Origin of the sequence: Rathayibacter sp. VKM Ac-2857 (genome assembly GCF_013205025.1) — a bacterium.
Lineage (GTDB): Bacteria > Actinomycetota > Actinomycetes > Actinomycetales > Microbacteriaceae > Rathayibacter.
The window spans coordinates 112,977-226,291 of record NZ_JABMLE010000003.1 but is presented as its reverse complement, the minus strand read 5'-3'; the positions used below and the strand labels follow the sequence as shown (position 1 = coordinate 226,291).

Here is a 113,315-nt window from a genome sequence, read left to right as displayed (position 1 = left end):
CGATGAGATCGATGTTCTTCAGCAGCTGGCTGAGGCCCTCGAGCGCGTAGTACTCGCACTGGATCGGGATCAGCACCTCGCGCGCCGCGACGAAAGCGTTGATCGTCAGCAGCCCGAGCGAGGGCGGGCAGTCGATGAAGACGTAGTCGAACGGCTCGTCCATCCCCTTCAGCATCCGGTCGAGTGCTCGACGCAGTCGCTGCTCCCGGGCGACGAGAGAGACCAGCTCGATCTCGGCGCCGGCGAGGTGGATCGTCGCCGGGACACCGTAGAGCGACTCGAACTCCGGACTCTTCTGCACGACGTCCGCCAGCGGGGTGTCGTTGACGATCACGTCGTAGACGCTCGCCGTCTCGGCCCGGTGCTCGATGCCGAGCGCCGTCGACGCATTGCCCTGCGGGTCGAGGTCGATGACCAGGACCTTCGCGTCGCCGCGGGCCAGGCCGGCTGCGAGGTTCACGGTGGTCGTCGTCTTGCCGACGCCACCCTTCTGGTTCGAGATGGTGATGACGCGCGTCGTCTCGGGTTTCGGCAGCGGCTGCGCGTTCAGCAGCGCGCGCCGTCGCGTCATGTCCGCGATCTCGCGGGCGAGCGGAGTCGAGGAGTCGAATCCTCCGGTCAGTCCGGCGGGGTCGGATCGTTTCACGTGAAACCTTCGCTCAGCGGGTGGAAGTGGGGCAGCACCGAGGAACCGACGGTCGGGGATTCAGGGGATCACACGCGACGTCGTGGCGATCATCCCACTGTAGCTCGGACGACCCTCGTCACCTCGGAGAGCACGCCGTCGCCGAGCACGACGACCTCGGGCGGGGAGAGTCGGAAACGGCGGATCTGCTTCGACGCCGCCTCGATCTCCTTCTCGGCATTGATGCCCTTGAGCAGCACGAGCTCGCCGCCGGACCGCAGCAACGGCGCCGTCAGCGGGATGAGCTTCGACAGCGCGCTGACCGCACGCGCCGTCACCTGGTCCAGCGGCTCGGCCAGCCGGACCTCTTCGGCGCGTGCCCGCAGAACTGAGACATTCTCGAGTCCAAGGGCGTCGACCTGCTCCTGCAGCCACAGCACCCGGCGCTCCATGGGCTCGATCAGCACGAACCGCACGTCCGGCCGCACGATGCCCAGCACGACGCCGGGAAGGCCGGCACCACTGCCGACATCACCCACGAGCCCCGGACGCAGCAGAGGGGCCACCAGGGCGCTGTTGAGCACGTGCCGCGTCCACAGGCGCGGGAGCTCGAGCGGTCCGATCAGACCGCGCTCCTCGCCCTCCCGAGCGAGCGCCTCGGTGAAGCGCCGCAGGAGCGGCAGCCGCTCCCCCGCGATCGCGACGGCGGCGGAGGGCTCCGGCTCGAGGGTCGGCTCCACGTCGCTCAGCCGCGGGTGATGACGGTGTGGCGCTCGCGGGCCTCGCCGCGCGACTCCGACACGAATCCGCGCTCGCCGACCATGTCGTGCACCAGCTTGCGCTCGTAGGACGACATCGGGGGCAGCGACGCGGACGTCGCGCCCTCCTCGATGCGCTCGATCGCGCGGTCCACCAGCTGCGCCAGCTCGGCCTCGCGGGCGTCGCGGGAGCCGCCGATGTCGAGGATGAGCCGCGAGAACGCACCCGTCTTCGTCTGCACCGCGAGGCGGGTCAGCTCCTGCAGCGCCTGTACGGCGTCCGGACGCGACAGCACACGCAGGTTGGTGTCGCCGGCGGCGGTCACGGACAGGTAGGCACGGCCGTTGCGGACCTCGATGTCGATGTCGCCGTCGAGGTCGCAGATGTCGAGGAACTCCTCGATGTAGTCCGCGGCGACGTCGCCCTCGTCCTCGAGCTGCGACAGGGTCGGCTCGGCTCCGTCGGCCGACGGAGCGCGCTGAGCGAGCTCCTCCTCGGCGGGGGCGACCCCGTCCGAGGTCGCCGGAGCACCGGTGAAGATCTGCGTCGAATCGGTCATGGCGGGGCCTACTTCTTTCCGGCTTGCTTCTTGGAGCGGTTCTTGCCGACGGGCTGCGCGCGCTGCACGACCTTCTTCTCGACGAGCGTGACGGTGCCGGCCTCGGTCGTCTCCTCCACGAGCTTGCCCTTGCGGCGCAGGCGCTCCTCGCGGGCCTTGGCGGCCTCGCTACCGGGGGTCGGCATGTTCCGGATGACGATGAACTGCTGGACCATCGTCCAGATGTTCGAGGTCAGCCAGTAGAACATCACGCCGAGCGGGAAGGCGAAGCCGGAGAACGCGAAGACGAGCGGGAGGATGTAGAGCAGGATCCGCTGCTGCTTGAACGTCGGCGAGGCCTTGGCCTCGGGCGACATGTTCTTCGAGACGATCTGCAGCTGGGTGATGAACTGCGAGGCGGTCATCAGGACCACCATGACGACGGCGATCACGACGACGAGCTCCTGGCCGCCCTCGGCGAGCGCACCCTGGATCGACTGGTGCAGCGGGGCGATGCCGAAGAGGTTTGCCTCGCCGAACTGGCGGGCGAGGACGTCGTCCAGCGGGCCGACGCCGCGCTGGCTGTGCTGCGCCGAGTTCAGCACCGAGAACAGGCTGAAGAAGATCGGCATCTGGATCAGCAGCGGCAGGCAGGAGGCCAGCGGGTTGGTGCCGGTCTTCTTGTAGAGCTCCATGGTCTCGCGGGACATCGCCTCGCGGGAGAGCTGGTCGCGCTTGCCCTTGTACTTGTCCTGGATCTTCTTGAGCTGCGGCGCCACCTCCATCATGCGGCGCTGGCTCTTGATCTGCTTGACGAAGATCGGGATGAGCGCGGCGCGGATGACGAGGACCAGGCCCACGATCGAGAGCACCCAGGTGATGCCGGCCGCCGCATCGAGGCCGGTGAAGGTCAGCAGCTGGTGGAAGGCCACGAGGAGCAGCTCGACCACCCACTTGAGGGGCCAGAGAATCGTGCCGAGGAGGTCCATGGGAGGGGGTCAGTCCTTTCGAGGGCCCGCGACGAACCCGAATCGCGTCACGGCGAAGCGGGTCCGGCCGGGAGCCGGTCGGTGCAGGGGGATCGAGGTCGGCACGTCGTCGACCCCGCCGGCCGCCCACGGGTGGCAGCGGAGGAGTCGGCGGGCGCCGAGGACGGACCCGAGGACGAGCCCGTGGAGCTGGACCGCCTGGAGTGCGTAGGAGGAGCACGACGGGTAGTAGCGGCAGACGTCGCCGTAGAGCGGCGAGATCACCGCCCGGTACACGACGAGCAGCAGGATGCCGAGATTGCGCGGCAGCAGGAGGAGGAACCAGCCCAGCCGGGCGGCCCAGGAGGCCGCCGGCGTCACGACCGGAGCGGTGGCGACCGGAGCGGCCGTCACCGGAGCGCCTCGCCCGCACGGACGACGCGCGCGCGGGTCACCGCCGCGACGACGTCCTGCCGTAGCGCGGCCCACGGAGCGTCGGCACTGCCGGGCAGAGCCCGGACGACCACGTCGGTCCCGGACTCGATCTGCGGCACGAGCTCGAAGGCGACGGCCTTGAGCCGGCGCCGCACGGTGTTCCGCTTCACGGCCGTCCCGACCGTCTTGGCCACGATGAAGCCGAACCGCACCGGAGCGTCGCCGGAGGACCTCCGGACATACGTGACGGTGTGCGGTCCCGTGGACCGCACACCGCGACGGACGACTGCCCGGTACTCGCCACCGAGGACGATGCGATGGGCTCTGGCCAGCACCGCTGGACGGAATCGCTTGGCGCTACGCCGAGAGCTCGGTGCGGCCCTTGGCGCGGCGAGCGCTCAGGATGCCGCGACCGGCGCGCGTGCGCATGCGCAGACGGAAGCCGTGCACCTTGGCGCGACGACGGTTGTTCGGCTGGAAGGTTCGCTTGCTCATAGTCAGATCTCCACGTACGTGTTCCGCGGTGCGAGCGGGGCGCCGCGCCGGTGGCGAGGGCTCCGGTTCGTCCGGGAAGAGGGGGTGCCCGGGTGCCGATCGGCCCGATCCGCGAGGACCGTGCTCCCGACGCCGGGCAGGCGTCAACTGACTTAAACTACGTCCTCCGCCGCCACCGGTCAAATGTGCGCCGGGCGAAACCTCGATTCTGCACACGGGACCGCGTGTTCCGCGCATTGACACGCGGGTGTCGCTGTGGTGGATTTGTCTCCCATCGGCTCCGTTCGTTACGGTGTTGAGCCGCAGTTATCCACAGGTGCGAACCGCCCCTTCCCGCGTCATCGCTGGGAACGGCCGAGGCCTGTGGAAGCGCCTGTGCAGGGATCGGGCCCCGGATCTCCGCTGGAACCGAGGGCCCGTCGTCACGGACGGCGGCCAGGATTTCGAGAGCGACCGAGGACCGGAGACAGATGCCTGACGACACGTCGATGATCGACGCGTGGAACGTGATCCGCGGCGAGCTGTCGCGGGACGAGCGCATCACCGCGCCGATGTACGGCTTCGTCTCGCTGGTGGAGCCCAAGGGCATCATGGCGGGCACCTTCTACCTCGAGGTCCCGAACGAGTTCACCCGCGGGATGCTCGAGCACCGGGTCCGCGTGCCGCTGCTGAGCGCGATCGGCGCCCTCGACGACTCCTTCGGCGTCTCGACCTTCGCCTTCGTGGTGAACCCCGACATCGAGCACGAGCCGATGAGCTCCCCGTCGTCCGACTCGCTGAACCCCTTCGAGCCGGTGACCGGCTCCTCCGCCACGGTCGCCCCGCCGGTGCGCGTCGTCGAGGAGCTGCGCACCGTGCCGGCCACCGACACCCGGCTGAACCCGAAGTACAGCTTCGACAACTTCGTCATCGGCGGCTCCAACCGCTTCGCGCACGCCGCCGCGGTCGCCGTGGCCGAGGCACCGGCGAAGGCGTACAACCCGCTCTTCGTCTACGGCGACTCGGGCCTCGGCAAGACCCACCTCCTGCACGCCATCGGCCACTACGCGATGAGCCTCTACCCGGGCATCCGCGTGCGGTACGTGTCGAGCGAGGAGTTCACCAACGACTTCATCAACTCGATCGCGAACAACCGCGGCAACGCGTTCCACGGCCGGTACCGCAACGTCGACATCCTCCTGATCGACGACATCCAGTTCCTGCAGGGGAAGGCGGAGACGCAGGAGGCGTTCTTCCACACCTTCAACCAGCTGCACGACCACAACAAGCAGGTCGTGATCACCTCCGACCTGCCGCCGAAGGCGCTGACCGGCTTCGAGGACCGCATGCGCTCGCGGTTCGAGTGGGGCCTGATCACCGACGTGCAGGCGCCCGACCTCGAGACCCGCATCGCGATCCTCCGCAAGAAGGCCGTCAGCGAGAAGCTGCTCGTCCCGGACGACATCCTCGAGTTCATGGCGTCGAAGGTGTCCAGCAACATCCGCGAGCTGGAGGGGACGCTGATCCGCGTCACCGCGTTCGCGAGCCTCAACCGCACCCCGGTGGACATGGCGCTGGTGCAGACGGTGCTGAAGGACCTGATCACGCTCGACGAGGACAACGTCATCTCGCCGGTCGACATCATCAATCACACCGCGGACTACTTCAAGCTCACGGTCGACGACCTCTACGGCTCGTCGCGCTCGCAGGCCGTGGCCACCGCGCGTCAGATCGCGATGTACCTCTGCCGCGAGCTGACCAACCTCTCGCTGCCCAAGATCGGCCAGCTGTTCGGCAACCGCGACCACACCACGGTCATGTACGCCAACAAGAAGATCTCGGAGCTCATGAAGGAGCGCCGCAGCATCTACAACCAGGTCACCGAGCTGACCACCCGCATCAAGACCAACCGCTGACGGCCCGCCGCCGGCTGCTCCCTCCTCCAGGTCGAGCAGCCGCGCGGCGGACCTCGCATGCCGCCGGAGCATCCACGCAGCGGCCCCTGCATGCCGGTCGAGTAGCCGCACAGCGGCGTATCGAGACCCACCCTCCCGGTGACACCGGATCTCGATACGCGACCTCCGGCCGCTACTCGATCAGCATGAGACGCCCACCGCTCCCTCTTGTCTGCCGCTTGCGCAGCGGCCCCCCACATGCTGGTCGAGTAGCCGCGCAGCGGCGTATCGAGACCCACCCCTCCCGGCGCCCCCGTCTCGCCACCCCGCCACGCCCACCCTCGTTCGACGCATCGAACGATTCCGGTCGATTTCCACACGTGTGAGCAACCTGTGGATAACTGTGGACAACCGCCCTCGAACTGTGCGCTCCGAGCCCCCGCCTGTGCACTCGCGACCACCCGGTCGAATCCCTCCACAGGCCGTCCACGACCGCGCTCACACTCCGTCCACAGCCCGACCCCCTCCGCATCGCAGTCGCGAGTAGGGCTCCCGGACGTTTTCCACAGTTTCCACACGTGTTAACACTGTTAACGCAGTTCTCTCTTTAATCAGGGGCGGACCGGCAACCTCTCCACAGGGGTCGGCTGCGCCGGGAGGACGTCGTGCTTCCGGGCACGTCGAAGCTGACGAGTACGATGGGCGTCGGTCTTCGTCCACGACTCGTCAGGGGTGTTCTCGTGAGGTTCCAAGCCAACCGCGATGTCTTCAGCGAGGCGGTGTCGTTCGCGGTCAAGCTGCTGCCGCAGCGCACGACCCTGCCGATCCTCTCGGGCATCCTCATCGAGGCGACCGCCGAGGGGCTCACGCTCTCCTCGTTCGACTACGAGGTCTCCGCGCAGACGCAGATCGCCGCCGACGTCGAGGAGATCGGCACGGTCCTCGTCTCCGGCCGGCTGCTCGCCGACATCGCGAACCGCCTGCCCAACGCCCCCGTGCGCGTGGCGACGGAGGAATCGCGCGTCTCGGTCTCGGCCGGCTCCGCGCACTTCACCCTCCTGCAGATGCCCGTGGAGGAGTACCCGAGCATCCCCGAGATCGACGCCTCCACCGGCCTCGTTCCCGCGGACGCCTTCTCCGCCGCGATCTCGCAGGTGGCCGTCGCCGCCTCCCGCGACGACGTCACCCCCGTCATCACCGGCGTCCAGCTCGAGATCACCGAGAACACCATCGGCCTCGTCGCCACCGACCGCTACCGCGTGGCCGTCCGCGAGATCGACTGGGACAACGGCGACAACGCCGCCCCCAGCCAGCCGCTGACCGCCCTGGTGCCCGCGCGCACCCTGCAGGAGGTCGGCAAGACCTTCAGCCACTCCGGCACCGTCTCGGTCGCCATCACCCAGCGCGACGAGCGCGAGCTGATCGCCTTCACCGCCGACCGCAAGACGGTCACCTCGCTCCTGATCAAGGGCAACTTCCCGCCCGTCAAGCGCCTCTTCCCCGCCTCCGTCGAGAACTACGCGGTGATGGCGACGAGCGACCTCATCGAGGCCACCCGCCGCGTCTCGCTCGTTCTCGAGCGCGAGGCCGCCCTGCGCTTCAGCTTCAGCAGCGACGGCCTCACCCTCGAGGCCATCGGCTCGGAGCAGGCGCAGGCGTCCGAGACCATCGACGCCATCGTCACCGGCGTCGACGTCGTCGTCTCGCTGAAGCCCCAGTTCCTGCTCGACGGCCTCGCCGCCGTGCACTCGGAGTTCGTGCGCATCGCGTTCACGAAGACCGAGAACCCCAACAAGCCCGGACCGGTCCTGATCACGGCGCAGACCTCGCGCGAGCAGCCGGGCAGCGACAGCTACCGCTACCTGCTGCAGCCGAACCTGCTCCTGCGCTGACCGCTCCTCCCCGATCGCAGCGCCGCGACCGCCCCGCTCCCGACGAGCGCCCGCCCGCCGGACATCGAATCCCAGGAAGGTTCACCATGCACATCGGACTCGTCGGACTCGGCAAGATGGGCGACAACATGCGCTCCCGCCTCCGGGAGAAGGGCGTCGAGGTCACCGGCTACGACCGCAACCCGGACGTCTCGGACGCCGCCTCGCTCGACGAGATGATCGCCGCCCTCCCGGCGCCGCGCATCGTCTGGGTCATGGTCCCGGCCGGCGCCATCACGGACGCGGTCGTCACCGACCTGTCCGAGAAGCTCAGCGAGGGCGACCTGGTCATCGACGGCGGCAACTCCCGCTTCACCGAGGACTTCAAGCACGACGCGCTGCTCAAGCCCAAGGGCATCCACTACATCGACGCCGGCGTCTCCGGCGGCGTCTGGGGCCTCGAGAACGGCTACGGCCTGATGGTCGGCGGTCCGAAGGAGCTCGTCGAGTACGCGATGCCCGTCTTCGACGCGCTGCGCCCCGAGGGCCCCCGCGAGGAGGGCTTCGTCCACGTCGGCGAGGTCGGCGCCGGCCACTACGCGAAGATGGTGCACAACGGCATCGAGTACGCGCTGATGCAGGCGTTCGCCGAGGGCTACGAGCTCCTCGACACCCGCAAGGACATCATCAAGGACGTCACCGGCACCTTCAAGGCGTGGCAGCGCGGCACGGTCGTCCGCTCCTGGCTCCTCGAGCTGCTCGTCCGCGCGCTCGAGCAGGACCCGGAGTTCGAGCACATCGAGGGCTACGTCCAGGACTCCGGCGAGGGCCGCTGGACCATCGAGGAGGCCATCAACAACGCCGTCCCCGTCCCCACGATCAGCGCCTCGATCTTCGCCCGCTTCGTCTCCCGCCAGGAGGACTCCCCCGCGATGAAGGCGGTCGCGGCGCTCCGCAACCAGTTCGGCGGGCACTCCGTCAAGGCGGTCGACTGAGTCGACCGGTTCGGACTGCCTGCGGCAGTCCTCACGGCGGTCGGCCTCTCGAAGCTGTGGCGTGATGCAGAGCCGGTCGCGGACGGCGACCTGCGGCCCGCCGCAGCCATGACGCAGGGATGCTGTCATGGCCGCGGCGGGCCTCCGGCCGCCTTCACCATGTGCGGAGAAGTTGGCCGCTTCTGTTGTGCTCGGTGGGAGAGGCGCGTCCTTCGGACGGCGCGGTGGCTTGCTCGCGATCAGAGGCGGTCCCCCGCATGCTGGTCGAGTAGCCCCGGAGGGGCGTATCGAGACCCACCGTCGTCACCACGGCGGATCTGCAGACTCGTCGTCCGACGCGGGTGGATCTCGATACGCCCGCTGGGCGGACTACTCGATCAACATGGTTCGGCAGCCGGCCCCCGTTCCATGCTGGTCGAGTAGCCGCGGAGCGGCGTATCGAGACCCCGCGTCGGGCATGTGCCGCGTCGGGCAGATTGGAGACGGAGGAGGTGAGCGCGTGCAGGTGACGCAGCTGGCGTTGAGCGACTTCCGCAACTACGCCTCCGTCGACGTCGCGCTCGCTCCGGGCCCGAACCTGTTCGTGGGCCGCAACGGCCAGGGCAAGACGAACCTGGTCGAGTCGCTCGGCTACCTGTCCACCCTCGGCTCGCACCGGGTGTCCACCGATCAGGCGCTGATCCGCGCGGGGCAGGACAGCGCGGTGATCCGCGCCCGGCTCCGCAACGGGGACCGCGATCTGCTGGCCGAGGTGCAGATCAACCGCTCCTCCGCCAACCGCGCGCAGATCAACCGTGGCGGGATCAAGCCGCGCGAGCTGCCCCGCTTCTTCTCGAGCGTGCTCTTCGCACCGGAGGACCTCCTCCTCATCCGCGGCGACCCGTCGGCGCGGCGCCGCTTCCTCGATCAGCTGGTCGTCCTCCGCTCCCCCCGGATGAGCGCCGTCCAGGCGGACTACGAGCGCGTGCTGCGTCAGCGCAACTCGCTGCTGAAGTCCGCGCGGGCGACCGGCGTCCGCGATCCCGCGAAGCTCGGCACGCTCGACATCTGGGACGAGCGCCTCGTCGCCCTCGGCACCGAGATCATGCAGTCGCGGCTCACCCTGGTCGACGAGCTGAGCGGACCGGTCCGCGCCGCCTACGAGGCGGTCGCCGGCGCGGATCAGCGCCCGGTGCTGCGCTCGCGGCTGAGTGTCCAGGGAGCGGTCGACGACGACGACGAGCCGGTCGCGACGTCCGAGGTCGCCGCCGCGCCGGCCGAGCTGGCCGAGACGTTCTCCGCCGCACTGCTCTCCGTGCGCCGCCGCGAGCTCGACCGCGGGATCTCGCTGGTCGGCCCGCACCGCGACGACGTCCAGTTCGAGCTCAACGACCTGCCGGCCAAGGGCTACGCGAGCCACGGCGAGAGCTGGTCGTTCGCTCTGGCGCTCAAGCTCGGCGCGGCCGAGCTGCTCCGGCGCGACTCCGCCATGGGCGACCCCGTCCTGATGCTCGACGACGTCTTCGCCGAGCTGGACGCCCGACGGCGTGAGCGCCTCGCCGCCGTGGTGGCGGACTACGAGCAGGTGCTGATCACCGCGGCCGTCTTCGACGACGTCCCCGCGGCGCTGGCGGCGCACACCGTCCGGATCGAGGCGGGCCGCATCGTCGAGTCCGACGCCGTCGTGGTCCCGGAGACACCCCTGACCGCCCCGGCCGAGACCGCGTCCGCTCCGGTGGAGCCCGCCGACACGGACGCGTTCCCCGAGCCGGACGACAGCGCGGACGACGCCCCGGAGCCCGCCCCGGTGCCCGCCCCGGAGCCCGACCGTGGCTGACTCCCCCCGCCGCAGCGCGCCCTCGCCCGCACCCGACTCCGAGGCGGCGCGCGTCTACCAGCACCTCAAGGAGGTCTTCGGAGGCGACACCCCGCGCCGGGTGCGCAAGACCGTCGACCGGGCCGAGCCGAAGGGCGACGCCGCCCCGTTCGGCGGCGGCCGCGATCCGCACGACCTCGGCGACGTGCTCTCCTCCCTCACCGTGAAGCTCGGCTGGACCGCTCCCCTCGCCCAGGGCGACCTGATGTCGTCCTGGACGGCGATCGCCGGAGAGGAGACGGCCAAGCACTCCACTCCGGTGGGCGTCGTGGACGGCGTGCTCACGGTGGCGTGCGAGTCGACCGCCTGGTCGACGCAGCTGCGCCTCATGCGGATCGAGATCATGAACCACATCGCGGTGAACCACCCGGACGCGGGGATCACCGCGATCCGTTTCCAGGGGCCCGACGTCCCGAACTGGAAAAAGGGCCCCAGGTCGATTCCAGGGCGTGGTCCGCGCGATACCTACGGCTGAGGACGCATTTTCGGTCGACCCTCCAGAATTCGTTCGTCAGATCGCCACTGAGCGCCGCGCGACCGGCCGCCGCGCGGTAGAATGGAGGGCCGCCGAACCGCAGCGTCGACCCCGTGCGCGAGATCTCCAGATCCGCCTGCGCGCCGCGACGGACCGTCAGAGGAGAACTCCACAGCTATGACACCCGAGCCGACCGATTCCACGTCAGCCCCCGCAGCGAACGACCTGGACGTGAACGGCTCCACCGGCCCCTCCGCTGCCTCCGCCCCGGCTGAGGCCGCCCCGACGGAGGCCGCGCACTCCGCGGGCATGTCGACGAAGTCCTCCGGCGACTACGGAGCGAACCAGATCCAGGTCCTCGAGGGCCTCGAGGCGGTCCGCAAGCGCCCCGGCATGTACATCGGCTCGACGGGCCCCCGCGGTCTGCACCACCTGGTCTACGAGATCGTCGACAACGCCGTCGACGAGGCGCTCGCGGGCTACTGCGACAACATCGAGGTCGTCGTGCGCGCCGACGGCGGCCTGACCGTCGTCGACAACGGCCGCGGCATCCCGGTCGACATGCACCCCACCGAGGGCATCTCCACCGTCGAGCTCGTGCTGACCGTGCTGCACGCCGGCGGCAAGTTCGGTGGCGGTGGCTACGCGGTCTCCGGCGGTCTGCACGGCGTCGGCTCCTCCGTCGTCAACGCCCTCTCCACCCGCCTCGAGGTCGAGGTGAAGCGCCAGGGCGCCTCGTACAGCATGACCTTCGCCGACGGAGTCCCGGAGGCGCCCCTCGCGAAGGGCGAGCCGAGCGACGAGACCGGCACGACCATCACCTTCTGGCCGAACGCGGAGATCTTCGAGACCGTCGAGTTCGACTACGAGACCCTCCGTGCCCGGTTCCAGCAGATGGCGTTCCTCAACAAGGGGCTCCGCATCGCGCTGACCGACGAGAAGGAGATCGAGTTCGACGGCGAGGGCGAGAACGAGACGTCCGGTGCGCGCAGCGACGTCTTCCTCTACGAGAAGGGCCTCGTCGACTACGTCGAGTACATCAACTCGCTCAAGAAGTCCGATCTCGTGCACTCCGAGATCATCGACTTCGAGTCCGAGGACACCGAGCGCCGCATCTCGCTCGAGGTCGCGATGCAGTGGACGACGGCGTACACCGAGAGCGTGCACACCTACGCGAACACGATCAACACCCACGAGGGCGGCACGCACGAGGAGGGGTTCCGTGCGGCGCTGACGACACTCGTCAACAAGTACGCGCGGGCGAACAACCTGCTCAAGGACAAGGACGAGAACCTCTCGGGCGACGACATCCGCGAGGGCCTCACCGCCGTGGTGTCGATCAAGCTCGGCGAGCCGCAGTTCGAGGGCCAGACCAAGACCAAGCTCGGCAACACCGAGGCGAAGGCGTTCGTGCAGCGCGTCGCCGGCGAGCAGCTCGCCGACTGGTTCGACCGCAACCCCAACCAGGCCAAGGACATCATCCGGAAGGCGATCCAGGCGGCCTCCGCGCGGATGGCCGCCCGCAAGGCCCGCGAGACCGCCCGCCGCAAGGGGCTCCTCGAGGGCGGCGGCATGCCGGGCAAGCTCAAGGACTGCCAGTCGAAGGACCCGTCGATCTCCGAGATCTTCATCGTCGAGGGCGACTCGGCCGGCGGCTCCGCCGTCCAGGGCCGCAACCCGGAGACGCAGGCGATCCTCCCCCTCCGCGGCAAGATCCTCAACGTCGAGAAGGCGCGCCTCGACCGCGCACTCGGCAACAACGAGGTCCAGGCGATGATCACGGCGTTCGGAGCCGGCATCGGCGAGGACTTCAATCCCGACAAGGCGCGGTACCACAAGATCATCCTGATGGCCGACGCCGACGTCGACGGCCAGCACATCACGACCCTGCTCCTGACCCTGCTGTTCCGCTACATGCGCCCGCTGATCGACCTCGGCTACGTCTACCTCGCGCAGCCGCCGCTCTACCGTCTCAAGTGGTCGAACTCGCCGCACGAGTACGTCTACAGCGACCGCGAGCGCGACGCTCTGCTCGCGCACGGCGCCGCCTCGAACAAGCGCATGCCCAAGGACAACGGGATCCAGCGCTACAAGGGCCTCGGCGAGATGGACTACAAGGAGCTGTGGGAGACCACGATGGACCCCGCCACGCGGACCCTCCTCCAGGTCACCCTCGACGACGCGGCCGCCGCCGACGAGATCTTCTCGACCCTGATGGGCGAGGACGTCGAGTCCCGCCGCTCCTTCATCCAGAAGAACGCGAAAGACGTGAGGTTCCTCGACATCTGATCGGTTATCGCAGAGCGATAACCGACAGATGTCGAGATCGAGTAGGCCGAAGGCCGTATCGAGATCCGGACGTTCCCCGGCACCACCCCGCACCACCGCACCTGACTGACACCCAGCGCGACCCGCCCCCGTCACGACCCGGGGCCCGGACCCACCTGAGAAGACAGAGATCATGGCAGACGAATCAGACACCCCCACCGGACCGGACGACGGCGAGGACATCGTCACCGAGACCGGTGTCGTGATCCACGGGCACGACAAGATCGAGCCGGTCGACCTGCAGCTCGAGATGCAGCGCTCCTACCTCGACTACGCGATGAGCGTCATCGTGGGCCGCGCGCTGCCCGAGGTGCGCGACGGCCTCAAGCCCGTGCACCGCCGCGTGATCTACGCGATGTACGACGGCGGCTACCGCCCCGACAAGGCGTTCTCGAAGTGCTCCCGCGTCGTCGGCGACGTGATGGGCCAGTTCCACCCGCACGGCGACTCCGCCATCTACGACGCCCTCGTGCGCCTCGTCCAGCCGTGGAGCCTCCGCTACCCGCTCGCGCTCGGCCAGGGCAACTTCGGCTCCCCCGGCAACGACGGCGCCGCGGCCCCCCGCTACACCGAGACCAAGATGGCCCCGCTGGCCCTCGAGATGGTCCGCGACATCGACAAGAACACCGTCGACTTCCAGGACAACTACGACGGCCGCACCCGCGAGCCGGCGATCCTGCCCGCGCGCTTCCCCAACCTGCTGGTCAACGGCTCGGTCGGCATCGCGGTGGGCATGGCCACCAACATCCCGCCGCACAACCTCCGCGAGGTCGCGTCGGGCGCCAAGTGGGCGCTGGAGCACCCGGAGGCCACCCGCGAGGAGCTGCTCGAGGCGCTCCTGCAGCGCATCAAGGGCCCCGACTTCCCCACCGGCGCGCAGATCCTCGGCGTCCGCGGCATCCAGGACGCCTACCGCACCGGCCGCGGCTCGATCACGATGCGCGCCGTCGTCTCCATCGAGGAGATCCAGGGCCGCACCTGCCTCGTCGTCACCGAGCTGCCGTACCAGGTGAACCCGGACAACCTCGCGATCAAGATCGCCGAGCTCGTCAAGGACGGCCGCGTCTCCGGCATCGCCGACATCCGCGACGAGACCTCGGGCCGCACCGGCCAGCGCCTCGTCGTCGTGCTCAAGCGCGACGCGGTCGCGAAGGTCGTGCTGAACAACCTCTACAAGCACACTCCGCTGCAGGAGAACTTCGGCGCGAACATGCTCGCGATCGTCGACGGCATCCCGCGCACGCTCTCGCTCGACGGCTTCATCCGCGCGTGGGTCGACCACCAGGTCGAGGTCATCGTCCGTCGCACGCAGTACCTGCTCGACGAGGCCGAGGCGCGGATCCACATCCTGCGGGGCTACCTCAAGGCGCTCGACGCGCTCGACGAGGTCATCGCCCTCATCCGCCGCTCCCCCACGGTGGAGGAGGCCCGCGACGGCCTGATGGAGCTCCTCGACATCGACGAGGTGCAGTCGCGCGCGATCCTCGACATGCAGCTGCGCCGGCTCGCCGCCCTCGAGCGCCAGAAGATCATCGACGAGCACGACAGGATCCAGGCCGAGATCGAGGACTACAAGTCGATCCTCGCGAGCCCGGAGCGCCAGCGGACGATCATCTCGGACGAGCTCGACGAGATCGTCGACCGGTTCGGCGACGACCGCCGCACCGAGATCCTCTTCGGCTTCGACGGCGACATGAGCGTCGAGGATCTGATCCCCGAGGAGGAGATGGTCGTCACCGTCACCCGCGGCGGCTACCTCAAGCGCACCCGCAGCGACTCCTACCGCGCCCAGCACCGCGGCGGCCGCGGCGTGCGCGGCGCTCAGCTCAAGGCCGACGACATCGTCGAGCACTTCTTCGTCACCACGACGCACCACTGGCTGCTGTTCTTCACTAACACCGGCCGCGTGTACCGCGCCAAGACCTACGAGCTGCAGGAGGTCAGTCGCGACGCGAAGGGCCAGCACATCGCGAACCTGCTCGCGCTCGAGCCGGGCGAGCAGATCGCTCAGATCCTCGACGTCCGCGACTACGAGGCGGCCCGCTACCTCGTCCTCGCCACCCGCGACGGCCTCGTCAAGAAGACGGCGCTGGCCGAGTACGACACCAACCGCTCCGGCGGCATCATCGCGATCAAGCTGCGCGAGGGCGACGAGCTCGTCTCCGCGCTCCTGGTCGACGAGGACAGCGACGTGCTGCTGGTCTCCCGCAAGGGCATGTCGATCCGCTTCACCGCCTCCGACGAGGCGCTGCGCCCCATGGGCCGCTCGACCTCGGGAGTGCGCGGCATGTCGTTCCGCGGCGACGACCGACTGCTGGATGCCAACGTCGTCAGCGACGAGGGCTACGTCTTCGTCGTCACCGAGGGCGGCTACGCGAAGCGCACCGCCGTCGACCAGTACCGGCTCCAGGGCCGCGGCGGACTGGGCATCAAGGTGGCCAAGCTCGAGGAGAAGCGCGGCGACCTGGTGGGCGCCATCATCACCGGGGAGGACGACGAGGTGCTCGTCGTGCTCGCCAGCGGCAAGGTGGTACGCTCTGCCGTGGCCGAGGTACCGGCCAAGGGTCGCGACACCATGGGAGTCGTCTTCGCACGATTCGCAGACGACGACCGCATCATCGCACTCGCCAAGAACACCGAACGCAATCTCGACGCCCAGGACGAGGATCCCGACGCCGCGGCGTCGGCCGAGTCCGACGCGGTGTCGGAGGAGGATGAGTCCGTCGATGAGTAGCACGGTCGCCGAGAAGCTCGCCAAGAAGTCCGCGAAGAGCCCGGCGGCGAAGCAGGTCAGACTCAAGCTGGTGTACGTCGACTTCTGGTCGGCCGTCAAGCTGTCGTTCCTGCTCGGTCTGACGCTGGCGATCATCACGATCGTCGTCGTCTACCTCGTCTACACGGTGCTCGCGCAGACCGGCGTCTTCGACGAGGTCAACGGCCTCGTCCAGGACATCGCCGGCGCGGAGGCGTTCGACCTCAACACGATCATCTCGCTGCCCCAGATCATGGGCTTCGCGGTCGTCGTCGCGGTGCTGAACACCATCGTCACCACCGCCCTCGGGGCGATCGTGGCGCTGCTGTACAACCTCAGCGTCAAGATCACCGGCGGCCTGCTGGTCGGCTTCACCAACCAGTAGGGTCCGCGGCGGAGCGGCCGATTGGGATTCTGACCCGCTGTCGGGTAGAGTCACATCTGGCCATTTCGGGGGTATAGCTCAGGCGGTTAGAGCGCTTCACTGATAATGAAGAGGTCCCAGGTTCAAGTCCTGGTACCCCCACGTGCCGAACGGCCCGTCACCGCGAGGTGACGGGCCGTTCCACTCTCGCCGGTGTTCCACCGCCGGCTCGGGGCCTTAGCTCAGTTGGTAGAGCGCCTGCTTTGCAAGCAGGATGTCAGGAGTTCGAATCTCCTAGGCTCCACACTCGAACCCCGCTCGGGGTCCTTCTCACGCGCTGTGCGTGCCGTGCCGCGGGCGGCGTGCTCTGGCAGCGAAGTCGTCGAGGGCCGCCAGGACCTCGACGGCCTCGAACGAGCGGTTCCTGCGTCCCGCTCGCGTCGGAGCGAGGATTCCGACCTCGACGAGCTTCTGCACCGAGGCCTCCGCGGTCGGGAAGCTCACCCCGAGCTCGGCGGCGACGAGAGCGATCGTGACCACGGGCTGACGGAGCAGCAGCTGCCGCAGTCCATGCACCGAGGAGTCGCTCCGCGCGCGGATGCCGGCGTCCCACCTCGCCCCGATCGCCGCGATGTCCGCGGCGAGTCGTCGTCCGTTCTGCACGGCGGCGAAGGCGGCGTCGGCGAGTGTCTCGATGATCGGGCGGACATCCCCGGAGCGGTAGGCGGTCAGCGCGTCGAAGTAGCGTTTCATGTCGCCTAGCAGCCCGGCGGAGACTGGGACGGTGACGTTCTCCGTGACTCCGGCAGCGCGGAGCATGCCCTGGACGAGCGCGCGACCCGTCCTGCCGTTGCCGTCAGGGAAGGGATGGACGGTCTCGAACTGCGCATGCGCGATCGCCACCTGCGCGAGGACGGGGACGTCGACCCGGCGCGCGAACTCCATGACATCGAGCATCAGCGCCGGGACGCGCTCGTGATGCGGAGGAACGAAGACGGCTCCGTGCGGGGACACCCCGCCTCCGCTGATCCACACCTGCTGGTCGCGCCAGTGCCCGACGATGTCGGGGGCCGTGCTCTCCAGCAGGACGCGATGCATGGTGAGCACGGCATCGGCGTCCAGCTCGTCGGACAGCGCGATCGCCGCCTCCATCGCGGCGACGTTGCGGACGACCAGCTGAGCGTTCGTCGACGTGGAATCGCCGAGCTCGGCGAGCGCGACCTGCTTGGCGCTCGCGGTGAGCTGCTCGACCTCGGAGCTCGATGCGCTCTCGGTCCGCAGCAGGATGGAGGCGAATGGCGCGGTGAGGGTGCCGACCTGAGCATCGAACCGCGTCAGCTCCCGGCTCGCATCCTCGCTGACGGCGAGCAGGTCGGAGGGCAGCGAGACGTCGAGGTCCGCGATGAAGGGCGGGACCGCAGCTCGATACGGGCCGGCCGCGGCTCGGAGGAGTCGTCGCGACGCCACCTCGTCCCCGCTCCGCTGCCAGGGTCGCTGCTCGAAGCCGACCGCTGGCCAGGATCTCTGGCTCTGGGGGCTCTGATCCTCGATCATCCTCGGAGTGTACTCAAGGAAAAGTAGATAAGCCTTAATAAGAGCTCTCCGGACTAGGAGCAACGCGTCCTCTAGCGGGTGGCGGCGGGGTCAGCGGGGCTGGCAGGCCAGGCCGAGGAAGTTCTCGACGGAGAGGGTCTCGGAGGTGCCGTCGCGGATGTCGCCGACGATGATCTCGCCGACGGACAGGGTGTCGAACTGCTCGGCGGTGAAGACCACGGGGCGCCCGATGACCGAGCCGCCGACGGCGTAGGCGCCGAGGGTGAGGTCGACGCCGAGGGGGAAGCGCTCGATCTCGCGGTCGGCGGGCCAGACCGTCCGGCCGGCGAGATCGGTGGCGCCGATGTCGTCGACCGGCTCCGGGGCGACCCAGCGGGTGATCCGCCGCGCGCGGTCGCCGATCAGCAGTGGGGCGGTGTCCTCGACGGCGAGATCGAGGCCGTCGACGGCTCCCGAGCAGACGACGACGACGCCGAGCACCTCGGCGCGCTGTCCGCCGCGGCCGATGCCGACGGTCGCCTCGGAGACGGGCTCCGCCGCGCAGCCGGACAACGTCAGCGAGGCCGTGGCCGCCAGCACGACCGCGACGCTGGCGACTCGACGACGATGCGGCACGAGGTCACCCTACGGCGAGTGCGAGCGCGGAGAGCGCCTGGGGGAGCGAGGGCGCTCCCTCCGCCCGGAACACCGCGCGCCCGTCGGCATCGCGGACCACCACGGTCGGCGTGGAGCGGATGTCCGCGGCCTCCGCTGCGTCGGGCGCGAAGGCGACGTCGAACTCTCGGATCTCCGCCGCGGGCACGAGCTCCGCAGCGCGTTCGAGCACGCTGCGGGCCGCATTGCAGGCGCCGCAGAACGCGGACGTGTAGAGCTCGACGATCACAGGGGAGACAACGCCGGGCTGCACCGCACGATTCCCGGGGGTGGATCTCGATACGCCCGCTGCGCGGGCTACTCGATCAGCATGACCGTCGCAGGTCGAGCGGGAAGCAGCTCGGCCTGCCGGTGGTGGGGGAGAGGACGCTGCGGCGGCCCTCCATGCTGGTCGAGTAGCCGCCGGAGGCGGCGTATCGAGACCCGCCGGGGTCAGCGCAGCGACCAGGCCTCGTTCATCGTGAGGGCGGCGTCAATCAGCTCGACGCGCTCGAGGCCCTCGACCTCGGCGAGGGGGAACCACGCCGCGGCGTCCGTCGACCCGTCGACCTCATGGGTGAGCTCGCCGCCGGTGACTCGGGCGCGGTAGACGACGCGGATCGCGTGCAGCGGGCCGGCGTCGGGGTCGCTGCGGCGGTGCGCGGGGATCACGTGCGAGTCCACGCCGATCAGCCCTTCGAGCTCCGCGTGGTAGCCGGTCTCCTCGAAGATCTCGCGGACGGCCGCGTCCGCGGGCGACTCGCCCTCGTCGATGCCGCCGCCGGGAAGCGTCCACGCCTCCCAGGGCCCCTGGCTCCAGTGCGCGAGGAGCATGCGCTCGCCGTCGATGATCACGCCGTACGCGGCGACCCGGATGTCCACCTCAGCAGCCTAACCGCGGACCGGCCGGCGCCGGACACGCGTGAGGCCCGGACCCGCAGAGCGGTGTCCGGGCCTCACGCGGCGACTCAGGAGGCGGTCGACGCCGGCGACTGCGCGGCGCTGGCCGGCTCGTCCTCGGCGACCCACAGCTCGTCGTCGGCACGGAACGTCTGCCAGACGGCGTAGCCGATGCCGCCCACGGCGACGAGGGCGGCGCCGATCGCGAAGACCGTGCCGACCTTGTTCTTCTTCTTCGGGGGAGTGGTGAGCTCCTCCCAGCGCGCCTTCGAGATCTCGGCGAGCTTGGCGCGGTTCTTGGAGTCCTTGGCGGCCTCGAACGCGGCCGCGGCCGTGCCGCCGACAGCGGCGAAGGTCGGGAGGACCTTGTGCTTGTAGGCGTCGCGCGCGGAGGAGTAGGTGCCCTCGACGGCGGAGACCCCGTTGTCGTAGACGGGCTTCACCCGGCTCGAGTAGGCGTCCTTGACGGCCGGCACGACCTCCTTCTTCGCGTACTTGGTCGCGTGGCGGCGGCTCTTCTCGAGAACGGAGGCGGCGTGCGCCAGCACCTCCTGCTGCTCACTCCAGACCGCCTCGGCGTTCTTGCGGAGGCGCTTGAGATCCTTCTTGTGCTTACGTGACAGACCCACTTGGTCCTCCATCGGCTACGAGCGGCGAACAACGGCTCAATACTGCCACTCATCCCGCGGCCCGCGCATCGCGCACCCAGCGCATTGACACCCGGCGTTGCGGAGCCCTACAGAGGCGCTGTGCGAGAATCCACCCATGCCTTTGCACACCGCAGTCGCGACGTTCCACACGACCAAGGGCGACATCGTCGTCAACCTCTACGGCAACCACGCGCCGAAGACGGTCCGCAACTTCGTCGGTCTCGCGACCGGCGACATCGAATGGACCCACCCGGCGACGGGCGCGAAGACGAAGGAGCCGCTCTACAACGGCACCGTCTTCCACCGCATCATCCCCGACTTCATGCTCCAGGGCGGCGACCCGCTCGGCCAGGGCATCGGCGGCCCGGGCTACCAGTTCGACGACGAGATCAACTCGGAGCTCGACTTCACCCAGCCCTACATCCTCGCGATGGCCAACGCCGGCAAGCAGGCGGGCCGCGGCACCAACGGCTCGCAGTTCTTCATCACCGTCGCGCCGACCACCTGGCTCCAGGGCAAGCACACCATCTTCGGCGCCGTCGCCGACGACGAGTCCAAGAAGGTCGTCGACTCCCTGTCGGCCGTGGCGACCGACGGTCGCGACAAGCCCCTCGAGGACGTCGTCATCGAGAGCGTCGAGATCACCGAGGTCTGATCGCCTCTCCACCACTCATCGAGGGTCGGGTCCGTCTGGGCCCGGCCCTCGTTCTCTCTCTCCCGGAGGAACGTCCGTGACCCAGGTCCCGCCGAGCAGCAGCACCTACACCTGCTACCGCCACCCCGATCGCCAGAGCTTCGTGCGCTGCCAGCGGTGCGGTCGCACGATCTGCGGCGAGTGCCAGACCCCGGCGCCGGTCGGCGTCATCTGCCCGGACGACATGGCGCAGCAGCGCAGCGAGGCGCCGCGCGTGCGCGGGCCCCTCGTGTCGCGGGTGCGGGCGATGACGCGGGCCGACCAGCCCACGGTCACCTACGCGATCATCGCGCTCTGCGTCCTGGTCTGGATCCTCGAGGTGCTGCCGTTCATCGGCGACACCGTGCTGAACGCGATCGCCTACTTCCCCGCCTACACGCTGCCCGGCTTCGGCGCCGGCTTCGAGCCGTGGCGGATGGTCACCTCGATCTTCGCGCACAGCACGTCCCTCTTCTTCGTGGTGCCGTTCCACCTGCTGCTGAACATGTACACGCTGTGGGTCTTCGGCATGGCGCTCGAGCGGATGCTCGGCCGCGGCCGCTACCTGACTCTGTTCCTCCTCAGCGGCTTCGCCGGCTCGGTCGGGGTCCTGCTGCTCTCCAGCCCGCTGACCCCGGTGATCGGCGCCTCGGGAGCGATCTTCGGCCTGATGGGCGCGTACCTGGTGATCCTCCGGCACCTCGGCGGTCAGGCCTCGCAGCTGCTGGTGCTGGTCGGTCTGAACCTGGTGATCGGCTTCCTGCCCGGGATGAACGTCGCCTGGCAGGCGCACGTCGGCGGCCTGGTCGCCGGTGCGCTCATCGGGCTCGTCTACACCCGCACGCGGCAGCGCTCGCAGCGGCGGACCCAGAACCTTCTCGTCGGGCTGATCGGCGTGGTTCTCGTCGCGATCACCGTCGGCGCGTACGTCCTGGCCTGAGCGCCGGAAGCGCGTCCAGCGGCCGTCCACAGGACGCCGCGCACTGTCCACAGCTGCTCTCCACAGCTGGGGAGGAAGTTATCCACAGAGTTGTTAACACTGGGGAGAACTACGCCGGTGTCATTCGCGGTGGCGCCCGGGATGCCGCTCCGATCGGCGATTCCGCCCCGTCCCGCCGCCGATGCGGGCTCGAACGGCCTCCGCATCCGCGGCCCGGCGCGGCCTGGGGAGTTCTCCACAGGAGTTTCAACACCTGGGGATAATTACACGCGTGTAGTTCGCCGGAGCAGGGCCGAGACGACGGTGGCGTCGCGGTCGTCGTCGAGGAGGATCGACGGGTCGAATCCCGCCTCGGCGAAGAGCGCCGCCGTCCGCTCCGCCTGCTCGCGGCTGGTCTCGATCACGACGGCTCCGTCGCTCCTGAGCCAGGGGAGGGACTCCGCCGCGATCCTGCGGTGCAGCCCGAGACCGTCGCTCCCGCCGTCGAGCGTCGACGCCGGCTCGTGCAGTCGCGCCTCGGGCGGCATCAGGGCGATCGCGGCGGTGGGCACGTAGGGCGCGTTGACGACGACGAGGTCGATCCGGCCCCGCAGCTCCTCGGGCAGGGCGCCGAAGAGGTCGCCCTGGTGGACGGAGGCGAGCCCCGCGAGCGTGCGCCGCGCGCAGGCGACGGCGGCGGGGGAGAGGTCGGCCGCGTGGAGGACGAGCCCTTCGCGCTCCTCGGCCAGCGCCCGGGCGATCGCTCCGGCACCGCAGCACAGGTCGAGGACGATCGCCGGGCCGCGCCCGTCGAGCAGCGCGAGGGCGGCGTCGACGACCGCCTCGGTGCGCCGCCGGGGCACGAAGACACCGGGGGCGACCGGGATGCGCAGTCCGCGGAAGGCGACCCAGCCGAGGATCTGCTCGAGCGGCTCGCCGCCCTCGCGCCGACGCAGCATCGACTCGAGGTGATCGGCGTCGGCGGCCGCCCCGTGCAGGAGCTCCGCCTCCTCCTCCGCGAAGACGCACCCTGCAGCCCGCAGGCGCGCCACGGACGGCGCCGGGCCCGCCGACGAGACGGGGCGCGCCGACGACGTGACGTCCACCGACGACGAACGCCCCGTCGGCGGACCGGACGGGGCGTCGTTCATGCGAGCGAGATCAGCGCCAGCGCGTGGTCATCAGGAAGCCGATGAAGGCGATGCCGAAGCCGATCAGGATGTTGGCGTTGCCGAGATCCGGCACCGGGAGCGTGCCCTGGCTGACGTAGAAGACGATGATCCAGGCGAGGCCCAGCAGCATGAACCCGAACATGACGGGCTTGAACCACACCGGGTTGGGTGCGTCCTCACCGGTCCGGGCCTCGTCGCGCTCGGGCTTCGGGCTCTTCGTCGCTCGTGCCATGCCTTCCACTGTACCGGGCGATGGCCGTCGACCGGGAGCGCGAGACCGGGGGGATGCCGTGGAGGCGCGCAGGAGCCGCTGTGGAGAACGCGCCAGCGGCCGCCGCCGCCCGTCTGCGGCGCTCGACCCGCGCCTAGACTCGTCGCATGAGTGTCCCGTCGCCCGCCGCCGCACCGCTGCGACCGCGCGAGCGACGACCGAGCACCCGCCGGCCGCGCCGTCGCCTGACCTTCTTCGGGGTCCTGGGCGAGCTGCTCATGACAGCGGGTGCGCTCGTCCTCCTCTATCTCGGCTGGCAGCTGTGGTGGAACGACGCGGTGATCGCCGGTCAGCAGACCTCCGAGGCCGCGGAGCTCCGGCAGGGCTGGGACGAGGCCGTTCCCGCTCCCGAGCCGTCGACGGCGCCGAGCGAGACGCCGGCCGGCTACGGAGACCCTGTCATCGCTCCGGTGTCGGCGCTCGACACCTCGTTCGGCAACCTCTACGTCCCGCGCTACGGCGAGGGCTGGGTCCGCACCATCGCCGAGGGGGTGGACGCCGAGAACGTCCTCGACGAGGGCAGCATCGGCCACTATCCGGGCACGCAGATGCCGGGCGAGGTGGGCAACTTCGCCCTCGCAGCGCATCGCAGCGCCTACGGAGGCGGCATGCACCTGATCGACGAGCTCCAGCTGGGGGACGCGATCTACATCGAGACGGCGGACGGCTGGTACACCTACCGGTTCCGGAACCTCGAGTACGTGCAGCCCTCGGAGATCCAGGTCATCGATCCCGTGCCGTGGACGACCGGCGTGACGCCGACCGACCGGCTGATCACGCTCACGAGCTGCAATCCCCTGCTGTCCACCGCCGAGCGGATCATCGCCTACGGCGTCTTCGAGTCGTGGCAGCCGCGCTCCGCCGGCGCGCCTGCCGAGATCGCGGCGTCGCTCGCGCAGGAGGGCTGACCGTGTACGCAGCGCTGTGGCGGATCCTGCCCGGGCCCTGGTGGCTCCGGCTGCTCCTCGTGATCGTCCTCGTGGTCGCCGTGCTCGCCGCACTGGCCGAATGGGTCTTCCCCTGGGTGCAGTCGCTCGTGCTCGACCAGAACGTCACCGTTGGGTCGTGACCCGGCTGCGCACGCGGCCGCCGCGATGACGCGCGTGCTGGTGGTCGACAACTACGACAGCTTCGTCTTCACTCTGGTCGCCTACCTCCGCGAGGCGGGGGCCGAGGTCGACGTCGTCGAGGGGGCGGAGCTGTCTCCGAGCGAAGCTCTCGAGAGGGCGTCGCGGAGCGAGGGGATCGTGCTGTCTCCCGGGCCGGGTCGACCGGAGGACGTGCCGACCTCCGTGGCGCTCGTGCGGCATGCGATCGCCGCGGCCCAGCCGCTCCTCGGGGTCTGCCTCGGCCACCAGGTCCTGGCCCACGCACTCGGCGCGCACGTGAGCGAGGCGCCGGAGCTGCTGCACGGCCGGACCTCCTCGGTCCTGCACGACGGCGACCCGCTGTTCTCCGGCATCCCGTCGGGATTCACGGCCATGCGCTACCACTCGCTCGCGGTCGAGCGCTCGACCCTGCCCCGGGAGCTCGCGGTCAGTGCGGTGACACCCGACGGGGTCGTGATGGCGGTGCGTCACCGCTCGGCACCGGCGGTCGGGGTCCAGTTCCATCCCGAGTCGGTGCTCACCGAGGGCGGTCGTCGGCTGCTGGCGAACTGGCTCACCGAGGTGGAGAGGACTCCCCGGACTCAGTAGGCGTGCCGGGCGGGTGCGGCGTGAAGGCTTCAATGCGAGGGGGACTTATCCGCGCAGTCCCTCCGCGAATTGATCGAGATATCGCCAGGCTATTCACGTCCGCTCATGCGAGCATTCCCTCGGTCCAGTGGCCCCGACAAGGGGGGTGTGCATCCCCGTCAGGGCAGATGCGATCCACGCCATCCACCCGCTATGAGAGCGCGTACTCCGCCTCGGATCGGCGCCAGGACGGGGAGGCATCTCCCGAGCGTTCCGAGGAGGCCCCCCGATCAGGTGGCGTGATTTGACGGAGCCGTGGCGGATGATGCGCGGGGCTCGCCGGGCATAATCGGAGGGCGCCGGTTAGGGGACCGGTGCTGTGGAAAAGAGAATTCCGAGGCATCACATGGTGGAATCGATTTCCTGGGCTTATTCCGGAATGAGGGAGCTCGAGACGCTCGGGCCGAGGATCGTGGTCAAGCCGGGCACGGTGCCGCGACTGGCCGGGTCGGGCTTCACCGCTGCCGGAATCAGCGTCGTCCTCCTGACGAGCTCGCCGCTGCGAGTCCTGCGGGGAACCTGGGGTGCGGACGACACGTCGCTCCTGAACTTCAGCTTCCTGATCGAGGGCGCGGTCCGGCTCGTCGGACCGGACCGGACGGCGCTGCTGCGCCCCGGCTCGATCGCCTACCAGCCGGGAACGACCAGCTTCACCACCGAGTCGACGATGCCCGTCACCTCGCTCCAGGTGGCGATCCCTGCGGACGAGATGCGCCGCTACGGCTTCGACCTCGGCGCGAACGTGCACGCGCTCGATCCGGACGCGCGCTCCACTCGCGCGGCGTTCGCCTTCACGACCGCGTTCGCTCTGGCGGCGGAGTCGGGCACCGGGCTTCCTTCGGACAGCGAGGTCGAGGGCTTCGGTCACGTGGTCAAGCAGCTCCTCGTGAGCGCGTTCCTCGCGTCGGCCGGATCTCAGCCCGGGACGACGAGCGTGCGTGCGGCGACGCTCGGCCGGGCGCGGACCGTGATCGACCGGACCCACCGGACGCCGCGCTGCACCCCGGAGGCGGTCGCAGACGCGGTCAACGTGTCGACGCGGTCACTCCAGCGTCTGTTCGAGGACGCGGGGACGACGGTGGCCAGCGAGATCGAGCGCGCGCGGGTCGCGAGCGCGGTGGAGCTGCTCCGACGGCGACCGCGCGAGGTGCCGCTGGAGGCGATCGCCGCGGCGTCGGGCTTCTCCTCGGCCGATCACCTCCGCCGAGCGCTGAAGCGCCGGGAGGGGCTCACGCCGAGCGACATCCGCGGCCGGGTCGGGACTCCGGTGGAGGCCGGCTCGCCGGACGACGGGCTCCTGCGGCTCGCGCTGCCGCTCGCGGACGCGGCGCGGCGGGCGTAGCTCCGGAGGGTGTCGCCCGTGCTGATCGAGCAGCCCGCGTAGCGGGCGTATCGAGATCGACCGACGCCAGGAGGACGAGTCTGCAGACCCCTCTTCTGAGGACGGTGGGTCTCGATACGCCCCTTCGGGTCTACTCGACCAGCATGAAGGGCCGACGCCGGGTCCTGTCCCTCACCGCCGATGGAGAGAGATCACCTCGTCGGTCTGGGGATGTCCATGCTGATCGAGTAGCCCGCGCAGCGGGCGTATCGAGATCCACCAGCGCCAGGAGGACCAGTCTGCAGACCCGTCTTCTGAGGACGGCGGGTCTCGATACGCCCCTCCGGGGCTACTCGACCAACAGGGAGGGGCGTCGCCCTGTCACGGGCGGGAGGAAGCCGGGAGTCCGGCGGCGCGCACGGGTCAGCCGGCGCAGAAGCCGAGCTCGATGGTGGAGCCCTGGGGGACGTCGCCCGGCGCGACCGACTGGGTGGTGATCGGCGGGTTGGCGCGCACGGACTCGCAGGTCTCGTCGGGGGCCTCCTCGCCGATCAGCTGGAGCTGCTCGGACGCGAGAGTGGCCAGCGCGGTGCTGAGCGTCTGGCCGACCAGGTCGGGCAGGGTGACCTGCCCGGAGGAGACGACGAGATCGACCTGCGCGCCGGGCTCGATCTGCTGGCCGCCGGCCGGTGAGCTCGAGAGCACGACGTCGGCGGGCACCGTGGGCGAGTTCTGCCGGGTCTGCGAGCCCTCCGCGAAGCCGGCGCCGGTGAGGGCGGCGATCGCGTCCGCGAGGGACGAGCCGGCCGTCTCCGGGACGGCCACTGGTTGAGCGCCCTGCGAGACGTAGACGCGGATGACGGTCTCGGGCGCGACGATGGTGCCCGATCCGGGGTCGGTGCGGATCACCTCGCCCGCCGGAACCGTGTCGTTGAACTCGGCGAGCTGACTCGCCACGAGGTCGAGCTCGGTGAGCGTCGACTGCGCGCTGTCGTAGCTGGTGCCCGTCAGCGCGGGGACCTCGCGCGACTGGGAGGGCAGCGTCGTCGACGGCTGCAGCGTGAGCACCCAGATGACCAGCGCCGCCACGATGACCGCGAGCACCACGATCGACGACCAGATCCAGAGCACCGGCGGGCGGCGCTGCGTGCGGACGATCGAGTTGTCCTCGGCGAGCTGGCGCAGGGCCAGCTCGGAGTCGTTCATGCCGCCGCCGGCGCGAGCGGCGAAGAGCGACGTGGTCAGCTCGTCGATCGGCCGGTGGTCGGGGAGGCGGCCGGCCGCGGCGTCGCGCAGGTCGTCGCGGAACTCGGCGGCGCCCTGGAAGCGCTCGTAGCGGTCCTTGGACAGCGCCCGGGCGACGACGCCGTCGAGCGCGGCGGAGACGGCGGAGTTGATCGAGCTGGGGGCCGGCGGCGTCTCGCTGACGTGCTGGTAGGCGACCGCCACCGGGGTGTCGCCGCGGAACGGGGCGCGGCCGGTGAGCAGCTCGAACAGGACTATGCCGGCGGAGTAGAGGTCGCTGCGCGCGTCGACCTGCTCGCCCTTCGCCTGCTCCGGTGAGAAGTAGGCGGCGGTGCCGAGGATCGCGGTCGTCTGCGCCACGGTCGCTGCGGAGTCGGAGACGGCGCGGGCGATCCCGAAGTCCATCACCTTCACCTGGCCCGACGGCGTCAGCATGATGTTGCCGGGCTTGATGTCGCGGTGGACCACTCCGGCGCGGTGCGAGTACTCGAGTGCGGTGAGGATGCCCTCGGTGATGCGGACGGCCTCGTCGACGTCGACGGGTCCCTCGGCGATGACGTCCTTCAGCAGGCGCCCCTCGATGTGCTCCATCACGATGAACGGACGGCGCGACTCCGCGCCGTTGTCGTCGAGCGAGACCTCCTCGCCGGCGTCGAAGACGCGGACGATGGTCGGGTGCGACATCCGCGACGCGGACTGCGCCTCCTGCCGGAAGCGCAGGCGGAAGGCGGAGTCGGACGACAGGGAGAGCTTGAGCTCCTTGATCGCGACAGTGCGCCCCAGGCGGGTGTCGGTGCCGAGGTAGACCTCGGACATCCCGCCGCGACCGAGCCGGGGCCCGACCTGATACCGTCCTGCGATCAGGCGTCCCTCATCCGTCACGCGCACGCTCCCGCCCTGTACTTCCGTGTGGCACGGCCCCCGGGGAGCCAGGGCAAGTGTACCCGGGCGCCTCCTGGCAGCCCGGCGCACGGCGCCGGGCGCTCATCGCGCCGCCCGCTGAGCTACGCGCGCGGATCCTTCCGAGACCGACGTGGCCTGACACTGCTTCGCGCCACATCCTGGATTCCCGTTGACGCCCGGCCTCGGGATGGCAGATGGTGATTTCTTCTCATCAACGCCGCCGGCCCGTCGGAACGTGCTCGTCGTCCGTCAAACCGGCCTCGATCGAAGGAACTCCATGTCCTCGTCCTCTCGATTCTCCGCGGATCGCCTCGCCGTCTTCGCGCTCCTGCTCGTGGTCCTCGCCGTCGCAGCGGGGCTCGCTCTGGGAACGGAGCTGCCCGCGCCGGCAAGGATCAGCATCGCTGCCGTCTCGGGGGTGGTCGCTGCGCTGGTCACTCGTGGCCTGGTCCGTCGGCGGAACGGCCGCGGCCGCTGAAAGCGAGGAGCCCGCCCTCCGGTGCCGCGGTCGCGGTCGGAGGGCGGGCCCGGTCGAGCGAGGAGGGTCAGCGCTCGTCGGGCACACCCGACGGGTCCGCCGACGGAGTCCCGGTGGACGTAGCCGTCGGGGTCTGCGTCGGGGCCGGGGCCGTGACGGGGACCGAGAGGGTGGGCGAGGCGGGGGACTCGGGCTCGCCGCAGAGCACCGTGTAGGTGATGTCGATCGTGCCGGCGGCGGAGCCGGCCTGGATCGTCGCGGTGGTCGAGGTCGACGGGTTGGTGCTCGTCACGGTCGCGCCCTCGCCGGCGACGGTCACGCGGTAACCGGTCACGGAGGTTCCGCTCGGGCACTGGTTGTAGTTGCTCCACGTCACGTTGAACGTCTCGCCCGGCTCGACGCTCGACGCGGCGGGGGTGACCGTCGGGACGGCGGTCGGAGCACCGGGGACGGCGACCTCGGTGTAGGTCGTGACGACGATCGTGGTGCCCTTGATCACGTTGGCGGTCGGGTTGACCTCCTCGACGGTGCCGACCTGGTCGGAGCTCGGGGCGCTCGAGCCCTCCTCGCGCTGGACGCCCATGCCGAGGTCGGTGAGCTCCGCCTCGACCTCGTCGAACGGGCGGCCGACGTAGTCGGAGGAGTTGATCACGACGATGTTCGAGCTCGGCGTGGCCGACGGGGTCTGCGAGGGGGACGGCGCCTGCGACGGGGTCTGGCTCACCGTCTGGGTCGGCGTCGGCTGGGCCTCGACGCCGCCGTTGCTGGTCAGCGCGAAGATCGTGCCGCCGATCACGACGGCGAGGATCACGATCAGGGCGACGAGCGGCCAGGTCCAGGGGCTGCGCTTGCGCGGCTCCTCGGCCTCGATCGGCGCGTCCACGGCGCCCGTCGGCGGGTTCGCCGCGAAGGCGGTGGTCGCTCCGGCGCCGAGGATCGTCGTCGCCTGGGTCGCGTTCCCCGCCGCGGAGGGCAGGACGGTGGTGGCCTGCGTGCTGGGCAGGTCGGCGGCGACGGCGGGCACCGCGAGCGCGGCTCCGCGGACGTCGCCGGAGCGCAGGGCCTGCGCGGCGCGGGCGAGGTGGGCGGCGGTCGCCGGGCGGTCGACGGGCTTCTTGGCGATGCAGGAGTAGACCAGGTTGCGCACCGGCTCGGCGACCGTGACCGGCAGCTCGGGCGGGGTGTCGTTGATCTGGGCCATCGCGATGGCGACCTGCGACTCGCCGGTGAACGGACGGCGCCCGGCCAGGCACTCGTACGCGACGATGCCCAGCGAGTAGATGTCCGTCGCGGGGGAGGCGGGCTGGCCGCTCGCCTGCTCCGGGGAGAGGTACTGCACCGTGCCCATGACCTGGCCGGTCGCGGTGAGCGGGACCTGGTCGGCGATGCGGGCGATGCCGAAGTCGGTGATCTTGACGCGGCCGTCGGGGGTGATCAGGAGATTGCCGGGCTTCACGTCGCGGTGCACCAGTCCGGCGGCGTGTGCTGCGTGCAGGGCCAGCGCGGTCTGCGCGACGATGTCGAGGACCTTGTCGGTCGACAGCACGCGCTCGCGCTCGAGGACGGTGGAGAGCGCCTCGCCGGGCACCAGCTCCATCACGAGGTAGGCGGAGCCGTCCTCCTCGCCGTAGTCGTAGACGTTGGCGATGCCCTCGTGGTTGACGAGAGCGGCGTGCCGGGCCTCGGCGCGGAAGCGCTCGAGGAACCCGGGGTCGCCGAGGTACTCGTCCTTGAGGATCTTGATCGCGATGGTGCGGCCGATGACGAGATCCGTCGCCTGCCACACCTCTCCCATGCCGCCGATGGCGATCCGGGACTGCAGTTCGTAGCGTCCCCCGAAGGTGAGGCCTGATGTGGGTCTCATTTGTTCAGCACCGCCTCTAGTACCTGTTGTGCGATGGGTGCGGCGATCAGGTTGCCGTACCCGGTCTGGCCGAGCCCCCCGCCGTCCTCCACGAGGACGGTGATGGCGTACTGCGGATCGTCCGCAGGAGCGAATCCGGTGAACCAGAGGGTGTACGGGTCGTCCCCGCCGTTCTCAGCGGTGCCGGTCTTACCGGCCACCGTGACGCCACCTATTGTTGCATTCGTCGCCGCGCCGTCCTGGACGCTGGCGACCATCATGGCCTTCACGGCGTCCGCCGTCTGCGTGCTCACGGCCCGCCCGAGCGACTTCTCCTCGAAGCGCTGGAGCACGCTGAGGTCCTGCGAGCGGATGACGTCGACGAGGTTCGGCTGCATCACCTCGCCGCCGTTCGCGATGGCCGCGGAGACCATCGCGATCTGCAGCGGGGTCGCCCGCACCTCGTACTGGCCGAAGGCGGTCAGCGCCGTCTGCGCGTCGTCCGTGGTCTGCGGGTAGGTGCTCGCCTCGACCGACATCGGGATCTCGAGCTCGGTGTCGAAGCCGAACTTCTCGGCCTGCGCGCGGATCGCGGCGGCACCGAGCTGGACGCCCATCTCGGCCATCGGCACGTTGCAGGAGAGCGAGACCGCGGTGGCGAGCGTCACCGTGTCTCCCGAGCCGCAGAGGCCGCCGCCGGAGTTGGTGACCTGCGAGCTCGAGCCCGGCAGGGTGTACGCCTGGACGTTGGGGAAGCTGGAGTCCGGCGTGAACCGGCCCGACTCGAGGGCGGCGGAGGCGACGACGAGCTTGAAGACCGAGCCGGGCGGGTTGAGCGAGCCGCCGATGGCGCGGTCGATGAGCGGATCGGTCGGGTCGTCGTTCAGCGCGCGGTATGCCGCGAGGACGTCGTCGGTGTCGTGCGACGCGAGGGCGGTCGGGTCGAAGGTCGGCTTGGAGACCATGGCGAGGATGCGGCCGGTCGCGGGCTCGGTGACGACGACCGCTCCGGTGTAGTCGCCGAGGGCGTCGAACGCGGCCTGCTGCGCGACCGGGTCGATCGAGAGCTCGACCGAGGCACCCTTCGGGTCCTGGCCGGTGACGAGGTTGTTGATCTCGTCGAAGAACTGGGAGTTCGAGGTGCCGGAGAGGTAGTCGTTCAGCGAGCGCTCGATGCCCGTCGTGCCCTGGTTGAGCGTGAAGTAGCCGGTCACGGCCGAGTAGAGCGGTCCGTTCGCGTACTGGCGCTGGAACTTGTAGAGGTCGTCCGAGGGCGTCGAGGAGGCGATCGGCTCGCCGCCGGCGAGGATCACGCCGCGCTCCGTCGAGAAGCTCTCGTACAGGGTCCGCGTGTTGCGGGAGTCCTCGGAGAGGGTGTCGGCCTGGAGGACCTGGATGGTGGAGGTGGACACGAAGAGCGCCACGAACATCGCCAGGACGACGAAGCTCACGCGCTTGAGTTCTCGGTTCATCGGGGAGTCACACCACCAGACGCGGCTGATTGCGCACTGTGTCGGACAGGCGGAGGAGGACGGCGACGATCATCCAGTTCGCGACGAGCGACGAGCCGCCCGCGGCGAGGAACGGCGTGGTGAGGCCGGTGAGCGGGATGACGCGGGTGACGCCGCCGATGACGATGAAGCACTGCAGGGCGATGACGAACGAGAGCCCGACGCCCAGGAGGCGGCCGAAGTCGTCCTGGCCGGCGAAGCCGATCCGGAAGCCGCGCGAGACGAGCAGGAGGTAGAGGCCGAAGATGGCGAACAGACCGGCGAGACCGAGCTCCTCGCCCAGGCTCGCGATGATGTAGTCCGACTGCGGGACCGGGGTGATGTCGGGCATGCCCTGGCCGAGGCCGGTGCCGAGCAGGCCGCCGTGCGCCAGGCCGAACAGGCCCTGCACGAGCTGGTAGCTGCCGCCGGGGTCGGCGCCGTAGCGGTCGGAGCTGAAGGCGTCGAGCCAGTTCGCGAAGCGGTTGCCGACGTAGCCGAGGGTCTGGCTGGCGAGGATCGCGCCGCCGAGGAAGAGCCCGACGCCGATCAGCACCCAGCTGGTGCGGCCGGTCGCCACGTAGAGCATGACGAGGAAGAGGCCGAAGTAGAGCAGCGCGGTGCCGAGGTCGCGCTGGAAGACGATGACGCCCATCGTGACGGCCCAGACCACGAGGATCGGGCCGAGGTCGCGCAGCCGCGGGAAGCGCACCCTGAGGAAGGTCTTGCCGACCATCGAGAGCGAGTCGCGGTTGCGGACGAGGTAGCCGGCGAAGAAGACCGCGAGCGCGATCTTGGCGATCTCGCCGGGCTGGAAGCTGAAGAAGTCGCCGATGCCGATCCAGACGCGCGCACCGCTGACCTCCTTGCCGATGAACGGCAGGAGGGGGAGCAGGAGCAGCACGATCGCTGCGAAGCCGGCGACGTAGGTGTAGCGGAAGAGGACGCGGTGATTGCGGATCACCAGCAGGACGACGATGGCGGCGACGATCGCGAGGCCGCTCCAGATGATCTGCCGGACGGCCACCGACTCCCAGCCGGTCGCGCCGTCGGCGATGTCGATGCGGTAGATCTCGGCGACGCCGAGCCCGTTGAGGACGGTGGCGATCGGCAGGAGGAAGGGATCGGCCTCGGGCGCCGCGAAGCGCAGCACGACGTGGACGACGAGCACGAGACCGGAGAGACCGGCGCCGAGCGAGACGAGGGTGGTGTCGACCGCGCCGAGGGCGCCGAGCTGGACCAGCACGATCGCCGACGCGTCGATGAGGCACGCGCCGAGCAGCAGGAGCAGCTCGAGGTTGCGCAGGCGCTGGCGGAGGAAGCGCGGGCGCTCGCGGGTCGCGGGAGGGGTGGCGGTGGCGGTCACGGTGCTCCGTTCGCGTCCGTCAGGCGCTCGACGATGTCGACGGCGCCGGCGTAGGAGTCGGCGCTGATCGTCTGCTCGAGCTGCTCGACGTCGTAGTCGCGGAGGGAGTCGAGGGGGATCCCCGTGTCCTCCTTCACTCCGGAGAGCGAGAGCGGCCCGACCGACTGCTGGATGCCCTGGTAGATGATCACGTTCTGGCCGTCGGTGCCGACGTAGAACCGCGACTGCGTCCAGTCGTAGGCGAGCAGGACGCCGAGGAAGCCGGCGATCAGCACGAGCGAGAGGCCGACCAGCCAGGTGATCCGGCGGCGCAGGTGCCGGCGGCGGTCCTCCTCGATCAGCTCGTCGAGGTAGTCCTCGGACGCGGGCTCGAAGTGGGTCGGGCCCTGGGCGGCCGGGGCGCGGGTGTGCAGGCGGAGGCCGGGGATGCGGATCCGGCTCTGCGAGTCGTCGGTGCTGAGCGGCGTCGGCGCGGCGGCGGAGCCGACGATCACGGGCTCGGCCGTCGGCGCGAGGATCTGCGCGGTGTCGCCGGCGCCCGGGACGTCGAGGATGACGACGGTCACGTTGTCGGGCGCACCGTGCGAGAGGCTGTCGCGGATCAGGCGGTCGGCGACCTGCTGCGCCGTCTCGTCGCGGGAGAGCTCCTTCTGGATCTCGTCGTGCGGGACGACGCCGGAGAGGCCGTCGGAGCAGATCAGCCAGCGGTCGTTCGGCTCGGTCTCGAGGGTGAGCGTGTCGATCTCGGGGTTCGTGTGCACGTCGCCGAGGACCCGCATGAGGACGGAGCGGCGCGGGTGCGTCATCGCCTCCTCCTCGGTGATGCGGCCGGAGTCGACGAGGCGCTGGACGAAGGTGTGGTCGGTGGTGACCTGCTCGAGCTTGCCGTCGCGCAGCACGTAGATCCGGGAGTCGCCGATGTGCGCGATGGCGACCGACTCGCCGACGCGCACGATCGCGCTGACGGTGGTGCCCATGCCGGTGAGCTCGGGGTGGTCGACGACGGCGTCGGCCAGCATCGTGTTCGCGGCGAGGAGGGTGCGCTTGAGCTCGTCCTCGGCCTCGTAGGTGGAGGCGTAGGTGCGGTCGGCCTGGGCGATGCGCTTGATCGCGATGGAGGAGGCGACGTCGCCGCCCGCGTGCCCGCCCATCCCGTCGGCGACGACGAAGAGCTGCCGGCCCGCGTAGCCGGAGTCCTGGTTGTTGGAGCGGATGCGGCCGACGTGCGAGACGGCGGCGCTCTCGCGCGTGACGCCCGTCTCCGCGGCGCTGTCGGGTGTGGCTGCCACGCGCTACGACCGCCGCAGCTCGAAGGTCGTCGTGCCGACCTTGACCGGGGTGTTCAGCGGCACCTTGGTGGGGGCGCCGACGCGGCGACCGTCGAGGAACGTGCCGTTGGTGGAGTCGAGGTCCTGGATCATCCACTCGTCGTTCCAGATCAGGAGCCGCGCGTGGTGCGTCGAGGTGTAGTCGTCCCGGATCACCAGCGCCGACTCCGAGGAGCGGCCGATCGTGAGCGGCTCGCCGGTGAGCTGGAGCTCGGTGCCGCGCTTGGGCCCCGAGGTGATGACGAGGCGCTGCGCGGTGTGCACCGTCGCGACGCCGCCGGAGTCGGTGCGCTCCTCGCGGGGGCGCCGTGCGGAGGGGGCGGACGGCTGGGGCGCGGGGGCGGCGGCCGCGGCGGCCACGACGGGCTGCGCCGCGGTGACGAACGGAGCGGCGTCCTGCCCGGCGGCGGGCTGCTGTCCGGCGGGCAGCTTGCGCACCCGCTGGCCGAACAGGTCGGAGCGCAGCGCGTAGACGATGCCGAACACGAAGAACCACAGCAGCGCGAGGAACGCGATGCGCAGGAGGAAGAGAGTGAGCTCGCTCATAGCCGGTCGTCCCAGAATCCCTCGGAGGAGCGCCCGGACGGACCGGACGGCGAGCGGTCGGCGCGCGCGGGTGCGGCGCCCTGGACGACGCGGAAGACGATCCGCGTGCGTCCGATCGAGATGGTCTGCCCGGGCGAGAGCGGCGCCTGGGTGACGGGCTTGCCGTCGAGCTTGGATCCGTTGGTGGAGCCGAGGTCGTGGACCTGGGCGCGGACGCCGTCCCAGAGGATCTCGACGTGCTTGCGCGAGGTGCCGGAGTCGTCGACCGTGATGTCGGCGTCGCTGCCGCGCCCGATGACCGTCCTGGACTTCGTGATCGGGTAGCGCTTGCCGTCGATCTCGAGCGCGGGGGTGGAGGCGACGACGCCCTTGACGCTCCGGGAGTCGACCTCGACCATCCCGGCACTGAGCGACTCGTCGGCCGCGAGCGAGATGTCGATCGGGCCGGAGAAGCGGAAGCCCTGCTTCTTCGCGTGCTCGGTGGCGACCGTGGTGAGCTCGTCGATGAGCGTCGGGCCCATCCGCTCCATCCGGTCGAGGTCTGCGGCGGACATGCGCAGGGTCAGCTGGTTGGGCACGAGGATGCGGTCGCGGGTGACCACGGCCGCCGTGGTGTCGAGCTCGCGGCGGAGAGCGGAGGCGAGCTCGACCGGCTGCAGACCCGACTTGAAGGTCCGAGCGAAAGCGCCGTTGACGACGCGCTCGAGTCCCTTCTCGAAGTTGTCCAGAATGCCCACAGTCTTCCGATCTTCCGTTTCTTCGCCTCTCGGCGGTCGCGTTGGGATCGAGGTGTCTGCGCGCCCGGTCCGCTTCCGATCTCGTGTCTGCGCCGCGCACGGCTACGGGCATGTTACTGGGATGCTCTGGATACGGCCTCCCCGAGCGCCATTCGGGCTGCGGAGCGCGCCGGTCCGGACGAGTGGGCTCCGGCTCGTGGAGCGGCGTCCGGCACGCTCGAATCCGCCTATCCCGCGTGCCGAGGACGGTCCCGCGAGCCCGTGGTGGCGGGCTCCGACCGTCCGTCACGGGTCGCGGTTTCTGCTCTCGGCCGCGGGGGTGCTAGTCTTTCTCGTCGGTGCTTCGGTGCCGTTGGTGAGCGCGAGTGGCGGAATAGGCAGACGCGCACGGTTCAGGTCCGTGTGCCCGAAAGGGCGTGGGGGTTCAACTCCCCCCTCGCGCACCAGAGACAGCCCCCGATCGGAATCCGGTCGGGGGCTTCGTCGTTTCACGGCCGTGTCGTTCCCGAGCCGTTCGCCGTCGCCGGGACACCGGGGGAGGGGCGGGTGTTCACCGGGCGGATGCCGCGGGCGGGCACTGTCGGCGCATGATCGCTCTCCGCGCCGACGTCGGCGCCCTCGACTCGCGGGCGCTGCCCGAGCTGCTCCGTCGACTCCGCCGGCACCGGCACGTGCAGGTGGGCGAGCGTCAGTGGATCGCGGTGCTGCCGGAGGTGGGCTCGGTGCTCGTCACGGACGGCGCCGAGCTCGTGCTCGACGTGCTGGTGGAGCGGCGTGCGCTGCTGCCGGTCGTCATCGCCGCGCTCGAGACGGAGCTGCGCCGCGACGGCTTCCGCGAGCGGCTCGCCCTTCGCTGGTCGACCCCCGACGCGGTCCCCGTCCCCTTCCGCTGACGTCCGGCGCCTCCCGCGAGATGCCACTTGTGCACGCTTTTCACGGCGTGTCGCGTGCACAAGTGGCATCTCGCGGAGGGGAGGGGGAGGGAAGGGACGGGGTCAGCGGCGGGTCAGCTCGACGACGGGGATCGTGCGGGTCGTCTTGGCCTCGTAGCCCTTGAAGCCGTCGGAGGCGTCGGTGAAGCGCTTCCAGCCGGCGTCGCGCTCGGCGCCCTCGAGGGTGCGGGCGCGGACGGGGACGGTGCCGTCGTCGGGGGTCTCGATCTCGGTGTCGGGGTTCGCCTCGAGGTTGTGGAACCAGGCCGGGTGCTTCGGTGCGCCGGCGGCGGAGGCGGCGATCAGCCAGACGTCGTCGGAGGGGTGCAGGCCCATCAGCGGGGCGATGCGCTCCTCGCCGGAGCGCGCGCCGGTGTGGTGCACCAGGACGAGGCTCCGGCCGAAGCCGGCGGTCGTCACCGTGCCGCCGTTCGCGCGGAACTCCGCGATGATCTGCTCGTTGAAGTCGGCCATGCTCGTGCTCCTCGACTCGGTGTCAGGCGCGGGCGCCGAGGGCGTCCGTCCGCGTGCCGGGGCCGGGCGCGGGGGGCGCGTCCGAGCCGCCGACCGCCGCCGCGGGATCCGCGAGCGCGCGACGCCAGGGTAGCTCCGCCGCGCCCACCAGCTCCAGTCTCGAGCGCAGGGCCGCGCGCTCGATCCGGACGCCGCGGGCGAGGTCGCTGAGGGCGCGGGCCGAGACGCGGGCCGCCAGGCGCTCGCGGTCGACCGTGAGCAGCGAGCCGAGGAAGCCGCCCAAGACGACCGCGGTCGGGTTGAAGAGGTTGATGTAGGTCGAGAGGCCCTCGGCGAGCAGGTCGACCTGGCGGGCGACCTCGGCGAGCACGGCGGGGTCGCGGGAGGTGCCCAGCGCGATGTCGAGCTCGTCCTGGTCGAGGACGCGGGCGCCGAGCACGTCGAGGAGGGAGCGCATCCGGACCTCGGCCTCGAGGCAGCCGTGCCGCCCGCAGCCGCAGAGGCGGCCGTTCGCGGCGACGAGGGTGTGACCGAGCTCGGCGGCGAACCCGGAGGAGCCCTGCAGCGGGACTCCGCCGATGATCACGCCGCCGCCGATGCCGCTGGCGCCGCCGGTGACGTAGACGACGTCGGCGACGCCCCGCGCCGCTCCGAAGAGCGACTCGCCGATCGCGCCGAGCGTGGCGTCGTTGCCGACCGAGACCGGGAGGTCGAGCGCGCGGCTGAGCTGCGACGCGAGGTCGACGTCGCGCCAGCCCAGGTGCGGCGCGCGGTGGACGAAGCCGGAGTCGGCCTGCACGAGGCCCGGCACGGCGACGCCGGCGCCGAGAAGGACGCGGTGGGTCTCGCGTTCCGCGCGGAAGCCGGCGACGATGCCGCTGACCACGCGGACCACGGTCGCGGGGCTCGCCGGCTTCGGGGTGTCGAAGCGGACGCGGCGGAGGAGCTCGCCGTGCAGGCCGACGAGCCCGACGATGATCGCGTCGGTGTCGAGATGGACGCCGACCACGGCGGACGTGCGGCCGGGGACGACGGTCGCGCTCGGGCGGCCGATGCGGCCGTCGGAGGCCGTGGTCTCCTCCTCGACCCAGCCGAGCTCGCTCAGCTCGCCGACGAGGTTGGCGACCGCCGACCGGTTCAGGCCGGTCAGGCGGCCCAGTTCGGCCCGGCTGATCGGTCCGGAGCGGTGCACCAGGGTCGCGATGGCGGCGAGGTTGTGCCGACGGAGCAGAGCGTTGCTCGACGCTCCGACCGCTCCTGCCATGCTGCTCAGCCTCTCGTCGGCGCGGTGGGGCACCGGTCCGGGGATGCGCTCGGGCGCGGGCCCTCCGCGGAGAGAGCACGCGCCCGAGCACGGTGCAGGGAGGAGAGAAGGCTAGCGCCCGCCCGCCCGCCTCTTGTTGAAGATGTCGAACGCGACGGCCAGCAGGAGCACGAAGCCCTTGATCGCCATCTGCCAGGCGGCGTCGACGGAGAGGATGGACAGGCCCATGTTGAGCACGCCCATCACGAGACCGCCGATGACCGCGCCGACCACGGTGCCGACGCCGCCCTGGACGGCCGCGCCGCCGATGAAGACCGCAGCGATCGCGTCGAGCTCGTAGTTCTGACCGGCGGAGGCGACGGCGCCGCCCGCGCGGGCCGTGCTCACGATGCCGGCGACTCCGGCCAGCGCACCCATGTTGACGAAGATGAAGAAGTTGACCCACTTCGTCTTCACGCCCGACATCATCGCGGCGAACAGGTTGCCGCCCATCGCGTAGATGTGGCGGCCGAAGACCGTCCGCCCGAGCACGAAGCTGTAGGCGAGGATCAGCACGGCGAGCACGATCAGGATGATCGGCGTGCCGCTGTAGCCGGCGAGCAGCCAGGCGAGGGCCATGATCGCGACGACCGCGACGACGGCCTTCACGTAGAAGGAGGCGATCGGCTCGCGCGGGAGCTCGAGACGGCGCAGCGTGGCGCGGGTGCGCACCTGCTGCACCACGAGGGCGACGCAGACGAGGAGCCCGAGCAGCAGGGTGAGGGCGTCGCGGCCGGCGATGCCGCCGAGGACTCCCGGCAGCCAGCCGGCGCCGATCGCGGTGAACTCGGTCGGGAGGCCGTTGATCGTGCCGCCGGTGAGCAGCACGAGGGTGAAGCCGCGGAAGATCAGCATGCCCGCGAGGGTCACGATGAACGCCGGTATGCCGACGAAGGCGACCCAGAACCCCTGCCAGGCGCCGACGGCGGCGCCGGTGACCAGGGCGACGATCACGGCGGCCCACCAGGGCAGGCCCCAGTTGTTCATCGCGATCGCGGAGATGGCGCCGACCATGGCGACGACCGAGCCGACCGAGAGGTCGATGTGGCCGGCGATGATCACCATCACCATGCCGATCGCGAGGATCAGCACGTAGGCGTTCTGCTGGATCAGGTTGTTGACGTTGCCCGGCAGCAGGAGGCGGCCGCCCGTCAGGGCCTGGAAGAGCAGGATGATGATCGCGAGCGCGGCGAGGATGCCGTACTGGCGGAGGTTGATGTTCAGTCGGCGTGCGCGCTTGGGCGGCGTCGACGGCGTGGTCGCCGGCGTGCCGCTCGGGGCTGTCGTGGTCGTGGCGCTCATCGGGCCTGTTCCTTTCCGGCGGTCATGTAGTGCATGAGGTGCTCCTGGGTGGCGTCGGCACGGTCGATCTCGCCCGTGATGCGCCCCTCGGAGATGGTGTAGATCCGGTCGGCCAGCCCGATCAGCTCGGGCAGCTCGGACGAGATGACGACGACCGCCTTGCCCTGGGCCGCGAGCTCGTTGATGATGCCGTAGATCTCGTACTTGGCTCCCACGTCGATGCCCCGGGTGGGCTCGTCGAGGATCAGCACGTCCGGGCCGGAGAAGATCCACTTCGAGAGGACGACCTTCTGCTGGTTGCCGCCCGAGAGCTTGCCGGTGACGGCCGAGACGCTCGGGGCCTTGATGTTCATCTTCGAGCGGTACGAGTCGGCGACCTTGTACTCGCGGTGCTTGTCGATCACGCCGAGCCGGGCGAGCCTCGAGAGCGCGGCGGCCGACACGTTGACCGTGATGTCGCCGATCAGGTTGAGGCCGTAGCGCTTGCGGTCCTCGGTCGCGTAGGCGAGGCCGTTGCGGATGGCCTCGTCGACGGTCCGGGTCTGGATCTCCTTGCCGTCCTTGAAGACGCGGCCCGAGATGCCGGTGCCGTAGCTGCGGCCGAAGATGCTCATCGCGAGCTCGGTGCGTCCAGCGCCCATCAGGCCCGCGAAGCCGACGATCTCGCCGGCGCGCACGGTGAAGGAGGCGTTCTCGACGACCACCCTGTTGATGTCCACCGGGTGGTGGACCGTCCAGTTCTCGACGCGGAGCTTCTCCTCGCCGATCTGCGGATCGCGCGGCGGGAACATGCTGTTGAGGTCGCGGCCGACCATCGCGCGGATGATGCGGCTCTCGGAGGCGTCCTCGCCGGCCATCGCGAAGCTCTCGATGGTGCGGCCGTCGCGGATGATCGTCACGGTGTCTGCGATGGCGCGGATCTCCTTCAGCTTGTGGCTGATGATGATGCAGGTGATGCCCTGGCGGCGCAGCTGGTCGATCAGGCCGAGCAGGTGGTCGCTGTCCTCGTCGTTGAGTGCGGCGGTGGGCTCGTCGAGGATGAGGAGCTTCACCTCCTTCGCGAGGGCCTTGGCGATCTCGACGAGCTGCTGCTTGCCGACGCCCAGCTCGAGGATCTTCGTGGCCGGGCTCTCGGCGAGGCCGACGCGGGCGAGCAGCTTGGCCGCCTCCGCGTTCGTGGCGTTCCAGTCGATGACGCCGCGGGTGGACTTCTCGTTGCCGAGGAAGATGTTCTCGGCGATCGAGAGGTAGGGGCTCAGCGCGAGCTCCTGGTGGATGATGACGACGCCGTCGGACTCGCTGTCGTTGATCGAGCGGTACTGCGCCTGGCGGCCCTCGAACTCGATCGAGCCCTCGAAGCTGCCGACGGGGTAGACGCCCGAGAGGACCTTCATGAGCGTCGACTTGCCGGCGCCGTTCTCGCCGCAGATGGCGTGGACCTCGCCCGGCTGGACCGAGAGCGAGACGCCGTCGAGGGCGCGGACGCCGCCGCCGAACTCCTTGACGATGTCGCGCATGATGAGGATGGGACTGGCCAACAGGGCCTCACTTCGTTGTGCAGAGGATGGGTGGGACGCGGGGAAGAAGGGGGAGAAGGGCGGGGTGGGGGAGGATCGCTCCTCCCCTGCCCCGCCCGACCGATCAGAGTCCGACGTCGCCGGCCTTGAGGAAGCCGGAGTCGACGAGGACCGACTGCACGTCGTCCTTCGTGACGACCTCGGGCTCGAGGAGGAAGGACGGGACGACCTTCTCGCCGTTGTCGTAGGTCTTGGTGTCGTTGACCTCGGGCTCCTCGCCCGCGACGATCGACTGCACCATCTGGAAGACGCGGTCACCGAGGGTGCGAGTGTCCTTCCAGACCGTCATCGACTGCTCGTCGGCGAGGATCGCCTTGACGTTGGCCTTGTCGGCGTCCTGCCCGGTGATGACCGGGTAGTCGGCGCCGGGCGCGTAGCCGGCCGACTTCAGCGAGGCCTCGATGCCGATGGCCAGGCTGTCGTTGGGCGAGAGCACCACGTCGACCTTCTGGTCGCCGGTGTAGAAGGAGGAGAGGCGGTTGTCCATCTCGGACTGCGCCTTGTCCGAGGCCCAGCCCTGGATGCCGATCGAGGCCCAGTCGTCGTCCGAGGCGGGCGACTTGCCGGACGGCACGACGAGCTTGCCGCTCTCGATGTAGGGCTGCAGGACGTCCCAGGCGCCGGAGAAGAAGAACTTGGCGTTGTTGTCGTCGGGGCTGCCGGCGAAGGGCTCGAGGGTGAAGGGACCCGCGGCGTTCGCGAGGTCGAGGGTCGACTCGATGTACTGGCCCTGGAGCTGGCCGACCTTGTAGTTGTCGAACGTCGCGTAGTAGTCGACGTCGGCGGTGCCGTTGATCAGGCGGTCGTAGGCGATGACGGTCGCGTTCTGCTTCTTCGCCTCGGCGAGGACGGGGGCGAGCGCCTCGCCGTCGATGGCCGCGACGACGAGGATCTTCGAGCCGCCGGCGATCTGGTTCTGGATCTGCGAGATCTGCTGGTCGGTCTTGTTGTCGGCGTACTGCAGGTCGACGGTGCAGCCCTCGTCCTCGAGCTGGGACTGGAGGCCCTCGCCGTCGTTGATCCAGCGCTCGAGGCTGCGGGTGGGCATCGAGATGCCGACGGTGCAGTCGCCTTCGGCGCCGGCGCCGGCAGCGGCGCCGCCCGAGTTGGCGGGGCTCGCGGAACAGGCGGCGAGGCCGAGGGAGATGATGCCGGCGGCGGCCAGCGTGGTGATGCTGCGGGAGAACTTCATGGAGTGCATTCCTCTCTGAAAGCAGTGTCCGAGGGTGAGGACGGCGCGAGAGCGTGCATGTGGGAGCACGTCGTCGTGTCGTCGCCCGGGAGGGCGGGGGAGCCCCGAGGGGCTTTGTCCACGGAGACAACATATTGCGCGGGCACCGGTCTGTAAAGCTCGGAGAGCGACGGATCGGCGGCGTTGCCGAACCGTGATCTTCCGGTCGGTGATCCGCGCCAGTGCTGGGTGAGAACGCTCTCACTCTCCTGTACTCCGGCGGCGGCGGACGGCGTCGGACCGCCTGGTCGCAGCCGAGGAGGGGCCGCTCGTGATCGTTCGGCGTGGCGCGGAAGGGGGGCTCCTCCGACCTGCCGGTGCACCCCTCCGGCTTCTAGGCTCGCGAGTGCGACCGAGCACTGACCACCACAGAAGAGGACCAGCCATGCCCATCGACTCCGAAAATGACAGCGCAACCACGAGGGGCTTCAGCCGCCGGGCCGGCCTCACCGCGGCCTGGTCGGCCCCCGTGGTCGCCGCCGCTCTGAGCGCCCCGGGCGCCTCCGCCTCGACCGTCACTCCGAGCGGCGCACCGTGGCTCGGCGTCTTCCTCGGACCGGATCGCGCGGTCCCCGCTGCGTTCACCCTCGTGGTGCGCCTCGGCGGGCCCGCGGCGGAGTTCGGGACGCCGCTGACACTGCCCGTCGACTCCCGCGTCGACATCGTCTCGGAGCACGACGTCGCGGCCTGGGGCGACGGCATCGTTCCCGACGGTCCGCGCAACGCCCATGTTCCGATCGCCGCCGGCGTCTACCGGACCAACGTGGCGACGAATCTCCTCGACGGCTCGACCTTCGTGGTCGGCGACCTGATCAGGCAGCCCGCGACTCCGAGCGTCTTCACCCCGCTGCCCTCCGGAACCTTCACCGTGACGGCCACCGTGACGCAGGGCCCCGTCTACCCGGGGGCGGAGGAAGCGGTCTTCGGAGCGCTGGGCAGAACCAGCAGCAGCGCCCCGATCACGGTGTGACGAGGAAGGCGGGGACCCCGGAACAGGAGCTGAGCTCGCTCCGGGGTCCCCGCCTCCGTCTGCGCCTCCCGCGCGGCTGTCAGAGCCAGCGGCGCACGGCCGGCCGCTCCAGGACTCCGGCGAGGGTGCCGTGCCGGTTTCGCAGGGCGCGGACCACGGCGCTCGTCGCGGAGATCCGCGAGCAGGTGGCGGAGAAGCCGAGGACGAGGCCCGAGAGCAGCGCCATCACCGGGTACTCCTCGATGAGCTGATCGGCCGACCAGTACATCAGCAGCGTCGCGAGCGAGGCGAGCGCGACGGGAGCGGTGAGGATCCCCGCGATCAGCGCGACGCCCATGCCGATCTCGACGAGCGGGGTGACGACACCGAAGAGACCGGCCGCGTCGTGCAGGATCGTCGACGCGAACAGCTGGAAGTACTCGGGCACTCGGCCGTTCTCCGCGGCGCCGTCGGCGACGAGCAGGATGTCGGAGGCGCCGAATCCGGACCGCAGCTTGATCGCGCCCTCGTTGATCCAGAGCAGGCCCAGGGCGACACGGACGGCGGTGCCCAGGGCCGCGGTCGCCCAGCGCCACCCGGGCCGCGTCACGAGAGCTTCGCCGCGCCGAACACGGCCTTCGCCTTGTCGCAGTGCACGACGACGTAGCTGTAGTCGGCGGCGTCGCCCACGTCGAAGCTCTGCGTCTTCGTGTCGTAGGACACCGCGCCCAGCTCGACACCGGCGCTCACGGCCTTCTCGTCCGTGCCGTTCGTGAGGTAGAGGTGCAGGTCCGGGCCCTCGTCGGAGGAGAAGCCGCTGAGGTCGACCGTCTTTCCCGACACGGTCGCGGTGCCGGCGACCTTCTTGCCGTTGAGACCCTCGAACGCGCCTTCGCGGCTCTCGCCGGCCGGCGCCATGGTCGACGGCGCGGTGGTCTTCGCCTCGGCGCTGGAGCTCGTGGACGACGTCTCGGCCTTGTCGGCCGCGGGGGCGCAGCCGGTGAGCACGCCGGCGACGAGGACGACTCCGACGATCGCCTTGGGGAGCAGGTGACGGGACATGGGGGTGTTCCTCTCGTTCTCGGGATCTCCGGGACAGGGCGTCACGGAGAAAGGGGAGAGCGACCGGAGGGGATCCGGTCGCGACCTCGGGCGGGCCGCGGCGGAGTGTGGGAACGGCGCGGCCCGCCCGAGGAGTGCGGAAGGGTCAGTCGACCTTCGAGATCGCGCAGGACTTGAAAGCCGAGTTCGCGTTGACCTGGACGTTGTAGGAGTGCCCGGCCTCGAAGGTGTAGCCCGATCCGACGGGGCAGGCGTACTGCTCACCCGGTGCGGCGACGTCGCTCTGCGAGGAGTAGCCGTTGATCAAGACCTGTGAGGCGGTGAAGGACTTCTTGCCGCCGCTGAAGATCGCGTCGAGGTTGCTGCTGTCGATCACGTACGGCGTCGCCGGGTTCTCGGCCGAGGCCGAGGTGCCGAACGACTCGTTCGTGCCCGGGCTGAGGGCCGAGCCCCACTTGTTCCCGAAGATCCAGTACTGGCCGTCGACCACGAGGGTGGCCGAGGCGTAGGCGCCGGAGTCCGGCGCGTCGGGGCCGGTGTTGCTCACCTGGAGGAGGAAGTACGGGGCCGGTGCCGGCGGAGTCGCCCCGAAGAGCGCGACGCTGAACGCGCCGGGGACGGCCGAGGTGTCGCCCCAGGCCGCGGGTGCGTAGTCGTTGTTGAGCGACCACTGCATCACGCCGGTCACGTGACCGTAGAGCTCCGGCTTCGCCGCCATCGCCTTCCACTGCGCGGCGAGGTCCGCGAGGACCGCGGCCTGGTCGTACGCGGCCGCGCCCGATCCGCCGAAGACGTTGTTCGCGGTGCCGCTGGCGCCGGCGTTGCTGACCTGGCCGATCACGATCTTCGTGCGCTCGGCGATGCACAGCGAGGTGGAGGCGGAGCAGTCCGGGCGGACGGCGCTGTCGAGCGCCCGGCTGATCGTGCTGAAGAAGCCGGGGTCCTTCTCGGCGGCACCGCCGACCGTCCAGCCGCCGGTGTTGTAGGTCTGCGCCAGCAGGTAGTCGACCGTGCCGCTCTTCACGAGCGGAGAGAACTGGTCGTTCGCGCCGTCGTGGACACCGGAGGTGAGGGTCAGGTTCGTGGGCGAGCCCGGGTCCACCCCGGTCCCGCTGCTCAGGTAGACCTGCGGCGCGACGGCGAGGGAGAGGCCGGCGCCCTTCACGGTCGCGCCGAGGGCGCTGATCGTCTCGGCGTCGATGCCGTTCTCGAGGTCGAGGTCGACGCCCGTGATGCTCCCGCCGGAGAGCCTCGCGTTGTAGTCCGTGATCTGCGCGAGCAGCCGGGAGCCGACGGCGCTCGCCGTGGCGGTGTTCACGGTGTCGCGGGTGACGGTCTGCCCGCCCAGGCTGAGCAGGTTCACCGTGCCCTTCGCCTCGTTGTCGATGACCTTCTGCATCGCCGCGAGGGTCGCGGGATCGGCCGTGTTGCTGGCCGGGTCGGCGAACGCGAAGACGATCACGTTCGAGGCGGCGATGCCGGCGGGATCGATCTGCGCCAGCGAGCCGGTGGCTCCGAGCTGGAGGTAGGAGACGCGGAGCTCGGGGACGGCGGTCGCGGTGTCGGCGACGGCGGCCGGTGCGGCACCGCCCACGGCGACGGCGCTCGGAGCGGCGACAGCGGCGGCGAGGGCGGCGGCGGCCAGGAGCCGGCGGCGGAGTCGTGGTCTCATTCTCGGATGTCCCTTTCGTGGGTGGGGAGGGCGAGCGATGGTCGCGGCGGACGACGATCCGAACCGGCCTCGTGGGCGGCGGCGGGGCTTCGCGGGGTCGACATCGATGGTGAGCCGACCGCGCGGCGTCCCGAAATCTCTGGCACGGATCATCGGAGATGGCGGGAACGGCTGATGATGCTAGGTGATCCATGTCCGGAACCTGAAAGTGCTCTTCGTTCATGAGGACGTATATAAAGGTCGATGCTTGCGTATAGAAAGACATCCATCCGCGGAAAGACGGGGAATCGAAGATGGCGGAGATCAGCTGATTCGGCGGGGAATCACTCAATTGGCGCCGGACTTGAATTCGGCACCCTCTCTCCTGTTACACTCACCGCTCGGTCACCCCGCAGCAGTCCCCGTTCACCGTGCGGATGAGCAGGTGGTGGCTTTGAGAATTCACATGTCCTGCCGTCGCGGACGTGTGGCGAGCAGATCCCGTTCCGGGCGCTCGTAGCCGATCCTCGAGATGGAACAGCAGTGATGAAAGAGACCCTCCCGTCCACGGACTCCCCCCTCAGGCCGAGCTCGCCCTGCCGCATCGATCGGCAGCGCTTCAGCGGTCCGGGCGCTGAGAAGGCGATCAGCGAGTGGATGGGAGTCGGTGAATTCCATCCGCGGAGTCGAGAGGCGTTCGAGGCGGAGTCGGAGCGGGTGGTCATCGATCAGGTGAGTGCTCAGCGGATGACGGCACGCGCCAATTACTTCACCTCTCCGGATTCGAGTTCCCTCGGATTCCCGAGAAGCAATCGCATCGAGATCGTGGCGCTGATCGAGGGCGAGTGCTTCATTTCCGTCGGCACCCAGCGCTATCGCCTCACGCGGGGCTCCGTCGCCATCGCGGGCGGCGGCGAGCCGGTGTCCTCGGAGACCTACGACGTGACCGAGTGCATCTTCATCAGCATTCCGGTCGACCAGCTGAGCGAGCGCTTCCGGGCCTCCGTCCCGCTCTACGGGCTGGAGGTGATCTCGCCGCCGCGACTGATGCGCCTGTTCCAGACCCTCTCGCACGAACTCGCCTCGCAGGACTCGATCTCACCGGACGCGTTCCGCGCGCAGCTCGCGCAGCTGACCGGGTTGATCGAGGCGTCGCTCGCGAACCGGTCGCACCTCGCCGTCGGCGACCTCGATCGCATCAGGCTCTCCCGGGAGCATGTCGAGGGCTACGTGCGCGACCACCTCGCCCAGCGCGATCTCACCGTCGGCACCCTGGCCGAGGTCTTCCACACCAGTCCCCGCACGATCCACCGGCTCTTCGCGAGCGACGGACCGACCCTCTCCGAGTACATCCGCACGAGCAGGCTGACGGCGCTCGCGGCCGAGATCAGCGCGGCGGACAGCCCCGAGGGGTTCGAGGTGCTGGCCGCCCGCTGCGGCCTGTACGAGTACGTCACCGCGGCTCGGCTGTTCCGCAAGGAGTACGGCCTGACGATGCGCCAGTTCTGGAAGGCGTACCGGCTCACGAGCTGAGCGGGGAGGCGGCTCCGGCGCCGCTCCCGTGAGGAGAGCGTGAGGGTCGCCGCCGCCGCCGTAGGGAAGTCGTGAGGACCGGCGTCGGGAGGCGTCGCCGGGTGTTGCATCGGGATCCGTGCCGGTACTGCGCTCGTCGCGGTGCCGGCCGGGCGCCTCCGCACTCGGGGTGCCCTCGGCCCCCGAATGGAGTTCCCGTGCTCGACCTTCTCTCCGTGATCGGCGTCCTCGCCGTCTTCGCGCTCATCGGCGTCGTCGCCAGGGGGGTCGAGGCCCTCGCGCCGCGCTCCGCCGGCTCCGGCCCCCGCGCCGCGACGGAGGACGGCACCGGCCCGCGCTCGGCCGGAGACGGGGCGGTCCGACGATGATCGTCTTCGACGTCCTCGCCGTGGTCCTCGCGATCGCCGCGATCGGCTACCTCGTCGTCGCCCTCGTGAAGCCGGAGCGGTTCTGATGAGCGCTCTGCCCGCGATCCTCCAGGTCGCCGCGGTCGCCCTCGTCCTGGTGCTGCTCCACCGCCCGCTGGGCGACTACATGGCGCACGTCTACTCCTCCTCCCGCGATCTCGCCGTCGAGCGAGGCTTCTACCGCCTCATCGGCGTCGACCCGCGCGGCGAGCAGAGCTGGCGGGCCTACCTCCGCGGCGTGCTCGCGTTCTCGCTGGTCGGGGTCCTGCTCGTCTACGCGCTGCAGCGGGCGCAGGCCCTGCTGCCGTACTCGCTCGGCTTCCCGGCGATCCCGGAGGGGCTGTCGTTCAACACGGCCGTCTCGTTCGTCACCAACACCAACTGGCAGTCGTACTCGCCGGACGTGACGATGGGCTACTCCGTGCAGCTGCTCGGCCTGGCCGTGCAGAACTTCGTCTCGGCCGGGGTCGGCATCGCGGTGGCCATCGCCCTGGTGCGCGGCTTCGCGCGCCGCGGCAGCGACTCGATCGGCAACTTCTGGGTCGACCTCACCCGCGGGACGCTCCGCCTGCTGCTCCCGCTGTCGGTGATCGCGGCGGTGCTGCTGCTGGCGGGCGGCGTGATCCAGAACGTCGCCGGCTTCACCGACGTGACGACGCTCACCGGCGGGACGCAGAGCATCCCCGGCGGGCCGGTCGCCTCGCAGGAGGCGATCAAGCTGCTCGGCACCAACGGCGGCGGCTTCTTCAACGCCAACTCGGCGCATCCGTTCGAGAACCCCTCGGCGGCGATCAGCGCGCTGCAGATCGTGCTGATGCTCGCGATCCCGTTCTCGCTCCCGCGCACCTTCGGCCGGATGGTCGGCAGCCCGAAGCAGGGGCTCGCGATCGTGGCGGCGATGGCGACGATCTTCGTCGTCTCGCTGACGGCGCTGACCCTGCTCGAGCTCGCGGGCGGCGGGCCCGCCCCGCAGGCCGCGGGCGGCGCGATGGAGGGCAAGGAGGTGCGCTTCGGCATCGCCGGCTCGACCCTCTTCGGGGCGACCAGCACGCTCACCTCGACCGGTGCCGTCAACTCGATGCACGACTCCTACACGGCGCTCGGCGGGATGCTGCCGATGCTGAACATGATGCTCGGCGAGGTCGCCCCGGGCGGCGTCGGCTCCGGGCTCTACGGCATGCTCGTGCTCGCTGTCCTCGCCGTGTTCATCGGCGGGCTGCTCGTCGGGCGGACGCCGGAGTACCTGGGCAAGAAGCTCGGCCGGTACGAGATCACCCTGGCGAGCCTGTTCATCCTGATCACGCCGACGCTGGTGCTCGCCGGGACGGCGCTGAGCTTCGCGATCCCCGCGGTGCGGGCCGACGTGGAGAGCACGTCGATCTGGAATCCGGGGCTGCACGGCCTCTCGGAGGTGCTCTACGCCTTCACCTCGGCGGCCAACAACAACGGCTCGGCGTTCGCGGGGCTCACGGCGAACACGCCGTGGTTCAACGCCGCGCTGGGAGTGGCGATGCTGCTCGGCCGGTTCCTGCCGATCGTGATGGTGCTCGCCCTGGCCGGCTCGCTGGCCAGGCAGGGCGTCACTCCGTCGACCGCGGGGACGCTGCCGACGCACCGGCCGCAGTTCGTCGGCCTGCTCGTGGGCGTCACCGTCATCGTGACCGCCCTCACCTACTTCCCCGTGCTCGCACTCGGACCCCTCGCAGAAGGACTCCAGTAACACCATGACCAGCACACTCGACACCTCCGCACGCCCCACCGCCGAGGCGGAGCGGCCACCGCGCGGCGCCTCGGGCTTCGGCCTCGAGCAGGTCGCCGCGGCACTCCCCGGCGCGCTCCGCAAGCTCGACCCGCGCCTGATGGTGCGGAACCCCGTGATGTTCCTCGTCGAGGTCGGCGCCGCGCTGACCACGGCGCTCGCCGTCGCCGAGCCGTTCCTCGGCGGGGCGCAGGAGTCGGGCGGCGCACCGGTGCCGCCCTCCTTCACCGCGGGGATCGCGGTCTGGCTCTGGCTGACCGTGCTCTTCGCCAACCTGGCCGAGTCGGTCGCCGAGGGGCGGGGCAAGGCGCAGGCCGACAGCCTGCGGCAGACCCGCACCAGCACCGCCGCCCGCCGCCTCGCCGAGTACCGCGCGGGCGACGGATCGGCCGCGCACAGCCGGATCGAGGAGATCTCCTCCGCCGATCTGCAGCTCGGCGACCACGTGGTGGTCGAGGCGGGCGAGCTCGTGCCCGGCGACGGCGACATCGTCTGGGGCATCGCCTCCGTCGACGAGTCGGCGATCACCGGGGAGTCGGCGCCCGTCGTCCGCGAGTCCGGCGGCGACCGCAGCGCCGTCACCGGCGGCACGCGCGTCCTCTCGGACCGCATCGTCGTGCGGATCACCTCGAAGCCCGGCGAGACCTTCGTCGACCGGATGATCGCGCTGGTCGAGGGGGCGTCGCGGCAGAAGACGCCGAACGAGATCGCGCTGAACATCCTGCTCGCGAGCCTCTCCATCGTCTTCCTCGTGGTGACGCTGACGCTGAACCCGATCGCCTCCTCCGTGGCGGCCCCGGTCAGCGTGCCGGTGCTGGTCGCGCTCCTGGTCTGCCTCATCCCCACCACGATCGGCGCGCTGCTCTCGGCGATCGGCATCGCGGGGATGGACCGGCTCGTGCAGCGCAACGTGCTCGCGATGTCCGGCCGCGCGGTCGAGGCCGCGGGCGACGTCACCACGCTGCTGCTCGACAAGACCGGCACGATCACCTACGGCAACCGCCGCGCCGTGGAGTTCGTCGCGATCGACGGCACCGCCGCCGACGAGCTGATCCGCGCCGCCGCGTCCTCCTCGCTCAGCGACCCGACGCCGGAGGGGAAGTCGATCGTCGACCTCGCCGCGGCCCGGGGAGTGCAGCCGGACGCCCTCGCGAGCGCGGCGCTCTCGGCCGAGATCGTGCCCTTCACCGCTCAGACGCGGATGAGCGGGCTCGACCTGGCCGACGGGTCGATGATCCGCAAGGGCGCCGGCTCGGCCGTGACCGCCTGGCTCGAGAGCGACGCGCGCCTCGCGAGCACGATCGCCGCCGAGCTCGACGAGCAGGTGCACCGCGTCTCCGAGAGCGGGGGGACGCCGCTGGTGGTCGCGGTGAAGGACGCCGGCGGGACCGGGCGGGTCCTGGGCGTCGTGCACCTCAAGGACGTGGTGAAGGAGGGACTGAAGGAGCGCTTCGCCGATCTGCGCGCGATGGGCATCCGCACCGTGATGATCACGGGCGACAACCCGCTCACCGCGAAGGCGATCGCGGCGGAGGCCGGCGTCGACGACTACCTCGCCGAGGCCACGCCCGAGCAGAAGCTCGCCTACATCCGCCGCGAGCAGGAGGGCGGGAACCTGGTCGCGATGACCGGCGACGGCACCAACGACGCTCCGGCGCTCGCGCAGGCCGACGTCGGGGTGGCGATGAACACCGGCACGTCGGCGGCCAAGGAGGCCGGCAACATGGTCGACCTCGACTCCGACCCGACCAAGCTGATCGACATCGTGCGGATCGGCAAGCAGCTGCTGATCACCCGCGGGGCGCTCACGACCTTCTCGATCGCGAACGACCTCGCGAAGTACTTCGCGATCATCCCGGCGATGTTCGCCGGGGCCTTCCCGGGGCTCGCGGTGCTGAACGTGATGCAGCTGCACTCGCCGGCCTCGGCGATCCTCTCGGCGATCGTCTTCAACGCGCTGGTGATCGTGGTGCTCATCCCGCTCGCCCTGCGCGGGGTCGCCTACCGCGCGCTCAGCGCCTCGCGGATCCTCAGCCGCAACCTCCTCGTCTACGGGCTCGGCGGTGTGATCGCGCCGTTCGTCGGGATCAAGCTCGTCGACCTCGTCGTCTCCCTCCTCCCCGGCTTCTAGAAAGCAGACACCGATGAACTCCCCCCGCTCCGGTCTCCGGCAGTACGCCGTCGCGCTGCGCGCGCTGATCGTGCTCACCCTCGCCCTCGGCGTCGTCTACCCGCTCGTGGTCACCGGGATCGGGCAGCTCGCCCTGCCCCGGCAGGCGAACGGCTCGATGCTCGCGGTCGACGGCCGCGACGTCGGCTCCAGCCTGATCGGCCAGTCCTTCACCGATGCCGACGGGCAGCCGCTCCCGGAGTGGTTCCAGTCGCGGCCGTCCGCCGCCGGCGACAGCTACGACGCGAGCGCCTCCAGCGGCTCGAACCTCGGGCCCTCGAACGAGGACCTGGTCGCCTCGATCCGGGAGCGCCGCGCCGCGATCGCGGCGTTCGACGGCGTGGACCCGGCCGCGGTGCCGGCCGACGCGCTCACCGCCTCCGCCTCGGGGCTCGACCCGCAGATCAGCCCGGCCTACGCCGAGCTGCAGGTCGCGCGGGTCGCTGCGGCCAGGGGCCTGCCGGAGGCGAGCGTGCGCGCGCTCGTCGACGGGGCGGTGCAGGGGCGCGACCTCGGCGTCCTCGGCGAGGAGACGGTGAACGTGCTCGAGCTCAACCTCGCGCTCGCGCGGCTGTGACCGGCGCGGCTCCGGGTGCACCTCGGGCTCGTAGAATCACCCTCGGCTCGCCGGAACGCCGCGATCGCGCGAGCCGGAGCGGATCTCGCGAGCCGAGGGTGGGGGCCGGAGCATGACGAAGGGCCGCCTGCGCGTGCTGCTCGGGGCCGCGCCCGGCGTCGGCAAGACCTACACGATGCTCGAGGAGGGCCGCCGGCTCGCCGCCGAGGGCCGTGACGTCGTCGTCGCCGTCGTCGAGACGCACGGCCGCGCCGCCACCGCCGCGATGGTCGAGGGGCTCGAGGTGGTGCCGCGGCGCGCGGTCGAGCACCGCGGCGTGCGGCTCGAGGAGATGGACCTGGAGGCGGTGCTCGCCCGCCGGCCCGACGTCGCGCTCGTCGACGAGCTCGCGCACACCAACGCGCCCGGCTCGCGGCACGAGAAGCGCTGGGAGGACGTGACGGCGCTCCTCGACGCCGGGATCACGGTCTTCTCGACGGTCAACATCCAGCACATCGCCTCGCTCAACGACGTCGTGCAGGCGATCACCGGGGCGCCGCAGCGCGAGACGATCCCCGACGCCGTGCTGCGCGCCGCCGACCAGATCGAGGTCGTCGACCTCGCCCCGCAGGCCCTGCGCGACCGTCTCGCCGACGGCCGGGTCTACCCGCCGGAGCGGATCGACGCCGCGCTCTCGAACTACTTCCGCCTCGGCAACCTCACCGCGCTGCGCGAGCTCGCTCTGCTGTGGCTCGCCGACGAGGTCGACAGCGCACTGCGCGACTACCGCGGCGAGCACGGGATCGACAGCACCTGGGAGGCCCGCGAGCGGGTCGTCGTGACGCTCACCGGCGGGTCGGAGGGGGAGACGCTGCTCCGCCGCGGTGCGCGGATCGCCGCACGCGCCTCCGCCGGTGACCTGCTGGCCGTGCACGTGGTGACGCCCGACGGGCTGCGCACGCCGCGGCCGCAGGTGCTCGAGGCGCAGCGCGCACTGGTCGAGTCGCTCGGCGGGAGCTATCACCAGGTGGTCGGCGAGGACGTGCCGCGGACGCTCGTCGAGTTCGCCCGCTCGGTGAACGCCACGCAGCTGGTGCTCGGCGTGAGCCGGCGCAGCCGCCTCGCCGCGGCGCTCACCCCGGGGATCGGGGCGACGGTGATCCGCGAGTCGGGCAACATCGACGTCCACATCGTCAACCACTCGGCGGCCGGGCGGACGGCGGTGCTGCCGCGGCTGGACGGCGCGCTGACCCTGCGGCGCCGGGTCCTCGGAACGGCGCTCGCGCTGGTGGGCGGGCCGCTGGTCACCTGGCTGCTCTCGAGCCTGCGCAGCGACGAGTCGATCACGAGCGACGTGCTCTCGTACCAGCTGCTCGTGGTGCTCGTCGCGCTGGTCGGCGGGCTCTGGCCGGCGCTGTTCGCGGCCGTGCTCTCGGGGCTGACCCTCGACTACTTCTTCGTCGATCCGCTCTACACGATCACCGTCGACGAGCCGCTGCACGCGCTGGCGCTCGTGCTCTACGTGCTGAACGCCGCGCTGGTGAGCGCGGTGGTGGACCGCGCGGCGCGGCGCTCGCGGGCGGCGAAGCGGTCGGGGGCGGAGGCGGAGCTGCTCGCGACCATCGCCGGCGGGGTGATCCGCGGGCAGGGGGCGCTGCAGGCGATCCTGGAGCGCTCGCGCGAGGCGTTCGGTCTGACCGGCGTGCGGCTGGTGCGCGACGGCGCTGTCGTCGCGGCCGACGGCGAGCCGCGGCCCGACGGGGAGCCGGTGCGGATCCCGGTCGGCGCCCACGCGGAGCTGGAGCTGCACGGCCGCGAGCTCGAGGGCAGCGAGCGGCGCCTGCTGCAGGTGGTGGCCGCGCAGCTGGACTCCGTCCTGGAGAACGCGGCGCTGAGCGAGACGGCGAGCTCGCTGGCTCCGCTGGCGGAGACCGACCGGGTGCGCAGCGCGCTGCTCTCGGCGGTCAGCCACGACCTGCGCCGGCCGCTGGCGGCCGCGACCGCCGCCGTCTCGGGGCTGCGCTCGCGCGACGTCGAGTGGAGCGACCGCGACCGGGCGGAGCTGCTCGCGACCGCGGACGAGAGCCTGACCACTCTGGGCGCGCTGGTCACCGATCTGCTCGACGTGACCCGGCTCGAGGCGGGGGCGCTCGCCGTGTCGCTGGCTCCGCTCGACGCGGCCGACGTCGTGCTGCCCGCGCTCGACGAGCTGGGGCTCGGGCCGGGCGAGGTCGACCTCGACCTGGACCTGGACGGCCCGGAGCTGCTCGCCGACGGAGTGCTGCTGCAGCGGGTCGTGGTGAACCTGCTGGCGAACGCGGTGCGCTACGCGCCGTCCGGGACCCGGGTGCGCGTCTCGACCAGCGTGTTCGGCGGGACGGCGCAGATCCGGATCGTCGACCACGGCCCCGGGGTCGCTCCCGAGCGCCGGGAGGAGATCTTCGTGCCGTTTCAGCGCCTCGGCGACGACGACAACACGACCGGGCTGGGGCTGGGCCTGGCGCTGTCGAAGGGGTTCACCGAGGGGATGGGCGGGACGCTGGAGACCGAGGACACCCCGGGCGGCGGGCTGACGATGGTGGTGACGCTGCCGGTGGTGGCGGCCGCCGGGACCGACGCCGCCGGGACCCGGGCCGCGCAGACCGACGCCTCCGGAGGAGCCGCATGAAGATCCTGATCGCCGACGACGACCCGCAGATCCTGCGCGCGCTGCGGATCACGCTGACCGCGCGCGGCTACGACGTGGTCACCGCGGGCGACGGGACCGAGGCGATCAACCGCGCGATCGACGAGCGGCCGGACCTCTACATGATCGACCTGGGCATGCCGCGGCTCGACGGGATCGAGGTGATCCACGCCCTGCGCGGCTGGACGAGCGCGCCGGTGCTCGTGGTGTCGGGGCGGACGGGCTCGGCGGACAAGGTGGGCGCCCTCGACGCCGGCGCGGACGACTACGTGACCAAGCCGTTCTCGATGGACGAGGTGCTCGCGCGGATCCGGGCGCTCTCGCGGCGCGTGCAGCCGGCCGAGGGCGAGCCGCTGGTGGTGATCGGCGACGTGACCGTGGATCTGGTCGCGAAGAGCGCGACGCGCGACGGCGCCTCGGTGCGGCTGACGCCGACGGAGTGGCAGGTGCTCGAGATCCTGGTGCGCAACGCGGGGAAGCTGGTCACCCGGCGCTCGCTGCTCGACGAGATCTGGGGACCGGCGCACGTGACCGACACCGGCTACCTCCGCCTCTACCTGGCGCAGCTGCGCAAGAAGCTCGAGCCCGACCCCGCGCACCCGCGCTTCCTGCTGACCGAGGCGGGCATGGGCTACCGCTTCGTGCCGGGCGAGGACGCGCCGGCGCGCTAGTGGTGCCGGCGGTGGCGGGGGCGGATCAGGACGCCTCGACGTAGGCCGCAGCGGCCTCGCGGAGGATCTGCGACTTGCTGACGCCGCGGCTCTTCGCGAGCCGGCTCACCTTCTGGTCCAGTCCTCTGGTCGAGCGGACCTTCCACACCGGGCCGGCGGGCTCCCCGCCGTCGAGCTGCGGGCGGCCCCTGGCGATGATGACGGCGTCGTACTCGATCAGCATGCGCTGCGGGGCTGCTCGATCAGCATGCAGCCGCTCGGGCGCTGGAGGACGGCAGCTGAGGGCGATTGCATGCTGGTCGAGTAGCCCGCAGGGGCGTATCGAGCGGAGAGGGCGCCTCCGGCACCACCGCGGGGCGGGGAAGAGGCCGACGTTCATGCGGTGGTGGGTCTCGATACGCCCCTACGGGGCTACTCGACCAGCATGTCTGCGAGCGTCTCTTCCAAGTAGACCCGCCCACCGTCAGCACGGCGGGGCTGCGGATCCCGACGCGCCTGCTGAGCGGGGGGACAATGGAGGGACCCCAGGAGAAGGAGACCACCGTGGATCAGCCGCGCATGAACGTCGAGTCGTTCAACCTCGATCACCGCACCGTCGCCGCGCCCTACGTGCGCCTGGCCGATGCGAAGACGCTCCCGGCCGGGGACCACCTCGTCAAGTACGACGTGCGCTTCACCCAGCCCAACCGCGGCCACCTCGAGATGCCGACCGTGCACTCGCTCGAGCACCTGTTCGCCGAGAAGTCGCGCAACCACTCCGACCGCGTCGTCGACTTCTCGCCGATGGGCTGCCAGACCGGCTTCTACCTGATCCTCCAGGGCGAGCCCGAGCTCGCCGAGGTGCTCGACCTGGTCGAGTCGACCCTCCGCGACATCACCGAGGCCACCGAGGTCCCCGCGGCGAACGAGACGCAGTGCGGCTGGGGGGCGAACCACTCGCTCGAGGGCGCCCAGGACGCGGCGCGCACGTTCCTCGCGCAGCGCGACCAGTGGGAGCAGGTCACCGCGTGAGTGCGGTCGAGGCGATCGTCCTCGTCGCGATGGACGAGGAGGCCGAGCCGTTCCTCGCGGCGGCGGGCGGCGCCCCGGAGCCGGTCGCGGTGGGCAACGCCCTGCAGTGGTCGCTCGAGGTCGGCGGCCACCCGGTGCTGCTCGTGCGCACCGGCGTGGGACTCGTGAACGCGGCCGGCGGACTGACGGCGGCGATCCTCCGTGTCGGCGGTGCGCCGCTCGTGATCAGCGCCGGGTCGGCGGGCGGACTCGGAGCCGAGGTGCGCGTCGGGGACGTGATCGTCGGCGACGAGTACGTGCAGACCGACGCGGACGCGCAGGCGTTCGGCTACGCGATGGGGCAGGTGCCGGGGATGCCGGCGCGCTACTCGGGGCACGGGCCGGCGCTCGCCGCGGAGCTCACGGCGTCGCTGCCGGACGGCGGCGGGATCACGGTGCGGCGCGGGCTGATCGTCTCCGGGGACGTCTTCGTGTCCGGTGATCACGTCGCGCGGGTGCGCGGCCTCTACGACAGGGCGCTGGCGACCGACATGGAGTCGGTCTCGCTCGCGCAGACCGCCTTCGTGCACGGGCTGCCGTTCGTGTCGGTGCGCGGCATCTCGGACCTCTGCGAGCCGGGCTCGTTCGAGGCGCACGTCGACGACGCGGCCGATCGCTCGGCCGCGGTGGTGCGGGCGCTGCTCGACGCGGTGCCCGCCGGCGTGACCGCGTGACGCCCGGCGAGGAGATCGACGGCCTGATCGCGAAGCATCCCGACTGGCGGGGGGAACTGCTCGCCGAGGCGCGGCGGATCGTCCTCGGCGTCGATCCGGGCATCGTCGAGGAGTGGAAGTGGAGGGGGGCGCCGGTCTGGGAGCTCGACGGCATCCTCGTGGTCGGCAACATCTTCCAGAAGAAGGTGAAGCTGGGCTTCCTGTACGGGGCGTCGCTCGAGGATCCGGCCGGGATCTTCAACGGGGAGCTCGGCGGGAACCAGCGCCGCTCGGTGGAGTTCGCCGAGGGCGACGCGATCCAGGAGGAGGCGCTCGCGGGGCTCGTGCGCGCGGCGATCGCGTTCAACGCGGCGAAGCGGGCGGCGCGCGGGCGGAAGTAGGGCTGCGGGGGCGGCGGGTCGGCGTGCTGGGTGGGTGGGTCTCGATACGCCCCTGCGGGGCTACTCGACCAGCATGATGCCGAAGCGCCCCTGCTGGGCTGCTCGGCCGGCGGCAGGCGCGCCGACGGTCCATGGTGATCGAGTAGCTCGCGGAGCGGGCGTATCGAGATCCACCTGCGTCAGAAGTCGAGTCTGCAGACCCGCCCTGCTGGTGACGGCGGGTCTCGATACGCCCCTGCGGGGCTACTCGACCAGCATGATGCTGAAGCGCCCCTGCTGGGCTACTCGACCAGCATGGTGCCGACACGCCCCTTCGGGGCTACTCGACCAGCATGAACGGGCCGCCGCGGGTCCTTTCGCTCACCACCGAGACGCCGACCGGCATGATTCCGATTCTTCTCGGTGGGGGTGTCGATATCGGGGGGCGCCGTTCGACGCGATAGTAGGAGGGCGCAGACAGCGCCCGCGACTCTCGAGGAGAACACCGTGAAGTACATGCTGATCATGCGCGCGACCGACGCCGCCAAGGCCGCCTACGAGGCGATCCCGTTCGACGAGATCATCACTCGGATGGGGCAGTACAACGAGGCGATGATCACCGCGGGCGTCCTGCTCGCGGGCGAGGGCCTCTCCGACGACGTCGCGACCTCCGGGTTCGTGGTCGACTTCTCCTCCGAGCCGGCCGCGATCACCGACGGCCCCTACGGCGAGACGCACGAGCTGTTCAACGGCTTCTGGATCATCCAGGTCTCCTCGAAGGAGGAGGCGAAGGAGTGGGCGCTGCGCTGCCCGCTCGTCCCCGGCAACACGCTCGAGGTGCGCCGCGTCACCGACGAGAGCGACTTCGCGGACTTCGCCGACAACGAGTACCTGCAGAAGGAGGCCGGCTGGCGCGAGGACGAGAAGGCCCGCGCCGCGGGGGACTGAAGATGGACGGCCCGGCCGACGCGGAGGGGACCCGCGCGCGGGTCGCCGCCGTCTGGCGGATCGAGAGCGCGCGCATCGTCGCGACGCTCGCCCGGGTCACCGGTGACGTCGGCCTCGCCGAGGACCTGGCGCAGGAGGCCCTCGTCGAGGCGCTCGAGCAGTGGCCGACGACCGGTGTCCCGCGCAACGCCGGGGCCTGGCTGACGGCGGTGGCCAAGCGCCGGGCGATCGACGGCTGGCGGCGCAGGACCGCGCTCGACGACCGCTACCGCCTGCTCGCGCGCACCCTCGAGGAGACCGTCGACGACGAGTGGCGGCCGATCGAGGACGACGTGCTCCGGCTGGTCTTCACCGCCTGCCACCCCGTCCTGTCGCGGGAGGCGAGCATCGCGCTCACCCTGCGCCTCGTCGGCGGGCTCGGGACGGAGGCGATCGCACGGCTGTTCCTGGTGCCGGTCGCGACCGTCCAGCAGCGGATCGTCCGGGCGAAGAAGTCGCTCGCGGCCTCGGGCGTGCCGTTCGAGGTCCCGGAGCCGGCGGAGTGGAAGGCGCGGCTCGACGCGGTGCTCGGGGTCGTCTACCTGATCTTCACGGAGGGCTACGCGGCGACCTCGGGGGACCGCTGGCTGCGCACGGAGGTGGCAGGGGAGGCGCTGCGGCTCGGCCGGGTGCTCGCCGCGCTCCTGCCGCGCGAGCCCGAGGTGCTGGGGCTGCTCGCCCTGATGGAGCTGCAGGCCTCGCGGTTCGCGGCGCGGACCGCGCCCGACGGCTCTCCGGTGCTGCTCGAGGACCAGGACCGCACCCGCTGGGACCGCGGTCAGATCGAGCGCGGCCGGGAGGCGCTGCGGCGCGCCGATCGCGTGGGCAGGGGGCGCGGCTCCTACGGACTGCAGGCGGCGATCGCCGAGTGCCACGCGGTCGCGCCGAGCGTGGCGGCGACCGACTGGGAGCGCATCGTGCTGCTGTACGAGATCCTCGGGCGGGTGTCGCCGAGCCCGGTCGTCGAGCTGAACCGCGCCGTCGCGGTCTCGATGGCGACCGGTCCCGCCTCCGCGCTGCTCGTCGTCGACCGGCTCGCGACCGAGGGCGCCCTGCGGGGCTCGCACCTGCTGCCGAGCGTGCGCGGCGAGCTGCTCGCGCGCCTGGGCCGGCGGGAGGAGGCGCGGGCGGAGCTCGCGACGGCCGCCGCGCTGGCCGGCAACGAGCGCACCCGCGCGCTGCTGCTGGCGCGCGCCGCGTCGCTGTGAGGTCGAGCGCGCGGGTCAGCGCTCGGTGACGACGCCCGCCTCGACGTGCCAGTGGCGGGTCAGCTGCACGGTCTCGAGCATGCGGCGGTCGTGGGTGACCAGCAGCAGCGTGCCCTCGTAGGCCTCGAGCGCCTGCTCGAGCTGCTCGATCGCGGCGAGGTCGAGGTGGTTGGTCGGCTCGTCCAGCACGAGGAGGTTGGTGCCGCGCGCCTGCAGCAGCGCCAGGGCGGCGCGGGTCCGCTCGCCGGGCGAGAGCTCGCCGACGGGGCGGGAGACGTGGTCGGCCTTGAGGCCGAACTTCGCCAGCAGGGTGCGCACCTCGGCGGTCGGCCACTCCGGCACCAGCGCCTCGAAGGCGTCGGCGAGCGGCACGTCCGAGGCGAGCATCGCGCGCGCCTGGTCGATCTCGCCGATGGCGACGCTCGCGCCGAGTGAGGCGCCGCCCTCCTCCGGAGCGGAGCGGCCCAGCAGCAGTGACAGGAGCGTCGATTTTCCGGCGCCGTTGGGGCCGGTGATGCCGATGCGGTCGCCGGCGTCGACCTGCAGCGAGACCGGGCCGAGGGTGAAGGTGCCGCGGCGGGCCACCGCGCCGTTCAGCGTCGAGACGACCGAGCTCGAGCGCGGGGCGCTGCCGATCGTGAAGGCGAGCTGCCACTCCTTGCGCGGCTCCTCCACCTCCTCGAGCCGGGCGATGCGGCTCTCCATCTGCCGGACCTTCTGGGCCTGCTTCTCGCTCGACTCGGCCGAGGCCTTGCGGCGGATCTTGTCGTTGTCGGGCGCCTTCTTCATCGCGTTGCGGACGCCCTGGCTCGACCACTCGCGCTGGGTGCGGGCCCGCGAGACGAGATCCTCCTTCTTGTCCGCGAAGTCCTCGTACTTCTCGCGGCGCTGGCGGCGGGCGGTCTCGCGCTCCTCCAGGTACGCGTCGTAGCCGCCGCCGTAGACGGTGGTGGTGTTCTGGGCGAGGTCGAGCTCGAGCACGCGGGTGACGCTGCGGGCGAGGAACTCGCGGTCGTGGCTGACCAGCACCACGCCGCCGCGCAGCCCGCGGACGAACGCCTCGAGCCGCTCGAGGCCGTCGAGGTCGAGGTCGTTGGTGGGCTCGTCGAGCAGCACGACGTCGAAGCGGGAGAGCAGGAGGGCGGCGAGGCCGACGCGGGCCGCCTGGCCGCCGGACAGCGAGGTCATCAGCGAGTCGGCGGCCACGCCGCCGGTGCGGCCCGCGGCGTCGAGCGCCAGGCCGAGGTCGGCGAGGACGACGGGGGTCCGCTCGTCGAGGTCGGCGGCTCCGCTCGCCAGCCAGCGGTCGAGGGCGAGCGCGTAGCGGTCGGCGATCCGGCCGTCGGGATCCGGCTCGGCCAGCGCCGAGGCGGCCTCGTCGAGCTCGGCCGAGGCCTCGGCGGCACCGGTGCGGCGGGCGATGTAGGCGGCGACGGTCTCGCCCTCGCGGCGCTCGTGCTCCTGGGGCAGCCAGCCGACGAAGGCGTCGCCGGGCGCGAGCACGACGCTGCCGTCGAGCGGGGCGGTCTCGCCGGCGAGGATGCGCAGGAGGGTGGACTTGCCCGCTCCGTTCGCACCGACGACGCCGACGACGTCGCCCGGGGCGACCGTGAGATCGAGGCGGTCGAACAGGGTGCGGTGCGCATAGCCTCCGGAGAGGCCCTTGGCGACGAGGGTGGCGGTCACCGGTCCAGCGTAGGCGGGCGCGCGGGGGCTCGATCTCGCTAGACGGCCTGATTGCACGCCCGTCTAGGATGGCCGGATGAGCGAGACGACGGTCCGGGGCGGCGCGGGCTACTGGTACCCGGACGAGTCGTCGACGCGTCGTGCCGTCGAGGTGCTGAGCGCGATGCGCGGGTACCGCGTCTCCGAGGTCGCGATGCGCCGCCGCACGCGCGAGAAGATGGCGATGGGCGAGACCGACCTCATCGCGATCCAGTTCCTGCTCCGCCGGCAGCGCGAGGGCGACCTCGTCAGCGCGAAGGACCTCGCCGCCCACCTCTCGATCTCGTCCGCCTCGACCACGGTGCTGATCGACCGCCTCGTCCGCAGCGGGCACCTGGTGCGCAAGCCGCACCCGAGCGATCGGCGCGGCATCGTCGTCGAGGCCACGGTCGACAGCGACCAGGAGGTCCGCGAGACGCTGCAGCAGATGCACCGCCGGATGCTCGAGATCGCGGAGGACCTCGACCCGGGCGAGGCCGAGGTGGTCGTCAACTTCCTCCGGCGGATGGGGGCCGCGGTCGACGAGATCGATGCGGACGAGGCCGAGTCGGTCCCTGCCTCCGACGAAGCCGAGAACTAGCTAGACCTTCTAGTAAAGAGCCGGACTAGGGATAGGCTGGCTCCATGGGTCAATTCCTCTACGGCACACCGCCGGCCGTGCTCGAGATCGAGGATCGGACCCTCGCGCACCTGCAGATCGTGGTCTACGCGAAGTTCCGGCGCGACGAGCGCTTCAGCCTCACCCTCGACTCGATGCCCGAGGGCGCACGCGGTCGCCACTCGTTCTGGATGAATCCGAACATCGCGCTGCAGTTCCACTTCGCCGGCAGCCGCCAGCCCACGATCAACCCGTCCTGGGTCGAGCTGCTGATGGACGCGGCGAACGGCGGCGGCGGGCTGCGGCTCCTGCCCGAGCCGCACGCCTGATCCGCGCCGCACGCCTGATCCGCGCCGCGTCGCCCGTCCGGAGCGTCGTCCGGCGACGACCCGCCCCGCGCGTCTCCTAGGGTGGAGCAGTGCGTCCGGGGGTGGGCGCGACGAGGGGGAGCAGATGCGCGCACGGGTACTCGGAGGCGCGCTGGTCGTGCTCGCGCTGTCGGCGGGGCTCGCCGGCTGCTCCGCACCGGCTCCGGCCCCCACGGTGACGGTCTTCGCCACGGCGACGCCGACTCCCGATCCGACCGTGACGGCCGCGCTCCCGCAGTCGACGGCCACGGTCTTCGTGCCGGTGCCGGAGGCGACGGTGACCTTCACCCCGAACGACGTGCCCGTGATCCCCGAGACGGCCTTCGCCGTCGACAACGGCGCGGTCCCGGGGGCGAGCGGCGAGCCGGCCACGAACGCCGCGGGGGACATCGTCACCTACACCGTGGTGGAGGGCGACTCGTTCTTCGACATCGCGCAGCGCTTCGGGATTCCGGTGCAGCAGCTGCTGCGGATGAACCCCGGGGTCGCGGGGGCGGGCGAGGCGGTCTACATCGGCAACGTCATCAACCTCGACGCGAACTACCTGGGCTGAGCGACCGCGCCGGCCCGAGTGGCCGCGCGGCACGGCCCGCTCGCGAGGCGCGGAGCGCTACTCCGACTTCGGCAGCAGGTGGAAGGCGAGCCCGAGCGACGCCGAGATCATCAGGATCCCGCCGAAGAAGAGGAAGCCGGCGAGGTCGGGCAGCAGGAACGAGTTGCCGAGCACCAGGATGCCGCCGAGGAAGAGCACGAAAGAGAGGACGACGCCCAGACCAGTCATGCCCTCATCGTACGGGGCGCACGACGGGAAGGAGGCGCCCGAGGGCGAGCGCCCGGCCCGCCCTCGCTCGGCTCAGGGCAGCAGGAGCGTCCGCAGCTCGTCCGCGCCCGAGGCCACCGCGATCGTGCCGACCGCCTCGAGCGGCGAGCCGTAGCCCCACTCGACCATGATCGTCGGCACCCCGTGGGCGGCGGCACCGTGCACGTCGTGCTCGCGGTCGCCGACCATGACGGGCGTCGAGAGGTCGACGCCGATCTCGCGGAGCCGGCGCAGCGCCTCCTCGACCACGTCCGCCTTCGCGCTGCGGACCTCGTCCTCGGAGGCGCCGCAGATGATCGTGAAGTGCTGGGCGAGGCCGTAGTGCTCGAGGACCCGGCGTGCGGCCGACTCCGGCTTCGAGGTGGCGAGCGAGAGCGGGATGCCCGAGGCGGCGATGCCCGCCAGCAGCTCCGGCAGCCCGGGGTAGACGCTGGAGTCGAAGAGCCCGCCCGCGTTGTAGCGGCGGCGATAGACCACGAGGGCCGCCTGCGCCTCGTCGACGCTCATCCCGCCCAGCTCGCGGAACGCGTCGAGCAGCGGCGGGCCGACGTAGGCGAGCAGCTCGGCGGGCGTCGGCACCGGGCGGCCGAGCTCGACGAAGGTGTCGACGAGGGTGCCGGTGATGCCGGGCGCGGAGTCGGTGATCGTGCCGTCGAGGTCGAAGAGGATGCAGCTCCAGGTCGCTGCGAGGCCTGGCTGCGCATCGGGCGCGAGAGTGGTGTCGGACATGGCGGGCTCCTGCCCTCGAGGGACGAAGGTGATCCCGGCGGTGTGCCCCGTCGGGGGGAACACTCTACGGTGCCGGGGCGTCGAGGGACTGCTCGATGAACGACCGGGCGACGACCTGGGCGATCGAGCCCGCGTCGAGCTGGACGGCGACGAAGTCGGCGGTGCGGATCAGGGCGAACGCCTCGCGGCCGGGCAGGACCAGCATCTGCACGCGCGGGTGCTGCTGCCGGGGGACGGCGGCGCGCAGCTCGTCGGTCGAGGTGAAGAGCGGGAGCACCTGCTCGCCGGTGGTGGCGGCGACCACCCGCACGTGCGGCACTCCGCCCGGCTGCGAGCCGGTCACGTCGACGACGAGCGACCCCTCGAGGCAGGCGGCGAGGAGGCGCTCCACGCCCTCCGCGGTGGCGTCGGCGACCAGCGCCTCGAGCGCGTCGCGCGCCGCCGTGTTGCGGTACGGGCCGGGTCGCGACGGGCGGGCAGGGGGTCCGTTCCTCCGGGGCATGCCTTCACGGTATCCGGGTTCGCGCCATCAATCGAATCTGTCGCGACAATCGCGCGCATTCGTCGACCGCATGCGATATACGACGGATGGCGGAGAGATGAGCCGATTCTCAGGCGCAATCCGCGTGCTTATCCTGAGTATCGGCGCAGATCATGGCGATGAATCGCGCGAATGGCGGCGATAAGTGCTCGCCGAGGCAGCAAGGAGGGGTAATGTCTTCTCCTGTCAGTGACATCCAGGAGGAAAAGTGGCCCAGAAGATCACGCTTGTCGACGATATCGACGGAACGCCTATCGACTCCGGTGACGGCGGCACCGTCCGCTTCAGCATCGACGGAGCCAACTACGAGATCGACCTCGGTCCGGACAACATCGCCGAGCTGCACTCCGCTCTCGAGAAGTTCGTCTCGAACGGCCGCCGCGTCGGATCGCGTCCGGCTGCTGCCGCATCCGTCGCCTCGGCGTCGAAGAGCGACCCCAAGCAGCTCAAGGCCGTCCGCGAGTGGGCGAACGCCAACGGACACCAGGTGTCCGACCGCGGACGCATCCCCGCGGAGGTCCAGGCGGCCTACGCCGCCGCGCACAAGTAGAGTCGCGCCTCGGCGCACCGAGAGGTCGCGCCCGCACCGTCGAAAGGCCCCGTCGATCCGTCGACGGGGCCTTTCGCGTGCGGATTCGTGCGACCGCGCAGGGTTTCTCGCAGAGCCCCTGCAAAGGGGGACGCGAGCGCTAGAAGAGGCGCGTGTGCGAATCGTCGACGCCGCGCATCGACTCGTAGTCGAGCACGACGCAGCGGATTCCACGGTCCTGCGCGAGGGTCCTCGCCTGCGGCTTGATCTCCTGCGCGGCGAAGACTCCCGTCACCGGCGAGAGGTGCGGATCGCGATTCATCAGCTCGAGATAGCGGGTCAGCTGCTCGACGCCGTCGATCTCTCCGCGGCGCTTGATCTCGACCGCCACGGCGGCGCCCGAGGAATCGCGCGCGAGGATGTCGACCGGCCCGATCGCCGTCATGTACTCGCGGCGGACGAGGGTGTGGCCCTCGCCGAGCAGGTCGATCTGCTCGGCCAGGAGGCGCTGCAGATGCGCCTCGACGCCGTCCTTGATCAGGCCGGGATCGACGCCGAGTTCGTGCGCCGAGTCGTGCAGGACCTCGTGGATCGAGACGACGAGCGCGTCGCCGGTCTTGCGGTGCGAGACGGTCCACTGCTCGAGGACGCCGATCGCGCGCGCGTCCTCGTCGGGCTCGCCGGTGCTGAGGGTGCACGGGGGGCTCATCCAGTTCAGCGGCTTGTAGGAGCCGCCGTCGGAGTGGACGAGGACGCTGCCGTCGGCCTTGACCAGCAGGAGTCGGGTGGCGAGGGGGAGGTGGGCGCTGAGACGGCCGGTGTAGTCGACGGAGCAGCGCGCGATGACGAGACGCACCCGTCGAGGATACGGCGCGGCGGGAGGCGCCCGGCGATCGGCGGCGGTCAGGCGGGGCCTGTGGAGGAGAGGCCGGCGCGAGCTGTGGAGGAGGGGCTGGAGTGACCTGTGGAGGAGAGGCGGTCGCTCAGGCGGGGCGGGTGGTGGGGCGCCGCCGTCCGATCGGCGGTGCGGGCGGCGCGGAGCCGAGGAAGGCGCGGAGGGCGATCGCGAACTCGGCGGGCGCCTCGACCCACGGGTAGTGGCCGCAGCTCTCGATCGCGGCCAGGCTGCCCTGCGGGAGGAGGGCGGTGAGCACCTCCAGTGGGCGGAAGCCGACGAAGGGGTCGTCCTCGCCGCCGACGATCACGACCGGGCAGCTGATCCGGGGGAGCGCCGCGCGCAACGGCTCCGGGTCGAACGGGGCGAAGAAGGCCGCGACCGCGTCGGGGTACCAGACGGCGGCGCTCTCGTAGGCGAGGGCGCGGGCGTCCCAGGTCGACCAGGCGAGCGGCGCGGCACGCGGGTAGAGGGCGATGCGCCGCTCCGGGTCGCGCTCGTCGGCGAGGAGCAGGGCGGCCTCGAGGGCGGAGTCGAACCAGGACTCGTGCCGGTGGCGCTCGGCGATGACGGCGCGGTCGTCGTCGTCGTCGTGGATCCCGAGCCAGGCGGTCGCGGGGGCCACCAGCAGGAGGTGCGCGACGTGCTCCGGCGCGCGGGCGGCGTGCACCAGGGCGGTGCGGCAGCCGGTGGCGTGGGCGAGGAGGTCGATCGCGGGGACGCCGAGGTGGCGGCGGAGGTCCTCGACGTCGTCGGCGGCGTCGGCGAAGGAGCGGGGCGGGACGGCCGCGGAGCCGCCGACCCCGCGGGGGTGCAGCACGAGCACCCGGCGCATGCCCGCGACGGGCTCGAAGGCGCCGAGGTAGGCGGGGTGGCGGCCCGGGCCGCCGGACAGGACGACGAGCGGTGGCGCGTCGGCCGTGCCGAGCTCGTCGACGTGGAGCACGGCGCCGTCGCGGGCGGTGAAGCGCATGGTGCGGGCCCCTCCTGCGCGCGGTGGTGCGCGCGGATCAGGGGCAGCTTAGGGGCGCGGGGTCTCGATACGCCGCTGCGCGGCTACTCGAGCAGCATGTGCTCGCGCTGCCGGCCTTCCTTGCTGATCGAGTGGGCCGCGGAGCGGGCGTATCGAGATCCACCGACGTCAGAACCTGAGTCTGCAGACCCGCCCTGCTGGGGACGGCGGGTCTCGATACGCCCCTGCGGGGCTACTCGACCAGCATGGGGCGGGCGCGCCTGCGCGGGAGGTGGCTCTGCCGCTTGTCGAGCAGCCCGCGGAGCGGACCTCTTCGCTGTCGAGCGGCCCGTGGAGCGGCCCCCTTTGCTGATCGGGCAGCCCGCGGAGCGGTCCTCTTTGCTGATCGAGTAGCCCGCGGAGCGGGCGTATCGAGATCCGCCGGCGTCAGGCCATGCGGAGGACGTTGCCGGTGACGCGGCGGCCGGCGGGGGAGACGAGGTAGGAGACGAGGTCGGCGACCTCGTCGGGGCGGGCGACGTCGAAGAAGGAGTCGTCCGCGGCGACGGCCTCGCGGACGTCGTCGGTCACCCAGCCGGTGTCGGTCACGGGCGGGTGGACGGCGTTGGCCGTGACGCCGAGCGGGCTGAGCTCGAGCGAGGCGGAGATCGTGTAGTTCACCAGCGCGGCCTTCGCGGCGCCGTAGGAGACCTCGCCGGGGAAGCCGCGCTCGCCGCCCGAGGTGAGCGTGACGATGCGGCCGCCGTGCCCGCCGCGGCGCTCCAGGCGCTCGGCGAGCTCGGCGATCAGCAGCGCGCCGGCGCGGGCGTCGATGTCGAGCACCCGGTCGATGCTCGCGGCGTCGACCCGGCGCTGCGGGCGGCCCATCCAGTCGTTCGGGCGGGTGCGGAAGGTGTCGATGACCGAGCCGGTGGCGTTGTGGACGAGCACGTCGACCGGGCCGAGCGACTCCTCCGCGGCGTCGAGGAGCAGGGCGGCGGAGGCGGCGTCGCGGAGGTCGGCGGAGACGGCGCGGGCGCGGCCACCCGCGGCGCGGATCCGTTCGGCGACCTGCTCGCCGTCGGTGCGGTGGGCGAGGCGCTGGCGCTCGGGCTTGTACTCCGGCAGCTCCTCGGCGAGGAAGGCGACCAGCACGGCGAGCCCGTCGGCGGCCAGGCGCTCGGCGATCGCGGCGCCGATGCCGTGGTTGGCGCCGGTCACGACCGCGACGCGGCAGGGCTCGAGGCCGGGGGTGCTCACGCGGACGCTCCGTCCTGCACGCGCTCCGCCGGCGCCTTCGGCGACCGGGCGGCCGGCGAGGCGATGCCGGCGACGACGACGAGCGCGAGCACCAGGAACAGGGCGTTGAGGAGGCCAAAGTGCTCGCCGAGGAAGCCGATCGCGGGCGGGCCGACCAGGAAGGCGACGTAGCCGAGCATCGCGACGGCGCTGACCCGGGCCGCCGAGTGCGGGCCCTCGGCCGCGGCCGACATGCCGACCGGGAAGCCGAGCGAGCAGCCCAGGCCCCAGGCGACCGCTCCGGCGATCACGAGGCCGTCGACCGGCGCGAGGATGAAGAGCAGGATGCCGACGATGGCCAGGCCGGCGGAGGCGCGCAGCACGGGCACCCGGCCGAAGCGGTCGAGCACGGGCCCGCCGAGCACGCGGCCGACGGTCATCGCCGCGACGAAGACGCCGAAGACGACGGCGGCGGTGGTCTTGTCGGTACCGTGGCCGTCGACCATCGCGAGGGTCAGCCAGTCGTTGGCCGAGCCCTCCGCGAAGGCCATGCCCAGCATGATCAGGCCGATCAGGACGAGGCGGCCGTCGCGCCAGACGCCGAGCGAGGCTGCGACGCGCTCGCGCACCGGTGCCTTGACGACGGTCGCGACGCCCGCGGTGTCGAGCTCGTCGCGGACGGGGACGAAGCGGATTGCGACCGCGACGGTGAGCACCACGACGACGGCGACGCCGCAGAGGTGCGCGGCGACCGGCACGGCGAGGGCGGAGGCGGCGGCGCCGAGGATCGCGCCGAGGACGGTGCCGAGGCTGAAGAAGGCGTGGAAGAGCGGGAGCAGCGTCTTGCCGAAGGCCTTCTCGTTCGCGGCGCCCTCGACGTTCATCATCACGTCGACCGCGCCGTTGCCGAAGCCGAGCAGCACCATGCCCGCGAAGGCGAGCGGGAGGGCGCCGAACGCGTCGGCCGCCAGGCCGAGGAGCGCGAGACCGGAGGAGCAGACGACGAGCCCGGCGACCATGCCGCGGCGGGCGCCGAGCAGCGACATGATCACGGTCGAGAGGCTGAGGCCGACGATGGCGCCGATCGACATCGAGAGGATCAGCAGGCCCACGCCGGAGGTGGAGAGCTGCAGCTCGTCGCGGATGGCGGGCGTGCGCGAGACCCAGGTGGCGATCGAGAGGCCGCTCAGCACGAAGATCGTGAAGACGGCGTTCCGCCAGGCGACGAGCTGCGGGCGGGTGAGGGCGGAGGTCGAGGTCATGCGGGGGTCCTGGCTGATCGCGGGGCGGTCGTGGGGGGCCTGATCGATGGCGATCGAATCGATTCGACGCGGGCCGGTCTAAGCTATCCGGAACGCCCGGACCGGTCAAGGACGAGTCGCCGGACGCCGGCCGGCCGGGTCGGGGACGAGGAGCACCGTGGAGTCGAGCAAGGCCGTGGAGTCGAAGAGCGCCGGATCGCCGGCGTCGCGCCCGACCCTCGCGCGGGTCGCGAGCCGGGCGGGAGTGTCGCCCTCGACCGCCTCCCTCGTCTTCAGCGGCGCCGGCCCCGTCGCGGCCGCGACCCGGGAGCGGGTGCTGCTGGCCGCCGCCGAGCTCGACTACGCCGGGCCCGATCCGCGCGCGCAGTCGCTGCGGCGCGGGCGCTCGGGGATCGTCGGGGTCGTCGTCGACGAGCGGGTGCTGCACGCCTTCCGCGATCCGATCAAGATCGCGATGCTCGACGGCATCGCGGACGTGCTCGGCGGGGCCGACGCGGGCATCCTGCTGCTCACCGAGACCGAGGGCGGCTCGGGGCTGCTGGCGACGGCGCCGGTGGACGCGATGATCCTGGTCGGCTGCAGTCCCTCCGTCGACGACTCCGTGGCCGTGCTGCGCCGGCGCGGCGTGCCGGTCGTGGTGGTCGAGGGGGTCTCCGACCTCGGTGCGGCCGTGGTCTCGCTCGACAACCGGGAGGCGACGCGGACGCTGGCCGAGCATCTGCGGGAGCTGGGGCACGAGCGCGTCGCCGTGGTCTCGCTGCCGTTCGCGAAGGACCGCCGGCGCGGCCCGATCCCGGCCGACTGGCGCTCGAGCCCGAGCATCACGGCGGTCGAGCGGCTGCTGGGGGCGCAGGACGTGTTCGGCGACCTGGACGTGGTGGCGGCGGGCGCGAGCACGGTCGACGAGGGGGTCGCGGCGGGGCAGGCGCTGCTCGGCGCGGACGAGCCGCCGACGGCCGTGATCGCGCAGAGCGATCTGCTGGCGGCCGGCGTGATCCTGGCCGCAGAGAGGCTCGGGCTGCGGGTGCCGGGCGACGTGTCGGTGGTCGGCTTCGACGGCGTGCAGGTGCCGGGGCTCGCCGCCGAGTACGACCTGACGACGATGGCGCAGCCGGCGGTCGAGAAGGGCCGGGCCGCGGCCCGCGCCGTGCTCGCGCTGATCGCCGGCGACGAGGCCGAGCCCGTGCGCTTCGAGGCCGTCTTCCACCGCGGCACGACGAGCGCCCCGCCGCGCTGACTCCCTCCGCGAGATGCCACATATGAGCGGATTCTGCGGCGTGTCGGGCTCATATGTGGCATCTCGCGGGGAGGGGCGGGGGCGGGGGTCGCCGGGAGTTGTGCACAGGGTTGTCCACAGGGTGTTCGAAACTTCGTTCGAGGGTCAGCGGAGCCAGACGTCGCCGCGGAAGCGGAGGCCGAGAGTGAGCGCGCGGGCGCCGAGGAAGCCGACGGCATAGGCGATCCAGAGGGCCAGGAGGCGCCAGTCCTCGGGCGCGAGGGGCGCGAGCAGGGCCAGCGGGGCGAGGACGGCGAGGTTCGCGAGGCCGCTCAGCGCGAGGTAGCGGCCGTCGCCGGCGCCGATCAGGACGCCGTCGAGGACGAACACGCAGCCGCCGAGCGGAGCCGTCAGGCCGACCACGACGAGGGCGGCGGGGAGCAGACGGAGCACCTCGGGGTCGCTCGAGAAGACGAACGGCAGCACTCCGCTGGTCGCGACGATCACCGCTCCGAGGGCGACTCCGGCACCGATTCCCCAGGTCACACACCGTTTCGCCACCGCGCGGGCGCGGGCGGGGTCGCCCTCGCCGAGGAGGCGGCCGAGCAGCGCCTGCGCCGCGATGGCCACCGCGTCCAGGGCGAAGGCGACCGTGGAGAACAGCGTCATCGCCACCTGGAAGGCGCCGAGCTCCTCGGCGCCGAGCGAGCCCGCGACGGCGACGGCGAGCAGGATGGCGGCGCGCAGCGAGGCGGTGCGGAGCAGCAGCCAGCCGCCCGACCCCGCGGAGGCGCGCAGCCCGGCCGGGTGCGGCCGCAGCGGCGCCCCGACGCGGCGGGCGAGTCGCAGCGCGATCACCGCGTAGGCGCCGAACATCCCCCACTGGGCCACGACCGTCCCCAGGGCGGACCCGGTTATCCCCAGGCCGGCGGGGTAGATCAGCACGGCGTTCAGGGCCGCGTTCACCGCGAATCCGCCGCCCGCGATGATCAGCGGAGTGCGGGTGTCCTGGAAGCCGCGGAGCAGCCCGGTGAGGGCGAAGACGCCGAGCATCGCGGGGATCCCGGCCATGCTCACCGAGAGGTAGCGGACGCCCGCGTCGGCGACCGCGGGCTCCGCGCCGAAGAGGCCGATGAGGGCGGGGGCGGCGATCGCTCCGGCGACGGCGATCACCGCGCCGAGGGCGAGCGCGAGCCAGCCGCCGTCGATCCCGGCGGCCACGGCCCGGCGCTCGTCGCCCTCGCCGAGCGCGCGGCCGACCCGGGGCGTGGTGCTGTACGCGAGGAAGACCATCAGGCCGACGATCGTCTGCAGCACCGCGCCGCCGAGGGCGAGGCCGGCGAGCGGCACCGCGCCGAGGTGGCCGACGAGGGCGGAGTCGGTGAGCAGGAACAGCGGCTCGGCGATCAGCGCCCCGAGCGCGGGCACGGCGAGCCGCAGGATGCTGCGGTCGAGCGTGCGGCGGTCGGTGGTGGTCACCGCTCGACGGTAGCGGGACGGGCGGGGCGCGCGGGCGGGTCTCGCGGGCGGTGGCTACGGTGGAGGCACCCCGGACGGAACGAGCACCATGGCATCCCGCACTCCTCGCCTCGGCCTCGGCCTGGCCGCCGTCGGGCGACCGGCCTACATCACCGCGGGGCGCGACGGCGACCTCGGGCCGCCGGAGGGGCGCAGCGTCGACGCGTTGCGCGCGCGCTCGCACGAGCTGCTCGACACCGCGTGGGACCTCGGCGTCCGCTTCTTCGACGTCGCCCGCTCCTACGGCCGCGCCGAGGAGTTCCTCGGCGGCTGGCTCGCGGAGCATCCGGAGCGGCGCGGCGAGCTGGCCGTCGAGTCGAAGTGGGGCTACGAGTACGTCGGCGCGTGGGCGATGGACGCGGACGTGCACGAGCGCAAGGAGCACTCGGTCGCGATGCTCGAGCGCCAGTGGTCGGCGACGCTCGCGGCGCTGGGCAGCGCGCCCGACCGCTACCTCGTGCACTCGATCACTCCCGAGAGCCCGGCGCTCGTCGACCGGGTGCTGCTCGACCGGCTGCGCGGGCTCGCCGGGTCCGGCGTCGCGGTCGGGCTCTCGACCAGCGGAGCGGAGCAGGCGCGGACGATCCGGCTCGCCCTGGCGATCCCGGACTCGCCGTTCAGCACGGTGCAGACGACGTGGAACCTGCTCGAGCGCTCGGCCGGGGCCGCGCTCGCCGAGGCGCACGACGCGGGCTGGACGGTGGTGGTCAAGGAGGCGCTCGCGAACGGGCGGCTGGTCGGCGACCGGGCGCCGGAGCTGCTGCGGGGGCTGCCCGGGGCGCCGGAGGACGCTGCGCTCGGCGCAGCGCTGGCGCAGCCGTGGGCGGATGTCGTGCTGAGCGGGGCGGCGACCCCCGGGCAGCTGCGGGAGAACCTGCGGGCGCGGGCCGTCGCCGTGCCGGAGGGGCTGCCGGCGCAGGAACCCGGGGAGTACTGGGCCGAGCGGTCCGCCCTCGCCTGGCGCTGACGCGCGGGCGGTCGGAGGAGCTCCGGCACGTGAAACGGCGTCCGGCTCGTGGGATCGGCGGGTTCTGGCGTGCCGGAGGTGGGGCGGCGGCGGGCGGGTGCGGGTCAGCGGGGGGCGACCGCCGCGAGCCACTGCTCGACGAGGGCGGTCAGCCAGTTCGGGTCCTCGCCGGGGGTGAGGACGAGGACGGCGTGGTCGGGGGCGCGCCAGTCGAGGCGGCCGTCGGGGTCGGAGAGCGCGTCGGCGAGGGGGCGCTCCGGGACGGCCGCGGCTCCGCGGTGCAGGATCGCCTCGACGCGGTCGCCCGGGCGGAGGCGGAGGGTCACGAGGTGCGCGCCGATCGCGTAGCTCGGGGCGTTCCACTTCACCGACTCGACGAGGCGCTCGTCGGCGGCGAGCACGGCCTCGCGGGTGCGCTCGATCTGCTCGCGGCGAGGGTGGTGCATCGCGTCGACGTGTGCGGTGACGGAGGCGTCGAGTCGGGCCATGCCGCCACGGTGGCACAGCTTCGCGACCCTCGCCGAGACGCGCCGTGAGGTGATGCGCGGATCGGCGGCGGAGGCGATATCGTGGCAACGGCTCTCCGTCGATTCACGCCACGGCAAGCCCTGGCGCCCGGACCTTCCGCCCTGTAGTGCGGAAGAAGTCCCGCCCCCGCCGCATCCGAGCGTGCTGCCCCCTCTCAGGGTCCTCTCAGACCGAGGCTTCCTCCTCCGTCTTGACGGCCCGCTCCAGCGGCTTAGCGTGACGTCCACGTCGCCCCCGTGACGCGTCTGCTCGGCCTCCCCCGCCGAGCGACCTGTTCTTCTGACGCTCTCTGCGGAGTACCCCATGTCGCGTGCCCGAACCGTCCTCACCCTGACCGCCGCCCTGATCGCGGGCACGCTGGTCGTGCCGTCCTGGGCGGGAGCGGACCCCGCTCCCACGACCCAGATCGACGGCTTCGAGCGGGCGGATCCCGGCCTCTCGGTCGTCGCCGGCACGGCGTCGGCGTCGGCCTCCGCGGAGGCGTCGGAGGGCGGCTCCGCCCTCGCCGTCGACTACGACGTCACGGCCGGACTGGCCGAGCTCGCCTACGACCCCGCCGTCGCGCCGGTCGTCCCGACCCCGGCGACGGCGCTCACCGTCGACCTCCGGGGCGACGGCTCGTACAACACCGTCTACCTGCGGGTGCGCGACGCGACCGGCGAGACCTTCGTGCACCGCGTCGACGCGATGCGCTCGACCGAGTACCAGACCCTCACCGTCGATCTCACCGCGGAGCCCGCCGCGCGGGAGGGCGGCGACGCCGACGGCGTGCTCGACGCCCCGCTCACCCTCGCGGGCGTCCTCGTGGTGCGCAACGGCGAGCAGCCGCCCGTCGGCTCCTTCGTGCTCGACGACGTCCGTGCGGTGACGACCGGCTGGACGCTGCCCGTCGCGGCGACGCCGTTCGTCTCGCCGTCGGCCGGCGAAGAGGCGTCGTTCTCCTTCGAGGCCGCGACGCCGGGCGACTGGGAGCTGCGCCTGACCGGCGCGGACGACCGCTCTCGCGTCCTCTCCGGAACGGCCGGCTCGGCCGGCACGGTGAGCCTCGACTGGGACGGCGACGACGACCAGGGCCGGCCGATCACCGGCGAGGTCAGCGGCGTCTTCCGCCAGGACTCCACCGCCGACGGCGCCCTCGGCTCGGCGACCACGACCGGGATCCCGCTGCTCGTCACGCTGGCCGCCGCGGACGATGCGGCGCTCACCGAGCTCGTCGAGAGCTTCGACGCCGGCCCCGACGGCTGGGGCGTCGCCTCCGGCTCGGCCGTGCTGCGCCGCGGCACCGCCACCGGTCCCGCCGCCGCCGGGCGCACCCAGGGGACGGACGCGCTGGCGGTCGACTACGACCTCGGCGCCGGCATGACGCAGATCAGCCGGACGGCTCCGCTCGCCGTCGCCGACGCACCGGTGACCGGCCTCAAGGTCGATCTGCGGGGCGACGGCAGCTACAACACCGTCTACGTCCGGCTCGCCGACGCGACCGGTGAGGTGTTCACCTACCGCCTCGACGCGATGCGGCACTCGAGCTGGGCCACGATCGCGGTCGACCTCACCCAGGATCCGGCGCTCGCCGAGGGCGGCGACGCCGACTCGGTGCTCGATCTGCCGCTGACGCTCGCCGGCTTCTCGGTCGTCCGCAACGGGCAGCAGCCGGCGACGGGCACCTTCCTGCTGGACAACCTGCGGATCGTCGGCAGCGGCTGGACCCTGCCGGTCTCCGACACCGAGTTCCTCGAGCCCGGCGCCGCGGCGGAGCTCGGCTTCACCGCGGGCGGCGGCGGCGACTGGCGGATCGAGCTCCGCGACGGCCAGGGCCGCGAGCGGGCGATCACCGGCACCGAGGCGGCGGCCGGCGAGGTCTCGACGACCTGGGACGGCACGGCCGGCGACGGCACGGCGATGCAGGGGCCGATCAGCAGCGTCTTCCTCCAGGACGCCACGCCCGACGGCACCCTCGACGGCGGCAGGACCCGCTCCGCGACGCCGGTCCTGCTGACGGCCGCGGCGGCGGACCCCGCCACGGCGAGCCTCGTCGAGGGCTTCGAGTCGGCCTCGGGCTGGCAGGTCGCCCTCGGCAGCGGCTCGATCGCGACGACGACGCAGCGCACCCAGGGCGCGCAGGCGCAGCGGATCGACTACGACCTCTCCTCCGGTCTGCTCGAGACCGTGCAGAGCCCCCCGGTGACCGTGCTGACCGCACCGGCCCGCGGGCTCCGGATCGATCTGCGCGGCGACGCGAGCTACAACACCGTCTACGCCCGGCTGCACGACGCCACCGGCGAGAGCTTCACCTACCGGCTCGACGCGATGCGCTCCACGGCGTGGACGACGGTCGACGTCGATCTCACGGCCGCCCCGGCGGCGGTCGAGGGCGGTGACGGCGACCAGGTGCTCGACCTGCCCGTCGTGCTGAGCGGCTTCCTGGTCGTGCGCAACGGCGACCGGCCGGCCGTCGGATCGGTGGTGCTGGACAACCTGCGCGCCGTGACCACCGGCTGGTCGATGCCCGTCTCCTCCACCGACTTCTTCACTCCGGCCACGGACCAGACCATGTCGGTCGATTTCACGACGGCCGGTCCGGGGGACTACGAGCTCCGGCTCGGCGACGCGGACGGCCGCACCAGGACCGTGACCGGCGAGGCGGCGGCGGCCGGCCCGGTCTCGGTGCCGATGGACGGCGCCGACGACACGGGAGCGATGATGCGCGGGGACCTCTCGGCGGTCTTCGCCCATGACGACTCCGCCGACGGGACGATGGCCTCGAACGCCGCGCGCAGCGGGACGCCGGTGCTCCTCACCGTCGCCGACACCGACTCCGACTCCGCGGTCGCCGAGTCGTTCGACACGGGCGGCGCCGACTGGGTCCGCGCCGCGGGCACCGTCACGCCGTCCACGACGACCACGCGGACCGAGGGATCCGGGGCGCTCAAGCTGACGTACGACCTGACGAAGGGCGACGCGGAGACGGAGTCGAAGACCACTCCCGAGGCCCTGCTCACCGCTCCCGCCTCCGCGCTCAAGCTCGACGTGCTCGGCGACGGCAGCTGGAACACCGTCTTCCTCAAGCTCCGCGATGCGACCGGCGAGATGTTCCTCTACCGCGTGGACGCGCTGAGCCTCTCGCGGTGGACGACGGCGACCATCGACCTGCGGGCGCCCGCGGCGGACACGCACCTGGGCAACGAGGACGGCGTCCTCGACTACCCGGTGTCGCTCGTGCGGATCAACATCGTCCGGAACGGGGCCTCGGCGCCCGCCACCGGCTCGGTCGTGCTCGACGACCTGCGCGTCGTCGACAAGGACTGGACGCTGCCGACCGCGAGCCGCGAGCGGTTCTCGCGGGAGAACGCGGCGACCACGACGATCCGCTTCGCCGCGGGAGCGCCGGGCGATTACGCGCTGAGGCTCGCCGACAACAGCGGTCGCACGCGCACCTACTCCGGCACCGCCTCCGCGGCGGGCCCGGTGAGCATCACCTGGGACGGCACGGACTCCTCCGGCGCCGGCATGGCCGGCAGCATCTCCGGCCGGCTGAGCTGGGACTCCACTCCCGACGGCACGCTGACCACCCCGGCCACCGCCGGGCAGCCCTGGCTCACCGGTGTCAGCGCTCAGGTGACGGAGGCGAGCCCGACCTCGATCAGCGGGATCAACAGCTTCCTCACCGAGCAGGACTCGCCCGTCGAGGCCGACCGCCAGGCGGCGCTGCTCGAGGACGCCTCGGTCCGCTGGGCCCGCGAGGAGTTCGAGTGGAAGCGGATCGAGCCGCGCCGCGGCTTCTACGACTGGGCGAAGTTCGACCAGGCCGTCGCGATCAGCCGGGCGCGCAACGTCGACATGATCGGCAAGCTCGCCTACTCGGCACCGTGGGCCTCGTCCGCTCCGGCCGGGACCGCGGCCGACGTCGCGCAGTACTACCCGCCGTCGGACACGGCCGCCTTCGCCGCCTACGCGGCGGCGACCGTCGAGCGCTACAAGGACCGCGTGCACGTCTGGGAGGTCTGGAACGAGCCGAACACCGACTACTACTGGCGCGGCGGGACGGCGCAGCAGTACGGCGCGCTCCTCAGGGCGGCGTACAGCGCGATCAAGGCGGCCGACCCCACCGCGACCGTGCTGGTGGGCGGGCTGGACCAGTTCAGCGACCCCTTCATGCAGGGCGTGCTGGACGCCGGGGCGGGCGACTCCTACGACGGGCTCGCCATCCACACCTACGCGGTGTCCGGAGCGCCCGAGGTGAGCGCGATCCCCACCTACCTCGACGCCGCGGAGGCCTTCCTCGCCCGCACCTCGCCGGAGCGGGGCCTGTGGATCACCGAGGTGAGCTGGGCGACCTGCGGGAGCTGCGCCCATGCGACGAGCGAGGCCGATCAGGCCGCCTTCCTCTCCCGCTCCTACCTCGACGCGGCGGCCAGGGGGATCCGGGCGATCGCCTGGTACAACCTCGTCGGCGGGTCGGACCAGGAGAACTTCCTCGACACCTACGCGGTGACGGAGAAGTCGGGCCGGCTGAAGCCCGCCTACACGGCGCTGAAGGACGTCGGCGCGATCCTCGCCGAGGGCACGGCGGTCGGACGCGCGGGGGCGACGGCGGCCTCGGCGCCGGTCAGGGTCGACGACTTCGGCACGCTGTCGAAGTTCGCGGTGTCGACGATCGGCGGCGGGAGCGCCACGCTGGGCACGACGGCGTCCAACTACTCCGGAGCCGCCTCGCTCGAGCTCGACTACGACTTCTCCGGCTCGTCGAGGGGGGCCCAGATCCAGACCAGCCGACCGGTGACGGGCTCGCCGACCGCGGTCTCCGTCTGGGTGAACGGGGACGCGAGCGCGAGCCCGGTCTACCTCAAGATCACCGACGCCACCGGTGAGACCTTCCAGGGCCTGGTGGGCAACGTGGGAGCGCCGGGCTGGGAGAAGATGACCCTCTTCTCGGACGGCCTGAACCCCAACTACACCCACTCGGGCGGTGACGACGACGGGGTGTGGGACTACCCGGTCAAGCTCACCGACATGTTCGTCTACAAGAGCACCTCGGGGGTCGACTCCGGCACCGTCCTGATCGACGACCTCACGGCCGACTACGGCGTGAACATCCACGGCACGGTCTTCCACACGCCGACCGAGACGATCCAGGCGGTCTACACCGCCGGCCCGGCGACGGCCTCGCTGCAGGTCTCGGGGACGCAGGCCGCGGTGCGCACCGCGGGCGGCCGCTCCGCGCTCACCGTCTCCGACTCGCACGCGACGGTGACCCTCGGGACGCGGCCGGTCTTCGTCGCCTCGGCCTTCGGGCTGACGCCGGGGACCGCGCCGAGGGGGAGCACCGTCACCCTGGACTGGCTGACCGCCGACGCGACGGTCACCGCCGTCGTGGTGGTCAAGGCGAACGGCTCCGCGGTCAGGACGCTGACCTCGAACAAGGAGTACCTGTCGGGCCGGCAGGTCCTCAGCTGGGACGGCAGGCTGTCGAACCAGACGATCGCCCCGGCGGGCGGCTACCTGATGCGGATCACGACCGTCACGCTCGACGGCCGCACCGTCGTCACGAAGGTGCCGTTCACCCTCACCTGACGCCGGGCCGGGGCCTCACCTCGCGCGGAGGAGGGGCTCCCGGTCGGGCGTCAGCGGTGCGGCCCGGAGCGCCGCCGTGTAGATCCGGTACCGGTGGATCTGCGCGGCGGCGCTCGCCGCTCGTCCGGGCCGGTGGCCCGAGACGGCGAACCAGAGCATCCGGCTGCGCATGCCGGCGAGGACCACGGCGCGCCAGAACCGCTGCTGCAGCCCGCTCCGCGCCATCCGCCAGCCGTAGAGGTCGAACAGGTTGACGATCCAGTCGGTGCCGACCCGGCCGTCGACGTCGCTCGACGAGCCGCCCATCGCGTGCAGCGCGTGCAGCCGCGGGTCGAGGACGACGCGCAGCCCCTCGGCCCGGATCCGCAGGCACAGCTCGACGTCCTCGGCGTACATGAACCAGCGGTCCGTGAGCCCGTCGAGGCGCCGCCAGAGCTCGAGGGGCACCATCAGGCAGCCGCCGCTGACCCAGTCGACGTCGCGCGGTCCGCCGTCCAGATCGGCGGTGAAGAGGTAGTGGCCCTCGAGCGCCGGGACGCGGCGGCCGAGGCGCGACAGCCCCGTCTGGTGCAGGAGCATCTTCGCGATGGTGGGGGCGTGACCGGCGGCGACGATCACCACGTCCTCGCCCTCGTTCTCGAGCAGCGGCGAGACGGCGCCGATCGACGGATCCGCGTCGAGCAGGGAGGCGAGGCCGGACACGGCCGAGGCGGAGATCTGCGCGTCGGGGTTGAGCAGCAGCAGGTGCCGTCCGGAGGCGTGAGCGGCGCCGAGATTCACGGCGCGCGAGAATCCGGCGTTCTCGGTGTTCTCGATGATGCGCACCCACGGGTACTCGGCGCGGAGGACCGCGACGGTGTCGTCGCGGGACAGGTTGTCGACGACGAGGACCTCGAGTCCGGCGGGCGGCTCGCCGCCGTCGGCCAGCGCGTCGAAGCAGGAGCGGATCACGCCGACGCTGTTGTAGGTGACGACGACGACGGAGACGGCGGGCGGTGTCGTCACGGCAGGACCTCCAGCACGGCGGCGCGCAGGCGGTGCACGACGCTCTCCCAGGTGTAGCGCTCGAGCACCGCCGCCGGGTCGGCGGGCGGCTGCGGATCCGCGACGAGCTCGCGCATCGCGGCGGCGATCGCCCGCCGGTCCAGCGGGTCGACCAGGCGCGCCTGGTCGCCGAGGATCTCGCGGAAGACCGGGATGTCGCTCGCGAGGATCGGCGCCCCGGCCGCGAGGGCCTCGAGTGTCGGCATCCCGAACCCCTCGTCGAGGGTGAGGAACACGAAGAGGGCGGTGCTCTCGTAGAGCCAGCGGAGCTCCTCGGTGGACACCCGGCCGAGCAGGCGGACCGAGCCGTCGGCGCGGGCCGCCTCGGCCGCGGGGCTCAGCCGGACACCGAGACCGGACGCCTCGCCGACCACGAGCAGCGGGAAGGTGGGGGAGAGGACTCCCGAGTCGAGGGCCGCCTCGATCGTGGTCACGAGGTTCTTGCGGGCGTTGAGGCGTCCGACGGCGAGCAGGAAGCCGTCGAGCTCGTCGAGCCCGGCCGGGGCCGTCGCCTCCGCCGACTGGAAGCCGCGGGCGAGGCCCAGGCCGATCGGGACGGCGGAGCGCGCCGCCGAGGTGCGGACGATCCGCCCCGCCTCCGACGCGCTGCTCGTCGCGACCAGGGCCGCGCGCCGCACCGTCGCGGGCATCAGCGCGAAGTAGGCCCGCTCCTTGCGGGTGAACCACTGCGGGTCGCTCCGGAAGAGGAAGTCGTGGACGAAGACCGCCGAGCGCCCGATCAGCGGGGTGAAGTTGTGGCTGATCGTGATGTCGGGCCGGTGCCGGGCGGCGAGGAGGCCGAGCTCGAGGATCGCGCTGACGCCGTGCGGCCGCAGCCGGGTGCCGACCACGGCGATCGAGGAGCCGAGCTCGGCGCGCGCCGCCGCCACCCCCTTCCGGGGAACGGCGAGAGCGAGGGAGTCCTCCGGGAACTCCGCCCGCCAGGTGAGGACTATCTCGCGCTGCACCTCTCGATTCGATATCGGCCCGGAGAGCCACCACGTGCCGTCGAACAGGATGCGGAGGGGGCGCCGTGTCGTCGTGTCGAGCATTCGGCGCCTCTCTGGAAAGGTCGTCTTCGATGAGGTGGTGCGACCGGGCCGAAGGATTCGCGGGACGACCGCGAACGACTTCTCTCCGAAGCGGCAGTGGTCACGTGATCATCGAGTCGGCTGCCGCATCGGAACGGCTGGTCGCGTCCCGATCGCGGGATCCGATCAGTCGGCGTGATTCAGACTGTAGCGAAGACGACGAGTGCCGCCGATCCTCTCGGAGAGACGCGCGCCGCAGAAACGGGAGGCCCGGATGAGAGCACACCGCGTGATCGCACTGCTGCGCTGGGGAACGGCGCTCCTCGGCGCGGTGGTCGTCGTGGACGCGATCGCGGTCGCCCAGATCTCGGCCGGCACTCCCGCCACGATCGACTTCCTCAGCTCGGTGACGGCCCTCTCCAACATCCTCTCGATCGTCGTCCTGGCGATCGCCGGAGCCGCCGCGTGGCGATCGCCGGAGCGGACGGGCCGACGCAGCAAGCCGCGCGCGGTCCCGCATTCGCGGGGACTGACCCTGCTCAGAGGCGTGAATGCGGCGACTCTCACCAGCATGTCCGCGCTGTTCCTGGTCATCTACGGGCCGACGGTGCTCGGCGATCCCTCGCAGCTGAACCCGAACACGATCGTGCTGCACCTCGTGATCCCGGTGCTCGGGCTGCTCGACTGGCTGCTCCGGCCCGGACCCGTGCCCTTCCCCCGCGCGGCCTTCTGGCTCGTGCTGGTCTTCCCGGTGCTCTGGTTCGCCTACACCGCCGTGCGCGGTGCGCTGACCTCGCGGTACGTCTACGAATTCCTCGATCCGGCGGGGGAGGGGGCGGGCGGGACCGCTCTCGCGATGACGGCCTTCATCCTGTCGATGTTCTTCCTCATCGGAGTCGCGGTCCTCTCTGCTCAGCGCTGGCGTGTCACCCGGACGGGGGCATCGGCATGACTGGGAATACCCCGACCCGAGGGTCGTGGACCACACAGGATAGCCATGCGCCATTGCAGTGCGACGCAGTGCATCGGCGATGACCGGCGGGCCTTCTGCAGGTAGCGCGCCCACTCGATGAGGGGAAGTTCCGGGACATGGTCAGAACCGTCGCGATCATCGGCACACGGGGATATCCGAGCTATTACGGCGGATTCGAGACAGCGGTCCGCCGGTTGGCGCCCTATCTCGCCGAGCAGGGCTGGGACGTCCTCGTCTACGGCCGCCCCGGCACCACGACGCTGGACGACGTCGACCGCGATGCGCGGGTGCGGACCCGGATCACGCACGGCATCGAGTCGCGCTCGCTCAGCACGCTCTCCTACGGGCTGACCTCGAGCATGGACGCGGTGCTGCGCAAGCCGGACGTGGCGCTGGTGCTCAACTGCGCGAACGGCTTCTGGCTGCCGCTGCTGAAGATGCGCGGGATCCCGACCGTCGTCAACGTCGACGGCATCGAGTGGGACCGCGCGAAGTGGGGGCGGTTCGCGAAGTCCGTCTTCCACCAGGGAGCGGTCTGGACGGCTCGCCACGCGGACCGCATCATCTACGACGCCGAGGCGATCGAGGCGCGCTGGCAGAGCGAGTTCGGGCGCGAGGGCGACGTCATCCCCTACGGCGGCGACGTGCCGCCGGACCACCCGGTCGAGCCGGGGCTGACCCACCGCGGCTACGCCCTCCTCGTGGCGCGGTTCGTCCCCGAGAACACCGTCCCCGAGTTCGTCGAGGCCGCGGCGCGCATCTCGCGCACGCACGACGTCGTGATCGTCGGCTCCTCCGGTTACGGCGGTCCTCTCGAGGACGCGGTCCGCGCGCTCGCCACCGCGAACCCGCGGGTGCACTGGTTCGGCCACGTGAACGACGACGTCCGGCTGCACTCGCTCTGGCAGCACGCCGGGGCCTACTTCCACGGTCACAGCGTCGGCGGCACGAACCCCGCGCTGGTGCAGGCGATGGCCTGCGGCGCGCCGGTGGTGGCCCGCGACACGGTCTTCAACCGCGAGGTGCTCCGCGAGGCCGGCGGCTTCGTGGCTCCCGAGGCCGACGCGATCGCCGACGGCGTGCTGGCGCTGCTCGAGGACAGCGAGGAGCAGGAGCGCCGGGCGCGCCTCGGGCTGGAGCGGGCGATCACCTCCTACGCCTGGGCCGAGGTGAACGCCGCGTACGAGCAGTCCCTGCTCGGCGCCATCGCCTCCCGGCGCCGGTCCCGCTCGGTGGAGAGCGCGAGGCGGGCGTGACCCTCCTGCGCGACCTCGGCTACGACCCGCTCCTCATCAGCTACCTCGTCGGTCCGCTGACCGGCGTCACCCCGGCGAAGGTGCGCACCGCCCTGCGCGACGTGATCTCCTCGCCGCGGGGCCGGCCGCTGCTCCGCCTGCGCACCGGCGCCTCCGGCTGGCGGAGCGTCGACCGCGCGACCGCGCTGGCCGCCGTCGATCGCGCCGTCGAGGTGGTCGAGGACGCGCCGCTCCCGCGCCCGGAGCTGTTCCGGCGGCTCCTCGAGTCCGGCTTCGCCGCGGGCGAGCTCCCCGTCCGCCTCCTCGTGGACGGGCCCACGGTCGGCTTCTGCCTCCCGCACGGGCTCTTCGACGGGACGGGCGCGACCGAGATCATCCGGCTCGTGATCGAGAAGCTCGGCGCTCCGGGGCCCGACAACGCGCCGGAGCGGCCGCGCTCGCCGCGCCCCCTGCTCGAGCTGATGCGCCGCTTCTCGCTGACCGGGCTCGCCGGCGTCCGGACGGCGCGCGACACCTTCCGCACGGTGACAGCCGAGACCGCCACCGCCTATCCGTTCGAGCGCACCCTGACCAAGGCGGAGTCGGTCGCCCGCAACCAGCTGGTCACGACCGTGCTGACCGCCGAGACGCTCCGGAGCATCGCCGCGACCCCCGAGCAGGCCCGCGGCGACCGCCGCCCCGCCCGCCCGCCGCTCTCGCTCAAGACCGCGAGCCTCGTCCTGCGCTGCCTGCGGGACTGCTCCCGCGACGGCGCCGACTTCCGCGTGGTGATCCCGGTGGACGCGCGGCGCTGGCTGGCCAAGGGCCACGACGTCGACGGCAACTTCTCGCCGTCGCTGCCGATGGGCCGCCTGCTCGTCGACGACTGGTCCGCGACGGCGCTCGCCGAGCGCGTGACCGCGGCGACCAAGTCGGGGCTGCCCGTCACCTGGCTGCTCGCGAGCGTGCTGCTCGCCGTGAAGAACGCGGTGCGCCACCCGCTCTCCACGCGGCGCGTCCCCGCCCAGACTCCGCGGGTCCCGCTCGAGATCCACGTCTCGCTGCCCACCGGCGAGGTCGCGGTCGCGGAGGAGCTGCTCCCGCGGATCGAGCCCGACACGATCATCGGCGGGCTGCCCACGCACCTGCACCTCCCGCTCGGGGTCTGGGTCGAGCTCGCCCCGATGCGGGACTGCCTGCACCTCACCGTGCAGGACGAGACCGGCGCCTTCGACCTCGACGGCTTCGAGGAGCGGCTGCTGGCCGCGGTCGCGTCGGCCTCGGCGGGTCAGTCGTGAGCGGCCTGCTGCGACTGCTCAACTCGCCCATCGCGATGCTGGCGAGCCGGCTCTCGGTCGCGGCGCTCGGACTCGTGAGCGCGCCGATCATCGCGCAGTCGCTCGGCCCGAGCGGGCGCGGCGAGACCGCCGCGTCCCTCGCGGCGATGTACCTGATCCCGATCGTCCTCGCCTTCGGCATGCCCCTCGAGATCCGCCGGCGCGTGCTGGCCGCGGGCGACCTGGGTGCGGTGCGCACGGCACGGCGCCTCGCGCTGCTGACCGCGGTGCCGGCCGCGCTGGTGGCCTGGCTGGTCACCTCCACCTTTCTCTCCTCCCTCGACGAGGCGGCGACCGTCGCGGTCTTCGTCGCGATCACCGGCACGCCCCTGATGGTGAGCTGGATGGTCGACATCGGCGTGGTGGGGGCGCAGCGCCGCTTCGGCGCGGTGGCGCTGCTGCAGGCGACCCAGCCGGTGGTCTACGTCGGCGGGATCCTGCTGCTCTTCCTCCTCGACTCCATCACCGTCGCCGGGGTGATCTGGGCGAACTTCGCCGGGTCGCTGATGACGGCCGTCATCGGCTCGCTGCTCAACCGCACCCGCGGCTCCCGGCCCGCACCGTGGCGGCCGCTCCTGCGCGGCAGCGCGACCTTCTACGGGGCGCAGGCGTCCGACGCCGCGTACCAGCGGCTCGACCAGGTGATCATGCTGCCCCTGATCGGCGCGCACCAGGCGGGGCTCTACTCGGTCGCCGTCACGATCGGCACGCTGCCGGTCTTCCTCGCGCACGCGGTCGCGGCGCCGGTCTTCTCCGACATCACCCGGACGGAGGGGCGCGCGCGCATCACCGCGACCGGCGACGCGCTGCGCTCGGCGTTCGTCGTCGGCCTCGCCTCCGCCGTGTTCCTCGCCGTGATCTCGCCCTGGGGAGTGCCGTTCCTGTTCGGCTCCGCCTTCGAGGAGGCGCTGCCCGCGGTGATGTTCGCGATCGTCGGCTCGATCTTCGTGGTGGTAACCGTCAGCGCCGGCGAGGTGCTGTCGGCGCGCAACAGCGGGCTCCGACTGACGCTGGCGCAGGGAGCGGGCCTGATCACCTGCCTGGTGCTGCTGCTCACCTTCGGGCCGGCGAACGGAGCGGTCGCCGCCGCGATCGCGAACGCGAGCGGGATCCTGATGGCGCTGATCGTGATGCTCCTGGCGATCCGCCCGCCGGCTCGCACGATCGTGCCCCGGCCCTCCGACGTCCCGCTCGTCGTCCGTCGGCTGACCACCAGGGGCGGGGCGGCGTGACCCGGAGCGCGCCGGCGTCGCGTCGCGCGGGCGCGCCGCGGCCGAGCGCGGGGCCGTCGGCCGCCGTCGCGTCGAGCGCGCGGCGCCAGGCGGTGCCCGGTGTGCTCCGGCGCCTCCTCGGCCGCAGCGACGGCCAGGGACTCGACCTGCCCTGGCTCGGGATCCTCCTGCTGGTGGCCGTGCTGCCCGCCAACGGCGTCACCTCCGCCTTCCTGGACGGCGTCGTGGCGACGGCGTTCGGCGCGATCAAGGACGCGGTGATCCTCGGTCTCTTCATCCTCGTCGTGGTCACCGGGCGGATCCGGCGCGTGCCGGTGCCGGTCGTGGTCCTGGTGCTGATGATCGTCGCGCTCGGCGCGGTGTCGGCGGTCTGGACGCCGAACCCGATCCAGGCCGCGTACGGCTGGCGCAACGACTTCCTGCCGTTCCTGGCGCTGATCGTCACGCCAGCGGTGCTCGAGCGGCGCCACCTCGCGATCGTCGCCACCGCCTTCGTCGTCGTCTCGCAGGCCGCCTCGATCACGACGATCCTCACCTGGAACCAGGGGCTCGACTGGCTGTTCACCCTCGGCGTCTTCCCGCTCGCTCCCGACGCGCCGTTCCCCTCCTCCCTCTTCGTCGCCGGCAGCATCGTGCCCCGGGGCTTCAGCCCGTACAGCGCGCCGAACGAGAGCGCCGTCGCGACCACGATCGCGCTCGCGGTGCTCTGGACGCGGCCGCGCTGGCCGATCTGGCTGAAGGGCGCGCTCACCCTCCTGCCGCTCGTCGCGATCTACCTGACCCAGTCGCGCAGCGGCTACATCGGGCTCGCGATCCTGGCGGTCGTGCTCGTCGCGTGGGCGCTGTTCCGGAGCCGGCCGATGCTCGTCTGGGCGATGCTCACCGTCTCGACCGCCGCGGCGATCGGCGGAGTCACGCTCTACCTCTACATCGACAAGGTCATCTCGCACGTCGCCGACCCGTCGCTGATCGGGCACAGCGACAGCCTCATCGAGAATCTGCCGTTCCTGGTGTCGCATCCGTTCGGCTTCGGCCTGGGCAAGGTGGGCCCGCGGGCGCAGCTGTACTCGACGGATGCGGTGCTGGTCGAGAGCTTCTTCCTCGTGCTCGCGATCGAGTCGGGGATCCTGGTGATGCTGCTGTTCGCGGCGCTGCTGGTCTACCTGTTCGTCAGCGGGCTGCGCGCCCGCACCCTCGACGGCTTCCTGGTGACGGCCGCGGTGGCGGGCACGCTGGTCAGCTACACGGTGCTGCCCACGCTGCAGGAGGGGCCGGTGGCGTACACGCTCTGGATCGTCTGCGGCATGGGGCTCGTCGCTGTGCGGGGCGCCGGCGCGGGGGAGCGTCCGGCCGGCGCGGCGCAGTCCGGCGGCGGGCCCGCCGATCCTGCCGCGGAGGGCGAGCGCGTCGAGGGCGCGCCCCTCGGTGCGCATGCCGGGCCCGCGGAGGCTGCGGCCGCAGGGGCGCCCTCGCGCTCGGCGGGCCGGTCCGCCGCCTCGGGTCCGGCCGTCGACGGCGCGGACGGCGACTCCGGAGCTCCGCACGGCCGCAGGGCCGCGGACGGGGCGGTCGGCAGCGGCCGCCGCGCCTCGGGAGCACCCGTCGCGACTCCGGCTCCGGACGCCGTCGCCGGCCGCCGCGGGACGCGGACGACGGGCGGGCCGGGCTCAGGCCGGCGTCGCGACCGGCGCGCCGCTGGGGGCGCGGGCGACGACGGCACCGAGCACGTCGCCACCCACATCGCGTAGGCGGTCGGCGGCCGAGGCGAGGTCGGCCGAGGACGACACACCGGCTCCCGCCACCAGCACCGTCGTGCCCACGAGGGTGCTGAGGAGCACGGCGTCGGTCGCGGTGAGGATCGCGGGGGCGTCGATGACGACGTGGTCGAAGTGGCGGGAGAGGTAGCGGACGACGCGCTCCATCGTCGGCGTGCCGAGCAGGTCGCTGGGGTTCGCGGTGGCGGTGCCCGCGGGGAGGACGGTCACGCCGCCGGCGCTCACCGACAGCTCGGCGTCGACGGGGAGGCTGCCCGAGCGCAGCAGCTCGCCGAGGGTGGGGCCGCCGTCGGGGATGCCGAAGAGGCCGGCCTGGGCGGGGGCGCGCAGATCGGCGTCGATGACGACGACGGTCCGGCCGACCTGGGCGATCGAGGCGGCGAGGTTGGCCACGACGGTGCTCTTGCCGTCGCCGTCCCGCGCCGACGTCACGAGCAGGGTGCGCTCGCGGGCGCCGGAGCCGAAGAGGATGGTGGTGCGCAGCATCCGGAACGACTCGGCGACGGCGCTGCGGCCGTCCACGACCAGCGGCGTCCGGCGGATCGCGGCGTCGTACGGGATCGACTCGAGCACCGGCAGCGAGGTGCCGCTCGCGACGTCCTTCGCCGAGCGGATCCTCCCGTCGCCGAGCGAGCGCAGGACGACGATGCCGACGCCCACGATCAGTCCGGTGGCGCCGCCCAGGATCAGGTAGACCAGCAGGTCGGGGCTGAGCGGCGAGCTGGGCGCCACGGCCGACTCGAGGACCTTCACGTCGACGCGGCTCGGACCGCCGTCGGCCGGCGCCTCGATCTGGGCGACGTAGGCGCTGAGGCTCTGCGCGACCGCGTCGGCGATGTCGGCCGCGCGCTGGGCCTCGTCGTCGACGACGTCGATGCTCATGATGACCGTTCCGGGCAGGGCGGCGGCGGTGACCTCGTCGGCGAGGTCGCCGACCGAGAGGTCGAGCTGGAGCCGGTCGATCACGGGCTGCAGCACCGAGCTCGAGTCGACGAGGGCGACGTAGGAGGCGACGCGCGCCTCCGCGCTCGTGAAGGACGCGCCGACCTCGGCGCTCGACTGGTTGGTGACGGTCGCGACCGAGACGAACACGGTCGTCTGCGCGCGGTACTCGGCGTCGGAGGCGACCGTCGCCGCGGACGCGATGGCGAGCCCGAGGGCGACGCAGACCGAGATGATGAGCCAGCCCCGGCGGAGGAGGCGTCCGTATTCGCGAATTCCCACTGGTGCCGATCCTGTCGAGTCGTGAGTCCGCGCGGCGGACCCTGGCGATGCGCGAGAGCAGTCCGATCTTGACAGACCCGCGGGCTCCTCGGCTCTCCTCCGGGCCGAGAAGGCCGAGTACCCCGACAGGGGGGCCCGCCTGTCCCCCGGACGGGGGTGCTTCCGCTCGCAGTCGGTGGCGTGGACGAGCGTCGAATCGCATCGGTGGCCAGGGGGGCACGCGGAGTGGGAGCGCGCGGACGGCCCTCGTCTCCGCGCCTATGAGGTCGAGCCGCGCCGCAGCCGCAGCCGGGTCTCCTCGAGGTCGAGCAGCGCCTGCGCCTGGCCGAGGATCCGCTGCGGGTACGCCCGCCGCGACCGCGCGTCGAGCAGGGCCTCGCGCTCGGCCGAGACGACCGCGAGCCGCAGCGCCCGGTAGAGGCGGTGCGGGGTGTCGGCCGCGTCGCGCCGGGAGCCGCGCGCCCGCTCCCAGGCCGCCTCCGAGCGGAGGAACGAGGTCTGGCGCACGCGCTCGAGCACATCGGGATCGACCTCGTCGACGCCCTCGACCACCTCGCCGGGCGTCTCGAGGATCGAGAGCCCTTTCTCGGTGATCTCGTCGAGCAGGCCCGCGAGCTCGCGCTGGTCCTCCGGCACGTCGACCCCGCGGATCCCGGTGGCGCGGATCAGCAGCGGCAAGGTGCTGCCCTGGATCAGCAGCGTCGACACCGCCACCGTGAAGGCGATCAGCACCAGCTGCGGGCGGTAGGGGATGTCCTCCGGCAGCGACTGCGCGGCGGCGAGGGTGACCACGCCGCGCATGCCCGACCAGCCCAGCACCAGGCCGCCTCGCCAGCCCAGGCCGTTACTGCTGAAGTGGCGGTAGTCGGAGCGGCGCAGCTGGTAGCGGCGCCTGGCCCGGCCGAGCTCCTCGCGCGGCAGCCGCACGCCGTCCGTCGACTCGAGCAGCTCCTTCTGCTCGCGCGCCCGCCGCTCGGCCCGGCGCGTCTGCCAGCGCTCGCCGAGCAGCACCGGCCCCACCCAGGCGAAGCGCACCACGATCAGCCCAGCGGTGGCGACGAGCCCGATGCCGACCGCGGCCGGGATGGTCAGGGCGGCGCTGTCGGCGTCCTGGATCAGGCTGCGGATCTCGAGCCCGATCAGCAGGAAGACGCCGTTCTCGAGCAGGAACTGCACGGTGCGCCAGTTGATGCGGTCGTTCACCCGCGACTGCGCGGTGAAGGCGCGCGAGGAGGCGTGCCCGGTGTGCAGGCCGGCGACGACGACCGCGAGCACGCCCGAGGCGCCGAGGCTCTCGGCCGGGATGAAGGCGACGAACGGCACGACGAAGGAGACGACGGTGTTGAGCACCGGGTCCTCCAGGCGCGAGCGGACGAAGACGGTGACGATGCTCGCGACCAGGCCGACGATCACGGCCACCACCACGGCGTAGAGGAAGTCGCCGGCCGCCGCCCACGGCGTCGCGAGGGTGCCGGCCGCGGCGGCGAGGGCCGAGCGCAGCAGCACCAGGGCCGTCGCGTCGTTGATCAGCCCCTCGCCCTCGAGCAGGGTCAGCAGCCTCGGCGGCAGGCCGAGGCGCCGCCCGACGCTCGTGGCGGCCACCGCGTCGGGCGGGCTGATGATCGCGCCGACCGCGATCGCGAGCGGCAGGCCCAGCTCGGGCAGCAGGACGAACAGCAGCGCGCCGATCCCGGCGGCCGAGATCAGCACGAGCACGACCGAGAGGCCGCTGATCGTGGCGATGTTCCGGCGGAAGTCGACGAACGGCACGCTGATCGCCGCGGCGTAGAGCAGCGGCGGCAGCACGCCGTCGAGCACCCACTCGTGCGGCACGACGACCTCGGGGACCCCGGGGAGGAAGGACAGCCCGACGCCGGCGAGCACCAGCGCGATGGGGGCGGCGACCCCGAGGCGGCGGGCGAACGCGGCGACGGCCACGAGGACCGCTACGCCGATGACGGCGGCGATGCTCAGCTCCATCGGAGCGTCCTGCGGGCGGCGTGGGGCATCGGCGGTCTCGATTCGGGGGAGGGGGAGCGCCTGTCCGCGGGCGGGCCGGAGCCCGGGCACGCAGCGGAGGCCGGACTGCGAGTCTGCGCTCGAGTCCGGCCTCGGCCTAGGGGGTTGCGGGTGCACGGGTGCGCCGCTCCGGGCCCGATCTCCTGGGAGGAGACGCCCGCCTGCATGCCGGTCGAGCAGCCCCGGCGTCTCTGCATGCTGGTCGAGTAGTCCCGCAGGGGCGTCTCTGCATGCTGGTCGAGCAGCCCCGCAGGGGCGTATCGAGCGGCGAAGCCGCTTCGCGTCTCGGTGGTGAGGGAAAGGACGCGGCTGCGCCGCGTCATGTTGGTCGAGTAGCCCCGCAGGGGCGTATCGAGACCCACCGTCACCAGCAAGGGCGGGTCTGCAGACTCGTCCTTCTGACGCTCGTGGATCTCGATACGCCCGCTCCGCGGGCTACTCGATCAGCATGGGTTTCCCATACGGACTAGGTGATCTTTCGTAGGAGACCCGTCACCCCACGGACGTCGGTCGCCTCCCTGCCCTGCCGCGCGTCAGCGCCGGTCGAGGACCCGGACGAGGCCGATCAGGAGGGCGATCGTGCCGAGCGCGGCGATCGCGATCGCGGCGGCGCCGGCCGGACCGAGCGAGAGCGCCCAGTCGACGACGGCGCTGCGCAGACCGGCGTCGGCGGCGAGGAGGAGCAGGAGGACCGCGACGACGGCCTGGACCAGCCCCCAGACGATCGCGCCGGCGCGGATCCTGGGCCGCTTTGCGGTCTCGGTGGCGGTGCTGGTCTGCGTGGCGGTGGTGCTCTGCGCGGTCATCGTCCTGCCTCCGTCGGGGTCGTGCTCTCGGTTCCGGGCGTGACGCCGGGGTCTGTCGTGGTGGTGGGGTCCGTCGGGGCGGGGAGGTCGGTCGCGGTCGCGGTCGCCTCCGACGTCGGCTCCGCGGTCGCAGTGCCGTCCGGGTCGAGTGCGGCGCCGCTGGTCGAGTCCTCGGAGGTCCGGTCGTAGACGGTGACCCCGCCGCGGCCCTGCGCGATCCGGACGACGACCGGCTCGGCGTCCGGGTCGCCGAAGGTCTGCGTCCAGGTGGCTCCGTCGCGGCTGTACGCGACGTCCTCCGGGTCGGAACCCACGTCGCCGTCGGCGAAGGCGGTGGTCAGCCAGTAGTAGCCGTTCGCCGTGGACGCCTCGAGGCGGACCGCCGCCCCCTCCATCGGCATGACGGTGATGTTCCCGGCGCCCTGCCAGACGTCGATCACCGCACCCGGATCACCCAGCGACGGGTCGATCGTGATCTGCAGGTCGCCCGCCACCATCGCGTAGCTGCCGGGCGTCGCGTTCGAGACGCCGTAGGAGCTGAGGAGGGGCAGCAGCTGGCGCTCCGGCGGGACGAGCGACGCCGTCGAGGCCGTCAGCACCGTGATCACCGAGACCGCGATCAGGAGGATCGCGCGCCGGCGGAGCAGCCCGGCCGCCACGATCGCGAGCCCGAGCACCAGGGTCGCGACGCTGAAGCCCACGACCGTCGCGGTCGAGCCGGAGACGGTGAGCGACGCGATCGCGCCGGCGACGGCCGCCAGGCCGAGCACCAGCAGAGTGACGCTCCTCCGCAGCCGCGGGTTCGCCTCGCGGTGCAGCCGGCGGCGCTCGAGGCGGGCCGCGGTGATCGCGGCGGCCCGGAGTCTCGACTCCTCGGCGCGGGCTCGTGCGGTCTCGCGGGCGGTCGCGCTCTCCTGGGCGCGGAACGCCTCCCGCTCGGCCTTCCACTCCTCCTGGCGCTCGCGCCACCGCGCGAGGTCCTCCGGGGTGCTCGGCCGCGCCTCGGTCGGGCGCTGCGGGGGGAGGAGGGGAGCGGTGCTCGCCGGGTCGCCGGTGGGGGCGGGGTAGCCGGCGGTCGAGGCACCGGGTCCCTCCGGGCTGCCGTACGGCGGCGGTGGCGTCCTTTCGGCGCGGCCGGCCCGGCGGGCGATCCAGACCACGAAGAGCACGGTGAGCACCAGGACGACGACGGTCCAGAGGGCGCGGCCGGTGGCGGGCGCCCAGGGCGCAGCTCCCGTGTAGGCGCCGCCGAGCGACCAGAAGCCCTGCGCGACGGGCAGCATCGAGGCGAGCACCAGGGCGCCGATGCCGGCGTGCACGCGGGTCAGGCGACCGCGGAGCAGCTCCTCGACCGGCAGCACGCCGTCCTCGTCGGGCAGCAGCAGCCAGGCGGCCGCATAGAAGAGGAAGGCCGGGCCGCCGAGGACGGCGACCACGACGAAGACGCCGCGGACGATCAGCGGGTCGATGCCGAGGCGGTCGGCGACGCCGGCGCAGACTCCGCCGACCCAGCCGGGCCGGCGCGCGAGGTCGAGCGAGCGCAGCCAGAGGAGGAAGCGGTTCTCGGAGGGGGCGTCGGGGCCGGGGGCGCCGGTCTCGGGTGCGCCGGATCCGGACGCGCCGGTCTCGGACGCGCCGGGTCCTGAGGCGGTCGGGTCCGGCGTCGGCGGATCGCCCGCCGTCTCCTGCGCCGGGTCCGGCGGGGTCGTGCTCGCTGCTGTCATGGCTCGAGTGTGACCCTCCTCCACAGCCGCCGACCATCGGGGGAACCCCTGATCCGACCCCGACTCCCGCCCCGCCGACCCCGACGACCTGTTTGGATGCAGGGGTGAGCACACCCACCCTCCCGAGCAGCGCGGCGCACCCGCCGCGCGGTCGGCCGTCCCCGGGCCGAGCGCCCGCGGGGCGGCTCCCCTCGGGCTCACTCCCCTCGGGCTCACTCCCCTCGGGTCCGGTCCCCGCGGGCCGGCCGCCCCTGCGCCGGCCACGCCGGGTCGTGCTCGGCGGCGTGTGCGCGGGGCTCGCCGAGCACCTGCGCCTGCGCGTCGGGACGGTGCGCTTCCTCACGATCGTCGCGACGCTGCTGGGCGGCGGCGGCGGGCTCCTCTACCTGTGGCTCTGGGCGCTGGTGCCCCTGCGCGACGCCGGCGACGAGGCGGGCGGTGTGCGGCGCTCCGTCCCGGTCGCCGCGCTGCTCGTCGGCGTCGCAGGCGCGGCGACGCTCTCGGTCGGGGTGGCGCTGCGCGGAGGAGAGGACGCCGAGGTCACCCGGGCGCTCGCCGCCGTCGCGCTGCTCTCGGGCGGCGCGGTCGCCTGGAGCCTGGGCTTCGACCGCGGCGATCCCTCGCGCTCGGCGCGCTCCTCCGTCCTCGTGCGCCTCGCCTCCTGCGCCGTGCTCGTCGTCGCCGGGGCCGTCGTGCTCACGGCCCGGCCGAGCGCCGTCAACGCCGTGCTCGCCGTCGCGGTCCTGCTCGTCGCCGCGGGCGTGCTCGCTGCGCCCCGGGTCGTCACGCTGTGGACCGAGCTGATGGGCGAGCGGGCGGCGCGGGTGCGCGAGGAGCAGCGCGCCGAGATCGCCGCGCACCTGCACGACTCCGTGCTGCAGACCCTGGCCCTGATCCAGAACCGCGCGGGCGCCTCGAGCGAGGTCGCCCGCATCGCCCGCGCGCAGGAGCGGGAGCTGCGCGACTGGCTGTTCGAGCGCGACGTCCCGGTCGCGAACGACCTCGCGGCCGAGATCCGGGCCATCGCCGCCGCGATCGAGCTCGACTGGCCGGCGACGCTCGAGGTGGTCGCGGTGGGGGCCTCGGTGCCGGGCGCCGCCCCCGTCCTCGCCGCCACCCGCGAGGCGATGCTCAACGCCGCACGGCACGCGGGCGGCGAGGTGTCGGTCTACGTCGAGTCGTCGGACGCCGGCGTCGACGTCTTCGTGCGAGACCGCGGCCCCGGAGTCGACCTCGGCGCCCTCCCCGGCGACCGCCTCGGCATCCGCGAGTCGATCGTCGGGCGGATGGCGCGCGCCGGCGGCAGCGCGACCGTGCGGCCCGGAGCGGGCGGCTCGGGCACCGAGGTCCACCTGCGCCTGCCGGCGGGGGCCGAGCGGTGACCCGCGTCGTGCTGGTCGACGACCACTCGATCTTCCGCTCCGGGCTGCGCGCCGACCTCGCTCCCGAGCTCGACGTCGTGGGCGAGGCGGCCGACGTCGACTCCGCCGTCGCGCTGGTCGCGGCCGAGCGCCCCGACGTCGTGCTGCTCGACGTGCACCTGCCGGGCGGCGCGGGCGGGGGCGGCGCCGAGGTCCTGCGCCGCAGCGCCGCGCACCTCGACGCGGTGCGCTTCCTCGCTCTGAGCGTCTCGGACGCGGCGGAGGACGTGGTCGGCGTCATCCGCGCCGGCGCCCGCGGCTACATCACCAAGGCGAGCTCCGGCGCCGAGGTCAGCCGCGCGGTGCTCGCGGTGGCCGGCGGCGACGCCGTCTTCTCGCCGCGCCTGGCCGGCTTCGTCCTCGACGCCTTCGGCGCCCTCAGCGGCGAGCAGGCGGAGTCCGTCGACGAGCTCGACCGCCTCTCGGCCCGTGAGCGCGAGGTGATGCGCCTCATCGCCCGCGGCTACGCCTACAAGGAGGCCGCCGCCGAGCTCTTCATCTCGGTCAAGACCGTCGAGTCCCACGTCTCCGCGGTCCTCCGCAAGCTCCAGCTCTCCTCCCGCTACGAGCTGACCGCCTGGGCCTCGGCCCGCCGCCTCCTCTGAGGACGCGGGGTCTCGAGGCGCCCCTGCGGGGCCGCTCGACCAACATGGAGGGGGGAGCGCACTCTTCATGCTGATCGAGTAGCCCGCGGAGCGGGCGTATCGAGATCCACCGGCGTCAGGAGTGGAGTCTGCAGATCTGCCCTGCTGAGGATGCGGGGTCTCGATACGCCCCTGCGGGGCTACTCGACCAGCATGTGATGGGCCGCGGCCGTGGTCCGGAGCGGGTCCTCTTCATGCTGATCGAGTAGCCCGCGGAGCGGGCGTATCGAGATCCACCACCGGACGACGGTGGATCTCGAGACGCCCCCCGGATCAGGCCTCGGGCTCGGCGTCCGTGCCGGCAGCGCGGCGGCGCGCGCCGAGTCCGAGCGCCGCGGCGCCCGCGGTCAGCAGCGCGGCGGCACCGGCGACGAGGCCCACGCTCTCGACACCGGTCGAGGCGAGTCCGCCGCCGCTCCCGCCCACGGGCAGAGGGACGGGCGTGCCGGTCGGCGCAACGGTCGGAACCGCGGTCGGTCCGGCCGTCGGCCCGGCGGTGGGCGCCGTCGTCGGCGCGGCGGTCGGGCCCGCGGTGGGCGCAGCCGTCGGGGTCGCGGTCGGCGCCGTGGTCGGCCCCGCGGTCGGCGTGGGCGTCGGCGTGACGAGCTGCGACGCCGGCAGGATCTGCACGATCGTCGGACGCGGCGCCGCGACGGCCCCGGCCGCGAGGGTGCCGGTGGCCGCGAAGTCCGGGAAGTACGAGCTCGGCGCCTCGAAGGTGCCCTCCTCGCCCGGGTGCTGGACGGCCACGAACACGTGCTGGTCCTGGTCGTGCACGATCGGGCCGCAGGTCTCGGCGTCGCGCGGGACCGAGAGGAACTGCTCCACCCGGCCGCGGTCGGCGCCCTCGAGCGCCACCTTGAAGAGGCCGTCGTTGTAGCCGATGCCGCTGGGCGCGCCGTCGGTCGAGATCCAGAGGTTCCCGACGGAGTCGAAGGCGAGGTTGTCCGGGCAGGAGATCGGTGAGACCTGGTCGACCGGGAAGCCGGAGAAGTAGACCGTGTCGCCCTGCGCGACGTCGCCGCACAGCATCAGCAGGTTCCAGGTGAAGGTGCGGCCGGTCTGGTCGCCGCCGTCCTCGATGATCTCGACGATGTGGCCGTCGCGGTTCTCGGTGCGCGGGTTGACCTCGGTCGGCCCCTCCTTGCCCTCGGTGCCGCGGTTGGAGTTGTTGGTGCAGGCCACGTAGATCCGGCCGCTGACCAGGCTCGGCTGCACGTCCTCGCAGCGGTCCATCTTGGTCGCGCCGGCGATGTCGGCGGCCGTGCGGGTGTGCACGAGCACCTCCTCGACGCTCATGCCGGCGATCATCGACGCGCCGTCGAGGACGAGCGGCAGCCAGGCGCCGATGCCGTCGAAGCCGCCGTCGGAGGGGACCGCGCCGGTGCCGGTGATCTCAGCGACGGGGGAGTCGCCGGTGAAGCTCGCGACGAAGAGGTCGCCCTCCTCCAGCAGCGTCTTGTTGTGCGCGCGGTCGCCCTCGATGTAGCGCTTCTTCGAGACGAACTTGTAGAGGTAGTCGAAGCGCTCGTCGTCGCCCTGGTAGGCGACCACGCGGCCGTCGGGGGCGACGACGACGTTCGCGCCCTCGTGCTTGAGGCGGCCGAGCGCCGTGTGCTTCTTCGGCGTGGACTCCGGCTCGAAGGGGTCGAACTCGACGATCCAGCCGAAGCGGTTCGGCTCGTTCTCGTAGCCGGGCGTGCGGGCGTCGAAGCGGGGGTCGTCGAGCTCCCACAGGCGGGCGGTCTCGGCGTCGGTCAGACCGTAGCGCTTCTCCGCGTCGCTGGTCGCGGTGGCGCGGAAGTATCCGTTGAAGTTCTCCTCGCCGGAGAGGATCGTGCCCCACGGCGTGGTCCCGCCGGAGCAGTTGCCCAGCGTGCCGAGGACGGAGCGTCCCGTGGGGTCGGCGACGGTCTTCAGCAGCGCCGAGCCCGCCGCGGCGCCGGTGACCTCGTACGGGGTGTCCAGCAGGTAGCGGCGGTTGTGCTCGCCGCCCTGCACGTAGGCCCAGGGGCGGTCGACGGCGGTGCGGACCAGCTCGACGACGCTGAGGCCGTGGGCGGCGCGGCCGACGGCGCGCACGCGCTCGGGCTCGGACTCGAGCTGCGCGGCCGGGAACATGATCGACTCGTTCGTGTACTCGTGGTTCACGACCAGCAGGGCGCGCAGGCGCTTCGAGCCGGGGATCTCGACGATGTCGGTGTAGTCGTTGTTGTAGCCGAACTGCGCGGCCTGGGCCGCCTCCGTCTGGTTCCGGATGTCGAACGCGGGGCTGTCGGCGAAGAGCGGGTCGCCCCAGCGGATGATCGGCTGCCAGGCGAAGCCCTCGGGGACCGTGAACTCGTCGACCGTGTACGGCACCGGGGCGATCGGGGTGAAGGCGAGCGGGGAGCCGCCGACCGCGGCGCCGGCGACGGCCGCTTCCGCGCTGGGGGCGCCGCCGGCCGAGGCGACGGCGACGGTGACCGCGCCGGCGAGGCCGAGGCCGAGCGCGCTGCGGCGCGAGATCTGCCGGGCGACGATGTCGCGGAACGAGCTGTTGTGCGAGGTGTTGCAGGCGGCGGTCGAGCACGCGTTGGCGCACTTGAGGGCGCAGGTGACGGGGCTGCGCTTGCCGCGCACGTGCCCCGCCATGGGGAGGAGGAGCGGGCGGCGGGCGGTGTCGGTCATGCGATGTCCTTCGATCGGCAGCAGTGCGACCGAGTCGACCAGGGCGAGGGGACGCGCACGCCGCTCAGCGGAGACCCCTCCCTGAACGGAACATGAACGTTCTCACAAGAAGGTGAGGCTACCCTTCGTCGCTCCGGCGGGCGTCCCGGGCCGCCAGGACTGCGCCGACGTTGTCCGCGATCCACTCGACCACGGGCAGCAGCCGCTCGGCCAGCTCGGCCCCGAGCGGCGTCAGCGCGTAGTCGACCCGCGGCGGGATGACGGGGTGCGCCTCGCGCTGGACGAAGCCGTCCTGCTCTAGGGTGCGGAGGGTCTGCGCCAGCATCTTCTCGCTGATGCCGCCGATCCGCCGCCGCAGCTCGCCCCAGCGCAGCCCCCGCTCGGCCAGGGCGGCGAGCACGAGCACGCCCCACTTGCTCGTCACGTGCCCGAAGACCTCGCGGCTCGGGCAGTCGGCGGAGTAGACGTCGCCGGTGAGGAGGGGGCTCGCGGTGATGCTCATGCAGGTACTAACGAAATAGTGGGTACTGCATTCCGGGAAGTTCCGACGGTGCGGTCCGGTTCCCCTCTCCGTCGGCACTCCACGCGCCGTCCACGAACGGAAGGACCACCCTCATGACCCTCGTCGTCACCGGAGCCACCGGCCACCTCGGCCGTCTCGCCGTCGAGCACCTGCTCGCCCGCGGCACCGCCGCCTCCGACATCGTCGCCACTGGCCGCGACGCCGCCAAGCTCGAGGCGCTCGCCGCCGACCTCGGCGTCCGCACCGCCGTCGCCGACTTCGAGGACCCGGCCTCGCTCGACGCCGCCTTCTCCGGCGCCGAGGCCGTGCTGCTCGTCTCCGGCTCCGAGGTGGGCAAGCGCGTCGCGCAGCACACCGCCGCGATCGAGGCCGCAGCCCGCGCCGGCGCGCGCCTGGTCTACACGAGCGCGCCGAAGGCGACGACCAGCCCGCTGATCCTGGCCCCCGAGCACAAGGCGACGGAGGAGGCGATCGCCGCCGCCGGCATCCCCGCCGTAATCCTCCGCAACGGCTGGTACAACGAGAACTACGCGCAGACGGTCACCGAGCTCGCCTCGACCGGCACCACCCTCTCCAGCGCCGGCGACGGCCGCGTCTCCAGCGCCGCCCGCACCGACTACGCCGAGGCGGCCGCCGTCGCGCTGCTCGACGCCTCGCTCATCGGCTCCGTGCACGAGCTCTCCGGCGACACCGCCTGGAGCTTCGACGAGCTCGCGACCCTCGTCGGCGAGGTCGCCGGCCGCGACGCCGCGATCACGCACGTCGACTCCGCCGAGCACGCCCGCATCCTCACCGAGGCCGGCGTCCCCGAGGGCGGCGTCGGCTTCGTCGTCGGCCTCGACGCGAACATCGCCGACGGCCTGCTCGGCGAGACCGACGGCTCGCTCGCCCGCCTGATCGGCCGCCCGACCACCCCGATCCGCGCCTACGTCGAGGAGCAGCTCGCCCGCTGAGCTGCGGCCTGCTGCCGACCGGCTGACCTCCGGCTCGCGGAATCCGCTCCGGCTCGCCGGATCAGCCGGTTCCCGCGAGCCGGAGGCCGTTCCACGAGCCGAGGACGCGCCCCGGGGCCGTGGTGTCCGACCCCCGACGTAGGCTTACCGCCATGACCTCGACGACGCCTCGCTCCGGTATCGACCTCCCCGAACTCGACCCGGCGACGCGTCCGCAGGACGACCTCTACCGCCACGTGAACGGCCTGTGGATCGACCGCACCGAGATCCCGAGCGACAAGGCGCGCTACGGCTCCTTCCACGTGCTCCAGGAGGAGGCGGAGAAGGCCGTCCGCGACATCATCGTCGAGGCGCAGTCCGCCGCGAGCGGCACCGAGGCGCGGATGTTCGGCGACCTCTACACCTCCTTCCTCGACGAGGCGCGCGCCGAGGAGCTCGGCGCCACTCCGCTCGCGGACGACCTCGCCGCCGTGCAGCGCGTCGACTCGATCGCCGGGCTGCTGCAGGCCGTCGGCGCCTTCGAGCGCGCGGGCGTCCCCGGCCTCTTCGGCCTCTTCGTCGACAACGACCCGGGCGACCCCGAGCGCTACCTCGTCTTCGTCAACCAGGGCGGCCTCGGCCTGCCCGACGAGAGCTACTACCGCGAGGAGGAGTTCGCCTCCGTCCGCGAGGCGTACCTGCCCTTCGTCGCCCGGATGCTCGAGCTCGCCGGCATCGACGCCCCCGAGGCCCGCGCCCGGCGCATCGTCGAGCTCGAGACGGACATCGCCGCCGTGCACTGGGACAAGGTGCGCAGCCGCGACAGCCAGGCCACCTACAACCTCCGCTCCTGGGCCGAGACGACCGAGCTCGCCGCCGGCATCGACCTCGACGTCTGGCTGACCGCGATGGGCGCTCCGGAGGGGGCGCTCGCCGAGGTCGTCGTGCGTCAGCCGAGCTTCCTCGAGGGGCTCGCCGGCCTCCTGACCGACGACCGCCTCCCCGCCTGGCGCGACTGGCTGTCCTGGCAGGTGATCCGCGGCGCCGCGGCCTACCTCTCCAGCGACTTCGTCGACGCCAACTTCGACTTCTACGGCCGCACCCTCACCGGCACCCCGCAGAAGCGCGAGCGCTGGAAGCGCGCCGTCTCGCTCGTCGAGGGCTCGCTCGGCGAGGCCGTCGGCCGCATCTACGTCGAGCGGCACTTCCCCGAGACCGCGAAGGCCGCGATGGACGTCCTCGTCGCCAACCTGATCGAGGCCTACCGCCGCTCGATCGTGGACCTGGAGTGGATGGGCGCCGACACCCGCGAGCGCGCGCTGGAGAAGCTCGCGAAGTTCACCCCGAAGATCGGCTACCCGGTCCGCTGGCGCGACTACTCCGCCCTCTCGATCGACCCGGCCGACCTGGTCGGCAACGCCCGCCGCGTCGCCGCCTTCGAGTTCGACCGCGAGCTCGGCAAGATCGGGAAGCCGCTGGACCGCGACGAGTGGTTCATGACGCCGCAGACCATCAACGCGTACTACAACCCCGGCTTCAACGAGATCGTCTTCCCCGCCGCGATCCTGCAGTTCCCCTTCTTCGACGAGACCCGTGACGCCGCGGCGAACTACGGCGCGATCGGCGCCGTGATCGGCCACGAGATCGGCCACGGCTTCGACGACCAGGGCTCGCGCTTCGACGGCGACGGCCGCCTCACCGACTGGTGGACCGAGGACGACCGGGCCGCGTTCGAGGAGCGCACGAAGGCGCTGATCGCGCAGTACGACGCGCTCGCCCCCGCCACGACCCCCGGCCACCACGTCAACGGCGCGCTCACCATCGGGGAGAACATCGGCGATCTCGGCGGCCTCGGCATCGCGTGGAAGGCCTACCTGCTCTCGCTGGACGGCGAGGAGTCGCCCGTGATCGACGGCCTGACCGGCGCGCAGCGCTTCTTCCTGTCGTGGGCGCAGGCCTGGCAGCAGAAGTCCCGCGACGAGGAGACCATCCGGCTGCTGGCGATCGATCCGCACTCCCCGTCGGAGTTCCGCTGCAACCAGATCGTCCGCAACCTGGACGAGTTCTACGCTACTTTTGACGTCACCGAGGACGACGCCCTCTGGCTCCCGCCGAGCGAGCGCGTCGCCATCTGGTAGCCGTCGCCGGCTGCCGTTCCGCACCGCGGACGGGTCCCCGCGCATCGGGAGCCGACCGATGCCGACCGGGGTCGTCCGCTCACCGACGCGTCCCCCGCGACGTCTCGACGGACTCCCGTCCCCCTCCGCACCGACCGCTCGACCGACCCGGAGAGGAGCCGCCGCCGTGGTGATCCCCGCCCACGAGACCCGTCGTGAGAACCGCCGCGCCCGCCGCGGACGGCACAAGGGCGAGTACGACCACGACGACTTCCAGCGCGGCTTCGACGCGCTCGGCCGGCTCGCCCTGGACGGCGTCGTGGTGTCGGCGCGCGCGGTCGACCTCGGCACCGGCCGCGCTCTCTTCGCGGTCGACGACTCCGTCTCCATGCCCACGGCCTCCGTCGGCACGATCGTGCTCCTGGTCGAGGTCGCCGCGCGGCTCGCCACCGACCCCCAGGAGAACCTGCGGCTGGTCGATCGCACCGCCGCCGACGCCGTCACCGGCACGGGTCTCTGGCAGCACCTGCAGATCCCGTCGATGCCGATCGCCGACCTGGCCGCCCTGGTCGGCGCGACGAGCGACAACCTGGCCACCAACGTCCTCCTGCGCCGCGTCGGCCTCGACGCCGTCCGCGAGCGGGCCGAGGCGCTCGGCCTCTCCCGCACCGCCCTGCTCGACGTCGTCCGCGACGAGCGCGGCCCGGACGACGCCCCGCAGCTCTCCATCGGCTCGGCCCGCGAGCTGACCTGGCTGCTCGCGACCCTCGCCAACGGCGAGATCGTCGACCCGGCGGTCAGCTCGCGCGTGATCGGCTGGCTCTCGCTGAACAGCGACCTGTCGATGGTCGCCTCCGCCTTCGGCCTCGACGCGCTCTCGCACCGCCAGCCCGACCACGGCGTCCTCCTGGTCAACCGGACCGGCACCGACGCCGGCGTCCGCGCCGAGGTCGGCGTCCTCCGCGGCCCGCGAGCCGGCGTCTCCTACGCCGTCATCACCCAGTTCGACGACACGAGCCTCCGCTACCGCCTGGCCGTCCTCGAAGGCATGCGCACCCTCGGCGTCGACCTGCTGGAGTACGTGCACTGAGCGCCGCGGCGGGCGCGTGCTGCCGCTCGCTCGCCCGAGGCGTGAGCTCGCCGACCTCCGGCTCGTGGAACGTCGTCCGTCTCGCCGGAATCGCGCGGTCCGGGGTGCCGGAGCCCGTCGTGCGTGCCGGAATGGTCCGCTGGCCCCCGGTACGTTGGGCACGCGGAATCACGTCCGTCTCGCAGGATGCGCCCGATTCCGCGTGCCGAGGTCGGTTCCGCGTGCCGAAGGTTCTCGCGGTCGGCGGCGCCGTCAAGCCGGTGACCGCACCCGGAGGCGCGACCTAGGCTGCCCGCAGCGGCGTCGCCTCCCGGTGCGCCGCGGAGAGGACACCATGAGCAGCTTCGGCTTCGACGCCCCCGAGGACGTCACCGACACCACCCGTCCCGACGCCGACTCCCTGCCGGTCCCGCCGGAGGACCCCGCCGAGGTCGACGACACGCAGGTCGACGACACGGAGGCGACCGGAGAGGCGAGCGACGAGGGCGCCGACGCCCGCCTCGACGACGACCAGGACCCGCCGGAGCACCCCTTCGTCCCCTCGCCGAGCTGAGCGACGCGGAGTCAGCGACGCGAACGAGGCCCCGCCGAGTCCGCGTCGTGTGCCGCCACCAGTTCTGCCGCCAGTGCCGCGAACGAGGGCGCGATGACGGGATCGCCGGACGCTGCCGCGGCCGCGAGCCGAGGGAGGACGGCCTCGGGATCGCATCCCCGGGTCCGGTAGATCTCGATCGCTTCACCGGAGGCCGCCGCGGCGTGCGGCTCCGCGGCGTGGAGTCGGAAGCCCTCGACGAGGGTGGGCACGTCGATCGCCTGAAGCAGGCGGAACGCGTCGAGGGCGTCCTTCTCGTGCAGCCGGTTCGGCTGGGACATCGCCTGCTCGAGCCGTTCAGCGATCTTGATCGCCTTCGCCGTGAGCAGAGCGGCCGGGCCGGCCACGCGCAGATCGGACGAGCGCGGATCGTCGGCCGACAGCGCCGCGATCGAGACGACCCGGTTGTCGACGAGTGCGGGTTCCAGCCCGCGCGCGATCCGCGCCGTCCGTCTCTCATGGGGCGTGAGCCGCGCTGCTCGGGCCCCCTGCCGCTGCGTGCCGGACTGGTGGGGGACGACCATGAGGTCGATCGCGATGTCGCCGGCGGACACCCAGTGGCCCGGGTTCGCCCCGGGTGTGAAGCCCGCGGAACGGAGCGAGGAGCCGATCTCCGGTGTCGCTGAGAGACGCGAGTGGTCGATGGCGAGATCGGCGTCGGTCGTCATGACGGGGACGGCGAGGTCGGTGTCGCCGGTGTGGACGTAGACGGCCTGGGCTCCGACGAGGACGAGGCTGTCGAGGTGATCGTTCAGGGCTCCGAGCGCGTCGAGGAGGACACGCCGAGCGGCGGTGTACTCCGGAGTGACGGGGGTCAGTCGGTGGTGCTCCACATCGGGTCCGTTCGGGCGAGGGCGTCCATGAGCTGCTCGGCCTCAGCGTCCGAGCGCGAGGGCAATGTGAGCAGATCGGCCAGAACGAGGGCAAGCGGTGCGAGGCGGTTGTCGCGCGATCCGGGATCGAGGAGGCGCGCATCCTGCGGACGGGCGAGGACGACGTTCGCCGTCGAGGGAGTCGCGTCGACGAAGCCGAGCGATCGAGCGACCTCGTCCGGATCCGAGGCGTACAGCGCGAGCAGGCGGAGCGGAACCACCGACGTCGTCTCGGGCGGCAGCAGCCTCCGGGCGGCGGCGGACCCCGTGAGGACGACCGGCGGCTCGACCTCCACCGAATCGTCCGCCGCACGCTGCACACCGCGGGGCGCGAGGAGGTACCTCACCTCGCTGTTCGTCTTCGTGAACGAGTAGTCACGAGCCCAGCGGCGGATCAGCGCGCGGCGACGCACCACGCTCACCGAGCCTCTGCTCTCGCGGTCGACGATGCCGTCGGCGGCGAGGGTCGCGAGGAGCTTCGAGACGGAGCCCGGCGCGACGTCGGCGCGCGCGGCCAGTTCGCGGACGCCGACCGGCACTCCCGAGACCGCGAGCGCGCGGAGCGTGCGGTTCGCAGCCACACCGTTCAGGCGCTGGAGCGCGGTCGAGCGACCCGACCGAGGTGCCCGATCGGCGCCTTCCGCGGACACCGCGACGAGGGGGTCCTCCAGAGCGAGCCGGACCCAGCCCGTCTCGTCGACGAAGTTCATGTCCTCGGCCGCGAGGGAGCGCCGCAGGGCAGGCCCGATGTAGTCCGAGAGGTAGAGAACGGGCATCGCCGTGGAGCGGGAGAGCTCGCGGAGGCTGTTGACGACGTGCTCCACCGGGAGCGAGCCGGAGCGCCGCCACTCAGCCCTCAGCTGCACCCTCGGGCCCCGAGGCGGACGGAGCTCGAGAGTCGGGGTCCGCTCCGAGCGGCTCGCGATCACCGTCCAGGAATGGGGGAGAAGGCCACCCACCCGGTCGGCAGCGGACTCGATCGCTCGCGTTTCCTCCGACCTCGCGTTTCTCGGCATGAGAAACAGGCTATTCGAAGAAACAATCATTCGTCGTGACCGCGCAGAACCGGAGTCGCTGGAACGACGTCACCACAGCTCAGTCGCGGAACGCCCCGCGGTGGCGCGCCGCAGGGTGCCGCGGGTTGAGTCGTGCGGCGCCGGTCAGCCGCTCGCGCAGGCCGCCCGACGCGTACTCCGAGCGGGCGAGGCCGCGCGCCCGCAGCACCGGCATCACCTCGTCGACGAACTCGACGTAGCTGTCGGGCAGGGACCAGTGGTTGAGGTTGATGCCGTCGACACCTGCGTCGCGCAGCTCCGAGAGACGGTCGGCGATCTGCTCGGGCGTGCCGACGACGCGCTGGTGCCGGCCGACGGCCAGGCGGGCGAGATCGGCGACGGTCGCGTCGCGGTCGGGCAGCAGCCGGATCATCGACTCCAGCGTGCTGCGGTTGCCGTTGGTGACGATGTCGCGCAGCTTCGTCTCGGGCGGGAAGGGCTTCCCGTCGGCCTGGTCGACGCTGAGGCCGGCGTGCAGCAGGTGGGCGTCGACGCTCGTGTGCGCGTCGAGCTCGGCCTCGCGCTCGCGGGCCTCCTGCTCGGTGCTGCCCACGATCACCGACAGGGGCGAGAAGAACAGGACGTCGTCGCCGCGGCGTCCCGCCGCCTCCGTGAGCGCGCGGGTCGAGGCGATCAGCTCGCGGGTCTGCTCCGTCGTGGAGCCGCCGACGAACTGCGCCTCCGCGTGCCGGGCCGCGAACGCGCGGCCGGCGGGCGAGGAGCCGGCCTGGAAGAGGAAGGGCGTGCGCTGCGGCGAGGGCGCCGAGAGGTGTGGCCCCTCCACCCGGTACGCCTCGCCGACGTGGTCGATGCGGTGCACCGACTCCGGACGCGAGTACGCGCCGGCCTGGTCGCGCACGGAGGCGTCGTCGTCCCACGACCCCTCCCACAGCTTGTAGACGACGTCGAGGTACTCTTCGGCCTGGGCGTAGCGGGCGTCGTGCTCGGTGAGGCGGTCGAGGCCGAAGTTGCGGGCCGCGTTCTCCTGGTAGCTGGTGACGATGTTCCAGGCGACCCGGCCCTTCGAGAGGTGGTCGAGGGTCGACATCCGCCGCGCGAACTCGAACGGGTGCGCCTGAAGGATCGAGCTGGTCATCGCGAGGCCCAGGTGCTCGGTCGAGCCGATCAGGGCGGCGAGCAGGATCGACGGGTCGTTGTTCGGCAGCTGCAGGCCCTCGCGCGCGTTCACCTCGAGCGAGGCGCCGACCGCGCCGTAGGTGCCCACGACGTCCGCGAAGAAGATCGCGTCGAACACCCCGCGCTCGAGCGTCCTCGCGACCTCGATCCAGTGCCCGAGGTCCTCGAAGGCGTCGGGCCGCGCCCCGGGCCGCCGCCACTGGCCGTGGTGGATGTGCGAGGGCGTGTTCATCACGAACGCGTTGAAGAGCAGCGGGCGGGGATCGGTCATGCGGGTGCTCCTGGGGGCGGGACGTCGGTCTCGTGCGAGGCGATCGTACGGTGAGCGCGCCGGGCACGACGCGAGTGACGTCGCCGGGTCTCGATACGCCGCCTGCGGCGGCTACTCGACCAGCATGCTCGGCCGGCTGATCGGCCGGCATACTCGGCCGGCTGATCGACCGGCATGTCCGGCGGGTGAGGATGCATGCTGATCGAGTAGCCCGCGAAGCGGGCGTATCGAGATCCACCATCGCCGGGAGTGGAGTCGGCAGACCCGCCCTGGTGGTGACCACGGGTCTCGATACGCCGCCCGCGGCGGCTACTCGACCAGCATGTCCGCCGGCTGCTCGACCAGCACGATTGTTCGGCTACTCGCGGGGCGGCGACCCCGGCCGCAGCCGCTGGGCCAGCCGCTTCAGCGGGTGCGCCGGCTCGCGCTCGAGCGGCTCCTCCACCTCGAGGCCGTAGAACGAGCCGATGTCGCCGACGAAGGCGGCCCGGCGGGCCTTGTCGTAGGCGCGGATCTCCCTCCGGAACGCGATCACCGTCGCGACGCACATCAGGATCATCACCACGCTGAACGGCAGCGCCGAGAGGATCGCGGCGGTCTGCAGGGCGTCGAGCCCGCCGGCGATCAGCAGCGAGAGCGCGAGCAGCGCCGTCGCGAGCGCGAAGAAGATGCGGATGCGGTTGCGCGGCTCCGGGTCGCCGCCGGTGGCGATCATCGACATCACCAGGGCGCCGGAGTCGGCGGAGGTGACGAAGAAGATGCCGATCAGGATGATCGCGCCGACCGTGAGCACCGAGCCCGCGGGCAGGCCCTGGAGCATCTCGAAGAGCGCCGCGTCGGTGCTGACCGAGCCGTCGGCGCCGACGAGCCCGCCGTCGCCGTACAGCTCGCGGTAGAGCGCGGTGCCGCCGAGGACGCTGAACCAGAGGAAGGTCATGATCGTCGGCACCAGCAGCACGCCCGCGACGAACTCGCGGACGGTGCGGCCCTTGGAGACGCGGGCGATGAAGATGCCGACGAACGGCGCCCACGACATCCACCAGCCCCAGTAGAACGTCGTCCAGGTCGCCTGCCAGGCCTCGCCCTCCTGGCCGGCGTAGGCGCTGACCGTGAAGGTGAGGCCGATGAAGTTCTGCAGGTAGTTGCCGAGCGACTGCACGAACTCGCGCAGCAGGAACTGGGTCGGGCCGGCGACCAGCACGAACACGAGCAGCGCGGCGGCGAGCAGCAGGTTGCCGGTCGAGAGCCACTTCATGCCCTTGCCGACGCCGGAGACGAGCGAGAACACGGTGAGGGCCGTCACGACCGCGATGACGATGATCTGCACGGTGAGCGAGGAGTCGACGATGCCGCTCGCCTCCAGCCCCGCCGAGATCTGCGTGACGCCGAGCCCGAGCGAGGTGGCGACGCCGAACATCGTGCCGACGAGCGCGACGACGTCGATGGTGTTGCCCCAGCCGCCGCGGACCCGGCGGCCCAGCAGCGGCTCGAGCGCCCAGCGGATCGACACCGGGCGCTTGCGGCGGTGGATCGCGTAGGCGAGGGCGAGGCCGACGACCACGTAGATCGACCAGGCGTGCACGCCCCAGTGCAGGTAGGTCTGCGAGATCGCGCTCTGGGCCAGCTCCGTCTCGGTGCCGGTGACGCCGGGGCGCGGGGTGGCGAAGTGGGTGAGCGGCTCGGCGACGCCGTAGAAGACGAGGCCGATGCCCATCCCGGCCGCGAAGAGCAGCGAGATCCAGGAGAGCAGCGAGAACTCGGGTTCGTCGTCGTCGGCGCCGAGCTTGATGTCGCCGAAGCGGCTGACGCCCATCCAGACCGCGAAGGCGACGAAGACGGCGGCGATCAGCACGTAGTACCAGCTGAAGGTGTTGACGACCGTGGTCTGCAGGGAGGCGAAGACGCTCGTGGCGACGTCCGGGGCGAGGATCGCGAAGGCGGCGATCGACAGAGTGATCACCGCCGCGGGCCAGAACACCCAGCGGGCGAGGCCCTGCGGGCGCTTCGCCGAGGCGTCGGCGGCGGGCGGGACGGCGGTGTCCGGGGCGGAAGGCTGGTCGGACATGGGGTCCTCTCGTCGGCGGCAACCTGCCACGGTACACGGGCGCTCACCCGCGCCGTCCGCGGCCGGGCGGCGCAAGGTCCCCGATCGAGGGTCCGGACCGGGGCGCCGGGCGGGTCGGTCCCGGCTGCGGCGACCGGTGTGCGCGAGGCTGGAGGCGTGCAGTTCAGAGTCTTCACCGAACCCCAGCAGGGCGCGAGCTACGAGGACCTCCTCGCCGTCGCGCAGGCCACCGAAGCCCTCGGCTACGACGGCTTCTTCCGCTCCGACCACTACCTCCGGATGGGCGACGGCGACCCCGGTCCCGGCCCCACTGACGCCTGGACGACCCTGGCGGGCCTCGCGCGGGAGACCGAGCGGATCGCGCTCGGCACCCTGGTCTCCTCCGTCACCTACCGGCCGCCGGGGATCCTCGCGATCCAGGTCGCCCAGGTGGACGCGATGTCGGGCGGACGCGTCGAGCTCGGCCTCGGCACCGGCTGGTTCGAGGAGGAGCACGCCGCGTACGGCATCGACTTCCCGCCGCGCCGCTTCGACCTGCTCGAGGAGCAGCTCGAGATCGTCACCGGCCTCTGGTCGACGCCGGTCGGCGAGCGCTACTCGTTCGCCGGCGAGCACTACACGCTGACCGACTCGCCCGCGCTGCCCAAGCCCGCGCGGCTGCCGCTGCCGGTGATCGTCGGCGGAGGAGGGCCCAAGCGGACCCCGCGGCTCGCGGCCCGCTTCGCCAGCGAGTTCAACCTGCCCTTCCCCGAGTTCGACGCGATCCCCGGCGCGTTCGAGCGCGTCGACCAGGCCTGCGTCGCGATCGGGCGCGAGCCGTCCTCGCTCGTGCACTCGGTCGCGCTGATCGCGGTCGGCGGAGCGGACGAGGCGGAGTTCGTCCGTCGCGCCGCCGCCATCGGCCGCGAGCCCGCCGAACTGCGCGAGCACGGCGTCGCCGGCGGAGTCGACGAGACCGTCGACCGCCTCGAGTCCCTCCGCGAGGCCGGCGCCGAGCGCGTCTACCTCCAGTTCATGGACCTCCAGGACCTCGACCACCTCGACTTCTTCGCCCGCGAGGTCCTGCCGCGCCTGTCGGCCTGAGTACCGCAGGCCGAGGAGGCCGCTCCGCGGGCGCCGGTCGAGGAGCGCGCTCCGCGCGCACCCTGCTCATCGAGCAGCCCGCGGAGCGGGCACTGCATGCTGATCGAGTAATCCGCGGAGCGGGCGTATCGAGCGGAGCGGGGAAGAGTCCGACGTCCACGCGGTGGTAGGTCTCGATACGCCCCTGCGGGGCTACTCGACCAGCATGTGTGCGGGCGTGTCTTCCAAGTAGATCCACCCACCGGACGACGGCGGGTCTCTTAGGAAAGATCACCTCATGCGTATGGGGAACGTCATGCTGATCGAGTAGCCCGCGGAGCGGGCGTATCGAGATCCACCACCGTCAGGACGCTGAGTCTGCAGACCCGCCCTGCTGGTGACGGTGGGTCTCGATACGCCCCTGCGGGGCTACTCGACCAGCATGACGCGGCGCAGCCGCGTCCTTTCCCTCACCACCGAGACGCGAAGCGGCTTCACCGCTCGATACGCCGCTGCGCGGCTACTCGACCAGCATGGGGCGCCGCTGCGCGGCAGCTCGGTCGGCAGGGGGGTGCCGCTTCGCGGCTCCTCGGCCAGCAGGCGTCCGCCGTGCCGCCGCGACCTAGGCTGGAGGGATGGTGGACACGATCGAGCGGGCCGACGAGCGGCTGGCGATCCGCTCGGCCGCCGAGGTGCCGTGGGTCGTGCTCGTCTGGGACGACCCCGTGAACCTGATGTCGTACGTCTCCTACGTCTTCCGCAGCTACTTCGGCTTCGGCCGCGCCGAGGCCGAGCGCCTGATGCTGCAGGTGCACACGGAGGGGCGCGCCGTGGTCGCGACCGGCAACCGCGAGGAGATGGAGCGGCACGTGGAGGCGATGCACGGGTACGGCCTGTGGGCGACGCTGCAGAAGGCCGACGCATGACCGGCCGGCTCACGAGGGGCATGCCCTGATGCGCTCCTTCCGCCGCGACTCCTCCGGTGCCGCCGTCGCCCGCTTCGACCGCGAGGAGGCCGGGATCCTCCGCCACCTCGCCGGCGAGATGCTCGAGCTGCTCGACCGCGGCACCGGCGAGGACGCCCGCAACGACCCCGCGCTCGCGCGCCTGCTCCCCGACGCCTACCGCGACGACGAGGAGGCCGCCGCCGAGTTCCGCCGCTTCACCGCTCCGGACCTGGCGGGCCGCAAGATGGACGACGCCCGCGCGATCACCGCCGCGCTCGACGCCGGCGAGGGCTCCGGCCACGCCCGCGTCTTCGCCGGGCTCGGCGAGGTCGCCGTCCGTCTCGAGCCGCCCCAGGCCCTGTCCTGGCTCCGCGGCCTCACCGACATGCGCCTCGCCCTCGCCGCGCGCCTCGGCATCCTCGACACCGACGACGTCGAGCCGGAGGACGAGACCGGCCAGGCGATCCGCGCGGTCTACGACTGGCTCGGCAGCGTCCAGGACGGCCTGGTCCGCGCGATCGACGTCTGACCGCCCCGCCCCGCCCCGCCTCCGCCGTCACCAGCCGCTGACCACGACCTTGCCGGGGTGGCCGCCGGCCTCGACGAGGCGGTGCGCCTCGGCCAGCGTTCCGGCGTTCAGGGGCGACAGCGTGCGAGCGAGCGTCGTGCGCAGCACCCCCTCGTCCAGCAGCGCGGACACCTCCTCCAGGAGGTCGTGCTGAGCGGAGAGGTCCGGCGTCGCGAACATCGGTCGCGTGAACATCAGCTCCCAGTGCACCGACACCGACTTGCGCTTGAGTGGCACGATGTCGAGGGTCGGGGGGCCGTCGATCACGGCGATCGCGCCCTGCGGGGCGATCGCCTCGACGTACGCCGGGAGGTTGGCCGTCGTCCCGGTCAGGGAGGCGATGAGGTCGACGGGCCCGACGCGACGCAGCTCCGCCGCCAGATAGCGGTGGTCGATCACCCGGTGAGCGCCGAGGTCGCGGACCCACTGCTGCGACGCGGGGGTGGAGGCCGTGGCGACGACCTCGAGATCGGTCAGGCGTGCGGCGAGCTGCACGAGGATCGAGCCCACTCCGCCGGAGGCGCCCGCGATCAGGAGGCGCCGGCCGCTGCCCCCGCCGCGCTCCACGCCCAGCCGGTGGAAGAGCAGCTCCCAGGCCGTGATCGCAGTCAGCGGCAGCGCGGCCGCCTCCGCGTCGGTGAGCCGCGCGGGCTTCCGGCCGACGATGCGCTCGTCCACCAGATGCAGCTCGGCGTCGGTGCCGGGCCGGGTGATCGATCCGGCGTAGAACACCTCGTCGCCGGGGGCGAACAGGGTGACGTCCTCGCCGACGGCCTCGACCGAGCCGACGGCGTCGAAGCCGAGCACCCTCGGCGTCGCCTCGGGCCGGCCGGAGGCGCGGATCTTGGTGT

The 113,315-nt window shown here is 72.0% G+C and carries 103 protein-coding genes, 3 tRNA genes and 1 pseudogene (2 of these 107 cut by a window edge); 54 read left to right on the top strand and 53 right to left on the bottom strand.

The window, feature by feature from the left end; translation table 11 throughout:
- The 7 genes from HQQ86_RS14620 to rpmH all read right to left on the bottom strand — a co-directional run.
- Positions 1 to 571: the 5' portion of a ParA family protein gene (locus HQQ86_RS14620; RefSeq protein ID WP_133961567.1), read on the bottom strand. The gene continues 299 nt to the left of window position 1, outside the view; the window shows 571 of its 870 coding nt (coding positions 1–571); it begins with the start codon at positions 569 to 571; its stop codon lies beyond the left edge, outside the window.
- 164 nt (positions 572 to 735) lie between these two features.
- A complete protein-coding gene (gene rsmG, locus HQQ86_RS14615) occupies positions 736 to 1,374 on the bottom strand; it encodes a 16S rRNA (guanine(527)-N(7))-methyltransferase RsmG (RefSeq protein ID WP_173289398.1) in 639 nt (212 codons plus the stop codon).
- Positions 1,371 to 1,943, bottom strand: a complete 573-nt coding sequence (locus HQQ86_RS14610) for a R3H domain-containing nucleic acid-binding protein (protein WP_173288999.1) — start codon at positions 1,941 to 1,943, stop codon at positions 1,371 to 1,373. The genes rsmG and HQQ86_RS14610 overlap by 4 nt, the downstream gene beginning before the upstream one ends.
- An 8-nt stretch (positions 1,944 to 1,951) precedes the next feature.
- Positions 1,952 to 2,911: a membrane protein insertase YidC gene (yidC, locus tag HQQ86_RS14605; protein WP_173288998.1), complete on the bottom strand. Its 960-nt coding sequence runs from the start codon at positions 2,909 to 2,911 to the stop codon at positions 1,952 to 1,954.
- 9 nt (positions 2,912 to 2,920) lie between these two features.
- Positions 2,921 to 3,241 (bottom strand): membrane protein insertion efficiency factor YidD, encoded by a 321-nt coding sequence (gene yidD / locus HQQ86_RS14600; RefSeq protein ID WP_254072160.1) that lies wholly within the window; start codon positions 3,239 to 3,241, stop codon positions 2,921 to 2,923.
- Between the two features lie 59 nt (positions 3,242 to 3,300).
- Positions 3,301 to 3,660, bottom strand: coding sequence for a ribonuclease P protein component (gene rnpA / locus HQQ86_RS14595; protein ID WP_173288997.1), 360 nt, complete (start codon positions 3,658 to 3,660; stop codon positions 3,301 to 3,303).
- A 22-nt stretch (positions 3,661 to 3,682) separates the two neighbouring features.
- Positions 3,683 to 3,820: a 50S ribosomal protein L34 gene (gene rpmH / locus HQQ86_RS14590; protein WP_055784512.1), complete on the bottom strand. Its 138-nt coding sequence runs from the start codon at positions 3,818 to 3,820 to the stop codon at positions 3,683 to 3,685.
- Positions 3,821 to 4,290: 470 nt separating this feature from the next.
- On the opposite strand from rpmH, the gene dnaA reads away from it, so the two are divergent.
- The 10 genes from dnaA to HQQ86_RS14540 all read left to right on the top strand — a co-directional run bounded on the left by dnaA (position 4,291) and on the right by HQQ86_RS14540 (position 16,638).
- The gene (gene dnaA, locus HQQ86_RS14585) at positions 4,291 to 5,715 is read left to right on the top strand and encodes a chromosomal replication initiator protein DnaA (RefSeq protein WP_123447261.1); all 1,425 of its coding nucleotides are present in this window, start codon (positions 4,291 to 4,293) and stop codon (positions 5,713 to 5,715) included.
- A 719-nt stretch (positions 5,716 to 6,434) separates the two neighbouring features.
- On the top strand, positions 6,435 to 7,586 hold the full coding sequence (gene dnaN / locus HQQ86_RS14580) for a DNA polymerase III subunit beta (protein WP_173288996.1): 1,152 nt from the start codon (positions 6,435 to 6,437) through the stop codon (positions 7,584 to 7,586).
- An 86-nt stretch (positions 7,587 to 7,672) separates the two neighbouring features.
- Positions 7,673 to 8,560 carry a phosphogluconate dehydrogenase (NAD(+)-dependent, decarboxylating) gene (gene gnd, locus HQQ86_RS14575; RefSeq protein WP_123706114.1) on the top strand — a complete coding sequence of 296 codons (888 nt, stop codon included), beginning with the start codon at positions 7,673 to 7,675 and terminating at the stop codon, positions 8,558 to 8,560.
- A gap of 499 nt (positions 8,561 to 9,059) precedes the next feature.
- Positions 9,060 to 10,376: a DNA replication/repair protein RecF gene (recF, locus tag HQQ86_RS14570; protein WP_173288995.1), complete on the top strand. Its 1,317-nt coding sequence runs from the start codon at positions 9,060 to 9,062 to the stop codon at positions 10,374 to 10,376.
- The gene (locus HQQ86_RS22110; protein ID WP_173288994.1) at positions 10,369 to 10,890 is read left to right on the top strand and encodes a DciA family protein; all 522 of its coding nucleotides are present in this window, start codon (positions 10,369 to 10,371) and stop codon (positions 10,888 to 10,890) included. Before recF ends, HQQ86_RS22110 begins: the two co-directional genes overlap by 8 nt.
- A gap of 309 nt (positions 10,891 to 11,199) precedes the next feature.
- Positions 11,200 to 13,179 (top strand): DNA topoisomerase (ATP-hydrolyzing) subunit B, encoded by a 1,980-nt coding sequence (gyrB, locus tag HQQ86_RS14560; RefSeq protein ID WP_173289396.1) that lies wholly within the window; start codon positions 11,200 to 11,202, stop codon positions 13,177 to 13,179.
- 172 nt (positions 13,180 to 13,351) lie between these two features.
- Positions 13,352 to 15,952, top strand: a complete 2,601-nt coding sequence (gyrA, locus tag HQQ86_RS14555) for a DNA gyrase subunit A (RefSeq protein WP_173288993.1) — start codon at positions 13,352 to 13,354, stop codon at positions 15,950 to 15,952.
- Positions 15,945 to 16,355, top strand: a complete 411-nt coding sequence (locus tag HQQ86_RS14550; protein ID WP_123447255.1) for a DUF3566 domain-containing protein — start codon at positions 15,945 to 15,947, stop codon at positions 16,353 to 16,355. Before gyrA ends, HQQ86_RS14550 begins: the two co-directional genes overlap by 8 nt.
- 67 nt (positions 16,356 to 16,422) lie before the next feature.
- Positions 16,423 to 16,496 (top strand) — tRNA-Ile (locus HQQ86_RS14545).
- A 69-nt stretch (positions 16,497 to 16,565) separates the two neighbouring features.
- Positions 16,566 to 16,638, top strand: a tRNA-Ala gene (locus tag HQQ86_RS14540).
- Between the two features lie 26 nt (positions 16,639 to 16,664).
- Here the strand turns inward: HQQ86_RS14540 and HQQ86_RS14535 are convergent.
- The 5 genes from HQQ86_RS14535 to HQQ86_RS14515 form a co-directional block, all read right to left on the bottom strand.
- Positions 16,665 to 17,888 carry a Fic family protein gene (locus HQQ86_RS14535; RefSeq protein ID WP_173288992.1) on the bottom strand — a complete coding sequence of 408 codons (1,224 nt, stop codon included), beginning with the start codon at positions 17,886 to 17,888 and terminating at the stop codon, positions 16,665 to 16,667.
- Positions 17,889 to 17,978: 90 nt separating this feature from the next.
- Positions 17,979 to 18,503, bottom strand: a complete 525-nt coding sequence (locus HQQ86_RS14530; RefSeq protein WP_173288991.1) for a hypothetical protein — start codon at positions 18,501 to 18,503, stop codon at positions 17,979 to 17,981.
- Positions 18,504 to 18,507: 4 nt separating this feature from the next.
- Complete coding sequence (locus HQQ86_RS22105) at positions 18,508 to 18,795, bottom strand: thioredoxin family protein (RefSeq protein WP_367948669.1); 288 nt, start codon at positions 18,793 to 18,795, stop codon at positions 18,508 to 18,510.
- A 179-nt stretch (positions 18,796 to 18,974) separates the two neighbouring features.
- Entirely contained in the window at positions 18,975 to 19,403 is a 429-nt protein-coding gene (locus HQQ86_RS14520; RefSeq protein ID WP_173288990.1) for an NUDIX hydrolase, read from the bottom strand.
- Positions 19,404 to 19,489: 86 nt separating this feature from the next.
- The gene (locus tag HQQ86_RS14515) at positions 19,490 to 20,050 is read right to left on the bottom strand and encodes a hypothetical protein (protein ID WP_123706109.1); all 561 of its coding nucleotides are present in this window, start codon (positions 20,048 to 20,050) and stop codon (positions 19,490 to 19,492) included.
- Between the two features lie 136 nt (positions 20,051 to 20,186).
- On the opposite strand from HQQ86_RS14515, the gene HQQ86_RS14510 reads away from it, so the two are divergent.
- The gene (locus HQQ86_RS14510; protein WP_133961341.1) at positions 20,187 to 20,726 is read left to right on the top strand and encodes a peptidylprolyl isomerase; all 540 of its coding nucleotides are present in this window, start codon (positions 20,187 to 20,189) and stop codon (positions 20,724 to 20,726) included.
- Between the two features lie 76 nt (positions 20,727 to 20,802).
- Entirely contained in the window at positions 20,803 to 21,684 is an 882-nt protein-coding gene (locus HQQ86_RS14505) for a rhomboid family intramembrane serine protease (protein WP_173288988.1), read from the top strand.
- A 263-nt stretch (positions 21,685 to 21,947) separates the two neighbouring features.
- On the opposite strand, the gene HQQ86_RS14500 is transcribed toward HQQ86_RS14505, so the two are convergent.
- Together HQQ86_RS14500 and HQQ86_RS14495 are read right to left on the bottom strand one after the other, a co-directional pair.
- Entirely contained in the window at positions 21,948 to 22,715 is a 768-nt protein-coding gene (locus tag HQQ86_RS14500) for a putative protein N(5)-glutamine methyltransferase (protein ID WP_367948668.1), read from the bottom strand.
- A gap of 109 nt (positions 22,716 to 22,824) precedes the next feature.
- Complete coding sequence (locus tag HQQ86_RS14495; RefSeq protein WP_123447247.1) at positions 22,825 to 23,067, bottom strand: cell division protein CrgA; 243 nt, start codon at positions 23,065 to 23,067, stop codon at positions 22,825 to 22,827.
- Between the two features lie 146 nt (positions 23,068 to 23,213).
- On the opposite strand from HQQ86_RS14495, the gene HQQ86_RS14490 reads away from it, so the two are divergent.
- The 4 genes from HQQ86_RS14490 (at position 23,214) to HQQ86_RS14475 (ending at position 26,184) form a co-directional block, all read left to right on the top strand.
- Positions 23,214 to 24,014, top strand: coding sequence for a class E sortase (locus HQQ86_RS14490; RefSeq protein WP_173288984.1), 801 nt, complete (start codon positions 23,214 to 23,216; stop codon positions 24,012 to 24,014).
- A gap of 2 nt (positions 24,015 to 24,016) precedes the next feature.
- Positions 24,017 to 24,175 (top strand): hypothetical protein, encoded by a 159-nt coding sequence (locus tag HQQ86_RS14485; RefSeq protein ID WP_173234321.1) that lies wholly within the window; start codon positions 24,017 to 24,019, stop codon positions 24,173 to 24,175.
- Positions 24,176 to 24,200: 25 nt separating this feature from the next.
- Positions 24,201 to 24,803, top strand: a complete 603-nt coding sequence (locus tag HQQ86_RS14480; RefSeq protein WP_173288983.1) for an aminodeoxychorismate/anthranilate synthase component II — start codon at positions 24,201 to 24,203, stop codon at positions 24,801 to 24,803.
- Between the two features lie 418 nt (positions 24,804 to 25,221).
- Entirely contained in the window at positions 25,222 to 26,184 is a 963-nt protein-coding gene (locus tag HQQ86_RS14475; RefSeq protein WP_173288982.1) for a helix-turn-helix domain-containing protein, read from the top strand.
- 402 nt (positions 26,185 to 26,586) lie between these two features.
- On the opposite strand, the gene pknB is transcribed toward HQQ86_RS14475, so the two are convergent.
- On the bottom strand, positions 26,587 to 28,290 hold the full coding sequence (gene pknB / locus HQQ86_RS14470; protein WP_173288981.1) for a Stk1 family PASTA domain-containing Ser/Thr kinase: 1,704 nt from the start codon (positions 28,288 to 28,290) through the stop codon (positions 26,587 to 26,589).
- Between the two features lie 298 nt (positions 28,291 to 28,588).
- On the opposite strand from pknB, the gene HQQ86_RS14465 reads away from it, so the two are divergent.
- Positions 28,589 to 28,789, top strand: coding sequence for a hypothetical protein (locus tag HQQ86_RS14465; protein ID WP_173288980.1), 201 nt, complete (start codon positions 28,589 to 28,591; stop codon positions 28,787 to 28,789).
- A 67-nt stretch (positions 28,790 to 28,856) separates the two neighbouring features.
- Here HQQ86_RS14465 and HQQ86_RS14460 read toward each other — a convergent pair whose 3' ends face one another.
- From HQQ86_RS14460 to HQQ86_RS14435, 6 genes are read right to left on the bottom strand one after another with little or no spacing between them, the layout of a single operon-like run.
- Positions 28,857 to 30,653, bottom strand: coding sequence for a protein kinase (locus tag HQQ86_RS14460; RefSeq protein WP_173288979.1), 1,797 nt, complete (start codon positions 30,651 to 30,653; stop codon positions 28,857 to 28,859).
- A complete protein-coding gene (locus HQQ86_RS14455; protein ID WP_173288978.1) occupies positions 30,650 to 32,104 on the bottom strand; it encodes a penicillin-binding protein 2 in 1,455 nt (484 codons plus the stop codon). The genes HQQ86_RS14460 and HQQ86_RS14455 overlap by 4 nt, the downstream gene beginning before the upstream one ends.
- A 7-nt stretch (positions 32,105 to 32,111) precedes the next feature.
- On the bottom strand, positions 32,112 to 33,488 hold the full coding sequence (locus HQQ86_RS14450; RefSeq protein WP_173288977.1) for an FtsW/RodA/SpoVE family cell cycle protein: 1,377 nt from the start codon (positions 33,486 to 33,488) through the stop codon (positions 32,112 to 32,114).
- Positions 33,485 to 34,777 (bottom strand): Stp1/IreP family PP2C-type Ser/Thr phosphatase, encoded by a 1,293-nt coding sequence (locus HQQ86_RS14445; protein ID WP_173288976.1) that lies wholly within the window; start codon positions 34,775 to 34,777, stop codon positions 33,485 to 33,487. The genes HQQ86_RS14450 and HQQ86_RS14445 overlap by 4 nt, the downstream gene beginning before the upstream one ends.
- 3 nt (positions 34,778 to 34,780) lie before the next feature.
- Positions 34,781 to 35,362 (bottom strand): FHA domain-containing protein, encoded by a 582-nt coding sequence (locus HQQ86_RS14440; protein ID WP_173288975.1) that lies wholly within the window; start codon positions 35,360 to 35,362, stop codon positions 34,781 to 34,783.
- Positions 35,359 to 36,099 (bottom strand): DUF3662 and FHA domain-containing protein, encoded by a 741-nt coding sequence (locus tag HQQ86_RS14435; RefSeq protein WP_123447236.1) that lies wholly within the window; start codon positions 36,097 to 36,099, stop codon positions 35,359 to 35,361. The genes HQQ86_RS14440 and HQQ86_RS14435 overlap by 4 nt, the downstream gene beginning before the upstream one ends.
- 359 nt (positions 36,100 to 36,458) lie before the next feature.
- On the opposite strand from HQQ86_RS14435, the gene HQQ86_RS14430 reads away from it, so the two are divergent.
- Positions 36,459 to 36,545, top strand: a tRNA-Leu gene (locus tag HQQ86_RS14430).
- 141 nt (positions 36,546 to 36,686) lie between these two features.
- Positions 36,687 to 36,992, top strand: coding sequence for a hypothetical protein (locus HQQ86_RS14425; RefSeq protein ID WP_173288974.1), 306 nt, complete (start codon positions 36,687 to 36,689; stop codon positions 36,990 to 36,992).
- 102 nt (positions 36,993 to 37,094) lie between these two features.
- Here HQQ86_RS14425 and HQQ86_RS14420 read toward each other — a convergent pair whose 3' ends face one another.
- From HQQ86_RS14420 to chvE, 5 genes are all read right to left on the bottom strand, one after another.
- Positions 37,095 to 37,505 carry a nitroreductase/quinone reductase family protein gene (locus tag HQQ86_RS14420; RefSeq protein ID WP_173288973.1) on the bottom strand — a complete coding sequence of 137 codons (411 nt, stop codon included), beginning with the start codon at positions 37,503 to 37,505 and terminating at the stop codon, positions 37,095 to 37,097.
- 22 nt (positions 37,506 to 37,527) lie between these two features.
- Positions 37,528 to 38,769, bottom strand: a complete 1,242-nt coding sequence (locus HQQ86_RS14415) for an ROK family transcriptional regulator (protein ID WP_173288972.1) — start codon at positions 38,767 to 38,769, stop codon at positions 37,528 to 37,530.
- 111 nt (positions 38,770 to 38,880) lie between these two features.
- Positions 38,881 to 40,110 (bottom strand): multiple monosaccharide ABC transporter permease, encoded by a 1,230-nt coding sequence (gene mmsB / locus HQQ86_RS14410; RefSeq protein WP_173288971.1) that lies wholly within the window; start codon positions 40,108 to 40,110, stop codon positions 38,881 to 38,883.
- Positions 40,107 to 41,627, bottom strand: coding sequence for a multiple monosaccharide ABC transporter ATP-binding protein (mmsA, locus tag HQQ86_RS14405; protein ID WP_173288970.1), 1,521 nt, complete (start codon positions 41,625 to 41,627; stop codon positions 40,107 to 40,109). The genes mmsB and mmsA overlap by 4 nt, the downstream gene beginning before the upstream one ends.
- A gap of 124 nt (positions 41,628 to 41,751) precedes the next feature.
- Positions 41,752 to 42,888, bottom strand: coding sequence for a multiple monosaccharide ABC transporter substrate-binding protein (gene chvE / locus HQQ86_RS14400; RefSeq protein ID WP_173288969.1), 1,137 nt, complete (start codon positions 42,886 to 42,888; stop codon positions 41,752 to 41,754).
- Positions 42,889 to 43,303: 415 nt separating this feature from the next.
- Here chvE and HQQ86_RS14395 point away from each other — a divergent pair, with 415 nt between their 5' ends.
- A complete protein-coding gene (locus HQQ86_RS14395) occupies positions 43,304 to 43,888 on the top strand; it encodes a hypothetical protein (RefSeq protein WP_173288968.1) in 585 nt (194 codons plus the stop codon).
- A gap of 79 nt (positions 43,889 to 43,967) precedes the next feature.
- Here the strand turns inward: HQQ86_RS14395 and HQQ86_RS14390 are convergent, their stop codons facing one another.
- The 3 genes from HQQ86_RS14390 to HQQ86_RS14380 form a co-directional block, all read right to left on the bottom strand.
- Positions 43,968 to 44,477 carry a DoxX family membrane protein gene (locus HQQ86_RS14390; protein ID WP_367948667.1) on the bottom strand — a complete coding sequence of 170 codons (510 nt, stop codon included), beginning with the start codon at positions 44,475 to 44,477 and terminating at the stop codon, positions 43,968 to 43,970.
- The gene (locus HQQ86_RS14385) at positions 44,474 to 44,929 is read right to left on the bottom strand and encodes a DM13 domain-containing protein (protein ID WP_173288967.1); all 456 of its coding nucleotides are present in this window, start codon (positions 44,927 to 44,929) and stop codon (positions 44,474 to 44,476) included. The genes HQQ86_RS14390 and HQQ86_RS14385 overlap by 4 nt, the downstream gene beginning before the upstream one ends.
- A 145-nt stretch (positions 44,930 to 45,074) precedes the next feature.
- Positions 45,075 to 46,601, bottom strand: coding sequence for a hypothetical protein (locus tag HQQ86_RS14380; RefSeq protein ID WP_173288966.1), 1,527 nt, complete (start codon positions 46,599 to 46,601; stop codon positions 45,075 to 45,077).
- Between the two features lie 525 nt (positions 46,602 to 47,126).
- On the opposite strand from HQQ86_RS14380, the gene HQQ86_RS14375 reads away from it, so the two are divergent.
- The 8 genes from HQQ86_RS14375 (at position 47,127) to HQQ86_RS14340 (ending at position 56,362) form a co-directional block, all read left to right on the top strand.
- Positions 47,127 to 48,113 (top strand): hypothetical protein, encoded by a 987-nt coding sequence (locus HQQ86_RS14375; protein WP_367948666.1) that lies wholly within the window; start codon positions 47,127 to 47,129, stop codon positions 48,111 to 48,113.
- A gap of 197 nt (positions 48,114 to 48,310) precedes the next feature.
- Positions 48,311 to 48,481, top strand: coding sequence for a hypothetical protein (locus tag HQQ86_RS14370; protein ID WP_173288964.1), 171 nt, complete (start codon positions 48,311 to 48,313; stop codon positions 48,479 to 48,481).
- Complete coding sequence (locus HQQ86_RS14365) at positions 48,478 to 48,567, top strand: potassium-transporting ATPase subunit F (protein ID WP_160086079.1); 90 nt, start codon at positions 48,478 to 48,480, stop codon at positions 48,565 to 48,567. The genes HQQ86_RS14370 and HQQ86_RS14365 overlap by 4 nt, the downstream gene beginning before the upstream one ends.
- Complete coding sequence (gene kdpA, locus HQQ86_RS14360) at positions 48,567 to 50,240, top strand: potassium-transporting ATPase subunit KdpA (protein ID WP_173288963.1); 1,674 nt, start codon at positions 48,567 to 48,569, stop codon at positions 50,238 to 50,240. The genes HQQ86_RS14365 and kdpA overlap by 1 nt, the downstream gene beginning before the upstream one ends.
- Positions 50,241 to 50,244: 4 nt before the next feature.
- Positions 50,245 to 52,410 carry a potassium-transporting ATPase subunit KdpB gene (kdpB, locus tag HQQ86_RS14355; protein ID WP_173288962.1) on the top strand — a complete coding sequence of 722 codons (2,166 nt, stop codon included), beginning with the start codon at positions 50,245 to 50,247 and terminating at the stop codon, positions 52,408 to 52,410.
- A gap of 13 nt (positions 52,411 to 52,423) precedes the next feature.
- The gene (kdpC, locus tag HQQ86_RS14350) at positions 52,424 to 53,026 is read left to right on the top strand and encodes a potassium-transporting ATPase subunit KdpC (protein WP_173288961.1); all 603 of its coding nucleotides are present in this window, start codon (positions 52,424 to 52,426) and stop codon (positions 53,024 to 53,026) included.
- Between the two features lie 112 nt (positions 53,027 to 53,138).
- Positions 53,139 to 55,673 (top strand): DUF4118 domain-containing protein, encoded by a 2,535-nt coding sequence (locus HQQ86_RS14345; RefSeq protein WP_173288960.1) that lies wholly within the window; start codon positions 53,139 to 53,141, stop codon positions 55,671 to 55,673.
- Entirely contained in the window at positions 55,670 to 56,362 is a 693-nt protein-coding gene (locus HQQ86_RS14340; protein WP_160086069.1) for a response regulator, read from the top strand. Before HQQ86_RS14345 ends, HQQ86_RS14340 begins: the two co-directional genes overlap by 4 nt.
- A gap of 25 nt (positions 56,363 to 56,387) precedes the next feature.
- On the opposite strand, the gene HQQ86_RS14335 is transcribed toward HQQ86_RS14340, so the two are convergent.
- Positions 56,388 to 56,585, bottom strand: a complete 198-nt coding sequence (locus tag HQQ86_RS14335; RefSeq protein WP_173288959.1) for a CopG family transcriptional regulator — start codon at positions 56,583 to 56,585, stop codon at positions 56,388 to 56,390.
- Between the two features lie 335 nt (positions 56,586 to 56,920).
- Here HQQ86_RS14335 and HQQ86_RS14330 point away from each other — a divergent pair, with 335 nt between their 5' ends.
- The 5 genes from HQQ86_RS14330 to HQQ86_RS14310 all read left to right on the top strand — a co-directional run bounded on the left by HQQ86_RS14330 (position 56,921) and on the right by HQQ86_RS14310 (position 60,640).
- Positions 56,921 to 57,373, top strand: a complete 453-nt coding sequence (locus tag HQQ86_RS14330) for an S-ribosylhomocysteine lyase (protein ID WP_159423948.1) — start codon at positions 56,921 to 56,923, stop codon at positions 57,371 to 57,373.
- Positions 57,370 to 58,086 carry a 5'-methylthioadenosine/S-adenosylhomocysteine nucleosidase gene (mtnN, locus tag HQQ86_RS14325; RefSeq protein WP_173288958.1) on the top strand — a complete coding sequence of 239 codons (717 nt, stop codon included), beginning with the start codon at positions 57,370 to 57,372 and terminating at the stop codon, positions 58,084 to 58,086. The genes HQQ86_RS14330 and mtnN overlap by 4 nt, the downstream gene beginning before the upstream one ends.
- On the top strand, positions 58,083 to 58,466 hold the full coding sequence (locus tag HQQ86_RS14320) for a DUF1801 domain-containing protein (protein ID WP_173288957.1): 384 nt from the start codon (positions 58,083 to 58,085) through the stop codon (positions 58,464 to 58,466). The genes mtnN and HQQ86_RS14320 overlap by 4 nt, the downstream gene beginning before the upstream one ends.
- Before the next feature lie 486 nt (positions 58,467 to 58,952).
- On the top strand, positions 58,953 to 59,393 hold the full coding sequence (locus tag HQQ86_RS14315) for a YciI family protein (protein ID WP_173288956.1): 441 nt from the start codon (positions 58,953 to 58,955) through the stop codon (positions 59,391 to 59,393).
- Between the two features lie 2 nt (positions 59,394 to 59,395).
- Positions 59,396 to 60,640: an RNA polymerase sigma factor gene (locus HQQ86_RS14310; protein ID WP_173288955.1), complete on the top strand. Its 1,245-nt coding sequence runs from the start codon at positions 59,396 to 59,398 to the stop codon at positions 60,638 to 60,640.
- Positions 60,641 to 60,655: 15 nt separating this feature from the next.
- Here the strand turns inward: HQQ86_RS14310 and HQQ86_RS14305 are convergent, their stop codons facing one another.
- On the bottom strand, positions 60,656 to 62,326 hold the full coding sequence (locus HQQ86_RS14305) for an ABC-F family ATP-binding cassette domain-containing protein (protein ID WP_173288954.1): 1,671 nt from the start codon (positions 62,324 to 62,326) through the stop codon (positions 60,656 to 60,658).
- Positions 62,327 to 62,402: 76 nt separating this feature from the next.
- Here HQQ86_RS14305 and HQQ86_RS14300 point away from each other — a divergent pair, with 76 nt between their 5' ends.
- The 3 genes from HQQ86_RS14300 to HQQ86_RS14290 all read left to right on the top strand — a co-directional run bounded on the left by HQQ86_RS14300 (position 62,403) and on the right by HQQ86_RS14290 (position 63,884).
- Positions 62,403 to 62,945, top strand: coding sequence for a MarR family winged helix-turn-helix transcriptional regulator (locus tag HQQ86_RS14300; RefSeq protein ID WP_173288953.1), 543 nt, complete (start codon positions 62,403 to 62,405; stop codon positions 62,943 to 62,945).
- Between the two features lie 44 nt (positions 62,946 to 62,989).
- On the top strand, positions 62,990 to 63,292 hold the full coding sequence (locus HQQ86_RS14295; protein WP_173288952.1) for an ATP-dependent DNA ligase: 303 nt from the start codon (positions 62,990 to 62,992) through the stop codon (positions 63,290 to 63,292).
- Between the two features lie 124 nt (positions 63,293 to 63,416).
- On the top strand, positions 63,417 to 63,884 hold the full coding sequence (locus HQQ86_RS14290) for a LysM domain-containing protein (protein ID WP_173288951.1): 468 nt from the start codon (positions 63,417 to 63,419) through the stop codon (positions 63,882 to 63,884).
- A 57-nt stretch (positions 63,885 to 63,941) separates the two neighbouring features.
- On the opposite strand, the gene HQQ86_RS14285 is transcribed toward HQQ86_RS14290, so the two are convergent.
- The 3 genes from HQQ86_RS14285 to HQQ86_RS14275 form a co-directional block, all read right to left on the bottom strand.
- Complete coding sequence (locus tag HQQ86_RS14285; RefSeq protein ID WP_160086051.1) at positions 63,942 to 64,112, bottom strand: hypothetical protein; 171 nt, start codon at positions 64,110 to 64,112, stop codon at positions 63,942 to 63,944.
- A gap of 72 nt (positions 64,113 to 64,184) precedes the next feature.
- On the bottom strand, positions 64,185 to 64,880 hold the full coding sequence (locus HQQ86_RS14280) for an HAD hydrolase-like protein (protein ID WP_173288950.1): 696 nt from the start codon (positions 64,878 to 64,880) through the stop codon (positions 64,185 to 64,187).
- Between the two features lie 64 nt (positions 64,881 to 64,944).
- A complete protein-coding gene (locus HQQ86_RS14275) occupies positions 64,945 to 65,382 on the bottom strand; it encodes an SseB family protein (RefSeq protein ID WP_173288949.1) in 438 nt (145 codons plus the stop codon).
- 247 nt (positions 65,383 to 65,629) lie between these two features.
- On the opposite strand from HQQ86_RS14275, the gene HQQ86_RS14270 reads away from it, so the two are divergent.
- Positions 65,630 to 65,971 carry an Lsr2 family protein gene (locus HQQ86_RS14270; protein ID WP_159982719.1) on the top strand — a complete coding sequence of 114 codons (342 nt, stop codon included), beginning with the start codon at positions 65,630 to 65,632 and terminating at the stop codon, positions 65,969 to 65,971.
- 139 nt (positions 65,972 to 66,110) lie between these two features.
- Here HQQ86_RS14270 and nucS read toward each other — a convergent pair whose 3' ends face one another.
- From nucS to HQQ86_RS14250, 4 genes are all read right to left on the bottom strand, one after another.
- Positions 66,111 to 66,806, bottom strand: coding sequence for an endonuclease NucS (nucS, locus tag HQQ86_RS14265; protein WP_173288948.1), 696 nt, complete (start codon positions 66,804 to 66,806; stop codon positions 66,111 to 66,113).
- A gap of 127 nt (positions 66,807 to 66,933) precedes the next feature.
- Positions 66,934 to 67,818: an alpha/beta fold hydrolase gene (locus HQQ86_RS14260; RefSeq protein WP_173288947.1), complete on the bottom strand. Its 885-nt coding sequence runs from the start codon at positions 67,816 to 67,818 to the stop codon at positions 66,934 to 66,936.
- 426 nt (positions 67,819 to 68,244) lie between these two features.
- Complete coding sequence (locus HQQ86_RS14255; protein WP_216845546.1) at positions 68,245 to 69,057, bottom strand: SDR family NAD(P)-dependent oxidoreductase; 813 nt, start codon at positions 69,055 to 69,057, stop codon at positions 68,245 to 68,247.
- Complete coding sequence (locus HQQ86_RS14250; protein WP_173288946.1) at positions 69,054 to 70,298, bottom strand: MFS transporter; 1,245 nt, start codon at positions 70,296 to 70,298, stop codon at positions 69,054 to 69,056. Before HQQ86_RS14250 ends, HQQ86_RS14255 begins: the two co-directional genes overlap by 4 nt.
- Before the next feature lie 157 nt (positions 70,299 to 70,455).
- Here HQQ86_RS14250 and HQQ86_RS14245 point away from each other — a divergent pair, with 157 nt between their 5' ends.
- Positions 70,456 to 71,535, top strand: a complete 1,080-nt coding sequence (locus tag HQQ86_RS14245; protein ID WP_367948665.1) for a LacI family DNA-binding transcriptional regulator — start codon at positions 70,456 to 70,458, stop codon at positions 71,533 to 71,535.
- A gap of 144 nt (positions 71,536 to 71,679) precedes the next feature.
- On the opposite strand, the gene HQQ86_RS14240 is transcribed toward HQQ86_RS14245, so the two are convergent.
- Entirely contained in the window at positions 71,680 to 72,993 is a 1,314-nt protein-coding gene (locus HQQ86_RS14240) for an MATE family efflux transporter (RefSeq protein WP_367948664.1), read from the bottom strand.
- A gap of 88 nt (positions 72,994 to 73,081) precedes the next feature.
- Between HQQ86_RS14240 and HQQ86_RS14235 the strand changes: the two genes are divergently transcribed.
- A complete protein-coding gene (locus tag HQQ86_RS14235) occupies positions 73,082 to 73,999 on the top strand; it encodes an aldo/keto reductase (protein ID WP_173288945.1) in 918 nt (305 codons plus the stop codon).
- Between the two features lie 104 nt (positions 74,000 to 74,103).
- Here HQQ86_RS14235 and HQQ86_RS14230 read toward each other — a convergent pair whose 3' ends face one another.
- Entirely contained in the window at positions 74,104 to 74,487 is a 384-nt protein-coding gene (locus HQQ86_RS14230) for a DUF1801 domain-containing protein (RefSeq protein WP_173288944.1), read from the bottom strand.
- Positions 74,488 to 74,830: 343 nt separating this feature from the next.
- Between HQQ86_RS14230 and HQQ86_RS14225 the strand changes: the two genes are divergently transcribed.
- Positions 74,831 to 80,098 (top strand): endo-1,4-beta-xylanase, encoded by a 5,268-nt coding sequence (locus tag HQQ86_RS14225; protein ID WP_173288943.1) that lies wholly within the window; start codon positions 74,831 to 74,833, stop codon positions 80,096 to 80,098.
- Positions 80,099 to 80,113: 15 nt separating this feature from the next.
- On the opposite strand, the gene HQQ86_RS14220 is transcribed toward HQQ86_RS14225, so the two are convergent.
- Entirely contained in the window at positions 80,114 to 81,103 is a 990-nt protein-coding gene (locus HQQ86_RS14220; RefSeq protein ID WP_173288942.1) for a glycosyltransferase family 2 protein, read from the bottom strand.
- Complete coding sequence (locus HQQ86_RS14215) at positions 81,100 to 82,110, bottom strand: glycosyltransferase family 1 protein (RefSeq protein WP_173288941.1); 1,011 nt, start codon at positions 82,108 to 82,110, stop codon at positions 81,100 to 81,102. The genes HQQ86_RS14220 and HQQ86_RS14215 overlap by 4 nt, the downstream gene beginning before the upstream one ends.
- A gap of 337 nt (positions 82,111 to 82,447) precedes the next feature.
- Between HQQ86_RS14215 and HQQ86_RS14210 the strand changes: the two genes are divergently transcribed.
- The 5 genes from HQQ86_RS14210 to HQQ86_RS14190 all read left to right on the top strand — a co-directional run bounded on the left by HQQ86_RS14210 (position 82,448) and on the right by HQQ86_RS14190 (position 88,698).
- Positions 82,448 to 83,125 (top strand): Pr6Pr family membrane protein, encoded by a 678-nt coding sequence (locus tag HQQ86_RS14210; RefSeq protein ID WP_173288940.1) that lies wholly within the window; start codon positions 82,448 to 82,450, stop codon positions 83,123 to 83,125.
- A 137-nt stretch (positions 83,126 to 83,262) separates the two neighbouring features.
- The gene (locus tag HQQ86_RS14205) at positions 83,263 to 84,402 is read left to right on the top strand and encodes a glycosyltransferase (protein WP_173288939.1); all 1,140 of its coding nucleotides are present in this window, start codon (positions 83,263 to 83,265) and stop codon (positions 84,400 to 84,402) included.
- On the top strand, positions 84,399 to 85,679 hold the full coding sequence (locus tag HQQ86_RS14200) for a hypothetical protein (RefSeq protein ID WP_173288938.1): 1,281 nt from the start codon (positions 84,399 to 84,401) through the stop codon (positions 85,677 to 85,679). The genes HQQ86_RS14205 and HQQ86_RS14200 overlap by 4 nt, the downstream gene beginning before the upstream one ends.
- The gene (locus HQQ86_RS14195; protein WP_173288937.1) at positions 85,676 to 86,950 is read left to right on the top strand and encodes an oligosaccharide flippase family protein; all 1,275 of its coding nucleotides are present in this window, start codon (positions 85,676 to 85,678) and stop codon (positions 86,948 to 86,950) included. Before HQQ86_RS14200 ends, HQQ86_RS14195 begins: the two co-directional genes overlap by 4 nt.
- A complete protein-coding gene (locus HQQ86_RS14190) occupies positions 86,947 to 88,698 on the top strand; it encodes an O-antigen ligase (RefSeq protein ID WP_173288936.1) in 1,752 nt (583 codons plus the stop codon). The genes HQQ86_RS14195 and HQQ86_RS14190 overlap by 4 nt, the downstream gene beginning before the upstream one ends.
- Here the strand turns inward: HQQ86_RS14190 and HQQ86_RS22100 are convergent.
- The 4 genes from HQQ86_RS22100 to HQQ86_RS14170 form a co-directional block, all read right to left on the bottom strand.
- On the bottom strand, positions 88,618 to 89,949 hold the full coding sequence (locus HQQ86_RS22100; protein ID WP_173288935.1) for a polysaccharide biosynthesis tyrosine autokinase: 1,332 nt from the start codon (positions 89,947 to 89,949) through the stop codon (positions 88,618 to 88,620). The two genes, HQQ86_RS14190 and HQQ86_RS22100, sit on opposite strands and share 81 nt — an antisense overlap.
- Positions 89,950 to 90,207: 258 nt before the next feature.
- Positions 90,208 to 91,929: a sodium:proton antiporter gene (locus tag HQQ86_RS14180; RefSeq protein ID WP_173288934.1), complete on the bottom strand. Its 1,722-nt coding sequence runs from the start codon at positions 91,927 to 91,929 to the stop codon at positions 90,208 to 90,210.
- Between the two features lie 572 nt (positions 91,930 to 92,501).
- Positions 92,502 to 92,774: a hypothetical protein gene (locus HQQ86_RS14175; RefSeq protein ID WP_173288933.1), complete on the bottom strand. Its 273-nt coding sequence runs from the start codon at positions 92,772 to 92,774 to the stop codon at positions 92,502 to 92,504.
- A complete protein-coding gene (locus HQQ86_RS14170; protein WP_173288932.1) occupies positions 92,771 to 94,498 on the bottom strand; it encodes a PspC domain-containing protein in 1,728 nt (575 codons plus the stop codon). Before HQQ86_RS14170 ends, HQQ86_RS14175 begins: the two co-directional genes overlap by 4 nt.
- A gap of 251 nt (positions 94,499 to 94,749) precedes the next feature.
- On the opposite strand from HQQ86_RS14170, the gene HQQ86_RS14165 reads away from it, so the two are divergent.
- Both HQQ86_RS14165 and HQQ86_RS14160 read left to right on the top strand, forming a co-directional pair.
- Positions 94,750 to 95,880, top strand: coding sequence for an ATP-binding protein (locus tag HQQ86_RS14165; protein WP_173289390.1), 1,131 nt, complete (start codon positions 94,750 to 94,752; stop codon positions 95,878 to 95,880).
- The gene (locus tag HQQ86_RS14160) at positions 95,877 to 96,524 is read left to right on the top strand and encodes a response regulator transcription factor (protein ID WP_123447181.1); all 648 of its coding nucleotides are present in this window, start codon (positions 95,877 to 95,879) and stop codon (positions 96,522 to 96,524) included. The genes HQQ86_RS14165 and HQQ86_RS14160 overlap by 4 nt, the downstream gene beginning before the upstream one ends.
- Positions 96,525 to 97,184: 660 nt before the next feature.
- On the opposite strand, the pseudogene HQQ86_RS14155 reads toward HQQ86_RS14160, so the two are convergent.
- Both HQQ86_RS14155 and HQQ86_RS14150 read right to left on the bottom strand, forming a co-directional pair.
- Positions 97,185 to 99,233: pseudogene (locus tag HQQ86_RS14155) on the bottom strand (PhoX family phosphatase); the annotation flags it as partial.
- A 118-nt stretch (positions 99,234 to 99,351) separates the two neighbouring features.
- Positions 99,352 to 99,735 carry a helix-turn-helix domain-containing protein gene (locus tag HQQ86_RS14150; RefSeq protein WP_173288930.1) on the bottom strand — a complete coding sequence of 128 codons (384 nt, stop codon included), beginning with the start codon at positions 99,733 to 99,735 and terminating at the stop codon, positions 99,352 to 99,354.
- 113 nt (positions 99,736 to 99,848) lie between these two features.
- Here HQQ86_RS14150 and HQQ86_RS14145 point away from each other — a divergent pair, with 113 nt between their 5' ends.
- From HQQ86_RS14145 to HQQ86_RS14130, 4 genes are all read left to right on the top strand, one after another.
- A complete protein-coding gene (locus HQQ86_RS14145; protein WP_173288929.1) occupies positions 99,849 to 100,709 on the top strand; it encodes an NmrA family NAD(P)-binding protein in 861 nt (286 codons plus the stop codon).
- Positions 100,710 to 100,861: 152 nt separating this feature from the next.
- On the top strand, positions 100,862 to 102,826 hold the full coding sequence (locus HQQ86_RS14140) for a M13 family metallopeptidase (protein ID WP_173288928.1): 1,965 nt from the start codon (positions 100,862 to 100,864) through the stop codon (positions 102,824 to 102,826).
- Between the two features lie 166 nt (positions 102,827 to 102,992).
- A complete protein-coding gene (locus HQQ86_RS14135; protein ID WP_367948663.1) occupies positions 102,993 to 103,895 on the top strand; it encodes a serine hydrolase in 903 nt (300 codons plus the stop codon).
- Between the two features lie 334 nt (positions 103,896 to 104,229).
- The gene (locus HQQ86_RS14130; RefSeq protein WP_173288926.1) at positions 104,230 to 104,448 is read left to right on the top strand and encodes a hypothetical protein; all 219 of its coding nucleotides are present in this window, start codon (positions 104,230 to 104,232) and stop codon (positions 104,446 to 104,448) included.
- Positions 104,449 to 104,459: 11 nt separating this feature from the next.
- Here the strand turns inward: HQQ86_RS14130 and HQQ86_RS14125 are convergent, their stop codons facing one another.
- From HQQ86_RS14125 to HQQ86_RS14110, 4 genes are all read right to left on the bottom strand, one after another.
- On the bottom strand, positions 104,460 to 105,320 hold the full coding sequence (locus HQQ86_RS14125) for a hypothetical protein (RefSeq protein WP_367948662.1): 861 nt from the start codon (positions 105,318 to 105,320) through the stop codon (positions 104,460 to 104,462).
- A complete protein-coding gene (locus HQQ86_RS14120; RefSeq protein WP_367948661.1) occupies positions 105,302 to 106,225 on the bottom strand; it encodes a helix-turn-helix domain-containing protein in 924 nt (307 codons plus the stop codon). Before HQQ86_RS14120 ends, HQQ86_RS14125 begins: the two co-directional genes overlap by 19 nt.
- Positions 106,226 to 106,454: 229 nt before the next feature.
- Positions 106,455 to 107,822, bottom strand: coding sequence for an NtaA/DmoA family FMN-dependent monooxygenase (locus HQQ86_RS14115; protein ID WP_173288924.1), 1,368 nt, complete (start codon positions 107,820 to 107,822; stop codon positions 106,455 to 106,457).
- Between the two features lie 358 nt (positions 107,823 to 108,180).
- Positions 108,181 to 109,887 (bottom strand): BCCT family transporter, encoded by a 1,707-nt coding sequence (locus HQQ86_RS14110; protein WP_173288923.1) that lies wholly within the window; start codon positions 109,885 to 109,887, stop codon positions 108,181 to 108,183.
- Positions 109,888 to 110,043: 156 nt separating this feature from the next.
- On the opposite strand from HQQ86_RS14110, the gene HQQ86_RS14105 reads away from it, so the two are divergent.
- The 3 genes from HQQ86_RS14105 (at position 110,044) to HQQ86_RS14095 (ending at position 112,425) form a co-directional block, all read left to right on the top strand.
- Positions 110,044 to 110,970 carry an LLM class F420-dependent oxidoreductase gene (locus HQQ86_RS14105; protein ID WP_173288922.1) on the top strand — a complete coding sequence of 309 codons (927 nt, stop codon included), beginning with the start codon at positions 110,044 to 110,046 and terminating at the stop codon, positions 110,968 to 110,970.
- A 614-nt stretch (positions 110,971 to 111,584) separates the two neighbouring features.
- Entirely contained in the window at positions 111,585 to 111,875 is a 291-nt protein-coding gene (gene clpS, locus HQQ86_RS14100; RefSeq protein WP_173288921.1) for an ATP-dependent Clp protease adapter ClpS, read from the top strand.
- A gap of 28 nt (positions 111,876 to 111,903) precedes the next feature.
- Positions 111,904 to 112,425, top strand: a complete 522-nt coding sequence (locus tag HQQ86_RS14095) for a DUF2017 domain-containing protein (protein WP_173288920.1) — start codon at positions 111,904 to 111,906, stop codon at positions 112,423 to 112,425.
- A 27-nt stretch (positions 112,426 to 112,452) separates the two neighbouring features.
- Here the strand turns inward: HQQ86_RS14095 and HQQ86_RS14090 are convergent, their stop codons facing one another.
- Positions 112,453 to 113,315 carry the 3' portion of a zinc-binding alcohol dehydrogenase family protein gene (locus HQQ86_RS14090; RefSeq protein WP_173288919.1) on the bottom strand. It continues 127 nt past the right edge of the window, so the window shows 863 of its 990 coding nt (coding positions 128–990); its start codon lies beyond the right edge, outside the window — the gene reads right to left on this strand; the stop codon is at positions 112,453 to 112,455.

Excerpts from the sequence above, each read along its gene's own strand:
- HQQ86_RS14330 (WP_159423948.1), top strand. The coding sequence starts at position 56,921 with ATGAACGTCGAGTCGTTCAACCTCGATCACCGCACCGTCGCCGCGCCC.
- HQQ86_RS14335 (WP_173288959.1), bottom strand. The coding sequence starts at position 56,585 with ATGCTGATCGAGTACGACGCCGTCATCATCGCCAGGGGCCGCCCGCAG.
- rpmH (WP_055784512.1), bottom strand. The coding sequence starts at position 3,820 with ATGAGCAAGCGAACCTTCCAGCCGAACAACCGTCGTCGCGCCAAGGTG.
- HQQ86_RS14385 (WP_173288967.1), bottom strand. The coding sequence starts at position 44,929 with ATGTCCCGTCACCTGCTCCCCAAGGCGATCGTCGGAGTCGTCCTCGTC.
- HQQ86_RS14250 (WP_173288946.1), bottom strand. The coding sequence starts at position 70,298 with ATGACCTCGACCTCCGCCCTCACCCGCCCGCAGCTCGTCGCCTGGCGG.
- HQQ86_RS14495 (WP_123447247.1), bottom strand. The coding sequence starts at position 23,067 with ATGGCACGAGCGACGAAGAGCCCGAAGCCCGAGCGCGACGAGGCCCGG.
- HQQ86_RS14205 (WP_173288939.1), top strand. The coding sequence starts at position 83,263 with ATGGTCAGAACCGTCGCGATCATCGGCACACGGGGATATCCGAGCTAT.
- HQQ86_RS14380 (WP_173288966.1), bottom strand. The coding sequence starts at position 46,601 with ATGAGACCACGACTCCGCCGCCGGCTCCTGGCCGCCGCCGCCCTCGCC.
- HQQ86_RS14610 (WP_173288999.1), bottom strand. The coding sequence starts at position 1,943 with ATGACCGATTCGACGCAGATCTTCACCGGTGCTCCGGCGACCTCGGAC.
- HQQ86_RS14455 (WP_173288978.1), bottom strand. The coding sequence starts at position 32,104 with ATGAACCGAGAACTCAAGCGCGTGAGCTTCGTCGTCCTGGCGATGTTC.
- kdpC (WP_173288961.1), top strand. The coding sequence starts at position 52,424 with ATGAACTCCCCCCGCTCCGGTCTCCGGCAGTACGCCGTCGCGCTGCGC.
- dnaA (WP_123447261.1), top strand. The coding sequence starts at position 4,291 with ATGCCTGACGACACGTCGATGATCGACGCGTGGAACGTGATCCGCGGC.
- HQQ86_RS14415 (WP_173288972.1), bottom strand. The coding sequence starts at position 38,769 with ATGGCAGGAGCGGTCGGAGCGTCGAGCAACGCTCTGCTCCGTCGGCAC.
- HQQ86_RS14460 (WP_173288979.1), bottom strand. The coding sequence starts at position 30,653 with ATGAGACCCACATCAGGCCTCACCTTCGGGGGACGCTACGAACTGCAG.
- HQQ86_RS14340 (WP_160086069.1), top strand. The coding sequence starts at position 55,670 with ATGAAGATCCTGATCGCCGACGACGACCCGCAGATCCTGCGCGCGCTG.
- HQQ86_RS14375 (WP_367948666.1), top strand. The coding sequence starts at position 47,127 with ATGAAAGAGACCCTCCCGTCCACGGACTCCCCCCTCAGGCCGAGCTCG.
- chvE (WP_173288969.1), bottom strand. The coding sequence starts at position 42,888 with ATGCACTCCATGAAGTTCTCCCGCAGCATCACCACGCTGGCCGCCGCC.
- HQQ86_RS14440 (WP_173288975.1), bottom strand. The coding sequence starts at position 35,362 with ATGAGCGAGCTCACTCTCTTCCTCCTGCGCATCGCGTTCCTCGCGCTG.
- gyrA (WP_173288993.1), top strand. The coding sequence starts at position 13,352 with ATGGCAGACGAATCAGACACCCCCACCGGACCGGACGACGGCGAGGAC.
- HQQ86_RS14130 (WP_173288926.1), top strand. The coding sequence starts at position 104,230 with ATGAGCAGCTTCGGCTTCGACGCCCCCGAGGACGTCACCGACACCACC.
- HQQ86_RS14280 (WP_173288950.1), bottom strand. The coding sequence starts at position 64,880 with ATGTCCGACACCACTCTCGCGCCCGATGCGCAGCCAGGCCTCGCAGCG.
- HQQ86_RS14290 (WP_173288951.1), top strand. The coding sequence starts at position 63,417 with ATGCGCGCACGGGTACTCGGAGGCGCGCTGGTCGTGCTCGCGCTGTCG.
- HQQ86_RS14275 (WP_173288949.1), bottom strand. The coding sequence starts at position 65,382 with ATGCCCCGGAGGAACGGACCCCCTGCCCGCCCGTCGCGACCCGGCCCG.
- gyrB (WP_173289396.1), top strand. The coding sequence starts at position 11,200 with ATGTCGACGAAGTCCTCCGGCGACTACGGAGCGAACCAGATCCAGGTC.
- HQQ86_RS14210 (WP_173288940.1), top strand. The coding sequence starts at position 82,448 with ATGAGAGCACACCGCGTGATCGCACTGCTGCGCTGGGGAACGGCGCTC.
- HQQ86_RS14535 (WP_173288992.1), bottom strand. The coding sequence starts at position 17,888 with ATGATCGAGGATCAGAGCCCCCAGAGCCAGAGATCCTGGCCAGCGGTC.
- HQQ86_RS14480 (WP_173288983.1), top strand. The coding sequence starts at position 24,201 with ATGACGCGCGTGCTGGTGGTCGACAACTACGACAGCTTCGTCTTCACT.
- kdpA (WP_173288963.1), top strand. The coding sequence starts at position 48,567 with ATGAGCGCTCTGCCCGCGATCCTCCAGGTCGCCGCGGTCGCCCTCGTC.
- HQQ86_RS14420 (WP_173288973.1), bottom strand. The coding sequence starts at position 37,505 with ATGGCCGACTTCAACGAGCAGATCATCGCGGAGTTCCGCGCGAACGGC.
- yidC (WP_173288998.1), bottom strand. The coding sequence starts at position 2,911 with ATGGACCTCCTCGGCACGATTCTCTGGCCCCTCAAGTGGGTGGTCGAG.
- kdpB (WP_173288962.1), top strand. The coding sequence starts at position 50,245 with ATGACCAGCACACTCGACACCTCCGCACGCCCCACCGCCGAGGCGGAG.
- clpS (WP_173288921.1), top strand. The coding sequence starts at position 111,585 with ATGGTGGACACGATCGAGCGGGCCGACGAGCGGCTGGCGATCCGCTCG.
- mmsA (WP_173288970.1), bottom strand. The coding sequence starts at position 41,627 with ATGCGCGACATCGTCAAGGAGTTCGGCGGCGGCGTCCGCGCCCTCGAC.
- HQQ86_RS14425 (WP_173288974.1), top strand. The coding sequence starts at position 36,687 with ATGATCGCTCTCCGCGCCGACGTCGGCGCCCTCGACTCGCGGGCGCTG.
- HQQ86_RS14170 (WP_173288932.1), bottom strand. The coding sequence starts at position 94,498 with ATGACAGCAGCGAGCACGACCCCGCCGGACCCGGCGCAGGAGACGGCG.
- HQQ86_RS14180 (WP_173288934.1), bottom strand. The coding sequence starts at position 91,929 with ATGGAGCTGAGCATCGCCGCCGTCATCGGCGTAGCGGTCCTCGTGGCC.
- HQQ86_RS14550 (WP_123447255.1), top strand. The coding sequence starts at position 15,945 with ATGAGTAGCACGGTCGCCGAGAAGCTCGCCAAGAAGTCCGCGAAGAGC.
- HQQ86_RS14395 (WP_173288968.1), top strand. The coding sequence starts at position 43,304 with ATGCCCATCGACTCCGAAAATGACAGCGCAACCACGAGGGGCTTCAGC.
- HQQ86_RS14260 (WP_173288947.1), bottom strand. The coding sequence starts at position 67,818 with ATGCGCTTCACCGCCCGCGACGGCGCCGTGCTCCACGTCGACGAGCTC.
- HQQ86_RS14465 (WP_173288980.1), top strand. The coding sequence starts at position 28,589 with ATGTCCTCGTCCTCTCGATTCTCCGCGGATCGCCTCGCCGTCTTCGCG.
- HQQ86_RS14475 (WP_173288982.1), top strand. The coding sequence starts at position 25,222 with ATGAGGGAGCTCGAGACGCTCGGGCCGAGGATCGTGGTCAAGCCGGGC.
- HQQ86_RS14230 (WP_173288944.1), bottom strand. The coding sequence starts at position 74,487 with ATGGCCCGACTCGACGCCTCCGTCACCGCACACGTCGACGCGATGCAC.
- HQQ86_RS14150 (WP_173288930.1), bottom strand. The coding sequence starts at position 99,735 with ATGAGCATCACCGCGAGCCCCCTCCTCACCGGCGACGTCTACTCCGCC.
- HQQ86_RS14365 (WP_160086079.1), top strand. The coding sequence starts at position 48,478 with ATGATCGTCTTCGACGTCCTCGCCGTGGTCCTCGCGATCGCCGCGATC.
- HQQ86_RS14110 (WP_173288923.1), bottom strand. The coding sequence starts at position 109,887 with ATGTCCGACCAGCCTTCCGCCCCGGACACCGCCGTCCCGCCCGCCGCC.
- HQQ86_RS14490 (WP_173288984.1), top strand. The coding sequence starts at position 23,214 with ATGAGTGTCCCGTCGCCCGCCGCCGCACCGCTGCGACCGCGCGAGCGA.
- HQQ86_RS14285 (WP_160086051.1), bottom strand. The coding sequence starts at position 64,112 with ATGACTGGTCTGGGCGTCGTCCTCTCTTTCGTGCTCTTCCTCGGCGGC.
- HQQ86_RS14235 (WP_173288945.1), top strand. The coding sequence starts at position 73,082 with ATGGCATCCCGCACTCCTCGCCTCGGCCTCGGCCTGGCCGCCGTCGGG.
- HQQ86_RS14345 (WP_173288960.1), top strand. The coding sequence starts at position 53,139 with ATGACGAAGGGCCGCCTGCGCGTGCTGCTCGGGGCCGCGCCCGGCGTC.
- mmsB (WP_173288971.1), bottom strand. The coding sequence starts at position 40,110 with ATGAGCGCCACGACCACGACAGCCCCGAGCGGCACGCCGGCGACCACG.
- HQQ86_RS14295 (WP_173288952.1), top strand. The coding sequence starts at position 62,990 with ATGGGTCAATTCCTCTACGGCACACCGCCGGCCGTGCTCGAGATCGAG.
- gnd (WP_123706114.1), top strand. The coding sequence starts at position 7,673 with ATGCACATCGGACTCGTCGGACTCGGCAAGATGGGCGACAACATGCGC.
- HQQ86_RS14310 (WP_173288955.1), top strand. The coding sequence starts at position 59,396 with ATGGACGGCCCGGCCGACGCGGAGGGGACCCGCGCGCGGGTCGCCGCC.
- HQQ86_RS14140 (WP_173288928.1), top strand. The coding sequence starts at position 100,862 with ATGACCTCGACGACGCCTCGCTCCGGTATCGACCTCCCCGAACTCGAC.
- HQQ86_RS14225 (WP_173288943.1), top strand. The coding sequence starts at position 74,831 with ATGTCGCGTGCCCGAACCGTCCTCACCCTGACCGCCGCCCTGATCGCG.
- HQQ86_RS14510 (WP_133961341.1), top strand. The coding sequence starts at position 20,187 with ATGCCTTTGCACACCGCAGTCGCGACGTTCCACACGACCAAGGGCGAC.
- HQQ86_RS14300 (WP_173288953.1), top strand. The coding sequence starts at position 62,403 with ATGAGCGAGACGACGGTCCGGGGCGGCGCGGGCTACTGGTACCCGGAC.
- HQQ86_RS14095 (WP_173288920.1), top strand. The coding sequence starts at position 111,904 with ATGCGCTCCTTCCGCCGCGACTCCTCCGGTGCCGCCGTCGCCCGCTTC.
- HQQ86_RS14145 (WP_173288929.1), top strand. The coding sequence starts at position 99,849 with ATGACCCTCGTCGTCACCGGAGCCACCGGCCACCTCGGCCGTCTCGCC.
- HQQ86_RS14115 (WP_173288924.1), bottom strand. The coding sequence starts at position 107,822 with ATGACCGATCCCCGCCCGCTGCTCTTCAACGCGTTCGTGATGAACACG.
- HQQ86_RS14175 (WP_173288933.1), bottom strand. The coding sequence starts at position 92,774 with ATGACCGCGCAGAGCACCACCGCCACGCAGACCAGCACCGCCACCGAG.